At 33.2% G+C, this 115,343-nt stretch carries 95 protein-coding genes, 1 tRNA gene and 1 riboswitch (2 of these 97 running past the window's edge); of the genes, 57 read left to right on the top strand and 39 right to left on the bottom strand.

The features are described from left to right. The 4 genes from LBV24_RS02605 to LBV24_RS02590 form a co-directional block, all read left to right on the top strand. On the top strand, positions 1–4,173 hold the 3' portion of the coding sequence (locus tag LBV24_RS02605) for a LamG-like jellyroll fold domain-containing protein (protein ID WP_224477030.1). Its footprint begins 729 nt before the window's first position; the window shows 4,173 of its 4,902 coding nt (coding positions 730–4,902); the start codon falls outside the window, past its left edge; the stop codon is at positions 4,171–4,173. Positions 4,174–4,460: 287 nt separating this feature from the next. Continuing rightward, positions 4,461–4,628 carry a hypothetical protein gene (locus tag LBV24_RS02600; protein WP_224477029.1) on the top strand — a complete coding sequence of 56 codons (168 nt, stop codon included), beginning with the start codon at positions 4,461–4,463 and terminating at the stop codon, positions 4,626–4,628. A gap of 133 nt (positions 4,629–4,761) precedes the next feature. Beyond that, entirely contained in the window at positions 4,762–6,792 is a 2,031-nt protein-coding gene (locus LBV24_RS02595; RefSeq protein ID WP_224477028.1) for a tetratricopeptide repeat-containing sensor histidine kinase, read from the top strand. Beyond that, positions 6,789–7,457: a response regulator gene (locus LBV24_RS02590; RefSeq protein WP_224477027.1), complete on the top strand. Its 669-nt coding sequence runs from the start codon at positions 6,789–6,791 to the stop codon at positions 7,455–7,457. The genes LBV24_RS02595 and LBV24_RS02590 overlap by 4 nt, the downstream gene beginning before the upstream one ends. 250 nt (positions 7,458–7,707) lie before the next feature. Here the strand turns inward: LBV24_RS02590 and LBV24_RS02585 are convergent, their stop codons facing one another. Continuing rightward, positions 7,708–8,205 carry a DUF456 domain-containing protein gene (locus LBV24_RS02585; protein ID WP_224477026.1) on the bottom strand — a complete coding sequence of 166 codons (498 nt, stop codon included), beginning with the start codon at positions 8,203–8,205 and terminating at the stop codon, positions 7,708–7,710. 119 nt (positions 8,206–8,324) lie between these two features. On the opposite strand from LBV24_RS02585, the gene LBV24_RS02580 reads away from it, so the two are divergent. After that, the gene (locus LBV24_RS02580) at positions 8,325–8,801 is read left to right on the top strand and encodes a hypothetical protein (RefSeq protein ID WP_224477025.1); all 477 of its coding nucleotides are present in this window, start codon (positions 8,325–8,327) and stop codon (positions 8,799–8,801) included. Here LBV24_RS02580 and LBV24_RS02575 read toward each other — a convergent pair. The 4 genes from LBV24_RS02575 to LBV24_RS02560 are packed head-to-tail and all read right to left on the bottom strand — an operon-like array spanning position 8,798 to position 12,304. Then, on the bottom strand, positions 8,798–9,535 hold the full coding sequence (locus LBV24_RS02575; protein ID WP_224477024.1) for a Bax inhibitor-1/YccA family protein: 738 nt from the start codon (positions 9,533–9,535) through the stop codon (positions 8,798–8,800). The genes LBV24_RS02580 and LBV24_RS02575 overlap by 4 nt on opposite strands. After that, positions 9,535–10,398, bottom strand: a complete 864-nt coding sequence (locus tag LBV24_RS02570; RefSeq protein ID WP_224477023.1) for a hypothetical protein — start codon at positions 10,396–10,398, stop codon at positions 9,535–9,537. The genes LBV24_RS02575 and LBV24_RS02570 overlap by 1 nt, the downstream gene beginning before the upstream one ends. Before the next feature lie 47 nt (positions 10,399–10,445). Further along, complete coding sequence (locus tag LBV24_RS02565; RefSeq protein ID WP_224477022.1) at positions 10,446–11,534, bottom strand: glycosyltransferase family 2 protein; 1,089 nt, start codon at positions 11,532–11,534, stop codon at positions 10,446–10,448. Between the two features lie 50 nt (positions 11,535–11,584). After that, positions 11,585–12,304, bottom strand: a complete 720-nt coding sequence (locus LBV24_RS02560) for a hypothetical protein (RefSeq protein WP_394371109.1) — start codon at positions 12,302–12,304, stop codon at positions 11,585–11,587. A 273-nt stretch (positions 12,305–12,577) separates the two neighbouring features. Between LBV24_RS02560 and LBV24_RS02555 the strand changes: the two genes are divergently transcribed. The 15 genes from LBV24_RS02555 (at position 12,578) to LBV24_RS02485 (ending at position 26,979) form a co-directional block, all read left to right on the top strand. After that, positions 12,578–13,216, top strand: a complete 639-nt coding sequence (locus LBV24_RS02555; protein ID WP_224477020.1) for a cell envelope biogenesis protein OmpA — start codon at positions 12,578–12,580, stop codon at positions 13,214–13,216. A gap of 4 nt (positions 13,217–13,220) precedes the next feature. Then, positions 13,221–13,772: a crossover junction endodeoxyribonuclease RuvC gene (gene ruvC, locus LBV24_RS02550; RefSeq protein WP_224477019.1), complete on the top strand. Its 552-nt coding sequence runs from the start codon at positions 13,221–13,223 to the stop codon at positions 13,770–13,772. A gap of 245 nt (positions 13,773–14,017) precedes the next feature. Then, complete coding sequence (gene hemW / locus LBV24_RS02545; protein WP_224477018.1) at positions 14,018–15,151, top strand: radical SAM family heme chaperone HemW; 1,134 nt, start codon at positions 14,018–14,020, stop codon at positions 15,149–15,151. Beyond that, positions 15,148–15,897: a cyclase family protein gene (locus LBV24_RS02540; protein ID WP_224477017.1), complete on the top strand. Its 750-nt coding sequence runs from the start codon at positions 15,148–15,150 to the stop codon at positions 15,895–15,897. The genes hemW and LBV24_RS02540 overlap by 4 nt, the downstream gene beginning before the upstream one ends. 44 nt (positions 15,898–15,941) lie before the next feature. Then, positions 15,942–16,550: a DUF4230 domain-containing protein gene (locus LBV24_RS02535; RefSeq protein WP_224477016.1), complete on the top strand. Its 609-nt coding sequence runs from the start codon at positions 15,942–15,944 to the stop codon at positions 16,548–16,550. Continuing rightward, entirely contained in the window at positions 16,547–16,909 is a 363-nt protein-coding gene (locus tag LBV24_RS02530; RefSeq protein ID WP_224477015.1) for an MmcQ/YjbR family DNA-binding protein, read from the top strand. The genes LBV24_RS02535 and LBV24_RS02530 overlap by 4 nt, the downstream gene beginning before the upstream one ends. 133 nt (positions 16,910–17,042) lie before the next feature. Continuing rightward, positions 17,043–17,435 (top strand): hypothetical protein, encoded by a 393-nt coding sequence (locus tag LBV24_RS02525; protein ID WP_224477014.1) that lies wholly within the window; start codon positions 17,043–17,045, stop codon positions 17,433–17,435. A 134-nt stretch (positions 17,436–17,569) separates the two neighbouring features. Continuing rightward, positions 17,570–17,983, top strand: a complete 414-nt coding sequence (locus tag LBV24_RS02520) for a response regulator (protein WP_224477013.1) — start codon at positions 17,570–17,572, stop codon at positions 17,981–17,983. Further along, positions 17,980–18,519 carry a heme NO-binding domain-containing protein gene (locus tag LBV24_RS02515; protein ID WP_224477012.1) on the top strand — a complete coding sequence of 180 codons (540 nt, stop codon included), beginning with the start codon at positions 17,980–17,982 and terminating at the stop codon, positions 18,517–18,519. The genes LBV24_RS02520 and LBV24_RS02515 overlap by 4 nt, the downstream gene beginning before the upstream one ends. Continuing rightward, complete coding sequence (locus LBV24_RS02510) at positions 18,519–20,594, top strand: PAS domain-containing sensor histidine kinase (RefSeq protein ID WP_224477011.1); 2,076 nt, start codon at positions 18,519–18,521, stop codon at positions 20,592–20,594. The genes LBV24_RS02515 and LBV24_RS02510 overlap by 1 nt, the downstream gene beginning before the upstream one ends. Position 20,595: 1 nt before the next feature. Further along, a complete protein-coding gene (locus LBV24_RS02505; RefSeq protein WP_224477010.1) occupies positions 20,596–21,693 on the top strand; it encodes an FIST signal transduction protein in 1,098 nt (365 codons plus the stop codon). Then, on the top strand, positions 21,693–22,841 hold the full coding sequence (locus tag LBV24_RS02500) for a sensor histidine kinase (protein ID WP_224477009.1): 1,149 nt from the start codon (positions 21,693–21,695) through the stop codon (positions 22,839–22,841). The genes LBV24_RS02505 and LBV24_RS02500 overlap by 1 nt, the downstream gene beginning before the upstream one ends. Position 22,842: 1 nt before the next feature. Then, positions 22,843–23,160 (top strand): Hpt domain-containing protein, encoded by a 318-nt coding sequence (locus LBV24_RS02495; RefSeq protein WP_224477008.1) that lies wholly within the window; start codon positions 22,843–22,845, stop codon positions 23,158–23,160. A gap of 9 nt (positions 23,161–23,169) precedes the next feature. Next, positions 23,170–23,880, top strand: a complete 711-nt coding sequence (locus tag LBV24_RS02490; RefSeq protein WP_224477007.1) for a LytR/AlgR family response regulator transcription factor — start codon at positions 23,170–23,172, stop codon at positions 23,878–23,880. A gap of 507 nt (positions 23,881–24,387) precedes the next feature. Next, positions 24,388–26,979 carry a DUF6923 family protein gene (locus LBV24_RS02485; RefSeq protein ID WP_224477006.1) on the top strand — a complete coding sequence of 864 codons (2,592 nt, stop codon included), beginning with the start codon at positions 24,388–24,390 and terminating at the stop codon, positions 26,977–26,979. A gap of 95 nt (positions 26,980–27,074) precedes the next feature. On the opposite strand, the gene LBV24_RS02480 is transcribed toward LBV24_RS02485, so the two are convergent. The 4 genes from LBV24_RS02480 to LBV24_RS02465 form a co-directional block, all read right to left on the bottom strand. Continuing rightward, positions 27,075–28,499 (bottom strand): DASS family sodium-coupled anion symporter, encoded by a 1,425-nt coding sequence (locus tag LBV24_RS02480; RefSeq protein WP_224477005.1) that lies wholly within the window; start codon positions 28,497–28,499, stop codon positions 27,075–27,077. Positions 28,500–28,740: 241 nt separating this feature from the next. Beyond that, complete coding sequence (locus tag LBV24_RS02475; protein ID WP_224477004.1) at positions 28,741–29,658, bottom strand: diacylglycerol/lipid kinase family protein; 918 nt, start codon at positions 29,656–29,658, stop codon at positions 28,741–28,743. A gap of 183 nt (positions 29,659–29,841) precedes the next feature. Next, positions 29,842–30,642, bottom strand: coding sequence for a class I SAM-dependent methyltransferase (locus tag LBV24_RS02470; RefSeq protein ID WP_224477003.1), 801 nt, complete (start codon positions 30,640–30,642; stop codon positions 29,842–29,844). A 118-nt stretch (positions 30,643–30,760) separates the two neighbouring features. Further along, positions 30,761–32,824 (bottom strand): tetratricopeptide repeat protein, encoded by a 2,064-nt coding sequence (locus LBV24_RS02465; protein ID WP_224477002.1) that lies wholly within the window; start codon positions 32,822–32,824, stop codon positions 30,761–30,763. A gap of 155 nt (positions 32,825–32,979) precedes the next feature. Between LBV24_RS02465 and LBV24_RS02460 the strand changes: the two genes are divergently transcribed. From LBV24_RS02460 to LBV24_RS02450, 3 genes are all read left to right on the top strand, one after another. Further along, positions 32,980–33,258: an STAS domain-containing protein gene (locus LBV24_RS02460; protein WP_224477001.1), complete on the top strand. Its 279-nt coding sequence runs from the start codon at positions 32,980–32,982 to the stop codon at positions 33,256–33,258. Positions 33,259–33,280: 22 nt separating this feature from the next. Beyond that, on the top strand, positions 33,281–34,540 hold the full coding sequence (locus tag LBV24_RS02455) for an oligosaccharide flippase family protein (protein ID WP_224477000.1): 1,260 nt from the start codon (positions 33,281–33,283) through the stop codon (positions 34,538–34,540). Positions 34,541–34,638: 98 nt separating this feature from the next. After that, a complete protein-coding gene (locus LBV24_RS02450) occupies positions 34,639–35,853 on the top strand; it encodes a glycosyltransferase (RefSeq protein WP_224476999.1) in 1,215 nt (404 codons plus the stop codon). On the opposite strand, the gene LBV24_RS02445 is transcribed toward LBV24_RS02450, so the two are convergent. Genes LBV24_RS02445 through LBV24_RS02435 form a run of 3 tightly spaced genes read right to left on the bottom strand, consistent with a single transcriptional unit; the run spans position 35,843 to position 41,659 of the window. Next, positions 35,843–37,366 carry a glycoside hydrolase family 2 TIM barrel-domain containing protein gene (locus LBV24_RS02445; protein WP_224476998.1) on the bottom strand — a complete coding sequence of 508 codons (1,524 nt, stop codon included), beginning with the start codon at positions 37,364–37,366 and terminating at the stop codon, positions 35,843–35,845. The genes LBV24_RS02450 and LBV24_RS02445 overlap by 11 nt on opposite strands. Next, positions 37,359–38,570: a hypothetical protein gene (locus LBV24_RS02440; RefSeq protein ID WP_224476997.1), complete on the bottom strand. Its 1,212-nt coding sequence runs from the start codon at positions 38,568–38,570 to the stop codon at positions 37,359–37,361. The genes LBV24_RS02445 and LBV24_RS02440 overlap by 8 nt, the downstream gene beginning before the upstream one ends. Beyond that, positions 38,570–41,659: a hypothetical protein gene (locus LBV24_RS02435; protein WP_224476996.1), complete on the bottom strand. Its 3,090-nt coding sequence runs from the start codon at positions 41,657–41,659 to the stop codon at positions 38,570–38,572. The genes LBV24_RS02440 and LBV24_RS02435 overlap by 1 nt, the downstream gene beginning before the upstream one ends. Positions 41,660–41,842: 183 nt before the next feature. Between LBV24_RS02435 and LBV24_RS02430 the strand changes: the two genes are divergently transcribed. The 6 genes from LBV24_RS02430 (at position 41,843) to LBV24_RS02405 (ending at position 46,135) form a co-directional block, all read left to right on the top strand. Beyond that, on the top strand, positions 41,843–43,030 hold the full coding sequence (locus tag LBV24_RS02430; protein WP_224476995.1) for a response regulator: 1,188 nt from the start codon (positions 41,843–41,845) through the stop codon (positions 43,028–43,030). Positions 43,031–43,047: 17 nt separating this feature from the next. Continuing rightward, positions 43,048–43,539: a glycosyltransferase gene (locus LBV24_RS02425; protein ID WP_224476994.1), complete on the top strand. Its 492-nt coding sequence runs from the start codon at positions 43,048–43,050 to the stop codon at positions 43,537–43,539. Between the two features lie 9 nt (positions 43,540–43,548). Next, positions 43,549–44,550: a type I phosphomannose isomerase catalytic subunit gene (locus LBV24_RS02420; protein WP_224476993.1), complete on the top strand. Its 1,002-nt coding sequence runs from the start codon at positions 43,549–43,551 to the stop codon at positions 44,548–44,550. 58 nt (positions 44,551–44,608) lie between these two features. Continuing rightward, positions 44,609–45,184, top strand: a complete 576-nt coding sequence (locus tag LBV24_RS02415) for a PhnA domain-containing protein (RefSeq protein ID WP_224476992.1) — start codon at positions 44,609–44,611, stop codon at positions 45,182–45,184. 180 nt (positions 45,185–45,364) lie between these two features. After that, positions 45,365–45,628, top strand: a complete 264-nt coding sequence (locus LBV24_RS02410) for a DUF1272 domain-containing protein (RefSeq protein ID WP_224476991.1) — start codon at positions 45,365–45,367, stop codon at positions 45,626–45,628. A gap of 189 nt (positions 45,629–45,817) precedes the next feature. Further along, complete coding sequence (locus LBV24_RS02405) at positions 45,818–46,135, top strand: STAS domain-containing protein (protein WP_394371108.1); 318 nt, start codon at positions 45,818–45,820, stop codon at positions 46,133–46,135. An 81-nt stretch (positions 46,136–46,216) separates the two neighbouring features. On the opposite strand, the gene LBV24_RS02400 is transcribed toward LBV24_RS02405, so the two are convergent. Together LBV24_RS02400 and LBV24_RS02395 are read right to left on the bottom strand one after the other, a co-directional pair. Next, positions 46,217–46,684 carry a nuclear transport factor 2 family protein gene (locus LBV24_RS02400; protein ID WP_224476989.1) on the bottom strand — a complete coding sequence of 156 codons (468 nt, stop codon included), beginning with the start codon at positions 46,682–46,684 and terminating at the stop codon, positions 46,217–46,219. A gap of 39 nt (positions 46,685–46,723) precedes the next feature. Beyond that, positions 46,724–47,824: a DUF4407 domain-containing protein gene (locus tag LBV24_RS02395; protein ID WP_224476988.1), complete on the bottom strand. Its 1,101-nt coding sequence runs from the start codon at positions 47,822–47,824 to the stop codon at positions 46,724–46,726. Between the two features lie 146 nt (positions 47,825–47,970). On the opposite strand from LBV24_RS02395, the gene LBV24_RS02390 reads away from it, so the two are divergent. Then, a complete protein-coding gene (locus LBV24_RS02390; RefSeq protein WP_224476987.1) occupies positions 47,971–49,359 on the top strand; it encodes a M28 family peptidase in 1,389 nt (462 codons plus the stop codon). Positions 49,360–49,361: 2 nt separating this feature from the next. Here LBV24_RS02390 and LBV24_RS02385 read toward each other — a convergent pair whose 3' ends face one another. After that, a complete protein-coding gene (locus LBV24_RS02385) occupies positions 49,362–50,750 on the bottom strand; it encodes a dipeptidase (RefSeq protein ID WP_224476986.1) in 1,389 nt (462 codons plus the stop codon). A gap of 108 nt (positions 50,751–50,858) precedes the next feature. Between LBV24_RS02385 and LBV24_RS02380 the strand changes: the two genes are divergently transcribed. From LBV24_RS02380 to LBV24_RS02345, 8 genes are all read left to right on the top strand, one after another. Next, positions 50,859–50,943: transfer RNA gene (locus LBV24_RS02380), tRNA-Leu, on the top strand. 308 nt (positions 50,944–51,251) lie between these two features. Further along, positions 51,252–51,908 carry a beta-phosphoglucomutase gene (gene pgmB / locus LBV24_RS02375; protein ID WP_224476985.1) on the top strand — a complete coding sequence of 219 codons (657 nt, stop codon included), beginning with the start codon at positions 51,252–51,254 and terminating at the stop codon, positions 51,906–51,908. 36 nt (positions 51,909–51,944) lie between these two features. Further along, on the top strand, positions 51,945–54,254 hold the full coding sequence (locus LBV24_RS02370) for a glycoside hydrolase family 65 protein (RefSeq protein WP_224476984.1): 2,310 nt from the start codon (positions 51,945–51,947) through the stop codon (positions 54,252–54,254). Positions 54,255–54,419: 165 nt separating this feature from the next. After that, positions 54,420–56,855 carry a TIM-barrel domain-containing protein gene (locus LBV24_RS02365; protein ID WP_224476983.1) on the top strand — a complete coding sequence of 812 codons (2,436 nt, stop codon included), beginning with the start codon at positions 54,420–54,422 and terminating at the stop codon, positions 56,853–56,855. Positions 56,856–56,862: 7 nt separating this feature from the next. Then, complete coding sequence (locus LBV24_RS02360) at positions 56,863–58,758, top strand: alpha-amylase family glycosyl hydrolase (RefSeq protein ID WP_394371107.1); 1,896 nt, start codon at positions 56,863–56,865, stop codon at positions 58,756–58,758. 2 nt (positions 58,759–58,760) lie between these two features. Beyond that, on the top strand, positions 58,761–60,440 hold the full coding sequence (locus LBV24_RS02355; RefSeq protein ID WP_224476982.1) for an alpha-amylase family glycosyl hydrolase: 1,680 nt from the start codon (positions 58,761–58,763) through the stop codon (positions 60,438–60,440). Positions 60,441–60,442: 2 nt separating this feature from the next. After that, entirely contained in the window at positions 60,443–62,569 is a 2,127-nt protein-coding gene (locus tag LBV24_RS02350) for a glycoside hydrolase family 97 protein (protein ID WP_224476981.1), read from the top strand. A gap of 109 nt (positions 62,570–62,678) precedes the next feature. Beyond that, on the top strand, positions 62,679–65,051 hold the full coding sequence (locus LBV24_RS02345) for a GAF domain-containing protein (protein WP_224476980.1): 2,373 nt from the start codon (positions 62,679–62,681) through the stop codon (positions 65,049–65,051). Between the two features lie 2 nt (positions 65,052–65,053). On the opposite strand, the gene LBV24_RS02340 is transcribed toward LBV24_RS02345, so the two are convergent. Further along, complete coding sequence (locus LBV24_RS02340; RefSeq protein ID WP_224476979.1) at positions 65,054–66,259, bottom strand: Pycsar system effector family protein; 1,206 nt, start codon at positions 66,257–66,259, stop codon at positions 65,054–65,056. A 133-nt stretch (positions 66,260–66,392) separates the two neighbouring features. Between LBV24_RS02340 and LBV24_RS02335 the strand changes: the two genes are divergently transcribed. Further along, on the top strand, positions 66,393–67,955 hold the full coding sequence (locus tag LBV24_RS02335) for a protein adenylyltransferase SelO (protein ID WP_224476978.1): 1,563 nt from the start codon (positions 66,393–66,395) through the stop codon (positions 67,953–67,955). A gap of 159 nt (positions 67,956–68,114) precedes the next feature. Next, positions 68,115–71,804 carry a metallophosphoesterase gene (locus tag LBV24_RS02330; protein ID WP_224476977.1) on the top strand — a complete coding sequence of 1,230 codons (3,690 nt, stop codon included), beginning with the start codon at positions 68,115–68,117 and terminating at the stop codon, positions 71,802–71,804. A 1-nt stretch (position 71,805) separates the two neighbouring features. On the opposite strand, the gene LBV24_RS02325 is transcribed toward LBV24_RS02330, so the two are convergent. Then, complete coding sequence (locus LBV24_RS02325) at positions 71,806–72,621, bottom strand: hypothetical protein (protein ID WP_224476976.1); 816 nt, start codon at positions 72,619–72,621, stop codon at positions 71,806–71,808. 28 nt (positions 72,622–72,649) lie between these two features. On the opposite strand from LBV24_RS02325, the gene LBV24_RS02320 reads away from it, so the two are divergent. The 8 genes from LBV24_RS02320 (at position 72,650) to LBV24_RS02285 (ending at position 79,670) form a co-directional block, all read left to right on the top strand. Further along, entirely contained in the window at positions 72,650–73,864 is a 1,215-nt protein-coding gene (locus LBV24_RS02320; RefSeq protein ID WP_224476975.1) for a BaiN/RdsA family NAD(P)/FAD-dependent oxidoreductase, read from the top strand. Beyond that, complete coding sequence (locus LBV24_RS02315; protein ID WP_224476974.1) at positions 73,864–74,412, top strand: DUF1697 domain-containing protein; 549 nt, start codon at positions 73,864–73,866, stop codon at positions 74,410–74,412. Before LBV24_RS02320 ends, LBV24_RS02315 begins: the two co-directional genes overlap by 1 nt. A gap of 34 nt (positions 74,413–74,446) precedes the next feature. Next, positions 74,447–75,520, top strand: a complete 1,074-nt coding sequence (gene mvaD, locus LBV24_RS02310; RefSeq protein WP_224476973.1) for a diphosphomevalonate decarboxylase — start codon at positions 74,447–74,449, stop codon at positions 75,518–75,520. Positions 75,521–75,544: 24 nt separating this feature from the next. Next, positions 75,545–76,474, top strand: a complete 930-nt coding sequence (locus LBV24_RS02305; RefSeq protein ID WP_224476972.1) for a mevalonate kinase family protein — start codon at positions 75,545–75,547, stop codon at positions 76,472–76,474. Positions 76,475–76,519: 45 nt separating this feature from the next. Next, the gene (locus tag LBV24_RS02300; protein ID WP_224476971.1) at positions 76,520–77,422 is read left to right on the top strand and encodes a geranylgeranylglycerol-phosphate geranylgeranyltransferase; all 903 of its coding nucleotides are present in this window, start codon (positions 76,520–76,522) and stop codon (positions 77,420–77,422) included. Beyond that, positions 77,422–78,369: a carbon-nitrogen hydrolase family protein gene (locus tag LBV24_RS02295; RefSeq protein ID WP_224476970.1), complete on the top strand. Its 948-nt coding sequence runs from the start codon at positions 77,422–77,424 to the stop codon at positions 78,367–78,369. The genes LBV24_RS02300 and LBV24_RS02295 overlap by 1 nt, the downstream gene beginning before the upstream one ends. Positions 78,370–78,416: 47 nt before the next feature. Continuing rightward, positions 78,417–79,256 carry a pseudouridine synthase gene (locus LBV24_RS02290; RefSeq protein ID WP_224476969.1) on the top strand — a complete coding sequence of 280 codons (840 nt, stop codon included), beginning with the start codon at positions 78,417–78,419 and terminating at the stop codon, positions 79,254–79,256. 117 nt (positions 79,257–79,373) lie between these two features. Beyond that, positions 79,374–79,670 (top strand): hypothetical protein, encoded by a 297-nt coding sequence (locus tag LBV24_RS02285; protein ID WP_224476968.1) that lies wholly within the window; start codon positions 79,374–79,376, stop codon positions 79,668–79,670. Here LBV24_RS02285 and LBV24_RS02280 read toward each other — a convergent pair. Further along, entirely contained in the window at positions 79,667–81,028 is a 1,362-nt protein-coding gene (locus LBV24_RS02280; RefSeq protein ID WP_224476967.1) for a glycosyltransferase family 58 protein, read from the bottom strand. The two genes, LBV24_RS02285 and LBV24_RS02280, sit on opposite strands and share 4 nt — an antisense overlap. An 83-nt stretch (positions 81,029–81,111) precedes the next feature. Here LBV24_RS02280 and LBV24_RS02275 point away from each other — a divergent pair, with 83 nt between their 5' ends. Continuing rightward, the gene (locus tag LBV24_RS02275; RefSeq protein WP_224476966.1) at positions 81,112–81,540 is read left to right on the top strand and encodes an SRPBCC family protein; all 429 of its coding nucleotides are present in this window, start codon (positions 81,112–81,114) and stop codon (positions 81,538–81,540) included. On the opposite strand, the gene LBV24_RS02270 is transcribed toward LBV24_RS02275, so the two are convergent. From LBV24_RS02270 to LBV24_RS02255, 4 genes are read right to left on the bottom strand one after another with little or no spacing between them, the layout of a single operon-like run. After that, on the bottom strand, positions 81,537–82,970 hold the full coding sequence (locus LBV24_RS02270) for a cellulose synthase family protein (protein WP_262901987.1): 1,434 nt from the start codon (positions 82,968–82,970) through the stop codon (positions 81,537–81,539). The genes LBV24_RS02275 and LBV24_RS02270 overlap by 4 nt on opposite strands. Positions 82,971–83,026: 56 nt before the next feature. After that, positions 83,027–83,716 carry a glycosyltransferase family 2 protein gene (locus tag LBV24_RS02265; protein WP_224476965.1) on the bottom strand — a complete coding sequence of 230 codons (690 nt, stop codon included), beginning with the start codon at positions 83,714–83,716 and terminating at the stop codon, positions 83,027–83,029. A gap of 33 nt (positions 83,717–83,749) precedes the next feature. Then, a complete protein-coding gene (locus tag LBV24_RS02260; protein WP_224476964.1) occupies positions 83,750–85,339 on the bottom strand; it encodes a 4Fe-4S binding protein in 1,590 nt (529 codons plus the stop codon). Positions 85,340–85,341: 2 nt separating this feature from the next. Next, a complete protein-coding gene (locus LBV24_RS02255) occupies positions 85,342–86,646 on the bottom strand; it encodes an NAD(P)/FAD-dependent oxidoreductase (protein WP_224476963.1) in 1,305 nt (434 codons plus the stop codon). A 99-nt stretch (positions 86,647–86,745) separates the two neighbouring features. Here LBV24_RS02255 and LBV24_RS02250 point away from each other — a divergent pair, with 99 nt between their 5' ends. Continuing rightward, positions 86,746–87,762 (top strand): glycoside hydrolase family 113, encoded by a 1,017-nt coding sequence (locus LBV24_RS02250; RefSeq protein WP_224476962.1) that lies wholly within the window; start codon positions 86,746–86,748, stop codon positions 87,760–87,762. Further along, positions 87,763–88,491: a metallophosphoesterase family protein gene (locus LBV24_RS02245; protein WP_224476961.1), complete on the top strand. Its 729-nt coding sequence runs from the start codon at positions 87,763–87,765 to the stop codon at positions 88,489–88,491. Here LBV24_RS02245 and LBV24_RS02240 read toward each other — a convergent pair whose 3' ends face one another. The 14 genes from LBV24_RS02240 to LBV24_RS02175 form a co-directional block, all read right to left on the bottom strand. Continuing rightward, positions 88,492–89,184 (bottom strand): TIGR04283 family arsenosugar biosynthesis glycosyltransferase, encoded by a 693-nt coding sequence (locus LBV24_RS02240; protein WP_224476960.1) that lies wholly within the window; start codon positions 89,182–89,184, stop codon positions 88,492–88,494. Beyond that, complete coding sequence (locus tag LBV24_RS02235) at positions 89,177–90,070, bottom strand: DUF547 domain-containing protein (RefSeq protein WP_224476959.1); 894 nt, start codon at positions 90,068–90,070, stop codon at positions 89,177–89,179. Before LBV24_RS02235 ends, LBV24_RS02240 begins: the two co-directional genes overlap by 8 nt. Before the next feature lie 10 nt (positions 90,071–90,080). Continuing rightward, the gene (gene arsM / locus LBV24_RS02230) at positions 90,081–91,049 is read right to left on the bottom strand and encodes an arsenosugar biosynthesis arsenite methyltransferase ArsM (RefSeq protein WP_224476958.1); all 969 of its coding nucleotides are present in this window, start codon (positions 91,047–91,049) and stop codon (positions 90,081–90,083) included. Further along, complete coding sequence (locus tag LBV24_RS02225) at positions 91,050–91,862, bottom strand: purine-nucleoside phosphorylase (RefSeq protein ID WP_224476957.1); 813 nt, start codon at positions 91,860–91,862, stop codon at positions 91,050–91,052. Beyond that, positions 91,855–92,484: a TIGR04282 family arsenosugar biosynthesis glycosyltransferase gene (locus LBV24_RS02220; RefSeq protein WP_224476956.1), complete on the bottom strand. Its 630-nt coding sequence runs from the start codon at positions 92,482–92,484 to the stop codon at positions 91,855–91,857. The genes LBV24_RS02225 and LBV24_RS02220 overlap by 8 nt, the downstream gene beginning before the upstream one ends. After that, positions 92,477–92,971, bottom strand: a complete 495-nt coding sequence (locus LBV24_RS02215) for a rhodanese-like domain-containing protein (protein WP_224476955.1) — start codon at positions 92,969–92,971, stop codon at positions 92,477–92,479. The genes LBV24_RS02220 and LBV24_RS02215 overlap by 8 nt, the downstream gene beginning before the upstream one ends. Before the next feature lie 4 nt (positions 92,972–92,975). Beyond that, positions 92,976–94,040, bottom strand: coding sequence for an arsenosugar biosynthesis radical SAM (seleno)protein ArsS (arsS, locus tag LBV24_RS02210; RefSeq protein WP_224476954.1), 1,065 nt, complete (start codon positions 94,038–94,040; stop codon positions 92,976–92,978). A 5-nt stretch (positions 94,041–94,045) separates the two neighbouring features. After that, complete coding sequence (locus LBV24_RS02205; RefSeq protein WP_224476953.1) at positions 94,046–94,381, bottom strand: arsenosugar biosynthesis-associated peroxidase-like protein; 336 nt, start codon at positions 94,379–94,381, stop codon at positions 94,046–94,048. 115 nt (positions 94,382–94,496) lie between these two features. Continuing rightward, complete coding sequence (locus LBV24_RS02200) at positions 94,497–94,970, bottom strand: nucleoside deaminase (protein WP_224476952.1); 474 nt, start codon at positions 94,968–94,970, stop codon at positions 94,497–94,499. 129 nt (positions 94,971–95,099) lie between these two features. Further along, positions 95,100–96,347 (bottom strand): NAD(P)/FAD-dependent oxidoreductase, encoded by a 1,248-nt coding sequence (locus LBV24_RS02195; RefSeq protein WP_224476951.1) that lies wholly within the window; start codon positions 96,345–96,347, stop codon positions 95,100–95,102. Positions 96,348–96,492: 145 nt separating this feature from the next. Beyond that, positions 96,493–97,500, bottom strand: a complete 1,008-nt coding sequence (locus LBV24_RS02190; protein WP_224476950.1) for an alpha/beta fold hydrolase — start codon at positions 97,498–97,500, stop codon at positions 96,493–96,495. 7 nt (positions 97,501–97,507) lie between these two features. After that, entirely contained in the window at positions 97,508–97,960 is a 453-nt protein-coding gene (locus LBV24_RS02185) for an OsmC family protein (protein ID WP_224476949.1), read from the bottom strand. A gap of 79 nt (positions 97,961–98,039) precedes the next feature. Continuing rightward, a complete protein-coding gene (locus tag LBV24_RS02180; protein WP_224476948.1) occupies positions 98,040–99,338 on the bottom strand; it encodes an O-acetylhomoserine aminocarboxypropyltransferase/cysteine synthase family protein in 1,299 nt (432 codons plus the stop codon). Between the two features lie 121 nt (positions 99,339–99,459). Beyond that, positions 99,460–99,584, bottom strand: a riboswitch (SAM riboswitch). Between the two features lie 103 nt (positions 99,585–99,687). Next, positions 99,688–101,235 (bottom strand): hypothetical protein, encoded by a 1,548-nt coding sequence (locus LBV24_RS02175; protein WP_224477150.1) that lies wholly within the window; start codon positions 101,233–101,235, stop codon positions 99,688–99,690. Between the two features lie 147 nt (positions 101,236–101,382). Here LBV24_RS02175 and LBV24_RS02170 point away from each other — a divergent pair, with 147 nt between their 5' ends. The 5 genes from LBV24_RS02170 to LBV24_RS02150 are packed head-to-tail and all read left to right on the top strand — an operon-like array spanning position 101,383 to position 108,253. Beyond that, positions 101,383–102,558 (top strand): 2-isopropylmalate synthase, encoded by a 1,176-nt coding sequence (locus LBV24_RS02170; protein ID WP_224476947.1) that lies wholly within the window; start codon positions 101,383–101,385, stop codon positions 102,556–102,558. 3 nt (positions 102,559–102,561) lie between these two features. Beyond that, entirely contained in the window at positions 102,562–103,944 is a 1,383-nt protein-coding gene (gene leuC / locus LBV24_RS02165) for a 3-isopropylmalate dehydratase large subunit (protein ID WP_224476946.1), read from the top strand. Continuing rightward, positions 103,944–104,534 (top strand): 3-isopropylmalate dehydratase small subunit, encoded by a 591-nt coding sequence (gene leuD, locus LBV24_RS02160; RefSeq protein ID WP_224476945.1) that lies wholly within the window; start codon positions 103,944–103,946, stop codon positions 104,532–104,534. The genes leuC and leuD overlap by 1 nt, the downstream gene beginning before the upstream one ends. Before the next feature lie 8 nt (positions 104,535–104,542). Further along, entirely contained in the window at positions 104,543–105,661 is a 1,119-nt protein-coding gene (gene leuB, locus LBV24_RS02155; RefSeq protein ID WP_224476944.1) for a 3-isopropylmalate dehydrogenase, read from the top strand. Positions 105,662–105,664: 3 nt separating this feature from the next. After that, a complete protein-coding gene (locus LBV24_RS02150; protein ID WP_224476943.1) occupies positions 105,665–108,253 on the top strand; it encodes a phosphoenolpyruvate carboxylase in 2,589 nt (862 codons plus the stop codon). Between the two features lie 166 nt (positions 108,254–108,419). On the opposite strand, the gene LBV24_RS02145 is transcribed toward LBV24_RS02150, so the two are convergent. From LBV24_RS02145 to LBV24_RS02135, 3 genes are read right to left on the bottom strand one after another with little or no spacing between them, the layout of a single operon-like run. After that, complete coding sequence (locus LBV24_RS02145) at positions 108,420–109,652, bottom strand: ammonium transporter (RefSeq protein ID WP_224476942.1); 1,233 nt, start codon at positions 109,650–109,652, stop codon at positions 108,420–108,422. 5 nt (positions 109,653–109,657) lie between these two features. Beyond that, a complete protein-coding gene (locus LBV24_RS02140) occupies positions 109,658–109,996 on the bottom strand; it encodes a P-II family nitrogen regulator (RefSeq protein WP_224476941.1) in 339 nt (112 codons plus the stop codon). Between the two features lie 17 nt (positions 109,997–110,013). Continuing rightward, positions 110,014–111,021, bottom strand: a complete 1,008-nt coding sequence (locus LBV24_RS02135; RefSeq protein WP_224476940.1) for an outer membrane beta-barrel protein — start codon at positions 111,019–111,021, stop codon at positions 110,014–110,016. Between the two features lie 441 nt (positions 111,022–111,462). Here LBV24_RS02135 and gltB point away from each other — a divergent pair, with 441 nt between their 5' ends. Next, positions 111,463–115,343 carry the 5' portion of a glutamate synthase large subunit gene (gene gltB / locus LBV24_RS02130; protein ID WP_224476939.1) on the top strand. Its footprint extends 619 nt past the window's final position, so only the first 3,881 of its 4,500 coding nucleotides appear in the window; its start codon is at positions 111,463–111,465; its stop codon lies beyond the right edge, outside the window.

Below are 115,343 nucleotides of genomic sequence, written 5' to 3'. Positions count from 1 at the left end.
ATTACTATTGATAATACGGATACTACCACGTTTACCTTTAATGTTGGGGCTGAAATGTTTAATGAAAATATTCCAGGGCCAGGTGGAATTACAGCAGATTTTAGACTTTGGCTAAAGACAACAAGAGGTATAACCGAGACTGCATCAAAACTATCGCTTTGGGAAGATCTAGGAACAAATGGCAAAGATGCCATACAGCCAACAGCTGCTAATCAGCCAACATTTATCGATGATGGAATTTCAAATATTAATTTTAACCCAGTTGTAAAATTTGAAAATGATGGTGCAACGACGGAACAGTTTCTTTATAATACAACAAATGGCTTTTATAGTCAGGACATTTTTATTGTAATGATCCCTGATGCGACAATTGACAATACTTCTACCCGAAATACAATTTTTGCAGGTACTTCGAGCGGAAATGCTAACGATATCACAGGGGTTGGTTTAGGAGATTATTCCACAGAATTTAATAATGAAGTTATTTCTTATAATCAAGATGTTGCAGGAGGAGGAAGTTTTAATGGTTATGCAGAATTAAATTCATCCTATGCAAATGCCGGAATAATTAACATTAGAAATAATGATCCAACCACTCCAACAGGACAGGATATTTTGTATAATTCTAATATCTTAACAACATCTAGTGTAGATGATATTGTCTTTGCAAATGTTGGTTCGCCAGGACCACCAGTCGTTTTGGGTACGCCATATTGGATAGGTAAAAATTTTGATCAACAAGGAAGTCTTAATGGTCGTGTAGCAGAAATTTTCACATTTGCTGAGCGAGTAACAGATTCAGAGAGAACCAAAATTGAATCTTATTTGGCAATTAAGTATGGGATAACCTTGGGACCGAATCAAGAAGTAACTAAGGATTACATAAATTCTTTTGATACAAAAGTGTGGGACGTTACTGCAAATTCTGGTTATAATTATCATGTAGCAGGTATTGGTCGTGATTCAATATCAGACTTGAATCAAAAACAATCAAAGACGCTCAATACATTAAATGAAATAACTATAGGATTGAATAATTTGTATACTACGAATAGTGAGAACCCAAATCAGTTTAAATATGATGGTGATTTTTTAGTTTGGGGGAATAACAATCTAGCATATAACGGTAGTAATACAAACACAATCAGTTTAGATAACGGATTAACAACAACATTGACCAGAATAGATCGTAAGTGGAAAATTGTAGAAAGTAAAGAAAATATAAATGGTGATGTTGGTTTTGTATATCTCTCCATTCCTGAAACAGTATTTTCAAGTTTTGGAAAAGGCTCAAATGAAGAATATGCATTAGTTGTATCTAGTGATGATACATTTGCAAATGATAAGATTATTGATGTTATACCACTTAAATCTGATGGTTCTGGTAATCTTCAAGCTTGGTATGACTTTGATGCTACAAAGTTTTTTTCATTTGCTAAAGCACAACAGCTATCTGGTGATTATGCTATGGATATAATTTCTGGAAAGTACTTAGTTGGGGAGTCTAATCTAAACTTAAACAGTGATAATTTCACAATTTCAGCTTGGGTAAGAAGTAACCCTATCGCTCAGACTAGAACCATTATGTCTAAAGGTGATAAACTGCAGTTAAGGTTGAATACATCAAATCAAGTTGAAGTACTAATGGACGACGCAGTCACTCCAAGATTTACGTCTACAATTCAGATTAATAATAGTAATTGGCACCAAATAACTTTTGTTTACAGAAGTGGTACAATATTTTTATATATAGATGGCATTTTAGATAAGACCGAACTTGATGTAGTTGCACCATCACCAAACTTTAATAGATTTGCTGTTGGGGCACTATACATAGATAAAACCAGTATTATAAATCCATTGCTTGGTGAAGTAGATGAAATTTATGTTTGGGATTCAGCGTTAACTCAAGATCAAGTGAGGTATTTAATGAATCAAGAAATAGAACGCTTAGATATCGCAGGTGTGGATTATGTAGCTGGAAAGTCATTACCCGGAAATTCAGACAGTAATCTTGTCATAGATATTAATTGGAGTCATTTAAAAGCTTATTATGATTTTAATTCGTTTTATGGGTCAACCACTGAAGGACAGACAGATGCGAGAAATTTTCTTAGAATAAATTATTTATCCAATAATAAAGAAATTGTTGAAAGCCAATCAGCACCGTTGCCTTATATGACGGCTGCTAGTGGTGCATGGGATGATTCTGCAACTTGGTTGAATAGCAGTGTTCAAGCTATTCCTAATTCCATAGGGTTAGACGGAGTTACTTTGATTGATTGGAATATTGTAGAAATAAACCATGATATTTCTTCAGGAGATAGAGATATAAAGTTATTGGCATTAACTAACACTACTAAGCTTACGGTTGCAAATCCGAATGAGAGTCTTGATGAAAATAATTCAGGCCATTCTTTAACTGTTACGAACTATCTCGAAATAGATGGTGTTGTAGATTTGGTAGGTGAATCTCAGCTTATACAAACGGAGGGCAGTATTTTAGATGCTGATAGTGGTGGTTACATTGAGCGTGATCAACAAGGAACTTCAAACAGTTTCAACTATAATTATTGGTCATCGTCAGTAGGGCCTATAGTGGGTAACCCTTCTACTAGAGGTACAGGTGTGTCTTTAACCGGGCAAAACTCGAGTTTAGAGGATGTTATATTTGACGGTACAGATTCGTCTACATTTCAAAATATTAGTTTTGACTCATCTGCTTTTGCTTCTGATGGTGGTGTTTCAGACCCAATAACAGTTAGTACTTATTGGTTGTATAAATTTTATGGCCCTACGGATGATTATGATTCGTGGAGTTCAATAAATGAAACATCTACTATTTTACCTGGAGAAGGCTTTACAATGAAAGGATCATCAGGTGCCACTGATATTATTAATGATTTTCAAAATTATGTATTCAAGGGACTTCCTAATAATGGAGACATTACAATCGCTTTAGATAAAGCTATAACAGCACAAAATCCGTCTGGTAATGTAGATAGGTTAATTGGTAACCCATATCCTTCCGCATTAGATGCTACTCAATTCATATTAGATAATATGAGTTTAGCAGATGGTGGAAACAACGTGAATGGTACAATTTTTAATGGTGCATTATATTTTTGGGATCATTTTGGTGAGGAAAATTCGCATTTCCTTGGTGATTATGTAGGTGGTTATGCGACGAGAAATTTGTTAGGTGGTGTTGCTGCAATTTCTAATGATACATTAATAAATAATACTTCAGATGGTGGTAATCCTGCTATAGGGACAAGAATTCCTGGTCCATATGTACCAGTAAACCAAGGATTTTTTGTTTCTACTGAACTTGATGGTTTTGACAATGACAATGGAACACCATTAATAGCGGTTGATGGAGGCGATGTGGTATTTAATAATGGACAAAGAATTTTTGAGCGTGAGTCAGTTGGTAATTCAGTGTTTATGAAATCTAACTCCTCTGATACAGATGCCCAAGTAGTGATAGAAGATACTCCAATGATAAGATTAATTTATAAATCACCAACAGGGTTTAAGCGTGAGATAGCAATAGGAATTGATCCAAGTGCTTCAAATGGGTTTGATCTTGGATACGATGCCTTCCTTGCCGATTTAAATCAAGAAGACATGTATTGGATCGTAGAGAATAACAAATTTGTAATACAAGGAGTTAACAATTTTAATACTAATCAAGAATTTCCACTTGGGATTGAGATTGCAGAGTCAGGAGTATTTGCTATTAAGTTACAAAGCATTGAAAATTTAGATCAAGATTTACCTATATATGTTAAAGATAATTTTACAAATTCTACATTTCAACTAAACAATGGTAATTTTCAGTTATTCTTAGATAGTGGTAATTACGAAAATAGATTTTCAATAACCTTTGACAATCAAGAGAACCTTTCTACGGGTAGTAATGATTTTAATGAAAACTCGATTAAGTTATTTTTTAAATCTCAAATTGAGTCTATAGGGATATTTAATCCAAACAGTTTATACATTTCTGAATCGATAATATTTAATATTACTGGTCAAGAAGTAATGAGAATTCAGTTGAATAGTTCAGACAGTTTAAATTATATACCTGTTAGTATAGCACCAGGAACTTACATTATGAAACTTAATACTGATAAAGGTATTAGATCTAACAAGCTAATTATAAACTAATTACAAAATAAAAGAGGTATTACATCGTTAAAAAATAGCATTTTATCGGTAAAATTCTTTTTTTTAATGTTTATTATTATATATTTGAAGTCCTTCATAAGCCCTCAAATCACTTATCAAGGAAAAATTAATTCATTTTACTTTTAACAATACAAACATCCCTCGTTTTATTTAGTACAATTTAGGCTCTGCCTATAATAGTTAATTATCCATACCCTTCCCTCATTGCTACGATAATCGTTGCAATTACTAGTATTGACTATTTAATAAACCCTAAATTGATATTTATGAAAACCCTAAAAATTACTTTGACTTTAGTAGCTATTGCTTTGCTAACTGTTTCAGGTGTACAATCTGAAGACGTGGTGGCTGAAAATAGCGATAAGAATCAACCGGCAAAGATTGATTTACTAGCAAGCGGAAAGAAGAAAGTAGAAATTCCTACTCAAGGATAATTACTTTTAAATTATAAAAAATGGCCTATAGCTCAACGAGCTATAGGCTTTTGGTGCTATAATAGATTGCTGACAATTTTAATCTTCATTACCTAAAAAATTATAACTTTGAGAGTAAATTAAATGGTTACTTTTGAGGTTTATATTTATCCTTTTATTTTCAATACTAGCGATTCCAAATTATTCGCAGGCACAGGAAAATAAGACTCTTCTAGATTCTATATTTATATTAAGAGATTTATCTGAGGATAAAACCTTATCTAAAGATCTTCGTATTAAATATGGTAAACGAGCCGTGGAATTATCTGAACGCACAAAATCAGATACTACTAAGCTAATTAGCGAAAGAAAACTTGCGTTTATTTACTTACTTACAGGAGAGTATGAACTTTACGAAACCAATTCCTTAAGAAATTTAGAAACCGCTAAAGAACTTAATGATTCTCTAGGTATTGCATATATTAATGCTGGATTGGGTTATCTAAATAATGTTGTCAAACTTGATATAACAGAATCTTATAAATATTATTTAGAGGCACTAAAATATTTTGATGCGTTAAATGATCAATATCAAAAGGCTATCATTTTAGGTAGTATTGCTTCAATACAAGATGATGAAAAAGATTATTTAGGTAGCGAACAAAATGCAATTAAGGCATTAAGAATTTTTAATACACTCGAATCAGAAAATATAGATTCTAATAAGTATACAATTCTCAATCTTTTAGGATTGGTTTCTTTAAAGCTTCAAAATTTTGATGAAGCAATAGCATTCCACAACCAGGCAATAGAATTAACCAAAAATTTAGATAATGGTAGACAGAGCGCCATTGAATCTTTAAATAATATTGCAATTACCTATCGTGAAAAAGGAGATTTTATTAAGGCTCTAGAATTATTTAGAGAAATCATTGAAAACCCTCAATTGAATGAGGATATGTCTTTCAAGGCATTAGTGTTAAGTAATTTTGCATTTACCAAATTTTTAAGTGGAAATTACAATTTTGAAAGTGTTGAGAATGAGCTAAAAGAGTCATTAAGAATTAGTTTGAAAATAGAGAATGATTATACAAAATTGGTTGCTTCGCAAGACCTTGCAAAGGTTTATGAAGCTAATAAAGTAATCGATTCCTCATTAAAATATGCCAAACAGAGTTATAAATTAGCTAAGGCAATACCAATAAACGACTATTATTTGGAGTCCATGCTTATTTTGGCACGTCTAACTGAAGGTCAAGAAAGCAATTCCTATTTAGAACAACACATTAGACTAAGTGATAGTTTATTGGGCATTGAGCGAGCAACACAAAATAAATTTGCAAGAATTGAGTATAAGACAGATGAGCTGGAAGCAGAGAACGAACAAATCTCTAAAGAGAATCTTTATCTGTTGCTATTGTCCATTGGGCTACTTTTAACAGCCATAATAGTCTATTTGGTTATATCCCAACGCGCAAAAAATAGAAAGCTAAAATTAATACAGGTTCAGTCAAAAGCAAATGAGGACATTTATAATCTTATGCGAGAACAGCAAGATAAGGTTGATGAGGCAAGAGTGTTAGAGAAAAAACGTATTTCAGAAGAATTGCATGATGGTGTTTTAGGTCGATTGTTTGGGACAAGGTTAAGTTTGGATAGCATAAACTTTAAGGATGGTAAAGAAGCAATGAATTCTAGAGCAGAATACATTACTCAACTTAAAACCATTGAAGAAGACATCAGAAAAATTTCACACGAGTTAAATACAAATTTTGTTTCTGGATCTGGTTTTATAGACATTGTTTCCGAGTTAATCTCTAATCAAACCAATGCCTATGGTTTGAAATATGAATTTGAACATGATGATGAATTAGACTGGGAATCGGTCAATAATAGAGTTAAAATAAACATATACAGGATTATACAAGAATCTATGCAAAATGTTTATAAACATGCCAATGCGAAGAAAATAAAAATTAGTATTTCACTCCAAAAAGATGTAATTTGCTTAGATATCATTGACGATGGAGATGGATTTGATACTTCAAAAAATCGCAAAGGAATAGGGTTGAAAAACATGACTTCTAGAGTTGAGAATATTGGAGGGGTAATTGATTTCTCGTCTAAAGTCGGAAATGGTACAGTTGTTAAAGTTAAGATTCCCTATTTAAACCAATCAACATGAAACATATAAACATTTTAATGGTAGATGATCATCCTATTATAATAGAAGGTTATCAAAATGTTTTAATGGCTACTAAGGAGGAAGATCAAACCCTTTTAATAGATACAGCAAATAATTGTGATACTGCCCAACTGATGATTAATAGAGCATCAAAAGGCACACCATATGATGTTTGCTTTTTTGATATTAGTTTACCTGCCTCCGAAGATGGTAAATATGCCTCAGGAGAAGATTTAGCGTTGTTAGCACAACGGGTTATGCCAGAAGCAAAAATAATTATCCTTACTATGTTTAATGAATCTTTTAGGATTCATAATATTATTAAAGAGATTAATCCTGATGGGTTTTTAATAAAAAGTGATTTAACCTCTATGGAACTTGCTGATGCCTTTCAGCAAATATTGAGATTCCCACCTTATTATAGCAGTACGGTAAGTAATTATATTAAAAAGACTATTTCTAGCGAAATATATGTAGATGATATCAATAGAAAGATATTACATCTGTTGTCACAAGGAATAAAAACTAAAAGCCTCAGTGAATATATCCCACTTTCAACAAGTGCAATAGAAAAACGCAAAAAACAGCTTAAACTTTTGTTTTCTGTTAGTGATGGTAAAGACGAAACTTTGTTGCAAGAAGCAAGAGAAAAAGGCTATTTGTAGTTTCAAAGTGTGAAAAAAGACTCTTTTCCTGGTTAAAAAAATGTGTTGTAAGTACTGTCAATCCTAAAAACTACGGTTTTTCCACATTAAGTTTGCGGATTTACCACAACAAAAAGATAATCATCTAACATATATTTACACCAGTCAACAAGAATTAATTAATCCCTCTTAAGTCATTGTTGAGTTAATAGCAAGAAAATAAACCTGATAGCGCTCGCTGTCAGGTTTTTTTATTTGTGTCTCTTTTTACCTAGAACCACGCACCCGAGTGATCAGATAGTTTGATGATAAAAAAACCAAGAAATATTACCGCTACAATAAATTTTAAAAATGAAGAAGCGATAAATCCAATAAAGGAACCAAACGCTACTTTAAGCGCCTTATCTAAATCATTCCTATGAATCATTTCACCAATAAGGGCACCAATAAATGGTCCAATGATTATCCCAAAAGGAATTGGCGAAAGTAAACCAACGATTAAACCTAGTGTTGTTCCAATCATTCCAGATCTGCTACCACCAAATCGTTTTGTACCAATTGCAGGTATAATATAATCTAGGATATAAATAAATACAGCTATAGCAAGTGTTGTTATTAAAAAGGTTTGACTCAATTCTACGCCATCGGTAAAATGTAACACCAACAATCCACCCCAGCTAGTTAGCGGACCAGGTAATATTGGCAAAAAACTACCGATAATACCAAGTAGCATAAGCATAAGTGCTATAAAGACTAAAAATAATTCCATCAATATAATTTCAATTCAATAGTATGACGCATTGGCCTAGGCAATGTTACACCATCTCGTTTTATTAGATGTAATTGTTTTATCAAAAAATTGTACTTTTCGGTATCTTAACTGAACCGATGAGATCACTAGTGTTTCTTTTTATTTTATTGTTTGCTACATCCTGTGATTACTTTGAAAAAAAGAAGGTGTATTCTGAAGATTTATTGAATGAGGAGTTACAGACTTTTAATTGGAATGAAGTAGATACATATCCAACTTTTAGTAGTTGTGATTCATTAACGTCTAAGGAAGAGAGTAAAACCTGCTTCCAAAATACTTTGCTTAGCAATGTGAATACTTTTTTAAGCAATCAAAACCTAGTGGTTACCAATGATGTTAATGATACTATTAAACTTCAGATTGTAATAGATAAAAATGGAGTACTTAATGTAGAATCCATGACTTATAAACCAGAGACTAAAATCGAAATCCCAAATATTGACAGTCTCCTAATCAATAGTTTAAAGACTATTCCTAAAATATATCCAGCAATTAAACGAGGTCAACAGGTTACAACTTCCTTTGAATTTCCAATAGTTGTGAGAATAGATTAAAACCTAATGGCTAATTTTTGCATTAGCCTTAATACTTCAACATAAAGCCAAATCAATGTTGCAAGAAGTCCCCAAGTAGCCAGCCATTCTTTATACTTTGGCGCTCTGCCTTTATACCGTTCTATATAATCAAAGTCTAAAAGTAGCGCAAAGGTCGCAACAATTGCCGCGATGACATTAAAGGCTATGGCAAACCAAGATGTCCCCCAGATATATGCCTTTATTCCAAAAAAGTTCAAAATGAATGAAATTAAATAAACAACCATAATACTTATAGTTGCTGTAATAATAACACTTCTCAGTTTTTTGGTTACAATAATTATCCGCAGTTGATAGAGAATGAGCATTACAAAAAAAGTAACAATAGTAACACCAATGGCTTGATAAGGTAATTCAGGAAAATTTCTATGTGCATATGATGAAAATCCGCCTAAAAAGAATCCCTTGGCAATAACATAAAGTGGCACTAAAAAATGAGCCCAATGCTTTCTAACTGAAATAACAATACTTATTACAATAGAGCCTAACATACCACCTAAGGTAAACCAACGCATTCTCATTCCTTCCTCACTAAGCTTCCATAAGTATGCCGTAATTGCAGCAATTATAATAATCCCAATCATGGACTTAATGAAAATACCAGCAACTGACATTGTTTTAGACGATGATCTATCATCTTCCCAAAAGTATCCGTTAAAAACAGGATTGGACGTCTTAAAATTCCGAAGACTCATTAAAGATTAAATTTATAACCAACTGAGATGTCAGTTGAAAAATTTCCTTGATTATCTAAAAAAGCAGCAAATAGCTCGCCGTAAATAATGGATATAAAGCTGTTTTCTCCTACCTTGATATCTGAGCCAATTCCAAATATTAGAGGTAAATCAAAAGCTGTTTCATTTATATCTAATTCAGAATTATTACTTCCAATAGCCGTAGCATTAGTGAAGTTGATTGTTGCAACCTTTACCTGTCCATAAATAGAAAAAGTAGATTTGTTTAAAAACCTATATCTATAACCTAGAGAAAATTCTGTGGCATTGTACTGAAATTCATCACTTTCAAATGCATGCCGTGCTTGCAAAAACCCAGAGTGTCTAGGTAAACTATTTTCTTCAAATACTTCGAGTTCAGCACCTATTAAAGGTGCTATTTTATTTTCCGGATTTCCTACAAATGGATTGTTAGTAACACCTCCTGAAAAACCAAGTCTAAATTTAACTTTACTTTCCTTTTGTACAGAAGTATAACTACTGTCTACAGAAGCATTATAATTGTCTAGAAATTTTTTCAAATCAAAAACAGTAAGTCTAAGTTTTTCAGTTGGTTGTCCGTTTGTTAATTTGCTTAAAAGCGATTTGTATTCTTCTTGGAATTTATTGTCCGTTCCTTTAGTGTTTTTTAGCTCTTGTATTTGCCCATCTTCAGTTCTTACAAAGTATCTGTATTCGCCATTAAATGTATTCCAAAGCAGATCTAATTTGCCATCTATTTCGGTTTTAAGCTCTAATTGTTGGCCCTTTATAGTAAAGGTGTTTTGACTGTAATTGTATTGAAAGGCTAAAAGAAAGAGCAGTAGAAACAGTATTTTTCTCATTTTATAATGATTTGGTTTTAGTAAAGCTACCAAAAATATTCAATATGCTATTTCTTGAATATTCTTCCTTTCCATTTGTAAGGTTTAAAAAAACTAAGTGTGGCTACATAAATATTAAAGATTGGATAAAGTAAACTTGAAAATATAAAAGCAGATAGTTGATGTTCTTGCTTAAAAAACCGAGCAGATTTAAAGAGTAACAAAAAGTCAATACTAATTTTTATTACCAATAAAGCCATAGCAATCCTAATATTAATTGCATTTAATAGAAGCATAACAAATATTATGTTGAAACTCAAATTGCCAAGAAGAACAATTAAGCCTGTTATTTTGGAATACCAATTTGAATAATTGCTTGTTTTAGAAGCCCATCTCAACCGTTGTTGAATAAGCGAATTTAGGTTGCTTTCTCCTTTTGTATGCACAATTGCTTTTTCTGATTTTAGATAATGAACTCTAGCTTTATATTGTTTATGGATTTTTTCAAGAAGAAATAAATCATCTCCACTTGCAATATTGGTATTACCCTCAAAACCGTTACAGTCTTTAAAAACAGATTTTTTATAACAAAAATTTGCACCATTGCACATAAAAGGAAACTTAATGCCAAAGCTACCTAATGTTACACCTTGAAGTGCGAGAATTTCTAAGGTTTGAAACCTATTGAGAAATGATGAGGTTGTTATTAAGTTTACGGGACCAACAATTGCAACAGTATTACTGGTTTGAATTTTTTCATCAAATGAATCTAGCCAATAGGATGGTAATATACAATCTGCATCTGTGGTAATAATCCAATCATAATTGGCATTATTTATCGCTAAGGTAATAGCATCCTTTTTTGGTGAGTTGGATTGTCTGTAATTATCAATAATACTGACATTTTTTAATGGTGATTTTTGCTTTTTTAAGAATGACTCAATAACATCAATTGAAGTATCCGTTGAATCATCATTTACCAATATGATTTCATAATGTGTTTTTGGATAATTCAAATTTGAGAATGAAAGTAGTAGAGCTTCCAAATTCTCAGCTTCATTCCTAAATGGAATAACAACTGTAAACTTAGTTCTTGCAGGTAAATCATTAAGCGGAAAACTTTCAACCTTGTCAAATCCAATAACAAAAAAACCCATTAAGAGGAGGTAAAAAATGGTGCATATTATAAGAATAGTTGAAATGGTCATTACTCTGCGTTTGGAAGTCTAAAATTTAAAACATAATAACCGCCAAAAATACTAGGTATCACAAAATTCAGTAGCCACATGGAGGTTGTTATAGTAAGAATTGTTAGTTCATTTACTTTTAAAAAACTAAACAGAAAAACAGCTACACTACCTTTTATAACAACATCAAAAATTGAGATAGAAGGAATAATTGAAGCCAAAAAATACATACTAGTTATTACCACCATGGCATCTAGGTAATCAATAGCAACACCAAAGACACTGAGGAGAAAATAAAATTGAAATGAAAATATAAGGTATCTAATCAATGAAAAGACCAAGGTCTTTGCTTTAACATTTATTGTTATACTTTTAATGAAATCTATAATATCCACATAAGAATGACCCTTTACTTTAAACCGTCTGTGTTTTACTCCAAAGAATGATAATATGGCTATTATTAATAAAATAAACACAAACCTTGTTACCCTATAATAATCTATGTCTACTTGGTAAAAGTTTACAAATATGGTTAATCCAATTACCCCAAATACCGTTGTAATAGTCATTTGGGATATGTTACCAACTAGGTTTAAGAGTACAATTTTTCCTTTAAACCTATTGGTATAGTACATTACTTTTGCACCGTAATCTCCAATTCTATTTGGTGTAACTAATGAAGCAGTTAAACCACCCAGACTTTGTTCTAGAGCATCTTTAAATGAAATTTTTTGTACCACCTGAACTAGTTTTTGCCATTTCAAAATTTCAAAAAACCAATTAAAAAGGGTTAAAATGACTAAAAAAAGCACATTTTTTAGCGAAAATGGATCATTTTTAATCAAAAATGCAATATATGTGCTAAAAAGGAGGTTTTCATTTAAAAGGAGTTTACTGTAGATAAAATAACCAGCACCTACCACAATACTTAATTTAATAAGCACAAATAAGAATTGCTTAGTTTTGTAAGGCACGTTGTAAACCATGTTACAAAGTAAACTAAAAACTTAAAGATGCACCATAACTTAAAAAAATACCTACTGCTTTTTAGTTTCATCATAGTTGTGTCAAACTCTAGTGCGCAATTAAAGGAAACGAGTAAATGGAAAGCACTTATTGCATTGGGTTTTAATAGTCCAAATGAAGGTGGATTTGTAGAAGGAGGAAAGGCCCAATCTTTAAATTTCCCTACGGTTAATTTAGGGATACAACACATGTTTAAAAATCAATACGGATTGAGGCTAGATTTCGGTTTTAACCGTTTTAAAAACGAAGATGACGTACCAGATTTTAAAGTAAACTATTCAAGAATCAATGCTCAATTTGTGTTTGATCCTTCAGACATGATAGGGTTCTTGCCACAACGCATGCGAACAATTTTACATGCCGGACCAGGTTTGTCATTTGTAAAACCACTAGGTACTCTTGGTGATAATAAGCAGACTTATTTGAATCTTTTAGGAGGTTTAGAAATTCATTATGCTATAAAGGAACGATTATCAATTTATACCGATATTAGCTATATAAATGGGTTAACATCTTTAGATGATTATAATCCTACACTAGATGGACTAGGAGCATTTAATGGAGATATTTTGAATATATCTATTGGCCTGTCCGTGTCACTAAGTGGATGCCAATATTGCGATTGAAACTATGGGTAAAGAAAAAATAATATTAGGGATTGATCCGGGAACCACAATTATGGGATTTGGTCTTATTAAGGTGGTTGGTAAATCCATGCAATTTATGCAACTCAATGAGCTTCAACTAAAAAAATATGATGACCACTACCTTAAACTAAAATTGATTTTTGAGCGTACTGTAGAATTAATTGACACCTATCATCCCGATGAGATTGCTATTGAAGCTCCTTTCTTTGGGAAAAATGTACAGAGTATGCTAAAACTAGGTAGGGCTCAAGGTGTTGCAATGGCAGCAGGTTTATCACGTGAAGTTCCGATTACTGAATATTCCCCAAAAAAAATTAAAATGGCAATCACTGGTAATGGAAATGCCAGTAAAGAACAGGTTGCTAAAATGCTACAGAGTTTGTTGCAATTAAAGGAATTGCCAAAAAACTTAGATTCAACAGATGGGTTGGCAGCTGCGGTATGTCATTTCTATAATCAAGGAAGGGTTAGTGTTGGTAAAAGCTATTCAGGGTGGTCTGCTTTTGTAAAGCAAAATGGTGATAGAATAAAATAATTTCTTTGGAATTACTTATAACACCTAGAATAATTTTCATTCTTAGAATTGGGTTTCTATATTTCGTTGCGAGAGAGTTTTATCTATCTAGATTTAAGGAGAAAAAGAACAAATATATTTGGTTTATTATTATCGTTTTTTTTGGCTATTATGGTTACTCATTTTATCTGGCTTTTAAAAGAAGACTTGTTGTAAAAAGAAGGTTCAATCCGCAATTCAATCCTAGATAAAGTATAATTTAATCAATGGCTGGTATCTATATCCATATTCCCTTTTGCAAGCAGGCATGTTATTATTGTGACTTTCATTTTTCTACATCATTAAAAAAGAAAGATGAGCTTCTTAGGGCACTTATAAAAGAACTAAAGCTGCGCAAGGATGAATTTAAGGAAACACCTGTTGAGACCATTTATTTTGGTGGTGGTACACCATCAATTCTTTCTAATGAGGAATTACAATTATTAATTGATTCGGTTTATGAGAATTATAAGGTTATTTCAAGCCCAGAAATTACATTAGAAGCCAATCCTGATGACTTAGATAAAGATCGAATAGTTGAATTATCAAAAAGCCCAATCAATAGGTTATCCATTGGAATCCAATCTTTCTTCGAAAAAGACCTTAAACTAATGAATAGAGCGCACAATGCCGATGAAGCAAGAAGCTGTATTGAAGAGGCAAAAAAGTATTTTAGTAATATCTCTATAGATTTAATTTACGGTATTCAAGGTGCAACGAACGAGCAATGGATAAAGAACATTGAAATAGCACTAAATTTTGAAATACCTCATATCTCCAGCTATGCACTCACTGTTGAGCCAAAAACTGCACTAGCATCATTTATAGAGAAAGGAATAATTGAAGATGTAGATGATGAACAGGCACACCAACAGTTTCTGATATTAAAAGATAAATTAGAAGAGGAGGGATTTGTTCATTATGAATTGTCAAATTTTGGAAAAGAAGGTTTTTTTAGTAAAAACAACTCTGCCTATTGGCAGGGAAAATCTTATTTAGGTATTGGTCCTTCAGCTCATTCATTTAATGGGATACAACGTGGTTGGAATGTAAGAAACAATACCAAATATATTAAAGCCTTAGAGCGGAATGAGCTTCCTATAGAAATTGAAACATTAACCTTAACTGATCGCTATAATGAATATATAATGACCGGTTTACGGACCATTTGGGGCGTTTCATTAAAAAAGGTCGAGGAAGATTTTGGAAAATTATTTAAAGACTATTTAATTGAGCGAGCAGATATTTTTATAAATCAACATTTGTTGTATATTGATGATGAACATATACGTGTCACCCGAAAAGGACAATTTTTGAGTGATGGAATTTCATCAGAATTATTTAAATTAAACTTAGCGTGATTGCACAAATACTATTCAACTCTAGAAAACTTAAAATTGATTTAACCCAACCATTAGATATTTCTATACCAATACAATCAAGTGATAAAAATGTAAATGCCTGGTATATTGGACCACCTAAAATAGCACCAGAAATATATGACGGTGCCACAATTAGTGTAGAAGAAGGCGCTTCGGTAAATTTTAATACGATCACTTTTAATCCTCATTCTCATGGTACTCATACGGAGACGGTTGGTCATATTACAAAAGAAAAATATTCAATAAATAAGTATTTAAAACAGTTCTTCTTTTTAGCTGAAGTAATTAGTGTTGCCCCAGAAAAAAAAGGTGAGGACTATGTTATTTCTGCAAAGCAATTGCAATTCGCAATCGGTAATAAAAAGCGTGACGCCGTAGTTGTAAGAACCTTGCCAAATACTAGGGAAAAAACATCTAAACAATATTCGCACACCAATTGGACCTATTTTGAAGAGGATGCCATTAAACTTTTGGTGCGCAAAGGAATTAAACACCTTCTTGTTGATTTACCAAGTATTGATAGGGAAGAGGATGGTGGTGAATTGAGAGGTCATAACGCGTTTTGGAACACCAAGGGGAAGTTAAGAAAAGATGCTACGATTACTGAGTTTATCTACGTTTCTAATAAGATTGAAGATGGTGTTTATATGCTTAATTTACAAATTGCACCTTTTGATAATGATGCTTCTCCGAGCAAACCTATCTTATATAAAATTTTAGAATAACAAATGTGACGATACCTTAAAAGTAAGTGTCCTAATCATTACATATGGAAACATTTTTAATAATAATCATTAGCATATTAGTAACCTTGGGTATTGTTACAGTATATAGGCAATGGAGAACAAAACGAGTAACCAATGCTCAATCTTTATTGCTCCTAGATAAGGTTAAGCGTGTTTGCAAATTTATTACCGTTGAAGGTGATTTTGCAGAAATTTATCATTACGAAGATGTAAAGGAGAAGTTTTTAAAACTCATTTCTAGTAAGAAAAAAGCACTCGTGGTAATAAATGCAAAAGCGCATGTAGGTTTTGATTTTAGCAAAGTTAAAATGACTACTAATACTAAGACTAAAACAGTTGTGCTTTCACACTTTCCTCAGCCAGAGGTCTTGTCTATAGAAAGTGATATAAATTATTACGATAAGAAGGATGGTATGTTTAATAAGTTTGATGCTTCGGATCTAACAGAATTGCATGCACAGGCCAAAGAACATATTAGAGAAAAAGTACCTGAAAGTGGTCTCTATAATGTTGCGAAAATGGAAGCATTAGAGGCTATTCAACTTATAGAAAATTTAGTACAGACCATTGGTTGGACCTTAGACTATTCGGCTTTAAAAATAGAAGATAAGGACAGTAAACTTCTAAAATGAATATAGAAGATTATAGAGATTATTGTATGGCAAAAAAGGAAGTAACTGAGCATTTTCCTTTTGATGATGATGTGCTCGTTTTTAAAGTCTGTAATAAAATGTTTGCTTTGGCGTCACTGTCAAAATGGGAAAAGGGAGAGGGATTTATTAATCTTAAGTGCGATCCTGAGTATGCACAAGAGTTAAGAGCTGAATTTGAAAGTATTAAACCTGGCTACCATATGCATAAGCAACAGTGGAATAGTGTATTCATTCATACAGGAGAACTATCGCAAAAACTTGTCTTTGAGTTAATTGATCATTCTTACGATATGATTGCACAAAAACTTCCCAAAAAGGTTAGAGATAATTTATTTTAGTCACCTAAATTTTTTAAAAGAAGGTTAGTAGCCAACCAACGCTTCTAAATGTTCATTCATCGAAAAACCAAAAAATCATTGTAGTTCAAAATTAGTTTTGTAACCAGAAATTAAAATTAATTAATCTACAATTATGGAATTACTTATTGGTTACTCAATATTCATTATATCAATCTTAGCATTTTACTTAATCAAAAAAGAATACTTAATAAAACAAGACTTAATCTTGGTTAAGCAAAAGTTAAGACAAGGAATTGGCTTAAGCAATAAACTAAAGGAGGTTAGTTATTTTGAGTTTGAAGATTTGAATGAGAAGAATCAGTTTATTCATCCTAGCACGTTGATGCTTAAAAGTTTGAGACATCTAGATTTTATGTCGCAATTAGAAGAGTACTTGGAAGCATCTGGCGATTCAAGATTTAAATCAAAATTCTTACATGAATTTGAGCAAAACAAAATAGAAACGCAACAGTCTGTATTGAAATCTGCTCAATTACTTAGTAAAAGAGTATCTATTGCGGCTTAAGATGTAATTTTTCCTCAATTACCATTCGTCGACACTTATCTACCATCCAACGACACTTAGATACCTGCAACCGAAATAAATCTCACAGAACATAGAGTTAAGCTAATTTGCTTGCCTAAGTAAAACCGCTTAACATGAAAAATTTGAAGATATTACTCATTGAGGATGATATGATTGAAGTGATGAAGCTCAACAGAGCAATTGGTTCATTACAACTTAATCATAATATTAAGGAGGCTAATAATGGTGAGGAAGCTTTAAAATTGTTAGAACAAAAAGACAATTTACCAGATATCATTTTGTTGGATTTAAATATGCCTAAGATTAATGGAATTGAATTTTTAAAAATCTTAAAAGCAGATGACAGGCTTAAGTATATTCCTACCATAATTTTAACCACTTCCAATAATCAACGCGATTTATTAGAATGCTATAAAGTTGGTATTGCTGGCTATATTTTAAAACCACTGAAATATGAAGACTATGTTTCAAAAATCGAAAAATTATTATCATATTGGAGTATAAATGAATTAATAATCGAGAAATGAAAGGAATTGTATTTACAGAATTTTTAGAATTGGTTGAAGATAAGTTTGGATTAGAAATGGTAGATAAAATTATTTCTAGCTCAGATTTAGAATCTAATGGTGTGTATACTTCAGTCGGTACGTATAGTTTTTCAGAGATGCTACAGCTATTGCAACACCTCAGTAAAAATACAGGTTTGTCCATAGACAATTTACTATTGGTGTACGCAGAGCACTTTTTTAGTGTTCTAGAGGATAGTTACCCAGGATTGCTAGCAACTTATAATGATCCTATAGAAATGATATCTTCTATTGAAAATCATATCCATGTTGAAGTAAGAAAAATATATCCAGATGCAGAATTACCAACATTTGAAGTTTTAGAGAAAACTCAAAACTCTTTGGTAATGATTTATACCTCTAGTAGGGCCATGCATCATTTTGGATTAGGTTTAATGAATAAGACGTTTGAGCATTTTAATTCTACTGCTAATATTGTACTTGAAAAAATAAAAGAAGACGGTACTGAGGTTAAATTTATTATTACTAAAAATTAATGAGTCAAGATCAACTTGACATATACAAACGCGCCTTAGAACGCGAAAAACAAGCTCGCAAAGAAGCTGAAAAAATTCTTGAAGAAAAATCAAGAGAACTTTTCCAAACTTCACAAAAATTAGAAGAGTTATTAATTGAGAAATCTAATCAGCTACAAGGTATTTTTGAGAATATTGTTGATGCCTATGTAATAATGGATGTCAACGGCAATATTCTTAAGTTTAATGATGCTGCAACTCAACTTTTTGGTTACAATTTAGAAAAGGAGAATATAACCGCAATGGACCTGCTTTATAAAGAAGATATCCATTACGCTATGGAGTCTTATAAAGAGTTAATAAATAAAGGCCATTTTAAAGATTATGAAGCTCGTATACTCACAAAAAATAATGAGGTTAGGTGGGTACATATTAATGCTAGCTTAGTTAAAGAGAAAAATAATGTAAGTATAGCGGCTCAAGGTATTGTTAGGGATATTACTGAAACTAAACAGATAAGTGAGACACTTGAAGAGCAAAAAAGTGAATTAGATGCTATTGTTCAGAATTCTTCAATCGGTATTGTCCTTACTCAAAATGGCAAAATTGTAAGAACTAATGATTCTATTCAAAAAACATTAGGATATACAGAAGAAGAACTTTCAAAACTTACGGTTAAAGACATATCATTTCCAGAGGATTTTCCACAATCTCAAGAGCACATTACTAAAATGGATGCTGGCGAGATTGATAATTTTGTACTTCATAAGCGATATAAGAAAAAAAATGATTCAGTTCTCTGGGCTAAAACTACTGTTAGTGCGGTAAGAGATAATAAGGGAAATATAAAATATCAAGTGGCTCTCGTTGAGGATGTGACATTTGAAAGAGAACAGGCACTGGTGTTAGATTTAATAAATGATGTTGCTAAGTCTCTACTAGGTAAGATGGATATCTATGAAATCGCCTGGGAGATTACAAACAATATTGCACAGTATTTAGATTCTAAAGACTGTGTCATTTACATCTTAGATAAGGAGAAGAATACCTTAGAACAAATTTCAGCCTACGGAAACAAAATTAATGCGGATAACGAGATAGAAAATAAAATTACTCTACCAATTGGTGATGGTATCGTAGGTAGTGTAGCAAGATCAGGTGTGGCAGAAATTATTAGTGATACCAGAAAAGACAATAGGTATGTTGTAGATGATGAAATACGATTGTCTGAAATAACAGTACCAATTATAAGTGATGGAGAAGTCATTGGTATTATAGATGCAGAACATCCATTAAAGAATTACTTTACCAAGGAGCACTTAAAAACATTAGTAAACATTGCAAGTTTAGTAGCAATGCAGTTAAAAAGTGCAATTAACCTTAGAGAACGAGAAAAAGTAGAATATAAAAATATGCTTCTATTAGATGCTTTGGGTAAAAGTAATGACGAGTTACAAGAATATGCTCATATCGTATCTCACGATTTAAAATCACCTTTAAGAAGTATTGATGCTCTAGTTAACTGGATAAAAGAAGACAATAAAGACCTATTTGATGAGGTGAGTAAGCAAAACTTTGCGTTAATTGAAACCACGCTCGAGAAAATGGAGCAACTCATATCAGATATTCTAATATACTCAAGTATTGGCAATGAACTAGAAGATTCAAGAGAAGTAGATCTTAATTCTGTTATTGCAGAACTAAAGCAAATTTTATTTGTGCCAGATCATATATCTATAGAGGTATTAAATAAATTACCTGTTATTAAGGGCGATAGAACAAAACTGCAACAGTTATTTCAAAACCTTATAAGTAATGCCATTAAATTTAATAATAAGAATAATGGCCTTATAGAAATTGATGTTAAAGATGAGAAATCGTATTATCAGTTTTCGGTCAAAGACAACGGTATAGGAATTGAGAAAGAGTATCATGATAATATTTTTAAAATATTTCACTCTTTAAAGAAAAGTAAAGAATCTACAGGAATTGGTTTATCAATTGTAAAAAAAGTTGTTGACCTCTATAAAGGTGATATTTGGTTAGAGTCAGAACCAAATGAAGGTACAACATTTCATTTCACTTTAAAAAAATAGTATGCTAATTACATCTAAAAATTGTTCAGAAATTGTTACTGCAATCTCAAATCATGTTGGCCAAAACGCAGTGCTAATATCCGTAGGTGAACACACAGAGATAGATATTAATATTTTATTGTCTGAATTAAATGAAGCTGGACTAAAATTTATTGGAGGGTTATTTCCTAAAGTAATACATGGTAATACTATCCTAGAAAAAGGAATTGTAATTAATACACTAAACAATGCAGAGTCATTGTTTTTAATTAAGAATATAAGCGATAAAAATTACACTATACCAAAGTTTAATTTTAAAAAAGATAAAGACTATAGCCTCTTTACCTATGTAGATGGTTTAACGTCTAATATTTCTCATTACTTAAGTGAGCTATATCAAAATTATGGGATGCAAACCAACTATTTTGGAGGAGGTGCAGGCAGTTTAAGTTTACAACAAAAACCATGTGTGTTTTCCAACGAGGGCATTTATCAAGATGCGGCCGTTGGGTGTATTATGCAAATGGCATCTAAAATTGGAGTAAGACATGGGTGGAAAAAAGTTGGTGGTCCTTTTATTGTTACAAAAGCGGAGGGTAACGTCATTAAAGAGCTCAACTGGAAAAATCCATTTAATGTTTATAAAACGATAGTTGAAAAACATTCTGGTAAGAGATTTACAGATGATAATTTCTTTGATATAGCAAAAGGATATCCCTTCGGTATCCTTAAGGAAGATGCTGAGTGTATTGTTAGAGATCCACTAATGGTAAATGAAAATGTTGAATTAGTCTGTGTAGGAGAGCTAGAAGATAACATGGTTGTTGACATTTTAAATGGAAATGAAGTATCCTTAATCGAAGCGGCAAAGACAGCTACAGAAGAAAGTATTAATCAAGCCTCATCACCACGAAAAGCTATTTTAATTGATTGTATTTCTAGGATTTTATTTTTAGAGGACAATTTTGATAAGGAGCTAAATGCAATTACAAATACGATTAAAACTCGTTTTCCAGATGTTTCTATTGGAGGTGCTTTAACCTTAGGTGAAATATCATCTTATGGAGAAGGTTTTTTAGAATTTTATAATAAGACAGTAGTCGTTGGTTTATTTGAATAATGAAAATTGAAAATCACATACTAGGGATATTACAGCTTTATGAATATGGTATGGCTATTGGTAAGTCATTAGATTATAAAGAAAGTTGTGATTTGTTTTTAAAGCTAATTTTGAAGCGTAAAAATTTAAATGCAGCTTGGATATTAGAGACCGATGATAATAAAATGAGTTCAACTTATTCAATACCATTTGGTGAAAAAGTTGAAGAAGCATATAGCTCTGAGTTTTATAAAATATTAAATGATATTAAAGACTGGACGCTACTAGACAATACAACCATAATTTCTAAAATAGCACCAATTACAATTACAAACGGTTATGTTGCTATATTCAATTTAAAAGAGCAAGGCTATTTATTTTTATATTCAAAAAAACAGAATATAACTACAAAAGACTTATCTCAGTTACAACCTGTTATAAACAAGTTTTCTATTAATCTAAAAGCTTGTAAGGCATTTAGAGAACAACAAAATTTATTACATAATTTAGAAGTACAAAACCAAGAGCTTAGTGATTATGCACATATGGTATCTCACGATTTAAAATCACCTTTAAGAAGTATTGACACATTAACCACTTGGTTAAAGGATGATTACTCTGAAAAGCTTGGTGATAGTGGTGCCAAACAAATTAGCACTATTAGAGACAGTGTTGAAAAAATGGATACCCTAATTAATGGTATTTTAGAATATTCTACTATTGGAAAAAATAAGGTAAGTACTTATAAAGTAAATTTAAATTTACTTTTAAAGGACCTTATTAAGATGATACAGATACCTGATAATATTGAGGTTATTGTTAAAGAATTGCCAGTTATAATAGGTGATAAATACAGATTGCAACAGCTATTTCAAAATTTAATAAGCAACGCTGTTGCCTATAATGATAAGGCTCAAGGTAAGATTATAGTAGGTTGCGAGGATAGAGGAGACACTTATGAATTTTATGTTAAAGATAATGGCAAGGGAATTGATAAGGTATATTTTGATAAAATATTTAGAGCTTTTGAAAAATTGGAAAATAACGCTGAGTCTACTGGTATAGGATTATCTATTGTAAAGAAAATAGTAGATCTATATGGTGGTAGAATTTGGTTAGAATCTCAGGTTAGTGAAGGCACAACCTTTTACTTTACACTAAAAAAATAATATGGAACAGCCCAATTTATCCTATATACAAAGCATGTCAGGTGGCAATGAAGAGTTTGAGCAAAAGCTTATAGGCATTATTAAAAAGGAATTTCCGTTAGAGAAACAAGAATACAGAGGTAATATTTCAGCTGGTAATTATAAACTTGCTGCCTCAAACGTTCATAAACTTAAACATAAAATTAGTATTTTAGGACTCGAAAGAAGTTATGAAGTTGCAGTTAACTATGAGGATAGTTTAATTGAGCACAAAACGGATGGACAAGAGGATTTTGAAGCCATTTTGCAAATCATGACTGATTTTTTAAAGACGCTTTAATCTAATTTTATGAATTGTATTATTATTGATGATGAGGCTACAGCAAGAGCTATCATCGCACAACTTTGCACTAACATTCCCGAATTAAATGTTCTTGAAGAATTTCCAAATGCAATTCAGGCCATAAAGTACCTTAATCAAAACGAGGTAGATCTTATTTTTCTAGACATACACATGCCAGATTTTACTGGTTTTGATTTTATAGAAACCCTTAAGAACCCACCTAAAATAGTATTAACAACATCAGATCCAAACTTTGCAATTCAGGCGTTTGAATACGATTGTATAGTGGATTATTTAGTTAAACCCATTGGTTTAGAACGTTTCAGCAAGGCTATTGACAAAGCAAAGGCGGTTAAATCTCCGACTAAGACCAAAGCAGCATCAGACAAAGTAGAAACCAGTTCTGGAAACGACCTTTATGTAAATATTGATAGGCGTTTAATAAAAATAGATATACCAAGTATTTATCTAGTAGAAGCTAAAGGTGATTATATTCATGTGAAAACGGAAGATAAAAACTATACGGTGCATTCAACCTTAAAGAAAATTGAAGAGAAACTGCCAGATAGTCTATTTTTAAAAGTACATCGCTCCTATATTATTAATGTTGACAAAATCATAGACATTGAGGATAATAGTGTATTGATTAAAAAAGACGTAATTCCTGTTAGTCGTTCTAACAGACCAGAGTTGATGAAGCGTTTAAATTTATTGTAGAATTACCATTTGTCGACACTTTTAGGTCAACCAACGTTACAACAAAACATAGTATCGAAAACCATGATTTAATGAATTAACTTCGTTTAAATTTGAAGTATAATCATTCACTAAGAATAAGATTAATTAGCGGTTTAAGGGCTTTAGAGAAATCTAAAGCCTTTTTTAATATCTGGTATTTCAAAGTTTTCATTTGATGCCAAAAAATCATTCGTTGACACTTATCGGTTATTTATCATTAGTAAAAGTAATTCTAACTAAAATTGACAAATTCACTATTTGATAAACATATATTTGAAGTATTTTAGTCCCTTAAAAACTAGAGGTTTATATCATGGAAAAGGTAACAGATATTCTGTTGCCTTTTTTATTTCTCTTAAATGTTATTCGGTTTTAAACCCGTTCATCGATACTTAATTGTCAGCCACCGCAATAATAAATTGGTCAATCGAAAATTCTTATAAAAAGCTGAGAACCAGCGTAGATTTGTTATCAAATAGAATGAAAATGAAGAACTATTACGCTATGAAAAATATTTTATTCTTAGTAATAATATTAATAATAAGCACTCCGCTTAAGGCACAGGATGTCCCATTTAATTGTGACAATAATGCATATCTCTTTCAATATAATGATGTATTTGCTATTGATTTGGCTTCTGGTAATTCTTACATGGTTAAAGAAAATGTAACAGACGCTTCTATAAATGCCGCTGCTTATAATCCTGCAGATGGATTTTTTTGGGGATCACTTAAAGGATCAAAGGAAATTGTTAGGATAGGAAAGAATTTTACAACTACGGTTTATTATGTCCCAGAATTACCTAATAATAATCGTTATGTAGGTGATGTCAGTGCAGAAGGTATTTATTTCTTAAAAGGTGGTGGCACGACCTATTATAAAATCGATCTAAACCCAGATTCTAGTAATTACGCACAACATCAGGAAACAGCATCACTGTCTCAAGGAATAAGTATTCATGATTGGGCATTCAATGCTGTAGATGGTCAATTGTATACTGTTGAGAAAGGAACTAATATTTTATATAGAATAGATCCTTCAAATGGACAGGTGTCATCCCTAGGTGTGGTACCTATATTAGAAGGTAATAATTATACATATGGTGCTGTATACTTTGATGCAGATGGTCGTTTTTATGTATCTGCAAATCAAACAGGTACTATCTATGTCATACAAAGTGTGCAGAATGTAAATGGTGTTGAGGATATGGATTCTAACCTTTTTGCATTTGGGCCATCTAGTTCTAGTAATGATGGTGCTCGTTGCCCAACTGCTCCAGTAGCCCAAGAAATATGTGATAATGGAATTGATGATGATGGTGATGGGTTAATAGATTGCCAAGATCCTTCATGTTCTGGCTATGGCATGTGCGATGTAGTGCAACCACCGACGTCTAAAAGTAATGATGGCGGATTAGAAAGTAACAACAGGCTGTCAGAGCAGATCAATAAGCGAAACTTCAATAGAGCAAAAACTGGTTATAGTTTTGACGTTGCAACGGCTCCTCGTGTTACCAGAGGACTACAATATGCAAAGCGTAATGGTGATTTTACATTAGAGGATTTTATTCCACTTAATATAATAGGCGAAACTGAAACCATTAATGCCACGCCTTCAGATTTATTGAGTATTACCAATGCAACTGAAATATTTGCTGTGGATTACATGGAAAACGACACACCATTTGCCTCAATTTTGGCATTAAAAACAGAAGATGGTGTGTATGAGCATACCAAGTATATCTGTGATAGATTGTTAGGCGCAGAATTAATTTCGGTTTCTACCATAGACATAAATGAGCAACAGTTTATAAAGTCGATCATAAAAAATGTAGATGGTACCTATGAATTTGTACTTAGTCTTTCAGCAAAGGTTGTAAATAATGACGCCAATTTTGTTATTGAAAGCCACTGGAATCTCGATCAATATGAGGATAATGTAACCTACTATAATTTTCAGATTTGGACCAATACTTTGGATAATTTATATCTGTTAGGTGAAGAAGTACTTAACCTATTAGCTATTGAAAAGCCAATATCTGATTATAATAATTCTACACCTCCAACTGTATTTGTTAGAAAAGGAAAGTACAACAATGGCAACTTAGAATTGCAAATTGTAAATACAAATGCAACCGAAGCGGTAAGCTTAGATGCAGGATTTAGAACAACAGAAACAAACGAATTTGAAAATTTAAATAGTACCCTAACCTTAAGTGAGCAATACATCACCAATCACACCATAGAAACAGGCGGTTTATTTGATATTGGTTTTAGAATTGGTGATGGTGTTGCTACACCAGATGATCTTTTTATGTCTGATGGCCCTTGGGGAATAGACGACTCACAAGAAGGAACTAATGTTAGTCAGTATACTATTACTCAAAACTCAATTGACTTTGAAGAAGATGAATTTCCTATTGAGAGAAACTTAGATTTACGCGCAACTACCAGTAGTTATGTTGCTGCTTACAGAGCCTTGACTCCTAGATTTAACGCTGTGGATCTTAGAGATTATAATACTTTAAAATTAAGTGCAAAAGGTACCGGAAATCTAGAAATTACATTTGTAAAACAAAGTATAACTAATTGGGAAGATCAGTTTAAAACTACAATTGCATTATCAGGTCAATTGCAAGAATATATATTGCCATTATCAGAATTTGAGTCTATATCTACAACTAACCCAGAATTAGACGATGTTGTAACTATAGTTTTTACAATGATTTCGGAGGATGGTGCTGCAGTAAACAAGTATGTGAGTTTAAATAATCTAAGACTCTCTCAAGATACAGCATTGTCAATTGAGGAGGAAGAAATAGAGGCTAAAACACTAAGAGTATTTCCTAATCCAATGACATCTATGGCACAAATACAGTTTAGAGCTTCCAATAATGTAACCTTTCAGTTTGTTGTTTACAACCAATTAGGAGAGCAAGTACATCTTTCAAAATTAAATGCTACTGCTGGGAATAATACAATTACGATAGAAAGAAATAATTTAAGTTCAGGAATATACTTCTGTAAACTCATTAGTAATTCTAGTGAATACAATACCTTAAAACTAATTGTTAATTAAACGTTTGGTTGATTTGTTTAATTTAGGAGAGGCAAAGGCGAAAGCTTTTGCCTTTTATTTTTAAATATGCGAATGTTGTATTTTTCAAAACTCAATTATAAGGATGAAGCCCACATAACCCATGGTGTTGCAAGAAGGAATATTATTGTATTTAAGACTGTTATAACAGCACCTTGTTTATAAATTTCTTTGGATGGTAAAAACCCACTTCCAACGAAAAGAACATTAGAACTAGAAGCCTGTGGAGTAATTGCCGCAAATAAATTAGTAGCAAACGAGAGCATAAAAGCCATTAATGGAGCTGGTACTTCTGCATTGACCGCCACCTGTAAAAAAACAGCATATAAAGCCAACAAATGTGCTGTTTGACTCACAAAAAGATAATGTATTACAATATATAAAACTATAAGTAGTACATAGACAGTAATCCAGTGGTAATCTGAGATATAGGTCGCTAATTGAGCACCTAGAATCTTCATAAACCCCATGTCATTCAGGGCTGTACTCATCATGTATAAAATAGCAAACCAAATATAGGTTTCTAGGGCATCTCCGCCACCTTGACGGATGTCTTCTATGGTGTATACTTGAGCCAATATGAGGATTGATAGTCCCAGAAAGGCAACAATGGCCAGATTTATATTCAATACTGGTGAAAAAGCCCAAAGGATTATCATACCAAAAAATGTGCTACCCATAATCCATTCTTGAGTACTCATAGGTCCCATTTCCAATAACCCCTTTCTTGCTATTTCTGGTGCTTCAGGAGTGTATTTGTTTTCGGGAGGAAACAGTTTGTATAGCACATAAGGAATAGCTACAAGCGCTATAATACATGGCACCGAAGCCACGAAGACCCAATTACCAAAATTCATATTTACACCAAACTGAGAAGCAATTCCGGCTCCTACGGGATTAGCTGCCATTCCGGTTAGCCAAAGAGCCGAACTTATAGTCTGGCCTGCTATGTAAGTCATCATCAGATAAGTTCCTGTTCGATTTCTTCCTTGGGGTGTTGGCAGTGATCCTGTATCTAGCGACAAAGAGTGGGTTATGGGATACATAATTCCAGAGCGAGCTGTGTTACTTGGGATAGACGGCCCAAGAATGGTATCTGTTATAACCAGGCAATACCCCAAATTCAAAGTAGACTGCCCAAACCGTCTAATAAGCAGGAATGCAATTCGTCTTCCTAATCCAGATTTAATTACCCCTTTCGCCACCAAAAAAGCGGCCAATATCAGAAGGATAAAACTTTGAGAAAAACCTGAAAATGCTTTTTCGGGTGATAGGACTCTCAACAAGACAACAGCTACTAAGGCAATAATAGATGCCGTAAAAATAGAAAGAGCTTCAAGCAGCACGCCTAAGATGGCAGTGATAAAGATGGCAAATAAATGCCAAGCATCAGGAGTAATATCCCAAGGTATGGGTAGATTCCAGATTATGATACCAATGGCCAGGGTAATTATTCTTTTTACCCAAAGTACTTTCAGATAGTTATCTGATTGTTCTTCCACTTACGATCAGTTTATATGGTTTGGTCAAATTATTGACAAATTCTTTGTGTGTGCATTAGGTAGCCAGGTATTGTGAACTTTGCCAGTTCAATTAGCTCTTGTTTTAAGGAGGCTGAAACTAAGTTAGTAAATAATCAGAAACCTATTGTTCATATACTAGGAAATTCCCAACTTAAAATCAGATGTGATGAAATATATACAATGTTATGCCTAGTTTTTTTGATAAACAGAGAGCAGAATATTATGGAATATCAGGAGGCATTAAAAAGCAGATAGCCTTAGGTATTACCCTTATAGTAGCTGGAACGAGACCAACAAACTCACCATCAGCTTCAATGCCACAGGAGTCGTTGCTTTCAACCAACACTTTATCAGTATCATAGTAGCTAACCTGTGGAAGATTGATTTTTTCTCCCTTTTTCAATTTTCTGATATTTTTTAAGTAATCCCAAATGCTCAAATCCCCGAAGATGGCAACTTTGAATTTTCCGTCTGAGAGTTTGGCATCAGGGGTGATACATAAGGCATTGCCAAAATAACGTCCGTTTGCCACTGCCATTTGAAGTAATTTACCTTTCCATTGCCATGTATCGCTTGTGCTGCTTATTTCTTTTTTATTATAACTAAGAAACCCTTTTAGGATGTTCTTGAAATAATTAAATCCCGGACCTAAAAAACTTGATGATTGTTCTATTTTTTGAGCCACTTCTGCACCAATACCAATACCAGCTATATTGATGAAATATCGAGTTTCTTGAGTCTGTTGTATTATGATTTTCCCAAGATCTATTTTTTTAGAGGTATTAGATTGTATGAGTTCAAACAGTTCTTGAATAGAATTGGTGATATTTGCTGTTCTAGAAAAATCATTGGCTGAACCTTGTGGGAGCAGTCCTATTGTTGGGTATTCATTCGCCGGAATGTTACTTTGAAACAAACCATTGACAACCTCATGCAAGGTACCATCACCTCCAACGGCAATCAAATAATCACAACCGTTTTCTGTAGCTTGCTTGGCTATTTCGACAGCATGTTTTTTTCTTATTGTTGTAATGAACTGTACACTGCCTATTTTTGTTTGTTGAAAATATTTGTTAAGCTTAGGAAGCTCTTTTGCCAAACGATTGTCTTTATTATTGACTACAAACACGATTTTCATGGGATTAAGATAGTTTTTTCCTTGAGTTTAGACAATTATATCAAGTATGTTGCCAACCCTGAATTAGGTATGCTCAAAGCAGTTTGTACAATAATTAATTAAACAATGTGCTATCAAAGGCTTGTTCTGTTTTGTGCATTCTGTTCTCAGATTATAAGAATAGAAGTGGTATATCAAATATTGTTAAGCAAATTTGCACGTTGATTTTTTACCGATAATATACAGATAGTCTCCAAAATCATTTTCATAAGATTTTATGATTTCATCAACTTTGCCAGTGTCAATATCCTTTTTTAGTTGGGATAATCCTTTTGCGACTTCCGACCTATTTGATAGGGATGAAAAAGAAGATATACCGTTTCTAATTTGTTCGTCAAAGTAAAGTTCTGGGTTGGTTTTACCACAATACAAAAATTGATCTTCCAAGTTAGGTTGAATAAAATATTTATGTGTCTCTAAAAACTCAAATCTTGCATCGTTCATAGCTGTTTTTACATTCTCTAGAGTTGGCATTTGAACCATTGAATCTAATAGCATTTTTGGGAAGTAATGGTTTAGCCAATACCCTTTCATTTGTTTGGGTATAGATGTAAAAATTACAATTCTTCCTTCTGGTTTTAAAACTTTATATAGTTCTGAAAACCCTGTTTTTAAATCAGTCCAATGGTGTATGGTTAAGGAAGCAATTATCCCATCAACATAACTATCAGGAAGTCCAATATTTTCTGCAGAACCTATTTGCCATAAAACTTGACTGTTCCTTAGTTTAGCTTTTTCTAGCATTACTTCAGAAGGGTCAATACCTATAAAATCGAATCCCTTTTTTTGAAGCTCGTTAGTGTAGTTTCCCGTACCGCAGCCAATATCTAAATACTTGCCAGTTTTGGTTGGTTGCAGATGATAAATTAATTGTTTAGTGAGGTATGTATCTGCTTTTCGGGTTAGATTATAGTCACTGCCAATTTTATCATATTTTGCTGTCATACTACATTATATTAGTTTGAAAATACAATAGTATTAGTAAATGATATTACATACAAAAGTAGTTAGTTTTTGTCCTTATATGAATTATTGGGCAATAACACTTTTAAGTGCAGTCGACTTATTTCTTAAATCGTGGTTTTCTGGAAAGAATCCACTTAAAGCGTAAGCCAATTTCTGTAAAGGTAAATCCTGCAGCAGTTGCAGAGGCAATGTTACTATGTGTACCATATGCGTTTAGCATGGTTTGTTCTGAGAACTTATATCCAAGCGCACCTTGAAAACGGTAAGCGGTTTGTTTTGGATCGTCCTCAATGTATTGGTAACCAAACGCACCTGTAACATTATAAAACCATTGTTTTGGCTTGGCTATATTTTCGTCTTTAATTAGGTTTATAAATATCTCATAGGCATTAAACTTCTCTGGGCTAAAATAAATATCAGGTACTTGATCCTTAAATGTAATGTATTGGTAGTTAAAACCAACTTTTAGACTAGGTTTTGCCAAGAGGTTATAATATAAAGAAGTGAATAAAAGGTTTCTTGTATTACCATCGTTTTGAGAAGTGTAGATATACTGCGTATACCAACCCAAATTAAAATTGGTACTTAGATTATAATTTGCGTAATAGTTGTTTTGTACCAATTCTCGGTCTAAAAGATCTGCATTAAAGCTTTCTATTTGGCGTTTGTAGCCAATATCCAAGGTTTGAAGTTTAAAGGTCTTTATATTGAGTGCTACATCTGTTAGAAATTGGGTAAAATCTGTGGTTTCTGCTTTTGCAGTACTTAGACCTGCACTACCTTTTAGTGTAAGGTTAGGTATTAGCTGATAGGATAACCCAAATGACAAATCATTAGAGGTTGCCATATTCTTGGTTACTGTATTATTGGTGTTTCTGTAATTATAACTACCCAATATGTTAAGTTTAGTAGATAAGGGATATATCACGGTAGTATTAAAGGCAAAGGCCTTGTTATCACCATTATCAAATGTGTGTGAAGCTTTGCTTTCTAAACTCGGTGATAAATTGAGGTTTATTTTATTTATAAAATTAACCGCATCCTTTTGGTTGTTATAAAATTTTAGAGTGTTATTGGCTGAAGAAAGCGCATCATCAGTGCGTCCTAGGGCCTTAAGCACATTTGCCTTACCCAAGTTGCCATCAAATGACGTACTATCATTGGCCAATATTTGGTTGTAATCTGCCAAACTCTGCTTAAAATTGCTTCTATATACATTTAACGTAGCACGCAATGCTAAAACCCAGTTTTGGTTGGGATGTTTTGCAATAAGTGTGCTTATTAGATCCTCTGCTTGCTTGTATTTTTTATTCCAAATTAGTGCTTGTACATAGCGTTCGGAGGTTTTTTGGTTTACCTGTGTACCAGCGTTCACATTTAAACTTTGAAAGGCTTCCGTACTTAAATTTAAGGCTTCCTTTTCGTTGCTTTTTAAATGTGCTACCAATGCCAAACCATTTAAAGCTTGGATTGTATTTACTGGTTGCTTTGCTAAACGCTCATAAGTAGTTTTAGCATCATTGTATTTTTCCCATATAAGATAGAGATTGGCGAGGTTGAGCAGTGTGTCTTTATCGTCATTGAATAAACCTAGGTTTTTAATTAATAGCGCTTCTGCCTTATCATAGTTTTGTGCTTGCTGGTTTTGGTAGGCATACCCTAAATAGATATACTTTTTTGAAGTTAAGGCATTTGCATTTCCTGGAGACACCTCCAAGGCTTTATTCACTTGTATTAAAGCATCGTCATATGACTTTAAATTAGACAATGTATTGGCATAGCCTAAAAGCGCTGCAAAATTATGTGGCTGTTCAGTCACCAATTTACTATAGTAAGTCTGTGCTTGTTTAAAATTGTTGTTCCATAATAAGGATTCGCCATAATTAAGCTTTACCTCAAAGTCATTAGGATAGTCCTTAAGCAATTCACTAAATAAAATATTGGCTTCTGTAGCTTTACCATTTAATCCTATTGCACGTCCATAACATAAGCGTGCAGTTTTATTGTTAGGATACTCCTTGAGGATATTATTAAAGAAGGTTTCAGCTTTTTCATATTTCCCAGTTTCTAAATAGGTAAATCCTTCTTGCATGTTTTGTGCAGAAGCATTTAATACCAAGATTAAAAAACAAACTTTAATAATTGATTTTATAGTTCTCATGACTGTTTCATTTAACTATTTGCAAGTTACGGACATGTACTGCTTCATTCACCTACAGCAAACTGCCATCCATCGAAATATAATGCTCATACATGGAATTACGCTTGATATTTGCGTCAGTATTGAACAAAAATCTATTTAAAAATTATAAAATTATGGCACTTACAATTAATGAAAATAACGGCATTTTTACAGTAGAAGGAATTGTTAATTCTACTACTGCAAATCAGTTAAAAAACCATTGCGAGACTATATTAAATACTACTGGTGAGGTAATTCTTGATCTACAGCATATTGCATTTATAGATATTAACGGATTACTAACGCTTCGCAGTTTATATGCACATGCTAACGCATCTAATACTACATTTTATGTTATTGGAGATGGTGAAGAAACGAACGATGCAAAAAACAACATAAAAGCAGCAGCATAATCTCTGCAAAAACAAGAAAGACATGCAAATATTAGCAACTTTAAAATCTAAAAAAATATCACCGGAACAACTATTTATGCTTAGTGTATTGGCAGTTAATGGCGGTAATTATTTATACAACCTTATTTTAGGACGTGTACTTGGTCCAACTGCGTTTGCTGATGCGGCTGTACTGATTACATTTCTTTTGGTGTTGTCTTTTATAGCAATGACATTTCAGTTGGTAACGGCAAAATTCTCTGTTTTATTTGAAGGTAATGTCTTTACAAGTTTTGTTACTAGAGTCTATAAGCAATCATTTGTAGTCGGAGTACTTCTAGGATTAGGAATAATTGCATTTGCAGAACAACTTCAAGTACTATTTAATACCTCTTCAAAATCTATGTTTGTGATTTTTGGGTGTGGTGTACCACTTTACTTTTTAATGAGTGTTAATAGAGGTACGTTTCAGGGTAAGAAGTTGTTTAAGTCCTTATCTATTACCTATCAAGGTGAAATGTTAAGTAGGCTTTTAATAACACTTGGCCTAATATTAGTGTTTGATTTAAAGTCTTCTGCGGTTATTGCCATAGGAATATTATTGTCCTTCGTTTTTGGTTTATTTCCTTTTAAGAGTAGTGACATTAATCTAAAATCTGCGGTTGGTTTAGATAAGAAGTATAGCAAGCAGATAAAACGATTCTTTTTATTAACGGCCTTTTATGAGTTGACACAGATTATAATTAATAATAGTGATATACTATTGGTAAAGCATTATTTTGAATCTTACGAGGCTGGTTTATACGCATCTCTTGCGTTGATCGGTCGCATAGTTTATTTTATTGCCTGGATGTTTGTAATGTTACTTTTACCTGCCGTTGTACAATTAAAAAAAGAAGGTAGGGAAACAGCAACAGTGCTTTTTAAATATGTTGGTTACATTGCGGTAATATCTACAATTATTGTAGTGACCTGTTTGAGTTTTCCGGAGCTTATAATACAAATACTCTTTGGAAATGAATATTTAGCCATGGCACCATTATTATGGAAATATGCTATTGCTACATCCATGTTTGCAATCTCTAACATTTTTGCATATTACTACCTATCCCTAGACAAATACGTTCCAGTAATTATATCTGGAATATTTGGGATGCTTCAAATGGCTTTAGTCATTATTTTTCATGAGTCTTTAGAACAAGTTGTTCATATGCAGATTATCGCCATGATCTTATTACTAGTGATTCAGCTAGGCTTTTTTAAGCACGAAAACAGAATTCGAAAAAAGGTTAATCTAAAGTAAAAAACCATTCGTCTACAGTAAAAGGTAGCCCGCCTAAAGACTACGATTTAAGTGGTTGATATAACGCAAATTTGTACTGTAATTAAAACAAAATCAAAATGAAATTAGCAATAGTAACAGCATATCCACCAAGTAAAGTAACACTTAATGAATATGCATACCATTTAGTAAAACAATTTAGACAGAATCAGGAGGTAACAGAATTAATTTTGTTAACTGATAGAACAGAAGGTCAAAAGGATTTAAATTTTACTGAAGCTGGTTGTAAGATAACTGTAAAGGAATGTTGGTCGTTTAACAGCTACAAGAATATTTTTACAGTAACAAAGGCTATTAACCAAACAAAACCAGACTCGGTTTTATTCAATCTTCAGTTTATGAAGTTTGGAGACAAAAAAGTAGCTGCGGCTTTAGGATTGATGTTACCGTTGGTGTGTAAGTTAAAGCGTATTCCAAATATCGTATTGCTTCATAATATTTTAGAAGAAGTAGATTTAGGAAGCGCAGGATTTACATCTAATAGATTGATGCAGAAAATATATGGTTTTATAGGAACAACCTTGACAAAGCTCATTTTACAAGCTGATACTGTTGCCGTAACCATGCAGAAATATGTAAACATTCTTGAGTCTAAGTATTTGACATCGAATGTAAAATTGATACCACATGGAACGTTTGAAATTCCTGAGCAGCCAGACTATAGTTTGCCTGATGGTCCTTTACAGATAATGACTTTTGGGAAATTCGGAACCTACAAAAAAGTAGAAGGTATGATAGAAGCTGTTGAACGTGTAAGACAATCTACTGGATTGGATTTGGAAGTTGTTATTGCTGGAACAGATAATCCAAATGTACCAGGTTACTTAGAGTCGGTAAAAGAAAAATACAATCATGTACCTCAAGTAAGATTTACAGGTTACGTAGAAGAACAAGAAGTGCCAAAATTATTTAAGGAAAGTGCTGTGGTGGTATTTCCTTATACATCCACAACTGGAAGTTCTGGAGTATTACATCAAGCCGGAAGCTATGGAAAAGCTGTAGTAATGCCAGATTTAGGAGATTTAGCATTGTTAGTTAAGGATGAAGGTTATATGGGTGAATTTTTTGATCCAACCAGTGTTGGTAGTTTAGCAAATGCTATTGAAGCTTTAGTTGTAAATGAAGCTTACAGATTGCGTTTAGCTAAAACAAATTATAAGGCTGCAACAGCGCACCCTATGTCTCAAATTGCACAAATGTACATAGATACATTTAAGCAATTAATGCAACATGAAAATGTTGTAAACACTACCTCTCAAGAAGTTATTCTTTAGAAGAGGATATATACGCAAACGATGCCTTTTTTGCCCCATTTTTATCGATAAAACCAAAGTGCTTTTGAGCATTTTTACGCCAAGGAAGTCTACCTACGACTTCCTTCGGTATTTCAGTAAAATCATATAAGGTCCATGACATAAATTGAATATCATTTGCCTCAAAAATGGTTTGAATGTTGTTATGGTAATTCGCTTGGTCTTTATCAGAATCTCCAAAAGGATTCCAAAATCCATTATAAGACGACAAACCATATTCTGTAATGATAATAGGTTTAGTTTTAATTTTAGTTTTTATGGATGTGTATAGCTCTGGAAGATTGGCTAAATCTTCATAATAATGAAAGCTAATAAAGTCTAGCTTCTCATTTAATAGACTTGCACTTTTAGTGTTAGACCAGCCAATAGTAACAGGATGGTTTGGATCTAAGGACTTAACGTGATCTATCATTTTATCTAACCATGCCAAAACCAATGATTTACCTCGGGATTCAAAATCTAAATTTGGTTCATTTTTAATATCCCAACCTAGTAATGCTTTATGGTTTTTTATAGAATTTATAACTGTTGTGGCATGAAACTGCGTTAATGACCAATCTATAACCGAATAATCTCCATAGAAGTCAAAAAGAGTTATCAATACCTTGAGATTATTCTGCTCTGCTAGATCTAATACTTCGATCAATTTTTCCAATTTTTCCGTTTTGACCCTAGACTTTCCAAAATCTTCATACGGTACAAAGATTCTTATGCTATTGAGGCCAGAGGAATTAATTAGTTTAAAATCTTGAGCGATTATTGATCTATTAAAATCATCACCAAACATATTCCAAGGTGTATCCTGAGGATAATAATTGGTACCCTTAATAGTTGAGATGCCTAAGGGTTTGGAAATAGTCTCAGGATTATAAAATTCACTATTAATTTTAACGAGATGTCTAATTCTCCAAAATCCATCCTCTAAGAGCAAGGTTACTTTGTAAGTTGATATTTCGTTTACTTCTGAAATAAGTTGTTCACCCTTAAAAATGCGTTTGTATTCAATAACATTATTATCTGTGAGTACAACCATTTGGCCATCTTCACTGAAGAACTCTAGATTAGGGCTGTGAGAAAGGGTTATGCCGTCAATTGAAACCCGATTTTTTGTATTGACATCAATAATGTTAAATATATTTAGACGTGCACTTTCAGTATAATAATCATCAATACCAACTATTGAATTGGTTTTGTATGCTATATGTTTTACATACCATGCATCTAAATAATCGTTCTCTATTGAATTAAGAGTTTGCTCATCTATTGGTCTGCCTTCGTTATTTATAGGTTCCCAATTAAATTTAGGTAGATATTGTTCAACTTGTTTTATCTCTGTATGCAACATCGAACTTCTATCTGCACCAGTGTTTAGATACGAAAATATTGCTGCAATGCCATAAATTACTAATGCCATAATAAGTAGGTAGATAAGGAGTATTACACCACGCAATATGTTTTTGCTTTTACTATTCATAGGTGATGTTTGTAAGGGTTTTAGAGAGTCCTGCAGTTTCTATTTCTAGATGATATGAGCCGTTAGAATATTCATCTTCACTTAAATAAAAGTTTGCCATACCGTTATAGCTTTGCTCTTGTATCTCATTTACTAAAACCTTGTTTTTATAGATGCTTAATGTAATAAATAGACCGTCAGGCACACGCTGTTTCATAAAGCTTTGCAACGGACCTACAGTTATAGTTCTATTGTCATCGGACAATGCTGCTTCAAAATTTGATATCGCTTGTTTAAAGCCTAAGGTAATGGTTTCACTGTTTGCCATACCTTCAATATAGGCTTTGACGGACCACTGCTCTTCATGATCTGGATGCAACATTTTCGCTGTTGCAATGCCATTAATGGTAGAGCCATAAGTTTGTGTTTTATTACCATTTTGATCAGTTATAAAAAAGGTAACAAAAGTACCGTCGCTAACCACATTGTTAAATCTGTCTATAATTTGGGACGTCTTAAACGTTGTAATTTGATTACCATCTGCATAATTATGGATTCGCTCTGCTTTAATTGTAAAATTGGTTGGTATGGCTGGCATAACATTGACATCGTATTCTTTTGAGTTCAAATCCAAACATTCTGAGCTAATTAAAATCCTTCCACTTTCCTTATAAGAATTAATAGTTTTATATGTAAATCCATGTAAGGTGGATACAGTATCACTTATTTCATTATTCAAGAATTGGTGCTTAATCTGCACTTTAGTGCTATCTGCCATAGGATTATCTAAATCGTCAGTGGGTATAACTACGAGCATGGTATAATCTGTACCACCAGCTTCAATACTTGGAGGGCCTAAATAACTTTCAAGTGATTTTATAGATGGTTTGGGCTTCACATTAATACTGCCTTGTAGATTATTGGTTTTGGCAATCAGTTTCCAGTTTAAAACGCCAGATTTTTTTGAAATTGAATCTGGGATATTAAATTTAAGAATCTTAGCGCTTATTTCAGGATCTAGTAAAATTGAACCGTAGCTATTTGAGCAATATAGCATAACATCAGAATCTGTATTGTAACCAAATTCGAGTTGGACATGTTCGCCAGCAATGAATTCTGATTTGTTGGATTTTAACACATAAGAATCTTCTAAACTTTTTGTTTGTATTGAAACCAAACAAATCAAGATGAAAACAAATAACGATATGTAAATAGATTTTATCATTAGTTAGGATTGCCTATATAGGTATTTACTTCAAGTTTTATAAAATTGTATTCTCCATGTATAATTTGTTGATGTTCTGTATTATTATGATTAACAATTCTATCCGCCACTATTTTATCAGAAATGTCCTCATTAGGTAAACCATTGACATAGCAATTACTCATATCTTCACTGATTGTCTCTATTGGTGATGTATCTATCATTTTATATTTAAAATTCTGCTGCCGTTGTTGGCGTACACCCTCTTCAATAAATAAATGATCTACCCATTTTAGTTTTTTGTCTGCATCATAATAGGATACCAAAAGTTGAGGTATAGTGACTTCTTCGGTACCTGTATTAATAATATTACCAAATAGATAATCCTTATCTTTTTTGGTTACCGAAACTGCTGTGTTTTTGAATAAATCAGAACCAGAAATATTTCCTGCAGCTTGTAAATTGAATTTTGTTGGTTGCTCTTCTAATTCAATGGGAGTAAATTCATCAGGATTAAATGTTTTTGGTATAGAGTCATTGGTTTTTGACCATGCAATGCCTTCAAAATTAATTCTAAAAGAACTCACCTCCTTTGGTAATAGTTTATGTTTAATATGATGCTTAGCATTATACGTTGCTAGCTTTTTGTTTTCATCATTGTATAATGTTCCTTTTAAAACAACATCTGATGGGACATTATCAATATTCTGAATTTCTCCAACAATAGCATAACTGTTTTTATACTTTACCAATTTGGCATCTAATATTTCAAGAACAGGTTGTTTTAATACATCTTCATGATGTGTTTGTTCTGTTGTGATTCTTCGTCTTCCTTGATTGAAGTATTTTGTTAAGTTATCAGAGTATAATTGATCTGGTGGTAGGTCTATATTAATATCATCTGGTTGTAGATACCATTTGCCATTTAGCTTCACAAGTTTTTTATAATCCGTTTGTTTAATCTTTTCAAGAGGTGTTATCCAATCTGTAAAAACTTTCACACTTGCTAAACTGTCTGTATTGCTAATAATTTCAGTAGAAATTGCATCTAACTTGGCATAAGAGCTTAATAGACCATCTGTTACCGAAACTTCAAGCATATACTGCGCGATAGTAAGATCACTTTCAGGATTAATTAGGCTATGGGCTTTTTCAAATCCTTTAAAGTCTAAAGCGTCGTAATAGGCCAAAATTGCATTTTCTGGTGAATGATGTGATTCATTTTTTATGTAAAAAATATAAATACCATAACCTACAATTACTGCTAAAATAATTGACCAAATGTGCGATGCCTTTAATAATCCCTTTGAGAATTTTGAATAGTTATTCTTAAATTTCATATACAAAGGATCAGCCGTAATCCTAGTCTTTAAGGTATGTACCAAAAGAAACTGTACATTTAATATAAATGCTATAATCACAGTTAAAAAAGGTACGGTTCCCCAAAGGATTTTTTGCCAAGTGCCAACATCTTCTTTCGGTAAAATTGATGATAGTGGTGGTACATTCAATTTTTCCCATACCATGATTCCATTTTCTAGTTGCCTTAAGCGTTGCCATCCGCAGAAGTATAGTATGGGATCATAAAACTTGTCATTTGAGAAGATATACTTCAAGTTATATTTCTCTGGCGTAGTTAAAAATTGTTGAAGTGACCCAATACCTTCAACACCTTTGAATTTTGAATTCTCTAACCGCTCTATTGGTCGTGTTGTTAGTTCTGGGAGACGTCTCGCAGAATGATAATTGCCATCTACTGATAAGGCATTGGTTTGTGCAGATAACCAAGCCATTTGATCACCAAATCCTAAGGTCATATAGCGCCACTGATCGTGCTGGTCTTGATTAAGAAAGTTTACAATAGGCAACATTTTAATCTTTTGAGGTTGGGATGGTTTAAAATAACCTAAGCTCATTGTAAATATGGTCATGAATAAAAAGAGCCCAGCAAGAATACCACCAGAAAGCCTGTGAAATATAGCTCCATATCTATCTTGGATCAAGGTTTTTAAATCTCCTTCTACAAAACGATAAGCAAATTCGCCAAATAGCGGTAAAGACATTATTGATGCCCAAAGGGTAAAACGGTCTAAGGTTAATATATTGAAAGCTGTTTCACCAAGAACCATTCTAGGGATTGGAGTAGTCCCACCTGTACCTAGAATGAATAATATGGTAATTGATAGTCCAAAAAATAAATAGCGTTTGCTGTAATACCTGTAAAAAATATAAGGTAGCAGTACTAGTAGAACGCCCCAAGGAATTAAGAAAAATACCAAACCGGACGACGTGATTTCAAGAAAATTATCTCTAGATCCATGCGGTATAGGTACCTGTGTTATAGGGTTATTTTTAGAATTAATCCAATACGGTAAAATGCATCCAATAATAATGGTTAAAGAGAGCATCCCAAAACTTATAATGCGTTTAAATAGCTTAAAAAAACTACTCATAAAAACCTTGATTGTAATCTCCTTAATCGTTTGTACTTTTTCTCTGGCATCATCCATAATAACCATACCGATAAGCGGAAAAATAAAAAATACCATTCCGAAAATTGGTGTTACATGATGGGAAGTTACCGTTACTGAAATGAGAGATAAGGATGTGGCCAAGTAACGCCATTTACCAGTTTTTAACCATAGGTATATTTCAGGTAATGCATGCATTAATACAGAAATACCGATGATGCTTGGCAGTTGCCCAAAGATGTGAAGGGTTTCTACAAATGATGAGGAAAATACAGCTAATACTGATGCGTAACCAGCAACTGTTCTATTTGAGGTTATTAATAATGAAAACCTGTAAACACCAGTAATAAATAATATAATACCTATTAAGGCTATGGTAAACATTCCAAATTTTAGGCCACCAATAAAAGATAACGCAGCAATTGATTGATGCACTAATGGAGGATAGCTCATCACTGTAAAGCCAGTGTACCATTTATAATTCCAAGGCTCAAACCAACTACCAGAATAGTGGTCTGCAAAGAACAAATGGATTAGTGCATCATAGGTAGTTTCTAATGTAAAAAATATAGAAGTACCATGAAATGCAATACCGATGAGTAATGCTACTGTTAGATATTTATTTGAGGCGTTTTTCATATAAGACCTTAATGCTAATATCAATGGTGTAAAGATATATAAATAAAGAGGTCGTTCTATTTTTAATCATCTACACCAAATTGCCATTCGTCTACACTTAGAAGCGTATTAATCTAAATTAAAATTTTTTGAAGGTCAATACCAATACTTTTGAACCGTAGAAATTACATAAAACAATTAATTATGAAAGTTTTAGCAATAGATGATCAACAATTAGTATTACTGCCATTACAGAAACGTTTAATGGATTTAGGATATGAAGTTGCAATTGAAACTGATGCGATAAAAGGATTAGAAACTTATGATGAGTTTAATCCAGATTTGGTCATTGTAGATTTAAATATGCCTAATATCTCAGGATTTGAGGTGATAACACACATAAGAATTACACGTGATTCTGAAACACCAATTATGATTTTATCTGGTAACACAAAAGATGATGCCATTACAAAAGCATTTGAATTAGGCGTAAATGATTACATGAAAAAGCCATTAAGTCTCATTGAAATTTGTGCACGAGTAAAGAACTTAATTGGAGCTCCAGAGGTAGAAGGAAGCATTGATAAAAATGCTAATGTAATGATACAACAACGTTGTGTGGGTGTTGTAATACCATGTTATAATGAAGAAGAAAGACTTCTAAGCGAAGAGTTTTTAAACTTTATAAATACAAATTCAGGCTATCATTTATGTTTTGTAAATGACGGAAGTAAGGACAATACATTAAGTGTTTTAAAGAAACTACAAAAGGGCAGGGAAGATTATATTACAGTTTATGATTGTGATAAAAATGGCGGTAAGGCAGAAGCTGTAAGGCTAGGAATGCTTCATATGGCAAAAAAGGAAGACCTTGATTATATAGGGTTCTTAGATGCAGATTTATCTACAGATCTAGCGGATTTTGATGATTTAGTTAAAACTATTGAAACGTCAAACTTTAAAATCGTTAGTGGTTCACGTATTTCTAGAATGGGAGCAGACATCACAAAGGAGTCGGCAAGAAAAATCATAAGCCTAACCATCAATTTTATTATCAGGAAAATTTTATCAATGGATTTTAAAGACACTCAATGTGGTGCCAAAATTTTCCATAAGGACGTTATTGACATTGCCTTTGGTAAGAAGTTTGTAACACAGTGGATTTTTGATGTTGAAATATTTAAACGAATGACCATTCACTTTGGTCTTAGAAAGGCAAAATCTATGTTGTGTGAGCAACCATTAAAACGTTGGATTCATGCTGATGGATCTAAACTATCTATGAAAGATTCAGTAAAAATAGTAATGCAGTTAGCGCAAATTGCATGGGTTTACAGAAAACGAAAAGACCATAAAAAATGCGATGTAAATGCTAAACTAGAAATTGTTTAACCCTCAATTAAATCTCAATGAAAATAGGAGTAATCATAATTTTCCATAATAATGAAAAGGATATTCAAACAAAAGAACTGGCTCAAAGTTTAAAGTCAATAGAAGATATTGAACTGTGCTTTGTAGATAATGAAAGCAAGGACAATACTTTAGAACAATTAAGGGAAATCAAAGAAACATGTGCAAATGTTTCTATAGTAGAAATAAAAAAACATATTTCTAATGAAGCTGCAAAACGTGCTGGAGCCAGATATGTTTTTAACAACTATAATCTAAAACATATTGGATTCTTAGATGTCAATATTTTGAAAACGCATCAGTTTAATCTTAACCAGGTTTTAAGGTTGTTACATCAAGATAAAGATGTATTAATTGAGTTTGATAAAGATTTAAAGCAAAGCCAGGAGATAAAGCCAACTCTATTTAAAAGTATATTTTCAATTCTAGATTTTTTGAAAAATAAAGATCATAATAAACTAGGAAATTCAATAAATCTAATAAAAGTTTAAAAAAATAATATGAACGCATATCCAATAAAATTCAGACCAATTTTAAAAGAGAAAATTTGGGGAGGAGAAAAACTTACCAAACTGTTTAATAAAGATTCAAAGTCTTCATCTATAGGTGAAAGTTGGGAGATATCTGGAGTTAATGATAATGTCTCGGTAGTTTCAAATGGCATTTATAAAGGGAAAACTTTGAACGAATTAATTAAAGATTTCAAAACCGATTTTTTAGGCTTTGAGAACATTAGAAATTATGGTGAGAATTTCCCGCTACTCATAAAATTTTTGGACGCAAGTAAGAACTTATCTGTGCAAGTACATCCTGATGATAAGATGGCTAGTAAGCATCATAATTCATTTGGTAAGACTGAAATGTGGTATATCATGGATAATGAAAAGGATGCAGAAATAATTCTGGGTTTAAAAGATCAGAAACTGGAAGCAAGCAAGCTAGAAGACATAAACTCAAAAAATGTTAGACAGATTTTTAATTCTGTAAAAGTTAATAAAGGAGATAGTTACTTTATACCTGCTGGAAAGGTGCATGCAATTGGCGCTGGCGTTATGGTTGCCGAAATTCAACAGACAAGTGATATTACCTATCGTGTTTATGATTGGGACAGAGTAGATGATAATGGAAACTCTAGAGAGTTACATACAGATTTAGCAACAAAAGCGACTAAGGTATTCCCATCTGATGGTAAAAGCAATTATAAGTTACAACATGGTAAGTCTAGTAATTTAGTAGACTGTAATTTCTTTAAAACGAATATTTTTAATGTAGAAGGTTCACAAACTAAAAACTATTCAAAGTTAGACTCCTTCGTTATCTTTATGTGTGTTGAAGGCAATGCAGAAATTACACAAAACGGTTTAACAGAAGTCATTACTATGGGTGAAACGGTACTTATACCTGCAAATTCGAATGATGTAAGCTTTAATGCAGAACACGCAAAATTCCTCGAAGTTTATGTTGAAAGAAATACGGTAAGCACAAAAAAAATGGCATCCTAATTATACTTTTGTCAAAACTAGAGACACTATTACTATTTTTGTTGGCATAAAATCATATATGTCATTAGAAAAAGAACTTAAAAAACGCAGCGGCTCTAAATGTGAGCTTTGTAGCGACCTAGAACAACTGTCTGTTTATAACATACCAGATATTAAAGAGTCAGGCTTAAAAACAATGCTATACGCTTGTAACTCCTGCATTGAACAAATGAATGATTCAAATAAAATTGATTCTAATCATTGGAGATGCCTTAATGATAGTATGTGGAGTGAACATGAAGCTGTTAAAATAATGGCATGGCGAATGCTTCATAGAATAGAAGAGGATTGGCCACAAGATTTATTGGCCATGATGTATCTTGAAGATGACATTATAGAATTAGCAAAAGCTTCTGGTGATGGTATTGAAGATGAAAACCAAGTAATTCATAAAGATGTAAATGGTGTTGTATTGAATACTGGTGACTCTGTGGTATTGATTAAAGACCTAAAAGTAAAAGGATCTAGTATGGTCGCAAAGCAAGGTACGGCAGTCAGAAATATTAGATTAGATCATGAAAATGAATCTTACATTGAAGGCAAAGTTGATGGTCAACAAATAGTAATCATTACACAATATGTAAAAAAGATCTAGTCAGTATCTTTTTTCTTAAATAGAAACCCTATAGGAAACATCAAAACAAGAAATAAATACTTACCTGTTATGATACCATAGATTGTTATTATGGCGAGTATAATCATGAGAAGCACTTTGTAATCGTATTTCATATTGCAAAAATAAATGACTAATTTCAAAGAGAGAAAATAAACTTCCATGTTAGAAATTAGACCGTCTTGTGAACATTGTAATAAACCTTTACCATTTGATATTGACGATGCAATGATTTGTACATTTGAGTGTACTTTCTGTAAAAACTGTGTGGACTTGTTGCTTGAAGTTTGCCCTAATTGTGGTGGTGGTTTTGAAAAAAGACCAAAAAGACCAAGTAGTCTTTTGGATAAATACCCGGTTTCTAAAAGAGTAGTTCATAAACCCGTGAATATAGATTTACATATTAAAACTGTTACCAAAACTTAGGTATCTGTTTTTCATCGACAAAATTGGCATTCATTTTCAACTAATCAATTCTATATTGCAGTTTGTCGATTTTATCCTAATTCCTATTAAAAATATTCCGAAATTTAGGTAATCCCTCAAAGATTATTAGCACCCAATTTACTGATTAATAGCCCTGAATTAGTATTTATGAATTAACAATTATGTATTATGGATCTACAAATTACCAGTTACAATAACCGTTTTAGAATCAAAGGGACTTTGAACAAATTAAGTTTGAAGACATTCGATGCGCACTTCTCAAATATATTTCAAAAGCTTGATGATGTAATCATTAATATTGAGCAAATTGAAAGTATTGATAGAGCAGGTGTAATGGCCCTAGCTAAACTTCATAATGAGTCCATTAATAGATCAAAAAAATTATCAATAATCGGTTTAGGTTGTAAAGAATTATACGACCATTTTAAATCTGAAGAACAAACAAATACGGCTTCATTACCTACGGGTTCTATTGTTGCTGCCTGATTAATTTATAGCTTTTTTAATGTAAAGTGCAGTACAGTCCGCTTTTGGTGACAGATAAGTGGCTTTATTGCACTTTATTTTTTAGCAAGTCATATCGGCAATTATTTTCCATTCTCCATTTATTTGTTTAAATATTATAATAAATATGCCATTGGCATCTCCTATTTCACGCTTTAAATGGTACTCTCCCATTACCCAATAGTTATTGCCTTCAATTCTGGAAATATCATTAATAACAAAGTTTAGAGTTCCTGTTTCACGCTTCGTTGGATATCTCTTTTTATAGTTTGCTAAAGTTTGATCCCAGCCTTTGGTTAATCCACTAGCACCATAGAATTTTAATTCATCACTTTTCCAATAACCATCCATAAATCCTTCAAGATCTTGGTTATTCCAAGCAGATTCTTGTTGTTGTAGCACTAATCTAATACCTGCTTCTGCAAGTTCGTTGGATGTAGTTTTTTCAGAAGTGTTGTAGACATCAGCTTTTACACTGATACAACTTGTAAATAATAATAATGCAATAAAAAAACTATAGAGATATTTCATAAGATTGAATTTTTCAATCTTAAAAATAAGAACAATTACCTAAAGTGCGGATTTTTGATTTTTAAAAAATGCATCAGCTTGCAATTGCATCAGCTCGCGAGCTTTTTTGCGCTTGTAGTTCATTACCTCTTCTTCATCTGCAATTTCTGTATAGACCCTATTATTTATATCGTTATCCGTTTTAAGTAATAATTTACGTTCTGCTACTTTTTGCATTGTCCAAGTTTTAACCGTTGTCTCTTGGTCTTCTAGTCTAAAATCATATTCACCTTTAGGGGAAATTAATTTTGCAAAAATAGGTGAGGTTTCAATAGCTAAAAACAGCAAGAAAATAAAGAATGAAGGTAGCCATGGTAATTCACCTAAAGCATTAACACGCGCCATTAAACCGTCAAAATTATCAATTATAGGCTGTGAGTTATTAACGTTAGCTTTATAATCACCTTGTAAACTTAAAATTTCAGTTTCTAAAGCAGAGACTTTTGCCTTGTTTTCGGTTTTTAACTGTTGCAATTCTGCAAGTGCAGCATCATGTTTTTCTCTTTTTTCTTTATAAACAGGGCCTTTGCCCAAAAGACCAGTACCTGCTGTACCTTCGGCCTCAGATATAAAAGTATCATAAAGTGAATTAACCTCGGCTTCCTTAGTGTCAATCTGAGAATTTAAATTTGCAATTTGGCTGTTTAAGTCTTCAATTTTTGGTGTGTACTGTTCTGCTATTTGATTTTGGTTAGATAATGTGAGCTCATTTTTCTGTTCTAATAAAACTTGGTTGATTTCTTTTTCGAAAATTTTCAATTCTAAAGGCTTGGAAATAACTACAGCAATTATAACCGCTAATAAAATTCGTGGTATAGCTTGTAAAAATTCATCTAAAGAACTATCCCTTTTTTTTATGGTAGATACAATGTATCTATCGAGATTAAAAATCAATAAACCCCAAATAAAACCAAAGAAGATGGAAGTTAATAGATTGTCAAAAACTGTATAGAGGGCATAACTTGCAGCAATTGAAGCCATGAGTGCTGTGAAAAAAACAGTAGCACCTATACCAGCATATTTGTTTTGTTCGCCGTTAGAACACTCATCTAAAATTAAGGTGTCTGCACCTGAGCAAAGGATAAAGAATTTTTTAAGCATGATGTTTTCTGATTGATGTATAGAGTATTAGAACGCTAAAAGTTTGATATTGTTACACTTTTGGAAGAAATTTAGTTTTTAAGGTCAATAAATTCAATTAATCAAATCCTTATATTTGAATGGGGCCAATAAAAATAATTTAAGTTATGTACAGAATAATACTTTTAATCATAGTATTAACATTAACCGTAAGTTCAGTCCACTCGCAGTCTATTCAAGACTTAATGAATCAGGTAAATACCTCGAACTTAGATATTATGATTAAGGAATTGAGCGGTGAAGAGGTAGCCATTATTAATGGAACTAATCAGACTATAACAAATCGCATACATAGTAATAATGACTTGGCAACAACATATATTCAGCAACGTCTTGAGGCATTACCCAACCTTAACGTTGAGATTCAAAATTTTAATTCTACAGGGAAAAATGTGATAGCAACACAATTGGGTACAACAAACCCTGAGAATATTTACATGATATGTGCACATTATGATTCTGTAACGACCTATTGTGCAGATGATAATGCCACAGGTGTTGCAGCAGTTATTGAAATTGCAAGAATTTTATCAAGCCAATGCACTGATAATACCATCATTTATGCATTATGGGATGAAGAAGAAATAGGCTTGTTAGGTGCTAACTTTTATGCACAACAAGCAGCAGATGAATCGGGTGGAAATACTAGAGATAATATTTTAGCTGTAGTTAATATGGATATGATTGGTTACGACGGTGATGCACCAGGAACGCTAGGTGATAATGATTTTGATATCGATGTAAGAAACGTGGCAAATTCTATTACTATTAAAGACGATCTCCTTGATATTTTGAACAATTATACCTTTGACCTAAACCCAATTGTTGTAAATCCAGGGACTACGGCGAGTGATCATTCTCGCTTTTGGAACCAAGGCTATTCGGCAGTTTTAGTTGGTGAATCTTGGGAAACAAACGATCAAACTCCAGACTACCATACATCAAATGACAGGTCTGAAGATATTGATTTACCATATATGACCGAACTTACAAAGTTGGTATTGGCCTATACTGCAACTAAAGCAAATCTAATAGCAATTGATAACACGGTAACTGAAAATCCAACCAGTCTAGTTTCTAATGAATCCTCTGGATCTTATCAGTGGTATAATTGTGATACTGAATCACCAATTAACGGTGCAACATTTCAAACTTTTTCACCAACTGTAGATGGAAATTATTCAGTTGAGGTTAGTAATGGTAATTGCTCAGAAGTTAGCCCGTGTGTTTCATTTACGGCATTGTCAACAGATGAATTTGAGAGTAATGAATTAAGAGTTTATCCAAATCCTGTAATTTCATTACTAAAGATTGAAAATTATTTTGAAGCAGATTTAAGAATTACAATTAATGATATCTCTGGCAAGGAGATAAGCATTATCAATTCTAGTCTTCCCAATATCACAGTTGATTTCTCATCCTTGCCGAAAGGGGTTTACTTTATAAATTTTAATACGGAATCAAAATCTTCCTCTTATAAAATAGTTAAGGAGTAAAATCAGCTTTTTAATTCAGTGTAATATTTGTAGAACCATGGAATGGTTTCAATTCCTTTGAGGTAATTTCCAATACCAAAATGTTCATTTGGTGAATGGATAGCATCACTATCTAAACCAAATCCCATTAATATGGTTTTGCTACCAAGTTCTTGTTCAAACAATGCCACAATTGGAATACTTCCGCCACTTCGTTCTGGGATTGGTGTCATGCCAAATGTTTTTTCATATGCCATGGAGGCGGCTTTGTAACCATCAAAATTTGTTGGTGTTACATAACCTTGGCCACCATGATGTGGCGTCACCTTAACCTTAACACCAGCAGGAGCAATACTTTCAAAATGCGATTTAAAAAGTTCTGTTATTTCTTCCCAATCTTGATGTGGTACCAGGCGCATTGAGATTTTTGCATAGGCTTTACTTGCAATAACAGTTTTAGCTCCTTCACCAGTATAGCCTCCCCAAATACCATTTACATCTAACGTAGGACGTATCGAGTTTCGTTCGTTTGTTGTGTATCCTTTCTCACCATAAACAGCATCAATATCTAGAGCCCTTTTATAAGCATCTAGTGAAAAAGGAGCCTTAGCCATTTCAGCACGTTCTTCATCAGATAGATTTTCTACCTTATCATAAAAACCTGGTATTGTTATATGATTATTTTCATCATGAAGTGAAGCAATCATTTTGGTTAATACATTTATAGGGTTTGCCACAGCACCACCATACAAGCCTGAATGTAAATCTCTATTAGGACCTGTCACTTCAACTTCAACATAACTTAGACCTCTAAGTCCTGTTGTAATAGATGGAATGTCTTTAGCGATCATTCCGGTATCAGAAATTAAAATGACATCATTTTTTAGTTTTTCTCTGTTTGAAGCCACAAACTTTCCAAGATTGGCACTACCAACTTCTTCTTCACCTTCTATCATAAACTTAACATTACAAGGCAATTCATTTTGTGATGTCATATATTCCATGGCTTTCACGTGCATATATACTTGTCCCTTATCATCACTAGCGCCGCGTGCAAAAATAGCACCCTCAGGATGAAGTTCTGTTTTTTGAATTACAGGTTCAAACGGTGGTGAATTCCATAGATCTAGAGGGTCAGGTGGTTGTACATCGTAATGACCATAAACAAGTACTGTTGGTAAATTCTCATCAATTATTTTTTCGCCATATACGATAGGATAACCGTCGGTTTCGCAAATTTCTACATGGTCACAACCAGCTTTTTCTAAACTGGCTTTTATAACTCCAGCAGTTTTCAAAACATCATCTTTATATGCAGAATCTGCACTAATTGAAGGTATTTTCAATAAATCGATAAGTTCATTTAAAAAACGGTCTTTGTTGTCCGAAATATAAGATTGAATAGATTGCATAATTGTTGTTATGGTTTATAACAAAAATAAGAAAACTAGCACCAATATTTTCTTAATTGAAAGCTATTTGAATATTGAAAGTATTGTTTATATTTGCAGTCCTAATTTGCGGGCGTGGTGGAATTGGTAGACACGCTAGACTTAGGATCTAGTGCCGCGAGGTGTGCGAGTTCGAGTCTCGCCGCCCGCACCAAATTAGAAAAAAGCTTCTCATTTTTGAGAGGCTTTTTTTAGTTTTAAAGGTTTATGAATTAAATAAGGGTAATACTTAAGACGAAGTATTTTAAATTAATATTATTCCTAACTACGAAAACCTTTTAGTGTTAAAAACATTTTGATTTTTACTCAAATTATAACCTGATAACCAATATTTTTATAAGTTCTGAATTATTATTTATAATCATCATGATTTTTTAGGATATTTATGGAGGGTTAAACCAAAAATGATAAATAGAATTTGAATTTAATTAATGTTATCTGAATAAAATTAAAAAAGGAATAATGAATAAAAAAGGATTCATATTCGATCTTGATGGGGTCATAGTAGACACAGCAAAATATCATTATTTGGCCTGGAAGCAATTGGCCAATAGTTTGGGTATTGATTTTACGGAAAAAGAAAACGAACAACTTAAAGGCGTAAGCAGAGTGAGGTCTCTAGAAAAGATTTTATCTTGGGGGAATAAAACCTTACCTCAGGATGAGTTTACTCGACTTATGGCAACAAAAAATGATGAATATTTATCTTATATCAATAAAATGGATGAATCTGAGTTATTGCCAGAAGTGAAAGATAGGCTTACATTTATTAAGAATAAAAAACAAGGAATAGCATTAGGGTCTGCAAGTAAAAATGCACGATATATAATAGAGAAAGTTGATGTAAAAGATATGTTTGATGCTGTTGTAGATGGTACTGATGTAAGCAAGGCAAAACCAGATCCAGAGGTCTTTTTAATCGCTGCTAAATTGTTAAACATAGAACCAGAAAACTGTATTGTTTTTGAAGATTCAGTCGCAGGAGTCCAAGCTGCAAATACTGCGAAGATGATTTCAATCGGTATTGGAAGCGAAGAGGTTTTAGGAGAAGCAGATTATGTCTTTAAAGACTTTACTGAGATTTCAGAAGAATTTATAAATACACTAATTAATAATTAAAATCGAATGTATTTTATAGCATTCAAAGAAATATAAATGAATTTAGATTATATCATACCTAACGAATGGTCAATCATAGAAGAAGGATTCAATCCAGATAATGTAAAAGCATCAGAAAGTATATTCAGTATTGGTAATGGAGCCATGGGACAACGTGCCAATTTTGAAGAACACTATTCGGGACCAACATTTCAAGGAAGTTATATTGCCGGAGTTTACTATCCTGATAAAACACGTGTGGGCTGGTGGAAAAATGGTTACCCAGAATATTTTGCAAAGGTTTTAAATGCGCCTAGTTGGATTGGAATTGATGTGAATGTCAATGGTGAGCAAATCGATTTGTATTCCTGTAAAAAAGTGGAAAATTTCAGAAGGGAATTGAATATGAAGGAAGGTTGGCTCTCAAGAAGCTTTAAGTATACCCTTCATAATGGTGGTGAGATTCAGGTCAATGCAAAACGCTTTTTAAGTTTAGAATTGGATGAAATTGGAGCCATAGAATATTCAATAACACCACTAAATATAGATGCGGATCTTGTAATTACGCCATATATAGATGGGGCAATTACAAATGAAGATTCAAACTGGGATGATAAATTTTGGAATATTTCAAATTTAGAAGTTGAAAACGACCAGGCATTTATAGAAGCGCAGACTATGAAAACCAACTTTCATACCTGCACATTTATGCAATCAGAATGTTTTGTCAATGATCAAAATGCAGGATTGCGACCACAAGTTATTAGGACTGATAATAAGATCAGTTTCATTTATAAGATTTCGGTTAAACAACAAGAAGTGTTTTCAATCCATAAATTTGGAGGTTATACTTCGGACAGAAACCACGACAAAGATGCTTTAATTGCAGAGACAAAAGTTGCTTTGGCTAAAGCTACTCAAGCCGGTTTTTCACAATTACTAAGTGATCAAAAGAAATCATGGGCCAAAATTTGGGACATGGCTGATATTACTATTGATGGTGATGTTAAGGCTCAGCAAGGTATTCGATTTAATATTTTTCATTTAAATCAAACGTATTTAGGTACTGATCCAAAGCTTAATATTGGGCCTAAAGGATTTACTGGTGAGAAATATGGAGGAAGTACCTATTGGGATACAGAAGCCTATTGCATTCCTTTTTATATGTCAACCAAAGATCAGAGCGTTGCAAGAAACTTACTAACGTATAGATATAAACATTTAGAAAAGGCCATTGAAAATGCGGAAAAACTAGGTTTTAGTAATGGTGTCGCATTATACCCAATGGTAACCATGAATGGAGAGGAATGCCATAACGAATGGGAAATTACGTTTGAGGAAATTCATAGAAATGGAGCAATTGCCTTTGCAATTTATAACTACCATAGATATACAGGAGATTACAGCTATATTCCAGAAATGGGATTAGAGGTTCTTATTGGCATTGCAAGGTTTTGGCATCAAAGAGCCACATATTCTACATATAAAAATAAGTATGTCATTCTTGGCGTTACTGGTCCTAATGAGTATGAGAATAACGTTAATAATAACTGGTATACAAATTATATTGCCCAATGGTGTATAAATTATACAGTAGAAAACATAGAAAAGATAGAATCAGAATTCACCACTGATTTCGCAAGGATAATGAATAAAGTAAAATTATCTAAAGCTGAAATTTCAGAATGGAAATCTGTAGCTGATAATATGTATTTCCCTTATTCTGAAGATCATAATGTATTTCTTCAACAAGATGGTTTCTTAGATAAAGAATTGATAACTGTAGCTGATTTAGATAAGTCGCAACGACCGATAAATCAAAAATGGTCCTGGGACAGAATATTGCGTTCACCATATATCAAACAGGCAGATACCTTACAAGGGTTTTACTTTTTTGAAGATCATTTTTCTACAGAGGAATTAGAGCGTCATTTTGATTTTTATGAACCATTTACAGTGCACGAGAGTTCCTTGTCACCATGTGTGCATAGTATCCAAGCAGCCAAATTAGATAGAATGGAACAGGCATATACCTTCTATCTTAGAACATCAAGATTAGATTTAGATGATTATAATCATGAAGTGCATGAAGGACTACACATTACATCAATGGCTGGCACATGGATGAGTATAGTTGAAGGTTTTGGTGGTATGCGAGTTAGAAATAATCAACTGACATTTGAACCTAAAATCCCTGAGCAATGGGATGGCTATTCATTCAAAGTGAATTTTAGAAATCAAATAATAAAGGTAATCGTGAATCAAAATGAAACACATTTTGAATTAGAAGGAGATGAAGATTTACAGATTTTAGTGAATGAAGAGGAAGTTAATATATCACCTAATCATTTGGTAACAGTTGGTTAGTATTCTTTCAGACTCATAAATTATTTTAAATTGTTAGACTAGTGATAGTCCATTTAAAATTCTGGTAGCTTTCAAAAACTGAAACAATACATCTATAGATTAAAGTTAGAAATTGAATGTGTAATAGGGTTCAATTCGAAGTTACACCATTAAAATTTAAAACAAATGAGAAAGCTTTTTCTTAGTCTTTTATTCATTATAGCTGGCATCATATGTTTATTTTCTCAGAATCCTGAGAGAGTTTACCAGTCACATTCTGAAGAGAACGGGATATTTTCAGTTACCACAAATGATGGAAAATATCTTTTCAAATATTATTCAACGGAAATATTAGAAACCACTTTCGTGCCTAATGGTGAAGAGACCAATGCAAACTCTCACGCTGTAATTTTGCAACCTAATAAAGTTGAGACAACCTACAAGTATGTTGGGAATGATATAACTTATGGGACTGAAGGCTTATCAGTAATTGTTACGACTGAACCCTTCAAAATAAGCTATACATATAATGATGATTCTTTGATTTCTGAAAAAAGAGGGTATTATAAAAGTCCTCATGAATCTATGGAGTTAGTGAAAGATCATATAATTGCCGATGTATCTGAAAAAATTGAATTTAATCTTACCGAAGAAGAGGTCTTGTATGGTGGAGGTTCTAGAGCACTTGGCATGAACCGAAGATGGCATAGGTTACCACTTTACAATAGAGCACAATATGGTTACCAGTCCTATAGTGAATTGCTAAATTTCACCCTACCTGTTGTGTTGTCATCTAAGAAATATATGCTCCATTTTGATAATTCCACAATTGGATATTTAGATTTAGATAGCAGAAAGGATAACACCTTAACCTATGAGACTTTGTCTGGTAGAAAAACATACCAAATAATAGCTGGTAATTCTTGGTATGATGTTGTAGAAAATTATGCGGAATTAACTGGTAAACAACCCATGTTGCCAAGATGGACACTTGGTAATTTTTCTAGCCGTTTTGGCTACCACTCTCAAAAAGAAACTTTAGAAACTATTGATAAGTTTAAGAAAGATGAAATTCCAGTAGATGCCATAATTATAGATTTATATTGGTTTGGTAAGGAAATACAAGGTACCCTCGGTAATTTTGAATTCTATAGAGATTCTTTCCCAGAACCAAAACAAATGGTAGATGTTTTAAAATCTCAAAATGTTGAAACAACGCTAATAACTGAGCCTTATGTTCTTAAGACTTCAAAGCACTGGGATGAGGCAGTAAATGAAGATATACTAGCTAAAGATTCCATTGGCAATCCTGCGGTTTTTGAATTTTATTTTGGTAAAGGTGGTATAATAGACATCTTTAAACCTAAAGGAGAACGTTGGTTTAAAGATATTTATAATAGATTATCAGACTATGGCGTCAATGGTTTTTGGGGTGACCTTGGAGAACCAGAGGAATTACCCAATTGGGTAAATTTTGAGACAGGCTCGGCAGATGAACTTCATAATATTTATGGTCATAATTGGGCAAAGCTGGTCTATGAGGCAAGTTTAGAATCAAATTCTAATCGAAGACCTTTTGTATTAATGAGAGCCGGTTATTCAGGGTCGCAACGCTATGGAATGATACCATGGACTGGAGATGTGAGCAGAAGTTGGGGTGGACTTAAGCCACAACCAGAAATTGCTTTACAAATGGGTATGCAAGGAATCGCATATATGCATAGTGATTTAGGTGGTTTTGCTGGCGCGAATTTAGATGATGAGTTATATGCACGATGGTTACAGTATGGAGTTTTTCAACCAATATTTAGGCCTCATGCGGATGAAACCCTAGCCAGTGAACCTGTTTATAGAAGTGAAAAAGCTAAAAAACTCGCAAATTTTGCTATTCAGATGCGATACAGAATGTTGCCATACAATTACCATTTGATGGCTGAGAATCATATTAAAGGTAGGCCATTAATGCGTCCTTTGTTTTTTGAGGAACCTAATAATGCCGATTTATTAGAGTATTCTGATGCGTATTTATGGGGAAATGATATTCTTGTTTCTCCGGTTTTAGAGGCAGGTAAGAAGACTCAAGAAGTTTACTTTCCAAGAGGTTCTATGTGGTTTGATATTGAGACTGATGAAGTTATTGAAGGCGGTCAAAAAAAGAGCGTAACGTTAAGTGAAAGTTTTATTCCTGTTTATGCACGAGGAGGATCTTTTATCCCACTGGCAAAACCAATGCAGTCTACAAAATCCTATGATGATGGTTATTTGCAATTGCAGTATTATCATGATGTCACAGTTACTAAATCTCAACGTCACCTTTATATGGATGATGGTATTACAACAAATACTTTCGAAAATGGAGCGTATCAAATTTTAGATTTTGAAGCAAAGATTAGGGGATCATGGTTAGAAATTGAATTCAATGCTAATAATGGCAAGAATTTTACACCTAGGACAAAAACCATTGATTTTACAATTCATAATATAGAAAAGAAACCAAAACGTATTAAGATTAATAATGAGAAAGTTAATGGAACATACAATTCTCAATATAAGACCTTAACATTAAATATTGATTGGGATACAAATACTGAGAAGAAAGTACGCATTAAACTAAGAAAATAATCCATAAATGAAACACTATAAACTTGTCATATTTGCAATTAGTATCTTTAGTGTCATTGGATGTAAAAGTGACATAAAACAAGAAAAATCAGAAACGATTAAAACAGAACATCTTAAAAATAGCATGAAGAAAAAAGCAGTTGTTTATCAAGTTTTCACAAGACTTTTTGGGAATACAAATACCACAAATAAACCATGGGGAACAATTGAGGAAAATGGTGTTGGTAAGTTCAGTGATTTTACCGAAAAAGCACTAACGGAAATTAAAGAACTTGGCATTACTCATATATGGTACACAGGTGTTCCGCATCACGATGTAATTACAGATTACACTCAATATGGAATTTCAAATGATGATCCAGATGTTGTGAAAGGTAGGGCGGGATCACCATATGCTGTTAAGGACTATTATAATGTTAACCCAGATTTGGCTGATAATGTTGAAAATCGTTTAGAAGAATTCCAGGCTTTGATAGAACGGACACATAAAGAGGGTCTTAAACTCATTATTGATATTGTACCAAACCATGTTGCTCGTAATTATAAAAGTTTAACCCTTCCTGAAGGTATTAAAGACTTTGGTGCAGATGATGATACGTCCGTAACCTATTCTGTAAACAACAATTTTTATTATAATCCTGGTGAATCTTTTCAGGTTCCAGATTGGCAAAATGGATATCAGCCATTAGGAGGTGAAAGCCACCCTTTGATAGATGGTCAATTTGACGAAAATCCAGCCAAATGGACAGGTAATGGTTCTAGAGCATCAAAACCTAATGTCAATGATTGGTACGAAACTGTTAAGGTGAATTATGGTATAAGTCCAGATGGTTCAAAAGATTTCGATGAGCTTCCTGCTGGTTTTGAAAATGAAGATTATGAAGCACATTTCAATTTCTGGCAAGATAAAACAGTTCCAGATTCATGGATAAAATTTAAGGATATTGCATTATATTGGTTGGCTAAAGGTGTGGACGGATTCCGTTTTGATATGGCAGAAATGGTGCCAGTTGAGTTTTGGAGTTATATGAACTCGCATATAAAAATGAAGAACCCGGAAGCGTTCTTATTGGCTGAAGTATATCAACCGCATTTGTACAGAGATTACATCAATAAAGGAAAAATGGACTATCTCTATGATAAAGTTCAACTCTATGATACACTAAAGCATGTCATGCAAGGACATGGTAAAACAGATAATATTCCTCCAATTTTAGATGAATTATCCGATATAGAGCATCATATGCTTCATTTTTTAGAAAATCATGATGAGCAACGTATATCTAGCCTAGATTTTGCTGGAGACTCAAAAAAAGGGAAGCCGGCAATGGTAGTCTCAGCGACATCTTCAACTTCACCAACAATGATTTATTTTGCTCAAGAGTTCGGAGAACCTGGTGCAGAAGACTTAGGTTTTGGTGATCCTACACGCACGTCAATATTCGATTATGGGTCTGTTCCAAGTTTGGTTCGCTGGGTAAATGACAAGAAATATGATGGCGGTCAATCTACAGAATCAGAGTTAGAATTACGGGATTTTTACAAGAGACTACTCAATTTCACAATTAATAGTTCTGCTTTGATGGGTAATTATCAAGATATTCATTTATACAATCAGCAAAATACAGAATGGTACAATGATAAAGTATTGTCTTTTGTAAGATGGAGTGAAGATGAACAATTGATCGTCATTTCAAATTTCAATGCAGATAATACGTATGGGTTTGAACTTCAGTTACCTGAAGATCTTATTAAAAAGCTTGGTTTAGACAATGGTGAATATAAGGTAGAAGATCAACTTTATAATCAATATAATTCAACCTTAAAGGTCATAAATGGTAAAGCAGAGGTTAGAATTGATATTGAACCATTACAATCATTTATTTTAAAAATCCACCATTAAAAATGAAACATATAATTTTAACAGTAGCTATTTGTCTATCAGTGATGACATGCAAAAACACATCTAATCAAGAACAAACTCAAGATAAAGTTGAAGAGACAACAACTTCTAGCACTCCTTTTGTTTGGGAAGGAGCAAATCTCTATTTCTTGCTAACAGATCGCTTTAATAATGGTGATACATCGAATGACGTAAATTTTGACAGAACTAAAGCACCTGGTAAACTTAGAGGTTTTGAGGGCGGAGATATTAAGGGCGTTACTCAAAAAGTTAAAGAAGGTTATTTCACAGATTTAGGAATTAATGCCATCTGGATGACACCAATAGTTGAGCAGATTCATGGTGCAACAGATGAAGGAACTGGGTTGTCATATGGTTTTCACGGTTATTGGACTAAGGACTGGACCAACATAGACCCTAATTATGGTACAAAGGAAGATTTACATGAGTTGGTTAAAGAAGCACATGCAAAGGGTATAAGAATTGTCTTAGATGCAGTTATAAACCATACAGGTCCTGTCACCGAGAAAGATCCAGTTTGGCCAAGTGATTGGGTAAGGACAGAACCGCAATGTAAATATGATAATTACGAAAATACTATTACATGTACTTTGGTTAAGAACCTACCAGACATTAAGACTGAAAGTAATGAGGAAGTTGAATTGCCACCTCAATTGGTTGAAAAATGGAAGGCAGAAGGACGCTATGACCAAGAAGTAGCGGAATTAGATGCTTTTTTTGAACGAACAGGACATCCTAGAGCACCTCGTTTTTACATTATGAAATGGTTGACTGATTACATAACGGAATTTGGAATCGACGGATATCGCTGTGATACAGTAAAACATACTGAAGAATACGTATGGTCAGAATTCAAAAAAGAGTGCGATTACGCTTTCACTGAATTCAAGAAAAATAACCCAAATAAAGTAATAGATGACAACGATTTTTATCTGGTTGGAGAAGTTTACAATTATGGAATTTCAGGAGGAAAATACTTTGATTTTGGAGATAAAAAAGTAAACTATTATGATGATATGTTTACGCAACAAATCAACTTTGAATTTAAGTGGAACGCGAAAGAATTACAAGCTGAAACACTTTTCAGAAAGTATGACCAAAAGCTTAAAAATGACTTGAAAGGTTATGGTGTTTTAAATTATTTAAGCTCCCATGACGATGGTCAACCATTCGATCCAGACCGCAAAAAACCATTCGAAACAGCAAACAAGCTATTGCTTTCACCTGGTGCCTCACAGGTGTATTATGGTGATGAATCAGCACGCTCCTTGGTTATTGAAGGAACTGTTGGAGATGCAACATTAAGATCTAAAATGAATTGGGATGAAATTGCCATAGATAACGATAAAAAGAGCATTTTAAAGCATTGGCAAAAATTAGGTCAATTTAGAGCCAACCATCCTGCTGTTGGAGCTGGAAAGCATCAGATGATTACCGCACAACCTTATTATTTTTATAGAACTTATCAGAAAGGTGATTTTATAGATTTAGTGGTTATTGGGTTAGATGTTCATAAGGGTGCAAAATCTATTGACGTCTCTAAAATGTTTAAAGATGGAGACAACATAAGAGATGCGTACTCAGGTAAAAAAACCAAAGTGGTTGATGGTCGCGTTGTAATTGATTCAGAATTTGATATTGTGTTACTAGAAAAAATATAACTATGAAAATTAAATTATTTACACTTGTTTTAATTGCATCATTATTAGGATGTTCGGAAAATAATAATGAAATGATAGAAGTTTCTTCACCAGAATCAAAGGTTAAAGTTGAGTTTAATATTAATGATACAGGGCAACCATATTATACGGTAAAGTACAATAATGGAGTGGTAATCGATACCTCGTATTTAGGATTTGAATTCACAAATTCAGAAGCTATTGATTCTAATTTAAAAATAATGACTGCTGATATAAGTTCATTTGATGAAACTTGGCAGATGCCTTGGGGAGAACAAATTGATGTAAAAAACAAATACAATCAACTTGATATTAAACTTCAAGAGACAACTGATTTAAAAAGACAACTTAATGTTGTTTTTAGAGTATATGATGATGGGATTGGATTTAGATATGAATTCCCAGAGCAAGAAGGTTGGGCAGAAGCCTTAATTAAGGAGGAGCACACGGAGTTTAATCTAACCGAAGATTATAAAACATTCTGGATTCCTGGAGATTGGGATATTTATGAGCATTTGTATTCAGAGACAATGTTTTCTGAAATTGATGCAATTAGTAAGCGCGATCATCCAAATCTTGCCCAAACCTATATTCCTAATAATGCTGTAAATACACCTACTACGTTGGTTGGAGAAAAAGGCTTACATCTAAGTTTTCATGAGGCATCCTTGGTGGATTATTCAGATATGACACTAGGTGTAGATAAAGAGAATTTAAAGTTTAAAAGTATTTTAGTTGGTAGTGAAAATACAGAGTATAAAGTAAAAAGAAGTTTACCATTTAATACACCTTGGAGAACAATACAAATATCTGAAGATGCACCTGGATTAATAGAATCAAATCTCATAGTAAATCTAAATGAACCAAATAAAATTGGTGATGTATCCTGGTTTAAACCAATGAAGTATACAGGTGTTTGGTGGGAAATGCACTTAAATAAATCATCATGGGATTATGGTATGGAACAAGTTGATGGTAAATGGGTTGATACTGGTAAGGCTCATGAAAGGCATGGTGCAACTACAGAAAATGTAAAACGCTTTATAGATTTTTCTGCAAAAAATAATATCGGTGGCGTTTTAGTTGAAGGTTGGAATACCGGTTGGGAGCGTTGGATCGGTTTTCCTGATCGTGAAGGTGTTTTTGATTTTGTGACCCCTTATCCTGATTATGATTTTGAAGAGGTAACAAATTATGCGAGAGAAAAAGGTGTTGAGATTATTATGCATCATGAAACATCTGCTGCTACAGAGACATATACCAAGCAAATGGATGCAGCATATGCATTAATGCAGAAATACGGCATGCATACTGTCAAGTCTGGGTATGTTGGGAAAATTTTGCCAGATGGTGAGTATCACCATGGTCAGTATATGGTGAACCATTATAATAATGCTGTCGAAAAAGCAGCAAAATATCAAGTTGCAGTTAATGCACATGAGCCAATTAAGGCAACAGGGTTAAGAAGAACCTATCCAAATGCCATTTCTAGAGAAGGACTCCGTGGACAAGAATTTAATGCCTGGTCAATTGAGAAAGGTAACCCTCCTAGTCATTTACCTACTGTGGCCTTCACAAGAATGTTGGCTGGACCTATTGATTTTACACCTGGAATATTCAATATTAAATTTGATGAGTACAAGGAAGAAAGTCAAGTAAATACTACTCTTGCACAACAATTAGCATTATATGTTGTGATATATAGTCCAGTGCAAATGGCGGCAGATTTAATTGAGCATTATGAGGCAAATCCTGAGCCACTACAATTTATAAAAGACGTTGGTGTAGATTGGGAAAAATCTACCGTTTTAAATGGTGAAGTTGGTGATTATGTGACCATTGCAAGAAAAGAAAAAGGCACTGGCAACTGGTTTGTCGGAGGAATAACAGATGAAAATTCCGTATCTTTAAAGTTGGATTTTGATTTTTTAGATAAAAATCAAGATTATGAGGCAATCCTATATAAAGATGGTCCTAATGCCCATTGGGATAACAATCCTCTTGACATAATGATTGAAAAACTAGATTTAAATAATAAGTCTAGTTTGGATATTAAACTTGCTGAAGGCGGAGGTTTTGCTTTAAGTATCATGAAAAAGGCGAGTGAATAATGCTTGCTTAAATGGTACCTTATTTATTGTAACAAAATGGATGTAAGATAGTCTTATTCAAAACGACTATTGTTTAACTAGTTAAACACAACCAACAAGAATTAGTACTATGGATGTTAATGAAGGTTTAGAATCGCCATTAGTTATTAAAGTTAGCTTCAACAAATATTTAACTCAGTATGAGAATTTAATTGAAGCAGATAATGATTTTATTGCTCTAAATGCGCGTAGAGTATTAAAAATAGCTGAGGATTATCCAATATTGCGAGATGGTTTTAGTGATTTAACAATTTTACAAAAGCATGAAAAGGAAATTGAAGGAATATTGCAAGATGCTTTTAGTCCAGTCCTTTCTCATAATGAAATTAAAACTGCATCAGTCCCTTTTTTAGATGTAATATTTAATTCTTCTACTCGATTTAAAAATATACTTAAAACTGCTGGTGAAGATTTTGATTTGCAGATCAAAAACATGCCAAAGGACCAAAGGTATATTATTGCCTGTTCAGTAATTTTAAACTTTTGTTACGGTTATAATCTCAACTTTAAACGCCCATTTTTCTATGAAATACCTGATGCAAATGGGGTAATGCGCTATTATAAGATACTTTATAATGCGGATTTTACAGAAATTATCCCAAAAAAGAATGCACCAAAAATTACAGACGAGGACTATGCCCAACTTTTAGACAATTTTGAGAATATTGATTTATGGAAAGAGAAGTTTCCACCAAATAGTTATGATTTCAAAGGATTCGTGATATCAAATATTTTTGATGTAACAGACGATCAATCGATTTCAAATATAAAGTCATCATTAATAGGTGAAGACAAGCGTAAAAATGAAGGGTTCATGGAAGATTTTCATGAAATATTTCGTTCACTTTTGGGATTAAAAGATATTAAGGTTGGATTTTCTATTTATAATAAGGAGGATGATACCTTTGAGCGTGTTTATGGAGCAGGTATGGATAGTTTCTTACTTAATAATCTTGAAATTTCAAATTGTTCTGATGCGCTATGTCGCTGGTCTTATGATAGATTGTTAAAGGAGAAAAAGTATTTTTCAATTTCAGATGTAGATAAAGCATTTTCAAAATCAAAAGGTCATGCTCCACATGTTAGGGTATTACATGAGCAAGGGATAAAAAGCGCCATCTTTGCACCTATTGCAAATGAAGAAGGTTTAATGGGAATTTTGGAAATTGTCTCTGAAAAACGTCAGGTTTTAAACAGTATAAATGCTAATAAACTGGTAGACGTAATGCTATTTATAGTTTCTGCTGTTGAGCGTTCAAAAAATGAAGAGGAAAACCTTATCGACGCCATTATACAGCAAGAGTGTACATCGATACACCAAAGTGTACAATGGAGATTTGAACAGGAGGCGAGAAAATACATTAAGGATGATCTTAATGGAAAAGAGCCAAATTTTAATCAGATAGTTTTTAATGATATTTACCCATTGTTCGGTCAAATTGATATTAAAGGATCTTCTGAAGCCAGAAATAGAGCGACTAAACTCGATCTTATAATTCAATTAAGCGCGCTGAAATCAATTATTAAAAATGCTATAGATCAGGAAGCTCTGCCTATTTACGAGCAGTATTTATACCAAATAAACGAATGGTTAGAATCACTTGATAATAATTTTCAAGTGGATAGTGAGCAACAGATTAACGGTTTTATAAAACACGATTTAAATCCTGTCTTAAAACACCTTAAGACAAATAAAAACCTTGAAGAAGAAATACAGGCCTATTTAAATTCAATTGATAGTAAAGTTGGTACGGTATATCAAAACCGCAAAAATTACGATGAGACTATTGCTGCGATCAACAAGAATATGGCTTCCCTTTTAGACGAAAAGCAAATTAGTGCGCAGGCAATGTACCCACATTATTTTGAACGTTTTAAAACAGATGGTGTGGAGCATAACATGTATATAGGTGAATCATTAACTAAAGAAGACAGTTTTAGTTCAATTTACTTATATAACTTAAGATTATGGCAATTGCAGATTATGTGTGAAATGGAAAATTCATATTATCAGATGCAATCAGATTTTCCAGTTAAACTAGATGTTGCTTCAATGATTTTGGTGTTTAACCAACCATTGTCTATTAGTTTTAGAATGGATGAAAAGCAATTTGATGTAGATGGTACATATAATGCAAGATATGAAATAGTAAAAAAACGTGTTGATAAAGCATTTATTAAAGGAACCAACGAACGTATTACGCAAAAAGGAAAAATAAGTATTGTTTATTCTCAAAAACAAGACGAAGAAGAATACCTAAGATATGTTAAGTTTTTGCAGTCTAAAAATTACTTAGATAATGATATTGAAATTTTAGAGCTTCAGGACTTGCAAGCAGTAACAGGGTTAAAGGCAATACGAGTAAGTGTTCTTTATCACAAGGATAATAATGATAAGGAATATTACACCTATGATGATTTAATGAAAGAAATCAGTAACTAGGCTTAGTTTATAACAGATTCTGAAAGCCAAAAGGATATTCCAAAGGCTAATACACTTATCACAATCCCAATCACAAATACATTATAGGTTACTCGTAATAAGTTATATTTCCTATTCAATACTAAACCGAGGAAGTAGAGATCTTTAGTTAAGGAACCATAGAGATAATCTTTATCCTTCATCATTTCTTCCATAGCCCATTCAAACTCGTTAAGTTTCATTTGATGAAAATTTCCAAAAAACAATAAGTTCACTTTTTTATTGGCAACATCTTCCTTTGTGAACTGGCCTTTAGTAACGTTAGGTCGTGTAGCAAGTACTGAAAGTACAATGCAAATCACCGTAAAAAACATAAAAATGAGCGTTGGATATATTAAATAGTCATTAGAGGGGTTATCTAATTTTGGTAATAAATTAGATAGCGCAACAGAAATAATAATAGCATTTACCGATAGTAAAATATTAGCTTTTGTGTCAGCAATATCGCTTAAGGTAATGTGATTTCTTAATGCTACTCTAAACATGGTTTCAACGCCACGATCCGGTAAATCTAACTTCTCTTTTTTAAACTGTAATTCAGCTTTTTTGTGTTTGAGTTTGTTGGTATCAATTTTAATTTTATTGTAGCTCTGTAAAAGATTTGCTAAATTTTTACCTTTTCGTTTTTCCCATTTACTTGCAGCGATATCTGAGTTAAAGGTATGATTGGTCAAAAATTCTATATTTGACATTAACCATTCATCCTTTGTTAGGTTTTTGTTCAATGTTAGTTCCCATTCTTTCCTTAATAGTGAAGCATAATCCTCATAGTTCTTACTAGAAATATGAGCGGAATCAGCATCTCTTATAATACCCTCTAATTTTGTTTTTGGTTCATAGGTCATTTCTGTAGCACGAATAATTTCTGCAATTCCATCTATTTCAGCATCTGCTACATTGTGTTGTTTTAGGAAATCTTTAGCGATTTTTGCACTTTCTTCTTCATGTCCATCTATAGTTTCTGTAAATCCAGTATCATGAAACCAAGCTGCAATAAGTAATTGACGTTTTTCATCATCCGTTATGCCACTTTCTTCTTCCGTGAGTTCATTAATCTTTTCAACCACTCTTTGAGTATGGGCTAAATTATGATAAACAAATTTCGGATCTAGTTTTTCATTAAGGTAGTGTACTACATATTTTTCAACTTCAGTTAAGATATTTTCCATAGTGTTATCGCTAAAATGCTAATTTAAGAATTATTTACTATCCATATAATGGCTAATTAGTAACTTAGCCTTGAAAATTATATTATAGAACAAGATTCGTTTTGCTGGGTTTAAACCAGCCATTTTTAAAAGTATGCATTTAAATATTTCAGATACATATAATAAAGAATTACCATCGGATGATAATTCAGAGAACACGAGAAGACAAGTATTTAAAGCTGCTTATTCTTTTGTAAGGCCATTAATACCGTCTAACCCAATTTTAATTCATTCATCTAAGCAATTAGCCAAAGATATAGGACTTGAAGTTAAAGATTTGACCTCAAAGGAATTTTTAGAAATCTTTTCAGGAACTACAGTATATCCAAATACAAAACCATATGCCATGGCGTACGCAGGCCATCAATTTGGAAATTGGGCAGGACAACTAGGAGATGGCAGGGCTATTAATCTTTTTGAAGTAAATCAAAATAATAAACAATGGGCATTTCAGTTAAAAGGTGCAGGTGAAACACCTTATTCTAGACAAGGTGACGGTTTGGCTGTTTTAAGATCCTCTATACGTGAATATCTATGCAGTGAGGCAATGCATCATCTAGGTGTACCTACAACACGTGCATTGAGTCTAATGCTCTCTGGAGATGATGTGCTAAGGGATATGCTTTATGATGGAAATTCTGCATATGAAAAAGGTGCAATAGTTTGCAGAGTTGCACCAACTTTTATTCGATTTGGCAATTTTGAACTTTTTGCCTCTAGACAAGATTTTAAGAATTTAAAAAAACTTACTGATTATACGATAAGACATTTTTTTCCTCACATGGGTAATCCAAGTAAAACTGTTTATGTAAAATTATTTAGAGAAGTGGCACTGCGTACATTAGACATGATAATTCATTGGCAACGTGTAGGCTTCGTGCATGGTGTTATGAATACGGACAATATGTCCATTTTAGGACTTACAATTGATTATGGTCCCTACGGATGGCTTGAGGGTTTTGATTTTGGCTGGACACCTAATACTACTGATAGACAAAATAAACGCTACAGGTTTGGTAATCAACCAAACATTGGTTTATGGAATCTTTTGCAGTTGGCAAATGCCTTGTATCCTCTAGTAGAAGAAGCTGAACCCTTTGAATCTGTATTAAAAAGTTACCAGACAGATTTTGAAAGAAAGTCATTAGAAATGATGTGTTCTAAACTCGGTTTACATACCATTAAACAGTCTGATTTAAAACTTATAACCTCACTAGAAGATTGTTTACTAGCTGAAGAAACCGACATGACGATTTTCTTTAGATTGTTGTCTAATTATAAAAAAGGAGAACCAATGAAGGGCATTTCAATTATTAAAGATGCTTTTTACAATTTAGATCAATTGAGTGATGATGCTGTAAGCCATTGGAACAATTGGTTCTTAGAATACGATAAACGATTGCAATTAGAAACTTTAGCAAATATTGATCGAAAAAAAGTCATGAATCTTGCAAACCCAAAGTATGTTCTCAGAAATTATATGGCACAGTTGGCTATTGATGATGCAGACAAGGGTGATTATGGCTTAATTGATGAGCTTTTTGACCTGTTAAAACATCCATATGATGAACAGCCTAGTAAGGAAAAATGGTTTGTAAAGCGACCTGAATGGGCTAGACATAAAGTAGGTTGTTCTATGTTGTCTTGCAGTTCGTAATTGGTCAAAATACTTTGGCTAATATTATAATTTACTGTAAAATTCTGTTCAAATGCAAAATTTATAGATACTCTGTCGCTTATCATTCAAATTTTGTGAGAAAAGTTAATACTTTATATATTTAATATATTTGGATTATTAACTAATCAATACTCCCACATGAATTTTTTACGTAAAACTGTTCTTTTATTCGTAGTTAGTCTTATTGTAAGTGCATGTGCAACTCATAAATTGCAAGTGGAGAAAAATACAATTGTTGATTTTCCTGAAGATAAAACTATAAGGCATTCTTTTTATTTATTGGGTGATGCTGGTAATTCTGCAATGGGTCAAGTAGACCCAGCAATAAGTGAATTTGGTGCTACTTTAAGTGAGGCTTCCTCTAATAGTACCGCAATTTTTTTGGGCGATAATATTTATCCAAATGGTCTTACCAAAAAGAAAGATAAAAAAGAGTTAGCGGAACATAGACTTAAGGTTCAAACGGATATCGCTAAAAATTTTAAGGGAAGAACAGTTTTTATTCCAGGAAACCATGATTGGTATAGTGGAATTAAAGGGCTAAAGCGACAAGAAAAATTTGTAGAAGATGAATTAGGGAAAAATACATTCTTGCCAGAAAATGGGTGTCCTATCGAAAAGGTGAATATCACTGATGATATAGTACTTATAATTGTTGATTCTCATTGGTATGTAACAGATTGGGATAATTACCCAACAATCAATGATGAGTGTGATATAAAAACAAGAGTTGACTTTTTAGATGAATTAAGAAGTGAAATAAAAAAAGCTCGTGGAAAAACTACATTAATAGCACTTCATCACCCTATGTTTACATATGGTCCTCATGGCGGGCAATATAGTTTTGCAAGCCATATGAAACCATTACCTGTTTTAGGTACAATTAAAAATGTTACAAGAAAAACAGGAGGTGTAATCAATGTGGATCTTCAGAATAAGATGTATAATGAATTAAAAAATCGTGTGGTTAGTTTGGCACAAGATAATGACAAAGTCGTTTTTGTTTCAGGTCATGAACATAACTTACAATATATTGTTGAAGGTGGATTACCACAGATAGTTAGCGGTTCAGGTTCTAAGACATCTGCAACAAGGTTAATAGGTAATGGTAAATTCGGTTATGGAGCAAATGGTTATGCAAGATTAGATGTGTTTACAGATGGTTCTTCGTTTGTAAGGTTTTATGAAACAGGTAATAATGTTCCAGTTTATACAACTACAGTTTATGATCAAACAAAATATGATATAACCAATTATCCTTCAAAGTTTCCAGAAACGGTTACTTCATCTATATATAAGAAAGAAGACACTGAAAAATCAGGATTTTATAAGTTTTTATGGGGAGACAGATTCAGAAAGCAATTTGCTACACCTGTTAAAGCCCCAACTGTAAATTTAGATACGTTGTTCGGTGGGTTGAAGCCAGTAAGAAAAGGTGGAGGGAACCAATCAAAATCATTAAGGTTAGAAGATAAAAATGGTACCCAGTATGTTATGCGTGCATTAGAAAAGCAGGCGGCTCAATATCTGCAAGCACTTGTGTTTAAGGACAAGTACATTGGTGATAAATTAGACGAAGATTTTACAACTAAATTAGTAATGGATGTGTTCACCGGGTCACATCCTTATGCACCTTTTGTTGTCGGAGATTTATCGGATGCTGTTGGTATCTACCATACAAATCCAGTATTGTACTATGTGCCTAAACAAAATGCACTTGGAAAATATAATGGTGATTTTGGTGATGAGTTGTATATGATTGAGGAGCACACTTCAGAAGGGCATGATAACAAAGCTAGTTTTGGATATCAGAATGAACTTTTTAGTACGGTTGATATGCTGGAAAAAATCAGAAAAGATGAGGATATTGTTGTAGATGAGGCTTCATATATCAAAGCGCGTTTATTTGATATGTTAATTGGTGATTGGGATAGACACCAAGATCAATGGCGTTGGATAGAATTTAAGGAAGACGGAAAAAAAATCTTTAGACCAATGCCAAGAGATAGAGATCAAGCCTTTTCTAAAATGAGTGACGGTTTTTTATTAGGCATCGCCGTAAGACTTTTACCTTCTGCAGGACTTCTTAGAAAATATGATGAAGTCTTAGTAGATGAAAAAGAAATTAATGTAGAACCATATCCTCTTGATATGGCATTAATTGAGGCATCCGACAAGCCTATTTGGGATGCACAAGTAAAGTATATCCAAGAGAACATTACTGACGAGATTATTGAAAAAGCATTTTTAAATATTCCTGAAGAGGTTAGGGATGAAGATGTAGAGGAAATTAAAAGATTATTGAAGGCAAGACGAGGTAACTTACAAGATATATCAGACAGATATTATAAACTGATAAATAAATTTGCAGTTGTAAAAGGTACAAATAAGGATGATTGGTTTGATATAGAACGTTTACCAAACGGTAAGACAAAAGTATCTGTGTTCCGTATTAAGGGTGGTGAAAAAGCGGATGTGGTACTTGAGCGAACCTATAGCAAAGAGGATACTAAGGAAATTTGGGTTTATGCTTTAGACGATGATGATGTTTTCAATGTTTATGGTGAAGGTGACCAGTTAATTAAAGTACGTTTAGTAGGCGGACAGAATAATGATACTTATGATATTAAAAATGGTAAAAGATTAAAGTATTATGAACATAAAACAAAAAAGAATACTTATCTAACCAATAAAGGAAACAGAAAACTTACCGATGACTACGAAACCAATGTCTATAATTATAAGAAATTAAAAAACAGTACAAACAAAATAGTTCCAACAATTGGCGCAAACCCTGATGATGGTTTTAGTTTAGGTGTTACAAATGTATTGACAAACTATAATTTTGAAAGGAATCCTTTCTCATCACAGCACACCATCGCAGCTAGTTACTTTTTAGCAACTCAAGGGCTTGTGTTAAATTATAAAGGAGAGTTGGCAAATGTATTCGGTACAACCAATCTGGTTTTTAATGTGCATTATAATAGTCCAAATTTTGCCGTTAATTATTTTGGTTATGGAAATTCTACTCCTAACCCTGAGGTTGACAATGATAATATTGATTTTGATTTTAACAGAGTTAAAATCCGCACAATCAGTGCAACTCCTTCATTGATTTGGAGAGGGCAATATGGATCAACCTTTGAAGCAGGAATTGCATATGAGTCTAATGAGATTGAACGAACTCCCGGGCGCTATTTAGAAACAGAATTCCCTGCTAACGATGAATTATTTGATCAGCAAGCATTTTTTGGTGCGCAGGCAAAATACACATATGATGTAAAGGATGACAAGACATTTCCAACATTAGGAATGATGTTTAGTGTTGAAGCTGGTTATAGAAATAACACAAATACAACAAAAGGATTTGGTTATGTGATCCCAGAATTAGCATTTGATTACAAACTAGTTCCTGAAGGCCAGGTTGTGCTGGCAACTAAACTAAGAAGCCATATTAACCTTGGAGACGATTTTGAATTTTATCAGGCAGCTGTATTGGGAGATCAAACAGGATTAAGAGGCTATAGAAGAGAGAGATTCTCAGGTAAAAGTACATTCGTACAAAGTACTGACTTGCGTTTTAATTTAAGACGTAAGTCGTCTAATTTCTTACCATTTAACGTAGGCTTTTTTGGAGGGTTTGATTATGGTAGAGTGTGGATAGATGACAGTAGGGTAGTGGATCCGAGTTTTAATGAAGATCAATGGAATACATCAATTGGAGGTGGCTTATTTGTAACTGCTTATAGTATGATAAATGCAAACTTGTCTGCCTTCAACAGTGATGATGGTTTGCGGATTGCATTTCAATTAGGATTTGGATTCTAATTTATTGCTTAAGAAGATTGAACCTATAAATATTACCACCTTCAGTGCCATGGCGCTCGTCAGTAATAATTAAGGTGGAGTCATTCTGAAAGCATATACCTTCTTTTTGTGAATTATGCTTAAAGGTTAGTTTTTCTTTGCTACCTGAAAAAAAATCAGAGCCTTCATAATTTGTGTATTTCCATAGCCGTTTATGGTTTAATAAAACTACAGATTTGCCGTCAAAACTAATATCGGCTGAGGTAACCCTAGTGTCTTTACCTTCGAGTTCAAAAGAAGAAATATAAGTTGCCGTATGAGTGCCAACAGCATTTGGTACGGTAAAAACATTAAAAATCTTATGCTCTTTGCTGAATAAATAGAAGATGTCTTTATGTACAAAAAATGCCTCGAAATCTTTCGGCTCTATGTCAGCTGGAAGAGTAAATTGGATTGTATGAGCTTTAGCGGTGCTATTCTCTAATTCCTTATTGTAGACTTTATAAATTTGAAAAGAGGTACGGTTTTTATTATTGTTTCCAAAATCACCTATATAAATATTACCATATTCATCAGCTGTAATATCTTCCCAGTCAATATTTGTAGCCTCATTTAATGTTATATGTTTAGATATTTCACCTGTTGTTTCTAGGCCATATAGTACATTCTCATTTCCAGAATCTTCTATAACCCAAATTAAATTTGAATTTGGTATTATTTCAGATGCTGAAGCTTCCTTGAAGCTATTTGGTAAATCCCCAAGTAATTCTAATTTCCCAAACGAAGTACAAGCAATTGTGATAAGTAGAATAAAAATTAGTCTTTTGGGTATTAACATAGTAATTTTATAATTTCAATCTAAGACTTTGAGTAAACACAAAGATATTATAATTATTGGTGGTGGTGCAGCAGGATTTTTTGCTGGTATAAATATTGCAGAAAAGTTTCCTCAATTGTCTATTGCCATTTTAGAACGTGGTAAAGAAGGATTGCAAAAGGTTAAAATATCTGGTGGTGGAAGATGTAATATAACACATGCAGAATTTGTCCCATCTGAATTGGTTAAGAACTATCCCAGAGGCGAAAAAGAGTTGTTGGGTCCGTTTCATTCATTTATGACAGGTGATACCATTTCTTGGTTTCAAGAGCGTGGTGTAGAATTAAAAATTGAAGAAGATGGCAGGATGTTTCCTGTTTCAAATTCTTCCCAAACTATAATAGATTGTTTTATAAAAGAGAGTAATAAGCACGGTGTTGAAGTATGTTATAATCAATCTGTAAAATCATTTGAATTAGTTGAAGATGGTTTTTTAATTCATACCATCAAGGATCAATTTACATGTAATAAGCTTGTGATTGCCACTGGAAGTAATCCTAAAATATGGAATTTATTAGAAGGAATTGGGCATTCTATAGTAAAACCAGTTCCATCTCTATTTACTTTTGATATTAATGATGAACGAATTAAGAATATACCAGGAGTCGTTGCAAAAAATGTAGATGTTAAAGTACTGGGAACTAACTTAAATTCTCATGGACCATTATTGATTACCCATGTAGGTATGAGCGCACCAGCAATTTTAAAACTTTCAGCCTTTGGTGCCATAGAACTTGCAGAATTAAATTATAACTTTAAAATTAAAGTAAACTTTATTCAAAAAGATACTGATACTTGTATTGAGGATTTAAAAAAAGCAAAGATTTTATTCGCAAAAAAATTAGTTGTAAACACTACCCAATTTGAATTGCCAAAGCGACTTTGGAAGAAATTGGTTGTTGCCTCTGGTATTTCTGACGAAATGAAATGGGCAGAAATCAACAAATCTCAATTGGTTTCATTGGCCCAACAACTAACCCAAGCCGTTTTTCATGTAACTGGGAAAAGCACTTTTAAGGAAGAATTTGTTACAGCTGGTGGATTAGATTTAAGGGAAATAAACTTTAAATCCTTTGAAAGTAAATTAATACCGAATCTTTACTTTGCAGGCGAGGTAATAAATGTAGATGCTGTAACTGGAGGTTTCAATTTTCAAAATGCTTGGACAGGAGCATATATTGTGGCACAATCAATTAATGAATAATGAAAACATATATCGCACTTTTAAGAGGAATAAATGTTGGTGGTCATAGAAAAGTGCCCATGGCTGAACTTAGATCTATTTTAGCTAATATTGGACTTGAAGGTGTAAAGACTTACATTCAAACTGGCAATATTATTTTTCAATCTGATGAACAAAAAAAAACAGAATTAGAGAGAAGAATTCAAAATTCGATTCTCAATCATTTTGGCTTTGAAGTTTCTGTATTGGTAAGAACAAAACAGGAGCTAAATTCAATATTTGAGAATTGCCCCTTGTCAGAAGATAAAAAAATCAACAGTTATTTTGCAATACTTAGTCATGTGCCAAACAAAAAATTAGTAAACGAAGCTAGTCAAAAGACCTACGAAAATGAGGAGTATTTCATTATTGGTGACTGTATCTACTTTTATTGTGCAACCGGTTATGGCAAAGCTAAATTTAATTTAAATTACTTTGAGCGTAAATTATCCGTTGGTGCCACAGCCAGGAATTATAAAACTATGCTAAAATTGATAAGCATGGCAGAAGAAAATAGACCAAACCTCTAGATTTTCTCTATTTTTGCAACTGAATTAAAATTAAATGACAGATCAAGATTTTATTCTTAAGTCCTACAATTCTAATGTAGAAAGCGGATCGGTAAAATGGTCGTCTCCAAGTAATATAGCTTTGGTGAAGTATTGGGGAAAACGCAAAAATCAAATTCCTGAGAATCCGTCGATTAGTTTTACACTATCAAATTGTAAAACTATAACCGAGGTAACATATACCAAGAAGACAAGTTCAGAATTTAGTTTTGATGTTTTTTTCGAAGGTGAGAAGAATGAAGCTTTTAAACCTAAGATTCAAACTTTTTTTGAACGTATTGAAAGCTATGTCCCATTCTTAAGAGATTATCACTTTAATATTGAAACATCAAATACTTTTCCTCATAGTTCTGGTATTGCTTCTTCTGCTTCAGGTATGAGTGCATTGGCACTTTGTTTAATGAGTATTGAGGAAGACTTGGGTGTAGATTATGCGGATGATTACTTTAATCGTAAGGCATCTTTTTTAGCGCGTTTAGGATCAGGAAGTGCTTGTAGAAGTATTGAGGGAGAACTTGTGGTTTGGGGTAAAAATAGGAGTACAGAGAGTTCAGATTTATTTGGTGTAAGGTTTGATGGTGATATTCACTCAAATTTTAAGGATTATCAAGATGCAATTTTACTGGTAGACAAAGGAGAGAAACAAGTTAGCAGTACTCTGGGACATAAACTTATGTATGGTCATCCATTTGCAAAGGAGCGATTTTCACAAGCACATGACAATTTGGGCAAACTAAAGGATATATTGTCATCAGGTGATTTGAAGGAGTTTATAAAAATTGTTGAAAGTGAGGCATTAACCTTGCATGCAATGATGATGACAAGTATGCCATATTTCATTTTAATGAAGCCAAATACTTTGGAAATCATAAACCGAATTTGGAAGTTTCGAGAAGAAAATAATTCAAATATTTGCTTCACTTTAGATGCTGGAGCTAACGTTCATGTATTGTTTCCCAAGGCTGAGGAATCAAAAGTTTATGACTTCATTAAGAGTGAGTTAGTTGCATATTGCCAAAAGGGTCACTATATTTGCGATAGCGTTGGGAATGGTGCAAAACGGTTGTAGCCAAACCTAGCAACTTAAAAAACTATGAAAGGACCATTATTTTATTCTAAAATTCTATTATTTGGAGAATACGGAATTATAAAAGATTCTAAAGGATTATCTATCCCTTATAATTTCTATAATGGAGCTCTCAAAGTTGACGAAAACCCTTCTGGCGAAGCAAAAAAATCAAATAAAAGTTTGATTGCCTTTGTTGATTATTTGCGAAACATTGAAGAAGGCTTGGTTTCTTTTGATTTTGACACATTGCAAAAGCATGTAGATGCAGGCATGTACTTTGACTCATCAATTCCACAAGGTTATGGTGTTGGTAGTAGTGGTGCATTGGTTGCAGCTATTTATGATAAATATGCAATGAATAAGATAACCGTATTAGAAAATTTGACGAGAGAAAAATTGTTGAAACTTAAAGCCATTTTCTCTGCAATGGAATCTTTTTTTCATGGTAAGTCTTCCGGTTTAGATCCATTAAATAGTTATTTAAGTTTGCCTATTTTAATAAATTCTAAGGATAATATTGAAGCTACAGGTATACCATCTCAGAAATCTGAAGGTAAGGGTGCGGTTTTCTTATTAGATAGTGGTATAGTTGGTGAAACTGCTCCGATGGTTAAAATTTTCATGGAAAACATGAAGAATGAAGGCTTTAGAAGTATGTTGAAAGAACAATTTATCAAACACACAGATGCCTGTGTAGATGATTTCTTAAAAGGTGACATAAAATCGTTATTTAAGAATACAAAACAATTATCTAAGATTGTACTTAATAATTTCAAGCCAATGATTCCTAAACAATTCCATGAATTATGGAAAAAAGGGATTGAAACTAATGATTACTATTTAAAACTTTGTGGCTCTGGTGGAGGAGGATATATTCTAGGATTCACCGAAAATATTGATAGAGCAAAGGAAGCACTCAAAGGACAGAAATTAGAGGTTGTATATAACTTCTAATGTAGATTTTCCTGAACTTATTTCAGGGTTTAATTTTCTAAATCCATGCTTTCAAGACAGCAAAAACATATACTCCTTAAATTTTTCAGTTTATTTTCTGTTGTACGTGGATATAATATTCTTGTTGTTGTCATTGCGCAATATTTGGCTTCCATATATATTTTTGCGAACCACCTACCCGTTAAAACAGTTCTGTTAGATGTTAATTTATTAATGCTTGTTTTGGCTTCTTCGGCAACAATAGCTGCTGGTTATATCATTAATAATTTTTACGATTCAGAAAAGGACCTTATCAATCGTCCGCAAAAAACAATGTTGGATAGATTAGTTAGTCAAAACACCAAACTCTCATTTTATTTTGTGCTGAATTTCTTAGCTATAGTCTTTGCAAGCTATGTATCTTTTAAGGCTGTTGTTTTCTTTGCTCTATACATTTTTGCAATATGGTTCTATTCGCATCGTTTAAAAAGGCAACCAATAACAGGTAATATTGTTTCGGCAGTATTGACGGTGACTCCATTTTTTGCCATTTTTATTTACTATCGAAATTTTGAGCTGGTAATCTTCGGCCATGCAATATTCTTGTTTTTACTGATTTCCATGCGTGAGCTCATAAAAGACTTGGAAAATATTAAAGGAGATTTGGCAATGAATTATCGTACAGTTCCTGTTGTACATGGCGAAAGAATAACAAAACTGATGCTAAGTATTATGGCATTATTAACAATTACTGCAGCAACAATTCTGATACTTTATTTTGAAATAGGACATATGTATTATTTCTTTTATCTATGTATATTTTTGTTGTTGGTATTTCTCATTGTTTTATGGAAATCAGAAAAGAAAACACACTATTTGCTTCTTCATAATGTACTTAAGTTTATAATTGTTGCTGGTGTATTTTCAATATTATTAATTGATATATCAATTGTTTTAAATCGTATATAATGGAGCATAACTTAAAAATTGCAATGGCTCAAATCGCACCAGTTTGGTTAGATAAAAATGCCACATTAAAGAAAATTGAACAGTCCATAATTGATGCCACTAAAGAAAATGTAGAGCTTATAGTTTTTGGTGAAGCTCTTTTACCAGGATATCCATTTTGGTTGGCTCTTACTGGAGGTGCTGAGTGGAATACGGATATTAACAAGATACTTCATGCGCATTATGTTAGCAATTCTATATGCATTGAAAAGGGAGATTTAAATTCAATATGTAAATTGGCTAAAGCTAATAACATAGCCATGTATTTAGGGATTATGGAGCGACCTACTGATAGAGGAGGGCACAGTATTTATGCATCATTGGTCTATATAAATGAAAGGGGTGAAATAAAATCTGTACATAGAAAGCTACAGCCAACTTACGATGAACGCTTAACTTGGGCTCCTGGTGATGGCAATGGGCTACAAGTTCACCCTTTAAAGTCATTTACAGTAGGTGGTTTAAATTGTTGGGAAAATTGGATGCCTTTACCAAGAACAGCATTGTACGGTCAAGGTGAAAATTTACATATAGCCGTATGGCCTGGCAGTGATCATAACACAAAAGATATAACAAGATTTATTGCACGGGAGTCACGCTCTTTTGTGGTTTCGGTTTCAAGTTTAATGAACAAAATGGATTTTCCTGAGAACACACCTTTCTATAATGAAATTATAAAAAATGCGCCTGATATATTAGCAAATGGAGGCAGTTGTATAGCAGGACCAGATGGTGAATGGATTGTGGAGCCAGTAATCAATAAAGAGGGTTTAATAATTCAATCTATTAACTTTAATAGAGTATTAGAAGAGCGTCAAAATTTTGACGTTGTTGGCCATTACTCTAGACCCGATGTAACAAAATTAACCGTCAATAGAGATAGGCAAACTACTGTAGAAATAAAATAGTTAATGTAAAGTATTGTTATACCTTTGCAGCCAAAAATATAAGTGTTATGAGCAGAAATCAAGATGGAAGAGGAAAAGGGAAAGCTTCAAGCAGAAAACCTGCCAGAAGTAATACAAAGGGTTTTGCTAAGGATAACAGATTCTCTAAGAAAAAGTCTCAGCCGAAAAAAACATCGAATCCAGATGAGATTCGATTGAATAAATACATTGCAAATTCTGGAATTTGTTCTAGGCGAGAAGCTGATGAAAATATTGCTTTAGGATTAGCTACTGTGAATGGTAAGGTAATTACCGAAATGGGTTATAAAGTGAAGCCTGGTGATGAAGTTAAATTTGATGGAAGACGCATTAGTCCGGAGCCAAAAGTTTACGTGCTTCTCAATAAACCGAAAGGATTTGCTACTACTACAGCAGAAGGAAAGGGTAGAACGGTCATGGATTTAGTTGCCAATGCAACCAATGCTAAAATTAAGCCCATAGGGCGATTAGGCAGGAATTCTTTAGGCTTACTATTGTTTACCAATGATGATGAGGTGGTTCAAAAGTTTACCAATTCTAAAACAGGTGTTGCGCGTCTATTTCAAGTAGAACTAGATAAGAATCTAAAATTTGAAGACCTTAAAAAAATTCAAGAGGGATTCAAGGTTGAAGGAAAGCTTATTGCCGTTGAAGAAGTTAGTTATATACAAGGTGAGTCTAAAAATAAAATAGGTATAAAAATTAAAAATACTGGCAACACAATATTAAGAACAATTTTTGATCACCTTAAATACGATATTGTAAAAATTGATTGTGTTGCAATTGGTCATTTAACTAAAAAAGACATTCCTAGAGGGCATTGGAAACACTTAACTACACAAGAGGTTAATACTCTTAAAATGCTTTAAATTATATTATACATTACAACAATTCAATATTCTTGAAGCCAGCCTTAAAATAATATTTCATTAATATTTATTTTAATTTCATTTGTATCTTAGTATTAGTAATCAACCCTAACTAAGATGAAAGATAATCTAAAACGTGTAATTGTAGATTTCAAAAAACTAACACCTGAGATACTCGCATTGTTAGTAGAAAAGTATCCCGACGGCTATGACGATAATCATATTATTTCATTTAGAAATGCTAAAAATGAACTTGTTGAGGCCGTTGAGGTTACCACGGAAGACACAAAGTATTTAGTTAAAGTAAGTACTAAATTAGCGGTGACTATGGAGAATTATGATGAAGATGATTATGAGGATTTTCAAGGAGATGATCCTGATGCCGTACAACCACCTGAAGATTTAGAGGATTAAAAAATTATCTTTTTCTTCAGCACGACTTCCCAAATAAATACAGAAAATACAATGAGGTATTCAAGAGCTAATACCCATAGATTTTCGGTATAATCAATGTCGGCATAAGCAAAATAGCTTAGTATTATTACAACAGACCAAATTAGAGCGTATCTGTAGGCAGTGAAAATAGAAAGTATGATTAGTGTTGTTAAATACCATGGATGTACTGTAGTACTTAAAAACAGATAGCAACTAAGTGCCAGAAGCATTGAAGTTGCCAATTCAGTTATCGTGTGTGTTGCTCTGAAAAAGGAAAAGTAAAGGATTATAGATAAGGATATCAGTGGAAATATCTTTGTGATTATTGCTATTTCATTATACCCAGTAATGGCATAACCAATTTCTCTTGCCAAATAATAAATGCTACCATTAAATTCAAAATTACCGAACCATAATCCAATGGTTTTCGAGTAATTAGTAATAAATTCCATTGAAAAAAATGGTATAAAGAATAGAATTAGGGTTCCTCCAACGACTAAGTAAAACTTTATCAATTTCTTTAAATTTAACTTTCCATTTTCTTTTTTAAACCATTTAAAAAATAACGGTAAAAACATTAATGGGATTAATTTTATGGAGATTGAACAAGCTAGAATAATCGCAGATATTATCCACTTTCTACAATGCAGTAAGTACAGACTCCAAACGAAAAAGAAAACCATTACACCTTCAAAATGAAGGTTACCTGTTAGCTCAATTATTATAAAAGGGTTAAGTATGTACCAAAAGATTCTGTTGGATGGAATATTTAATTTCTCAAGGAGTTTTTTACCAAAATATAGTGTACCTAAATCTGCGCCAATAATAAGTATTCTCATACCGACAATCGAATTCAAAATACTGTGGCCAGGAAACAAATTTGCAATGACAAAGCATAGCTGGTTTAATGGTGGATAGTTTGTGTAATTTGAAGCACTTAGACTTCCCATTCCATGATATAGTTCTAGTTGATTTGGAAAATTTGTTAGAGCTCCTAATTCCATCTGATAATCAGGAGTACTTAAATACGGATTTAAACCAGACAATATCATCTGACCATCCCAAATAAAACGATAAAAATCTTGTGAAAGATTTGGTATTGCAAATAGAAATAAAAATCTAAATAGAACAGAAGCAAAAACTAAAATCCTAAAATAGAACCCACTTGACTTAATAACGAGATAAGCAAAAACAAAAAGACCCACATATAGCAGAAGGAGTTTTAAAGTATCGGTTCTTGCTAAATCATAGGCAAAGATTAAATACAATATGGAACTCAAAATAATAAAAACAAGTGGTAACTTTTTGTATTTAATTATATTGATTATTCCGAGCATATAGCCAAAGATAAAATTATTTGCTTCGCGACATTTAATGCCTTTATAAAAAGATTTTTAACTTTAAGAGCAATACTTAAATTATGGGTTATTCTATTCACCACAATTTTTTAATTCTTAAGGACATCGAATCAGTATATAATGCAATATCTCAGCCCGAGCATCTTGTCAATTGGTGGCCATTAAAGTGCAGTGGAATTCCAGAAAAAGGAGAAACATACAATTATAACTTTACGGATAAGTATAATTGGTTTGCTGAGGTTAGTTCTTGCAAGAAAAATGATCACATTCATTTTAAAATGACAGAATCAGATGAAGATTGGAATCCAACAACATTTGGTTATAATTTAGAGGAAAAAGAAAATGGAACCTACATTAGATTTTTTCATGAAGATTGGTCAGAATGCAATGATCACTTTAAGCACTCGTCCTTTTGCTGGGCACTTCTTTTAAAAGGTCTGAAAGATTATTTAGAGAAAGGAGTTGTAGTTCCTTTTGAGAATAGAGCTTAAACTTTTGAACTTAAAGATTTAAAAAACACATACCCAAACCCAATAAATAGCATCAGGTGAAATGGAAATAGTCCAAAGTCACCACCCTGATCACCAACAATAAAAGCGCTGTATAATCCAAATCCAAAATACAGCATTAGAAGACCTTCTATAATGACGTGTGGAGATACTTTTTTACGTAGGTATTTATTGTTTTTCCAATTGTCTTTAAACTTTCTAATATTAAATTTAGGTGTGCGTACAAACTCACTCTTCTTGCCTGCATGACCTTCAAGTACTGCAATGGAATTATGCAATGAGAAGCCCATGGCAATAGAAAAGAAAGTGAAAAACATGCCTATGTATCCAAAGAATTTCTTAAATCCACTACCATAAATATTTCTGTACATAAACCAATAGCAAACAAAAAAGATAATAGTACTCATTACAAAGAAACTCATAACGTAGAAGTAGTCTCTGAGATGAGCATATTCATTTTTAATGTAGAGCATAGGTATGCTTAATACTGCTACCACAAAAATGCTTAAAAACATGGAACTGTTCAGTAAATGAAGGAGTCCGTGTATTTTAGTTTTGGTAGAAATATTTTTAGATTTAATTACGCGCCACAGCATTTTTCTGAAATTCTCTGCACCACCTTTATTCCATCTAAACTGTTGAGAACGCGCAGCGCTTATTACAATTGGTAATTCTGCAGGAGTTTCTACGTCTTCTAAATACTTAAACTTCCACTTCTTAAGTTGTGCTCTATAACTTAAATCTAAATCTTCAGTTAATGTGTCTCCTTCCCAATTACCGGCATCTTCTATGCAGGTCTTTCTCCAAACACCAGCTGTTCCGTTGAAATTGATAAAGTGTCCTTTGGAATTACGACCAACCTGTTCTAAGGTAAAATGGGCGTCTAATGCAAATGCTTGGATTTTGGTTAACAAAGAATAATTTCTGTTAATATGTCCCCAGCGTGTCTGTACAACACCAATTTCTTCATCTTTAAAGTAAGGAATGGTGCGTTTTAACCAGTTTGGTTGAGGTAAAAAATCAGCATCAAATATTGCTATAAAATCACCTTTGGCAATTTTCAAGCCTTCCTTTAATGCACCAGCTTTAAATCCAGTTCTATCAGTTCTGGTGATGTGTTTGATATCAAGTCCAGTAGATGCTAATTTTTCAACATGAGCTTTAGTAGTATGAATAGTTTCATCAGTAGAGTCATCTAAAACCTGTATTTCTAATTTATTCTTAGGGTATTCTATAAGAGCAATGTTGTCTAGAAGACGTTCCATAACATACATCTCATTAAAAACCGGTAGTTGAATAGTTACATATGGAATTTCATTAGGATTATTCAGGTCAAAAGTTTCACATTCTTCACGTTTCTTTTTTGAACTTAAATAATTATAAAGCAAGTTGAGTTGTGCAAGTGCATACATAAAAATAAGCACTATTGCTATTGTGTAAACTACAATTATGAAATACTGAAGATAAATCACTTGAAACTATATTTAAAAATCCACCAAAGGATTTTTACGCCTGCAAATATAGCACCTTTTATGGTACCTGAAACTTTTGAGACACCTATTCTGTTTCTGTAATTGACAGGGATTTCTCTGTAGGTGAATTTTTGTTTGAGTGCTTTCAGTTGCATTTCTACTGTCCAACCATAAGTTTTATCCTCCATTTTAAGATCTAATAATTTAGAATACTTGATAGCACGAAATGGTCCTAAATCTGTAAAGGTTGATCTAAAAAATAAGCGCATTAAACTTGTTGCGAGCCAGTTGCCAAAAATTTGAGGTAAGGTCATTGATCCTTTTTCTCGTAGTTCTTTTACACGTGCACCAACTACAAAATCCACATCATCTTCTATAATTGGATTGACAATTTTTACTAGCTCTTCAGGATAATCACTATAATCCCCATCTAAAAAAACAATGATATCTGCTTTTTTTTCTTGTTGAGCAATGTAATCCATGCCTTTGAGACAAGCATATCCATACCCTTTTTGTTTTTCGACCAACACTGTGGCACCTAAACCTTTGGCATTCTTTTCTGTATTGTCTGTAGAATTGTTGCTTACTACAATAACTTCATCTACAATATCTGGGATATCGTTTATGACATGTTTAATAGAATCCTCTTCGTTAAAAGCAGGAATTATAACTTTAATGATGGGCATTACCTCAATTTGAAGTTGCAAAAATACAACTTCTTAATTCTCATTTACCAATTTCATCAAATCAACATCATTACCTATAAGTATTTCATTAGGATTAATTCGCCCTTTCATACTATCATTTTCTAATTTTAGGACACCCCTTGGACAAACCGCAGCACAAATGCCGCAACCAACACAACTTGAGCGCACAATATTTTCACCTTTTTGGGCATAATGTCTTACATCAATACCCATTTCGCAACTGTTTGAGCAATTTCCACAAGAAATACATTGGCCACCATTGGTTGTTATTCTAAACTTTGAGAATAGGCGTTGCTGAAATCCTAGTATAGCAGCCATAGGACAACCAAAACGACACCAAGCTCTACTACCTAAAATTGGATAAAAACCTGTGCCGATTACACCTGAGAAAATAGAACCAATATATATACCATAAGCTGATCTTAAGTTTCCGGATTTTATGTAAAAAAGTTGATCCGTTGTACCTGTGAAATGCATTATCAGAAGAAGAGTAATTACAAGAAAAAACCCAATAGCACCATATTTGGCATCCTTACCAAGTTCATTTCGTTTAAAAATCATTACACCAGCGAAAATAATTGTCAAAAAGCCTATCACAAGTGAAATGAAAACACCTCTTGTTAACCAAAAATCATTACTCTTATAGCCTAAATATGTATAGATCATTGCAGTTGTCATAACAACTGAAAAGACAAGTACTAAGTGAATTAACCACCGTTCTAGTTTCCATGCTGACAATTTTTTTGAAGATAAATGCCTAAAAGAATCACCTGCTGTTTCAGCAAGACCTCCACAACCACAGACCCATGAGCAATACCACCGTTTCCCATATTTGTAAGTTAAAATTGGTGTAATTACAAATATTGATAGAACACCAAATAATATAAGAGATAATCCAATATTACCATTAGATAAAAAGGCTTTTACAGACCATTCATCAAAAATATAATAGTTAAGTGGCCAGATGCTCTTAAGATCATAATATGGTAAATCATTATTCATTACATACATAAATTCCGGAATCAAAAAGGCAAAACCTAATTGAAAAAACATTACCGATACAGTTCTAATTTGTTGATAACGATTATGTCTGTATTTTAAAATGAACTTGTAACCAAAAGCTAAAATTGCAATTGTGTAAAGTGTACCATAAACAAACCATTGGCTTGCATTTCTGCCACTTAACAATTGACTAAGAGGGTCAAATAAACTGATTAAGCCTGTATTCTCCACACCATCTTTTCCTAGTCCTAAATATTGAGGATAGAAATAAAGAACAATATAAAACGCAGTAAGAATAATCCCTACCGACCAGCCCCAAAATCCTCTTGAAGAAATTGATTTGAACCATACTCCATCATTTTTTATGCCTTCTAATTTGTTTAAATAGGCTTCCCTAGAATAAAAAATCGTCCCAATTACAATTAGACTCAAAGCAATTGTTAGAAATAATCCTTTGTTTGGAAAACTTGTATTGAATAGAGCAAGAGTTAAAATAAATAGACCAATTAGTCCTAAACCTAGAGCTATTTTCTGTTTGGTTGTAATGTTTAAGGCATCTGGCGTTGCCAATGACATGCTATGATTTAATTTATTACTCATTACTAGGCAGTTTGTAGTTGATTGTTATAGGATTGAATTATCTGTTTTTCAAATCTTGAATAAAACTCAGGATCAAAATTTGCTTCAGCAAGATGATTAATTACATAATCAACATCTCTATTTTCGGTAAGCCATGTATCAAACGTTTCATGTCGCATCCTAATTCCGAAGGTGTTGATGCCTAGAAATTTATTTGTGTTCTTATCATAAGCTACTGTTATGCATTTAGTGTCATCTTCGTGTTTCCAATGAAAATGTGCTTCATTCTCAGGTCTACCTTTTTTGCCATGTACCCAACCATAGGTTTGATATTCTATATCTAAAAATTTAGCCGAGTTAAACCAGTATCCTGGATTGTACTTTATGCGGTTGCCACAAATAGTTTGCGCAAGTGCTTCACCCATCATTCTACCAGTATACCAAACCGCTTCAATTGGCCTTCTATTTCCTATGGCTTCGTGTTGCTCCGCACAATCTCCTATAGCATAAACGTCGGGAATGTTTGTTTCTAAATATCGGTTTACTTTAACACCTCGACCAGTTTCAATTTCAGAATCTTTTATAAAATCTATATTAGGTGAAACTCCAGCAGTTAACCCAACTACATCGCATTCAATTTCTTCTCCAGTTTCTTCAATGATTACGGATTTAACTTTACCGTTTTCATCAGATTTAATTTCCTTAAGGTTTGTAGATAAACGTAAATCAATGTGATGATTTCTTATGTGTCTATTAATCATACCACTTTCGCCTTCAGGTAATACACCATTCCAAAAGCTAGATTCTCTAACAAGAAATGTAACAGGTATACTGCGACTATTTAACATTTCTGCAAGTTCAATACCAATTAAACCACCACCAACAATTACAGCACGTTTACACTCTTTATTATTAGGAGCATATTTTTCAAGATTTTCTAAATCCTGTTTGTGGTACATTCCCATAACACCTTCCAAATCTTGTCCTGGCCAACCAAATTTATTTGGTTTGCTTCCAGTTGCAATTACTAGCTTATCATAGTTCAATGTTTCACCATGAGAAAAATGAAGAACTTTAGACTTGGTGTCAATGGATTCTACAAATCCTTGTTTGAGATCAATACGATTTTTATCCCAAAACCAATCCTCGTAAGGTTGGGTATGTTCAAATTTCATATGTCCCATATAAACATACATCAAAGCAGTACGTGAGAAAAAATATTCTGCTTCTGCTGAGATAATGGTAATTTTTTTATCCGATAGTTTTCTGACGTGTCTTGCAAGTGTGACACCAGATATACCATTGCCGATTATTACGACGTGTTCCATATTGAAATTGGTTGTTAGTATAGACAATAGGTCGAAGGTTTTGTTAAAACCTTAACAGCCATAGTTGAATTTCTTTAAATTTAGGCATTATTTAGTTTTATGAAACGTTTAATTTCTTTGATTTTCTCCATTTTAATATTTGGCTGTGCAGCTAGTGTTTATAAACCTGAGAAAATAAATGGCGTAAGTTTTGTTGCGATGAATACAGCCATAGATAGCACTAATATAGTTCCAGTGGTAGAGGTCAATGCTAATTATGCAGCAGTAATGCCATTTGGTTTTATTAAAGATTTAGATCATCCTCAAGTAATACATAATACAGACAGGCAATGGTATGGTGAAACTAGAGCTGGAGCGCAGCAATACATATACGAACTACAAAAAAAAGATATTTCTATAATGATAAAACCCCAAATATGGGTTAGTCGTGGTAAATTTACTGGAGAAATAATGATGCAATCTGAAGCGTCTTGGAAAGCACTAGAGGATTCATACAGTAGTTTTCTACTTGAATATGCAGAACTTGCTGAAGAAGTTAATGCTGAAATTCTCTGTATTGGTACAGAGTTAGAACTATTTACAAAATACCGACCTGAATATTGGTTTTCACTAATAGATAAATTAAGAAAGGTTTACAATGGAAAGTTAACCTATGCGGCTAATTGGAATGAGTATAGGAAAACACCATTTTGGGATAAATTGGATTTTATAGGAATTGATGCCTATTTTCCTGTTAGTGATAATAAGACTCCAAGCTTTGAAGATTGTATGGCAGGTTGGCAAAAACATAAACCTGAAATATTAAAATTATCAAATACATATAAAAAGAAAGTTCTTTTTACCGAGTACGGTTATCGTAGTGTAGATTATGCTGGTGAAAGACCATGGGACTATTCTAATAGAGATGGTTCAGTGAATCTTGAAGCTCAAGTAAATACAACGAAAGCGTTGTTTGAAACATTTTGGGAAGAAAATTGGTTTGCTGGTGGATTTGTTTGGAAATGGTTCCATATACACGATAAAGTTGGAGGACCTAATAACAACATGTTTACACCACAAAATAAACCATCTCAGGAGGTCATCAGAGTTCAATACGGACATTCAAACAATTATTAAATGCGAAACTTAGTTATTGGAGATATTCACGGTGGTTTAAAAGCCCTTGTTCAGTTAATAGAACAATTGAAAGTTAAATCAGGAGATAAACTTGTTTTTCTTGGTGATTATGTTGATGGCTGGAGTGAGTCCGCACAAGTTATTCAGTATCTGATTGAGTTGTCAAATACTGTAAAGTGTGTTTTTATTAAGGGTAATCATGATGTTTGGTGTGAAGATTGGCTCAGGGAAGGATTGGCAAATCCAGTGTGGTTAGCTCATGGTGGTAAAGAAACTGTTGAAAGTTATTCTGAATTCACAGTTGAAGAAAAAAAGCAACATCTACAGTTTTTTCAAGCTATGGAACTTTTTCATTTAGACAAGGCAAATAGACTATATGTACATGCTGGTTTTACTTCTATGCATGGTGTTCAACGTGAATACGAAATTAGAAACTTCTACTTTGATAGAACCCTTTGGGAAATGGCCTTAACCATGGATAAACGCATTACCAGAACTTCTGATAGATATCCTCAAAGACTAACCCACTATTCAGAAATATATATTGGCCATACACCAACATTGAATTATCATAAATACGAACCTATGAATGCAGCAAATGTATGGAATATAGATACAGGTGCTGCATTTACAGGTCGTTTATCCGCCATGAATGTTGATACGAAAGAGGTTTTTCAAAGTGACCCAGTAACTTATTTATACCCTAATGAACAAGGGAGAAATAAGTAATTATTTGATTTTATTTCTGTAGTAATTATAAATATCATCAGCCGAAGCACCGAACCATCTTTTGACATAAATGGACCAGAAATGATACTGTAATTTCCAAATACCAACTTTTTTATATTGTCTTGCTGAGGTTCTGATTTTACTATTTATAACTACAAATTGTTTTCGGGCATATAATTCATTAATTAGAATATTGTCCTCATAAATAAGGTAGTCTTCATCATAACCACCAATATCTTTAAATAGTTCTCGGGTTATAAATTGACTTTGATCGCCTCCACGACATGGCCTTAGATTAAATTGGGTTAACCAGCTTGCTAAACGCAACCACCAATGCTTGCTGTCAAACTGCATTCTAAAACAGCCTGCCTTATTGCCTTTGGATATTTCTTTTAGGATCAATTCGTCAAAGTCTTTTGGTGGATGTGCATCTGCATGTAGAAAATACAAAACATCACCTATTGATGTTTTTGCGCCAAGATTCATTTGTTTTGCCCTTCCTTTATCTGAGGAAATCAGAGTAATGTTTTCAAATGATTTTATAATAGCTTTTGTACCATCTGAACTTTCACCATCAACCACAATGATGTCTGATATATTTTTAGGGCTAGAATTAGTTTCTAAATGTTTTAGTAACTCACCTATATAATTTTCCTCATTCAGAACAGGAATGATTATTGAAATTTTAGTCATTTAAATCCCAATTATAGTCTTTATAATTTTTCCTTGCACCTTCTGAAATATTTACATCAGTATAGCGATTGAGAAAATCTATTAGACTTCCATTTTGCTTAAAGTCTTTAGCAAACCACTTAAATATTTTAGAGAGTTTTAAACTGTTTTTGGTAATTTCATTTTTAGAATTGTCCTTTAGAAATTCTTTAGTTGATTTGGTTAGTAACGCTTCTAAATTTGATGCAGTAAATGCTTCATTTTGAAGTTTGGGGCAAGATTCTGAAGCACAAACAATGGCAAAGTGAATCCTCGGTTCGCCCATTTCCCTCAATATCTTATGTTCTATGTCATTTAAGTTTAACCACTTGTCACCAAACTTCCATAAACGTTGATCCCATGGATCTTTGATATCTTTTATGCTTTTAACGGGATAATTGCGTAAAATTAAATCAATTGTTAATGCATTGTATGCATTTATCCAAAATACGAGTTGTTCTACATCTGATGATGTGTTTTTGGGTTTATTATGAACTAGCCAATCAATATAAATATCAAAATCTGAAGAGTTTCTGATACCTGAATAATCAACATTTCCTTGGTCTGTTACATACTGTTTTAATACCAAATCCCATTTTTGATGAAAAGAAGTATTAGTTGCATTTACCAATTTTGGTGGTTGAGGTGGTGCAGGTATATAAACTGAATCAACCTCCATCGGTTCACCTTCTTCCGGGATTGGTGGAGGAGGTGGAGGGGGTGGTGGAACCTGATCTGGCACTTTAGTTATTATCAAAGAGTCTATTACAACTTTTTCAGGCGATGTTTTTTTTACAACTTCCTTTTTTGATGCACAAGAAATTGAACAAAACACTAGGAGTAATAGAAATGTTCTTAAAACAGTCATTTAATCTTACTTAACAACATCCACCACCATCGTAGTGAAATGTAGATTCACTTATGTAGACGTCATCCCTACCCAAAGCTTTCAAGGCTCCGGCTGTTTTATCGCATATAGCTAGTGGCTGGTTTTTAAGTAAAACGTGACCTGCTTTATCATCAAAATATTCATCCTCTCCAAAATAGATAGCTGCTTTGCCTGTAAATATACATGGTCCGTCAGCTGGCATAGGGTCTTTTATAGCTGCAACTTCTATGGATTCTATATATATTAATTCGTCTGTAGGATAGTGTTTAGGGTCCAATATTCTATAAGGTTTTCTGGCTCTTATTTCAATTGTACCAAATCCCGCATCAGTAAGGGCTTTTACATATTCTGCAATTGGCAAGCTACCACTGAGGCACAAAGCTCTTAATCTCTCGTCATTACGTAATGCATCATTCATCGGTTGTTCGCATGTAGGGTCACTCATTACTAACCTGCCATGAGGTTTAAGTACACGGTACATCTCATCAATGGCTTTTTTAAGATCATCTGCTTTGAAGATATTGAAAAGGCAATTTTGTGCTGCTACATCTATGCTATTATCTTCTACGGTAAGATTCATAGCATCACCCTTTTTAAGTTCAACAAAATCACTTTTAAACCATGGATTTAGTTCTTCAGCTTCCTTAAAATTTTTACGTGATGCCTCTAACATTTCATCAACCACATCAATACCAATAACACCACCTTTCTGCCTGTTGAAATAGGCAAACTGCAAAAGTTCCATACCGCCGCCAACACCAACATAAAGCATTTTTGGATTGTTGGTTAAATCTCGTGCATGCACTGTACTTCCACAACCATAGTTCATTTCTTGCATTATTCTAGGAATCTTTAAACCTGGAAGTTCCCAGATAGGATTTGTGGTGCAGCATAATCCAACATCTGGCGTTAAAGCAGCTTCCTTATATACATCGTGTGTGGTTTCTAAATAACTCATTTATAATGTCTTTATTAATTCTTTAAATAGGGTTATCATATTAGGTTCGGCTTTGTTTGCCATTTCTATGATTTCAGTGATATTTACAGGTTTAAGATTATCAGGATCACATTCGTCTGTTAAAACTGAAATTGCCGAGGTTTTTAGACCTAAATGATTTGCAACTATTATTTCTGGTACTGTACTCATACCTACCGCATCTGCACCAATAATCTTCAGCATTCTGTACTCAGCTCTGGTTTCTAATTGCGGTCCAACAACACTTGCATATACACCTTTATGCAGTTTAATATTATTAGTGTTTGCAATTTCTTCTATCATTGCATTTATCTCAGAATCATAAGGAGCGCTCATATCAGTAAAACGCTCACCTAATTCTGATACACCTTTAAAGGCTAATGGAGAGCTACCTTGCAAATTAATATGATCATCAATTAGCATTAGTTCGCCTTTTTTAAAATCCAAATTAATAGCGCCCGCTGCATTGGAAACCAAAAGGGTCTTTATTCCGAGTTTTTCCATTATCCTAACTGGGAAAGTAACATCTTGAAGTGAATAGCCTTCGTAAACATGGAAACGGCCTTGCATTACAACAACCTTTTTACCTGCTAACTTACCAAATATGAGTTTTCCTTTATGAAACTCTACCGTTGCGGTAGGAAAGTTAGGAATGTGATTATAACTGGCCTTTGCAATTATCTCAACTTCGTTTATGAGTTGCCCAAGTCCAGTACCTAAAATTATACCAATTTCAGGTTTGTCAAAGCCTTTGCTCTTCAAATATTCTGTACTTTCAGTTATGTATTTAATCATTTAACTGTTGTATTTTTTCTTGTAATTCTACGTTTGATTTATAGAAATCTGAAGCAATTAAATCTTCATAAGTATCAATATCATTTAATGTTTGCAAGGTACTTACTGAAACGTTTAATTTTTGTAACTCATGTAACGTTGTCTTTAATAGATGATTTTGACTCCATGGTTTATTCTGAAATATTTCAGGCACCATCGATCTAAGGCCAATTAAATAATAACCACCATCTTCTGCAGGTCCGAAAACTGATTCTGTATCATCAAGCGAATTAATACCCTCTTTAATATAACTGGATGTAATTGTTGGTAAGTCAGAACCAATTAAGACTATTTTTTTATAACCAGCCTTAAAACCATCATTGAAGGCATTGTACATTTTTTCGCCTAAATCTTCCCCTTGCTGAACAGTTTTGTTTTCATTTGGCCAATGAGATTCTGTTATAGAACTAGAGTAATAAATTTTAATGTCACAGTTAAGGTTTCTTGTTGCTTTCTCTGTAACTTTTACGAGTTCTGAGTAAACTTCAAAAGCACCCATGTCTCCAATGGTCTTTGCTAATCTTGTTTTTACAGTACCGAGAGTTATATTTTTTACAAAAACTATTACTAATGCATTAGTCATAAACCTTCTTACCTTTTAAAAGCCATTTGCTCCAATCCTTTGAAAATGCATGTACATTTTCAGTTGGTTCTTCCTTTGAATTATAAACCGTGAAGTTATTGTTTTTCCATTCAAAAATACCGCCAAACAAATTGTAAACATTTTTATAGCCTTCTTTCTTTAGTTTTTCCGCAATGTCTTCAGATCTTACACCTATGGAGCAATACACAACAATTATGGCATCATTATCTAATAAAAGATTTTTAATTTCAATAAGATTAAAATTATCATAGCCTACATGTATAGCATTTTTGAGATGGCTCACCTCATATTCTTCAATTTCTCGAGCATCTAATAATACTGCCTCTATACTTGGCGTTGCCAATTCATTTGCAGTTATATATGGGATACTTTCTTTATTGTATTTTTTTAATACGTTAGTTATAGTTTCTTGAGAAAAAGAAAATAGGCTAACTATTGAAAATATGATTAATAGGGAATTCTTCATAATGTTAAGCAACGGTTCCTTGACAGCTGCTTCCAGCACCCGCTGTACAGCCGTAACAATGTTGTGATATAACTATATTTCTACCTTCTAATAGCTCTTCATTGTATTGAGAAATGTGCTTTACTTTGCTATTTACAGGTAACTCTAACATCTGGTTAAAATCGCAATCGTATAAATATCCATCCCAGCTTATTGATAAGGTATTTGTGCACATAACATTAGTTACAGCGTCAGGATTGTAGGCATCTACCAATTGATACATGTAGTCTTCGTAGTTTTCTGAAGCAATTAAATAATCTAAGAATCTACTTATCGGAAGATTTGTAATAGCAAATAAATTATGAAATTGAATACCAAAATCCTCTAGCAATGCCTTTTTAAAATCCTTTTCCATCGAAGCTTGATTTCCAGGAAGAAATGCGCCTGATGGATTGTAAACTAAATCTAACCTTAAGCTACTATTGGGCATGCCATAACCGATAGCATTCAATTCTTGTAACGCTTTAATAGATTTATCAAAAACACCATCACCACGTTGTTTGTCGGTTTTGCCTCTTGTCCAATGTGGCATAGAGCTCACAACATGAACGTTATGTTTTTTGAAGAATTCTGGTAAATCGTAATACTTTTTATTGGCTCTAATTATAGTGAGATTTGATCGCACTATAAAATCTTTAATACCTGCTTTTGAAGCTTCCTCAACGAACCATCTAAAATGAGGATTCATTTCTGGTGCACCACCTGTGAGATCTAAAGTATGTGCGCCCGTATTTTTTATTACTTCCAGACACTGAAGCATTGTCTCTTTGGTCATAATTTCCTTTCTGTCTGGACCTGCGTCTACATGACAATGTTCACAAACTTGGTTACACATGTAACCAACATTGATTTGTAAAATTTCAAGTTTTTTGGCTTTTAGAGGAAATTGATTTGTTTCGGCAATTTTTTCTTTAAATTTTGGAAGTTCACCATTTTGAAATATTCCATTTGATAATATTTCTAATTGCCTTTTGCTTTGAACTAATAAACTCTCGCGCTTATGTAAAGATTGGGTTTTAACTTTTATCATCTAAATTATCCGTCAAGTTTATTTACTTTATTCATCATTTGCACACCATGCACCAATGTTGCGCCACTTTTTATGGCAGCGCCAACATGAATGGCTTCCATCATCTCTTCCTTGGTTATGCCACGCTCCAAACCATCTTTAGTATAAGCATCGATGCAATAAGGGCATTGCTCAGTATGTGATACGGCCAAAGCTATTAAAGATTTTTCTCTCGCGGTTAGAGCACCTTCTTCAAATACCTTACCGTAATAATCAAAAAATTTGTTGCCAAGCTCTTCGCTCCAGTCTGTTATTTTGCCAAATTTTCTAAGGTCTGCAGGATCGTAATATGTTTTAGACATTGATTTATTTCTTATTTGTTTGTACAAAAAATCAAGATAGTATTTTTTGTCGAAGTTAATTCTTAAAGATTACAGAAAATATTTATAAACATAAATCAAATTGTCTTTGTACAAACTAATATTCAATTTTGTCTTCTTTATCCTCCCAATTTTTAAAAACCTTTAGAGCAGTTTCTCTTGCCAATTGTTTAAATGGTATGCTACGTTTGTTATAGCTTAAGGGAATTTCATTGTATATGAATTGATCGTCAAAACCTATGTTTGCTGCATCTATTTGATTGCATCCATAATAAACTTTTTCAGGTCTTGCCCAATAGATTGCACCTAGGCACATAGGGCAAGGTTCACAGGTAGTATATATCTCACATCCTTCAAGTTGAAAAGAGCCTATATTGTTACATGCATCTCTAATGGCTATTACTTCTGCATGGGCTGTTGGGTCATTTGTTGAGGTTACTTTATTGTTTCCTTGGCCAATTATTTCACCATCTTTGACAACTATACATCCAAATGGTCCACCTTCATTATTTTTTACTCCATTTATTGCAACCTCTATTGCCTTTATCATAAACTGTTCTTTGTTATTCATAGGACATCAACTTTCATTAATTCGTATAATAGTCTCAATATTATTTTAAAGATATTTATTATTAATAAAAATTTCGAGAATTAGGATAATATCTTAAATGATTTTAAATCTAGAAAATAACCTCTAATACTAGAATCTTCGGTCTGGATGAAAGGCATTAATATTTAAGGATGTCTTTTTATTTGAGATAATCTCTGAAACTAATAGACCTGATGCAGTACTCATACTCCAGCCCATCATTGCATGACCAGCTGCTATAGTTAGGTTTGAGCACCTTGTTGATTTTCCAATATAGGGTAATCCATCTGGTGAAACAGGACGTAAACCACATTCAGCCCTTTCTTTTTCTAAATGAGTCAATTCTACAGTTGGATAATAGCGGTTAGCCGCATTCGCAATAGCTTCAACTCTTACTTTATTAATATTATGGTTAATTCCTGCAATTTCCATTGTGCCAGCAAAGCGTGTGAATCCATGCATTGGTGTTACTGCGGCTTTGGCTTCTACTAATATCGCTGGAATAGTGATGCCAGTATTTCTTTCTGTATTTATTCGGTATCCTTTCCCAGCTTGTAAGAGCAATTTTAAACCTAATTTTTTACTCAATAATGAACTCCACGAACCAGCAGAGAGAACAACTTCATCAACAGTTATGGTTTGTTTATTAGTTTTAAGAGCTTTTATGTTTTGTTTTTCAACCACTAAGTCTTCAACTTTTTCATTAAGGTAAAAAGTAACTCCTGCTTTATGTAAATAGTCCTTCATGTCTTTCATAAACTCATGAGGAGTGGTGTGGTGGTCACATTTAAAGTAGGCACCACCGATGGTATCAATTTCTACATTAGGTTCTAATTCTTTAATTTCTGAAGGTGTTACTCCTTTAGCTTCTAATCCAAGTACTGTTGCCATTTCTGCAAGCTTAAGTTCTTCGTCTAACATTTTTTGAGTTTGACAAAGCATGAATAAACCCTTCTTCTCGTAATGTGCCGTAAATTTTTCAGTTGATTTTATTTCATCAAAGAGCTTCTGACTCAAAACAGCAATATCTCTAATTACTGGAGCAGATCTTGTAACATGATCTGCATTACATGATTTGTTAAAGGCCCATGCCCATTTTAAAAAATCTAAATTTAATCGTGGTTTTATATATAAAGGACTTGAAGAATTAAACATCCATTTTAATCCTTTTTTCATTACACCTGGTGCGGATAATGGAATTATGTGACTAGGAGATAAGTATCCTGCATTAACGTAAGAAGCACCAGAATTTAGATTTGATTGATCTACAACGGTTACCTGATGACCTTCCTTATGTAGAAAATAGGCTGAACATAAACCTATAATTCCGCCACCAATAATAACAACATTTTTACTCATATTTAATTCGCATGAACCCTAATAAATATAAACTAAAAATAAATTTTGTAATTGAAATAAATAAAACATTAAATAAAGATTTTAGATTCTAAAATTAAAAACCCAAACAAGACTGTCTGGGTTTTGAGATTAATAGCACATTAACTTAAGCAACACATTTCGACTTAGTGATAATGGTACTTGAGTTAACTTTAAATATTGGATTCAAGAATCTTGCCAATTGGTCAAATTCAATTAAGAATGCATCGTGCCCATGAATAGATTTAATTTCGTGAATTGCCACATTGTTCTTTACGCCTTTTAAATCAACAAAAGCAGACCAGTTTTCTTCTGGTTTGAAGAATAGATCTGAATTAATCGTCACAATATGGATGTTTGATGATATCTGACGTGCAACCTCAATAAAATTACCTCTTCCTTCGGTTATGTCAATAGTTCTTAATATATGATTCATCATTTTGTAAGCAGATAGTATAAATCTATCGTTTAGCCTCTTTCCATGATGATTCAACCATGATTCTACATTAAATAAATTTGAGTTTCTCTTTGATCGCTCAAATTTTTCGGTAAAGGATTCAGGTGTTCTATAAAGAGTCATAGCATGCATCCTTGCATCTTCTAAAGGTTTTCTAGAATTATTTAGAATAGCATCTTGAATATGGCAATTTGCAATTAGCCAATCTGTAGATTTCCAATCAGTTGCAATTGGAATAAGGTTTTTAATAAGATTTGGTTTTAGTGCTGCTAATTCCCATGCAATGCCTCCTCCAACAGAACCACCTATTACTGAAAACAGAGAATCAATACCGAGCTCCTCAATTCCAAGTGCAAAAATTTTGGCAATATCCCTAGCGTTATAATCTTTATAATTATCAATTAAATCGGTTGCCGAAGTATCAAAACCATTCCCGGGAATATTGAACGCCAAAATAGTATAAGTGCTAGTGTCAATACACTTATCTTCACCAATTAGGTCATTCCACCAGCCATTTGGTCCAATAACAGTAGAGTTTCCGGTAAGTGCGTGAATTACTAAAACAATCGGTGCTTTTCCTAAATCAATACCAAAAGTCTGGTAAGACAAGGAAAGTTCCGAAGTCTTACCAGAATTGGTTTTAAAATTTGAAATTTTGATATGTTTTAATCTACTCATTATAGATTTATGAAATATTATATTCTTTTTCTACCGCAATTGAAATTGGTGTTAAATTTTGAAGATTGTCCTTAACAGGGCAACGGTCTTCAACTATCTGTAACCATTTTGTTAAAGTCTCAATATCTGCATCTGTATCAGGGATTAAATGAAGTTTAATAGATTTAAAACCTGCTCGTTCTACATTAGAGCTTCCCAAAAACCTATTAGGGTTTAATTCGCCATTGACTTCAATCTTTAAATTATTGATGGTAAATCCTAATTCTTTGGCAACAACATGTCCAACCACGTTGATACAACCAGCAAATCCTGCTAGTATATACTCAACTGGATTTGGATAGTCGTCGGTGCCACCCAAGGCTTCTGGTTCGTCAACTGTTAATGTAAATTGTCTTGTATTTCCTATGAATTTTGTTTCTGAAGTACTAACTCCTGAAACACTAAATTGTAAATTACTCATTTTTCTGTCTTTTAGATTTTTGAATTATAACAGATGCCCTAATAAAAGAGCATCTGTTTCAACTAAACAACACTAAAGGCTAATTTTGAAGAGCTTTTTGCTGTTTTACAACGGCAAAGGCTTCTTTTAAATCGGCTTTTAAATCTTCGATATTTTCAATTCCGACAGAAAGTCGAATAAGATCTTTGGTTACACCTGTGCTCTCTTGTGCCTCATCACTAAGTTGTTGATGTGTTGTGCTAGCAGGATGTATAATTAGCGATTTGGTATCGCCAATATTTGCTAAAAGAGAGAACAGTTTTGTTTTGTCTGCAATAATCTTTGCGGCGTCATAACCTCCTTCTACTCCAAAAGTTACTATACCGCTTTGTCCTTCAGGTAAATATTTGTCAGCGAGGTCCTTGTAATTGCTAGTTTCTAGTCCAGGATAATTCACCCAAGTAACTTCAGGTTGATCTTGCAACCATTTTGCTAATTCTAGGGCATTTTCACTGTGTTTCTTAATTCGTAATTCTAAAGTCTCCAATCCCTGGATGATCTGAAATGCGTTAAACGGGCTTAAAGCGCCACCATAATCTCTTAACCCTTCAATTCTCACCTTAGCAATAAAAGCTGCAGCTTCAAGAGCTTCACTATAAACTAGACCATGGTAACCAGCAGACGGTTCTGTGAATTCTGGGAATTTACCATTAGTCCAATCAAAAGTACCAGCATCAATAATTACGCCTCCCAACGCTGTGCCATTACCATTAATGTATTTTGTTAATGAATGAATTACAATATTAGCACCATATTCTATTGGGTTTAGTAGATACGGAGTGGCAACGGTATTATCTACGATCAAAGGCACCTTATATGCTTTTGCTTCATTAGCTATAGCTTCAATATCAAGAACATCTAGCTTTGGGTTTCCTAATGATTCAATGAAGAAAGCTCGTGTATTTTCTTGAGCTGCTCTATTAAAGTTTTCAGGATTAGATGGATCCACAAATGTGGTAGTGATGCCATGTCTAGGTAATGTAACACTCAATAAATTATAGGTGCCACCATAAAGACTGTTAGATGCAACAATATGGTCACCTGCTTTCAATAGCGTTAACAAACTAGTTGCAATGGCAGAAGTACCTGAGGCGGTGGTTACCGCAGCAATACCACCTTCTAGTGTAGCTAAACGCTGTTCAAGAACATCATTTGTCGGATTGTTAATTCTGGTATAAATATTACCAGTTTCGGCTAATGCGAAAAGATTAGCCGCATGATCTGAATCATTGAACACGTATGCTGTTGATTGATAAATTGGAACAGCTCGTGTTCCGCCATTTTTTTCAACATCGTGTCCTGCATGCAACGCATTGGTTGCGAATTTTTGTGTACTCATTTTTCTAAGTTTTTGAGTTAATAAATAATTAAACCAAAAGCCAAATAAGCTTCTTGTGAAGCGTACTTAATAGAAAAATGTTATAAAGAAATATGCCAATTACAGATGAGTAATTGGTCTTTAGTTATCTATCCAAACTTGCAAAAAATGACTTGCTCGTTTAAGTAGAATTTAGCACCTTCTCAGTAAATCTGAGGGTTGCTAAGGCTTCAGTGGGTCTATTCCCTCCACCTTTCTTGATAACATTTCAGTAAGTTTTTGAACTTTGTGAGTACAAATATTGCATCACAAAAACTTAAAATCCAAATTTAATTTTAGTTTTTATGCTTTTTTTATGAATTCGTGAAAATCAAGGCGCGTATTTTGTCAAATATTTATTTTTAATGATCTCACTAACGGTTTTATTCTCAATTTTACTCTCTAGCCAAGAAATAATATCAAGATAAAGAAATGATCTGCGCTCAAAAGGATGGTCTTCATAAACCTTAAGTCTTTCTAGTAAATCTTTAAATGCGTTCTTGAGATCGTGTGGATAAATATCTTGTAACCCTCTGATAAATTTTATCATTTCCTTTTGAACTTCATGTAAGTCGTTCATTTTAATCAAGAACTTGTAGGTGCTTCTCAATAAAGAATCTAAATGATAATCTAGGCCTGCTTCATAATGAGCAACAAGATTCAAAACTCTAGAAAAACAGAGTAAATCCTCGCGCATTGATAGAGATTTGTTAGTGATAATCTTATTAAGATGTTTTATACAAGCTTTATTGTTGCCAGCTCCAAATTCTAAACTAGCAAATTTGTAGTAAAATATCATTTGATGATGAGGGTCAATACGATTACTGTATTCTAATAGTTGGTTTTCTATTTTGGGAATAAGTTCTAGTCCATCTTCAAAACTCCCATCAATAAAATGCTGGTTTATACTATGAAAATTAGTATACAAGAAAACCAATGTAGAAACATTTTGATCTTTAATGAATTTTGTATTATCAACCGTTTCTTTTAAGTGATTTAATTTCTCTACAAACTTGGGTTTATTTCTCAAGTAGAAAATTGACTCTAAGAGGTAATTATTTCCTTTTAAAAAGAATACAGGGTTTAGGTTTATCATCTTGGGGTTGTCATAAAAAAGATTGACAAGTTTAGATGAGTATTTATAACAACTTAAAAAGTCTTGCATTAAAAAACTGTACCACAGATGTGCTTTATATAACCATAGTTTTTCTCTAAAACCAATTTTTTTGAAATCAATCTTTGGTAGTCTGTCATTAAAATATTTCGTAACCACTTGGCTTTCATCTTCATTTTTAACATAGCCAGTTTTTAGCATTATGCTGTATAATTGAAGGGACAGATTTGATAATTTCGAAGCAATAACATTTAGTGAGCTTAACTCTTTTGCTTGTATGGCAAGTTCATCTGCACGGTTACTGATACTTCGTGTAATGTACTGGGCTTCAATAATTTTTTCGAGTTCAACAATTTCAAATGCCATATTTTTTTCTTCGTTTGAAATTGCCAAATCTTTGGCCTTATCTAAAATTTTTAGACTTTGCTTGTATAATCCTTTGTGATAAAGAATTGAAGCAAAATCTAGCTGTTCTCTAATTTGAGAACGAACATTTTGATGTGATGGGTTGAGCTTTAAACTAATTAATATTTGCTTGTAAAGATGAGCTTTAACATTGGCGAGTTGTTGTTTTTTAACAATCCCTGTCTTAATTATAGCAGCTTCATCATAAACTTTAGCCTTATCCAAAAAGTTGAATAAATTCAAGAATTTTGAGTCTGTATTTACACCTAGCCTACCTACATAAAGCTTGAATTGTCTTTTTTCGGACTTGTTCAAGGATTTTACCAGTGAAAATAAGTTGTCTTTTTGGCCTTTAGTTATCAATTGAATTATGGCTTATATTACTGATTATCAAATATATAATATGCATTATTGAGTTTGAACATCGTAAAATCAAAATGCATGGAATATACTAAGTAAGTTTCAAGGTATAAATTCGTATAACAATACTAAACTTTATTTTGATAAATGTCAAAAAACAATATTCAAATATTTGATACAACCTTACGAGACGGAGAGCAAGTACCAGGTTGTAAACTGAACACTGAACAGAAGGTTGTCATTGCGTCAAAATTAGATGCTTTAGGCGTAGATGTGATTGAAGCTGGATTTCCCGTTTCAAGTCCGGGAGATTTTAAATCGGTTGAGGCCATTTCCGAAATTGTAAAGAACGCAACAGTTTGTGGTTTAACAAGGTCTGTTGAAAATGATATAAAGGTAGCAGCTGAAGCTTTAAAGAAAGCTAAGAAGCCACGAATCCATACTGGAATTGGAACTTCTGAATCACATATTCTTCACAAATTTAAAACTACAAAAGAGGATATTTTAGAAAGAGCTTATGCTGCTGTAAAATATGCCAAGTCTTTTGTTGAAGATGTTGAGTTCTATGCAGAGGATGCTGGTAGAACAGATAATGAATACTTGGCTAGAGTATGTGAAGTTGCCATTAAAGCAGGTGCAACTGTTTTGAATATTCCTGATACTACGGGATATTGTTTGCCAAGTGAGTATGGCGCGAAAATTAAGTACCTAATGGAGAATGTAAAAGGAATCGAAAAGGCGATTTTATCTTGTCATTGTCATAATGATTTAGGTTTGGCGACTGCAAACTCAATAGAAGGTGTAATTAATGGTGCAAGGCAAATAGAATGTACTATAAATGGCATTGGTGAACGTGCTGGAAATACTGCATTGGAGGAAGTTGTTATGATTTTGAAACAGCATCCATACCTTAACCTTGATACTAATATTAATACCTCAATGCTATATGGTATTAGTCAATTGGTGAGTGATAATATGGGTATTTACACCCAACCTAATAAGGCTATAGTTGGAGCTAATGCCTTTGCGCATAGTTCTGGTATTCATCAAGATGGTGTGATTAAAAATAGAGAGACTTACGAGATAATTGATCCTAAGGATGTAGGTGTTACTGACTCTGCTATTGTTCTTACTGCACGAAGTGGTAGAGCTGCTTTAGCATACAGAGCTAAAAAAGTTGGTTACGAATTAACAAAACTTCAATTAGATGAGGTTTATAGTAACTTTTTAAGTTTTGCTGATAGAAAAAAAGAAATAGATGATAATGACATTCATCAAATTGTAGAAACAAGTAGGGTCTACAAAGAAATAATATCGGCATAGACTATGGGAAAAACATTATTCGATAAAGTCTGGGATGCGCATGTTGTAAGTAGTATTGAAGATGGTCCTCAGATCTTATATATAGATAAGCATTTGATACACGAAGTTACAAGTCCTCAAGCTTTCAATGAATTGAAAGAGCGAGGAATTCCTATTTATAGGCCAAACCAAATAGTTGCAACTGCAGACCATAATACACCAACCCTAAATCAAGATAAACCAGTTAAGGATGAGTTGTCAAGGAAACAACTTCAACAACTTTCAGAAAACTGTAAAGCCAATAATATTACATTATACGAGTTAGGACATAAATATAATGGAATAGTGCATGTAATGGCTCCGGAGTTAGGTATTACGCAACCAGGAATGACAATGGTATGTGGAGACAGTCATACATCAACTCATGGTGCATTTGGAGCCATTGCTTTTGGTATTGGTACAAGTCAAGTAGCTCAAGTATTTGCTAGTCAATGTTTGTTGCTTACTAAACCTAAAAGTCTTAGGGTTTCTGTAAATGGAAAGCTAAAGCCAGGTGTTCTTCCTAAGGATGTGATCCTTTATATCATATCAAAACTTGGTACAAATGCTGGTACGGGTTATTTCTGCGAATATGCCGGAAACGTTTTTGAAGAAATGAGTATGGAAGGTAGAATGACGGTCTGTAATATGAGTATTGAAATGGGAGCAAGAGGTGGAATGATTGCGCCAGATGAAATTACCTTTAAATACGTAAAAGGAAGAGAGTTTGCGCCAAAGGGTGACGATTTAACCAAGAAATTAGAATATTGGAAAACTCTACCAACAGATAAAGATGCAACATTTGATAAAGAGTATTTCTTTGATGCTGAGGATATAGAACCTATGGTAACCTATGGTACTAATCCAGGAATGGGAATAAAAATCAATGGTAATATACCTGTTGAAAATAACCCATCTTTTAAAAAATCATTGAAATACATGAATTTTGAAGCTGGTGAGAGCTTAATTGATAAACCAATTAATTATGTGTTTATTGGTAGCTGCACAAATTCTAGAATTGAAGATTTTAGAGTTGCAGCTAATTATGTAAAAGGGAAGAGGAAAGCAGAAAATGTTACTGCTTGGTTAGTTCCAGGAAGTAAACAGGTAGAAGCACAAATAATTAAAGAAGGTCTAAAGGATATTTTTGATGATGCTGGTTTTGAATTACGTCAACCTGGTTGTTCTGCATGCTTGGCTATGAATGATGATAAAATTCCTCAAGGTGAATATTGCGTGTCAACCTCAAATAGAAATTTTGAAGGTAGGCAAGGTCAAGGTTCAAGAACCATATTGGCCAGCCCATTAGTGGCAGCTGCGACGGCTGTTGAAGGAAGAATAATTGATATTACAAAACATTTAAATTAATGGAGAAGTTTACAACACTTAGGTCAACAGCTATTCCGTTGAATATAGAAAATGTTGATACCGATCAAATTATACCAGCTAGATTTTTAAAAGCTACTGATAAAAAGGGTTTTGGTGATAATGTCTTTAGAGACTGGAGGTATAATAAGGATGGTTCTGTTAATAGTAGTTTTGTTTTAAACAATTCAGATTATAAAGGAAATATTTTAGTGGCAGGCAATAATTTTGGATGCGGATCTAGTAGGGAACATGCTGCCTGGGCCATTGTTGGTTACGGTTTTAAAGTTGTAGTTTCTAGTTTTTTTGCTGATATATTTAAGGGAAATGCATTAAATAACGGACTACTACCTGTTCAAGTTTCTGAAACTTTTTTGAGTGACCTCTTAAATGAAATTGAGTCTAATCCAGAAACGGTGATTCAAGTTAATCTTGAAGAGCAAAAAATTTCTATTGAAGGAAAAAATATTTCAGAAAAATTTGAAATAGACCCATATAAGAAAACTTGCATGATCAATGGTTATGACGACATTGATTACCTTGTTAATAATAAAGAATTAATTGAAGCTTTTGAAGCTCAAAAAATATTTTAAAGAATTAGATGAAATTAAAAATAGCATTATTACCAGGTGATGGTATAGGGCCAGAAGTAACAAATCAAGCGGTTAAGGCATTAAAGGCTATTGCTTCAGAATACGATCATAATTTTCAGTTTACACAAGCGGATGTAGGAGCTATTGCAATTGACAAGTTTAACGATCCGTTACCCAAAGAAACATTAGATCTATGTAAATCTAGTGATGCGGTTTTATTTGGTGCTATAGGTCATCCTAAATATGATAATGATCCTTCAGCTAAAGTTAGGCCAGAACAGGGTTTGTTGAAATTGAGAAAAGAATTAGGGCTTTTTGCAAATATTAGACCAGTTAAGGCGTATCCAACTTTATTAAATAAATCACCCTTAAAAAAGGATATAATTGAGGGTACGGATATTTCTATTTATAGAGAATTAACTGGAGGAATTTATTTTGGAAAGAAAGAACTTAGCGATGATGGTAATATTGCGTCAGATTTGTGTGAGTATTCAAGACCAGAGATTGAGCGTATTGCACATTTGGCATTTAAATCTGCACAAACTAGAAACCACAAAGTTACATTGGTCGATAAGGCAAATGTGCTAGAAAGTTCTCGATTATGGAGGCGTGTAGTGACAGAGGTTGCAAAAGGGTATCCTCAGGTAACTTTAGATTTTCTTTTTGTAGATAATGCGGCCATGCAAATGATTCTTAATCCTAAGCAGTTTGATGTTATCTTAACTGAGAATATGTTTGGCGATATTATAAGTGATGAAGCCAGTGTTATTGGTGGTTCAATAGGTTTATTAGCTTCGGCATCCGTTGGAGACAAATATTCCATGTTTGAGCCTATACACGGATCTTTCCCTCAAGCTACGGGAAAAGGAATTGCAAATCCAATTGCATCAATTTTATCCGCTGCAATGTTGCTAGATCATTTCAATTTAAATACAGAAGCAGAATTAATAAGAGCTGGTGTGGAAAAATCTTTAAAACTTAAAATTTCAACACCAGATATTAATCCAGCGTCAGATAAAGTGACAACTTCAATTGTTGGTGATTTCATAGAAGATTTTATCTTTAATCCCAAGGATACAAATCTAAATTTTATGAACATTCATTTAGGTCAATCAACAATAATTTAAATTATGCCAACAGAGCCAAAACTAAAGCGTTTTAACCAAAACGTTTTATCCAAATATCAGATATACAATAGTATATTCATGACCCTTCCTTTTGATACCCTCTCTAAAACTGTGGCTTTACTGCCATTGTTTTATGAAACATGTAAAAAAGGATTTGACAATCATGAAGATCCTACAACTATTGTTAATACTTTTTTTAAGAAGTATCAAGCAAGAAGATCTGCACAGAGTCAGATAAATTTATTGTTCAGGTTCATTCAGTATATTGAGCGACAAGTGGTGTTGTTTGATGCGGTAGAGGATGCGGCCTTTCCTGTAGTTAACAATATGGAAGGTATTGGGACATTGAGAAGTTTAAAAGAAAACGCCCAAGCAGAAAATAAAATTGAATTATTGCAAGAGTATTTAGAAGCTTTTAAAGTAAGAATAGTGTTAACAGCACATCCAACTCAATTTTATCCTGGTACCGTTTTAGGAATAATTACAGATTTAGCCGAAGCTATTAAAGTTGATAATCTTACTGAAATTCGAAGTTTACTCGGTCAGTTAGGTAAGACTCCTTTTTTTAAAGATAAAAAGCCGACACCTTATGATGAGGCTGTCAATCTAATTTGGTACTTAAAAAATGTATTCTATCATTCGTTTGGAGATATATATGATTATGTTCAAACAAATATTTTTGAAGAAAAAGAAATTGATAATTCAATTGTAAATATTGGTTTTTGGCCAGGTGGAGATAGAGATGGCAACCCGTTTGTGACACCTCAAATAACACTAAATGTCGCGCGAAAATTAAAAGAATCTATAATTAAAAATTACATTAAAGATGTAAAGTATTTGAGAAGGCGATTAACCTTCAAAGGAATTAGAGAAAGAATTATAGAATTAAATCATAGACTTCATAACACATTATTGCATAAAGACCATTCTACTAGAATTTCACTAGCTGAATTCAGACAAGAGCTTTATGATATTAGAGATGTGCTAATAAACGAACATCAATCATTATTTGTAGATAAAGTAACTACTCTAATTAATAGAACTACTCTTTTTGGATATCATTTTGCAAGTTTAGATATAAGACAAGATAGTCGTGTGCATGATGCCATGTTTAGAGCTTTAGTAAAGGAATTAATTGAAAACAAAACTGAATTTTTCCCTGAAGACTTCTTTGATTATTCGCTTGATAAACAATTAAAGCATCTGTCTGAAATAAAAGGTTTAATAGCAGAGGATATTGAATTTAAGGATGAAATGGCAATTAATATTGTTGAGACAATTAGGGCCATGAAAACCATTCAAGATAAAAATGGAGAAATTGCTTGTAACAGATATATCATAAGTAATAATCAAACAACAATGAATGTGCTTCAGTTGTTTGCAATGCTTAAGATAATTGCCTTTGGAGACAATCTGACGGCTGATGTAGTTCCGTTATTTGAAACAGTTACGGATTTGGAAGCTTCGCCAGCTGTAATGGAGGAGTTGTATACAAATCCAAATTACAGAAAACACCTTGAGGAAAGAGGAAACAAGCAAACAATTATGCTTGGTTTCAGTGATGGTACTAAAGATGGTGGATATCTAATGGCTAACTGGGCAATATTTAAAGCAAAAGAGAGATTAACTGCATTATCAAGAAAATATGATATTGATGTGATATTTTTTGATGGTAGAGGTGGTCCGCCAGCAAGAGGAGGAGGTAAGACTCATCAGTTTTATGCATCTTTAGGACCAACCATAGAAGACAAAGAAATTCAGCTTACCATACAAGGACAGACCATTAGTTCTAATTTTGGTACTATTGATTCTTCCCAATATAACATGGAGCAGTTGATAAGTTCGGGCATTTCAAATAGATTGAATGATAAGAATCTAGAGATGCTAAAAGAGGATAAATTGGTTATGGATAACCTGGCGAATCTAAGCTATGAGACCTATATCAACTTTAAAAAGCACCCTAAGTTTTTATCATACCTTGAGCAAATGAGTACGTTGAAGTACTATGCTAAAACCAATATTGGCAGTAGGCCTTCAAAAAGAGGTAAATCTGATAGTTTGGTTTTTGCAGATTTACGTGCTATACCGTTTGTAGGATCTTGGAGTCAATTAAAACAGAATGTCCCAGGATTTTTTGGAGTTGGTACAGCATTAAAGCATTATGAAGATAAAGGAGAGTTTGATAAAGTACAACACTTGTATCAAGAATCTAGATTTTTTAGAGCACTTATTGGTAATAGTATGATGTCTTTGTCTAAATCCTTTTTCAACTTAACTAGATACATGTCTGAAGATCCAGAATATGGTGATTTTTGGAATCTTATTTATGAGGAGTATTTAACATCAAAGCGCTTGATATTAAAACTTACTGGTTCTAAAGAACTTATGGAAGACGAACCAGTTTCTAAAGCTTCAATTGATGTTAGAGAATCTATAGTCTTACCTTTATTGACCATACAACAGTATGCTCTTAAAAAAATTCAAGAGTTAGAGAAAGATAAGTCTAACAATGCGGAAGAAATAAGGGTATTCGAAAAAATGGTTACTAGATCATTGTTTGGTAATATTAATGCAAGTAGAAATTCTGCTTAACGTATAACAAATCATTATAAAGTAAAAAGCCTTATAGATTTCTATAAGGCTTTTGTGTTGTTTAATTAGAAGATTATAGTGAATTAAAAAACCCTCCAAAACTTTACGTTTCAGAGGGTTTTTAACTAACAACTAATTATCTAAACAATCAATCTAAAATTTATATTTAATGTTCGTTCATTCTAAAATCAGGGTATGCATCCATACCATGTTCATGACCGTCTAAGCCCTCTAACTCTTCGCGCTCAGAAACTCTGATTCCAACGGTTTTCTTAAGTATAAATATTATTATGAAAGATGATACAATACAAATGGCAGCGTATGAAGCTACACCTATAAGTTGACTTAAAAATTGTGCACCACTAGCCAGGTTTCCAAAAAGACCTACTGCTAATGTTCCCCAGATACCACATATTAAGTGTACTGCAATTGCCCCAACAGGATCATCTAATTTTAATCTGTCAATAAAGCTAACTGCAAATACGATAAGTGCGCCGGCAATTGCTCCAATTAAAATGGCATCGGTTGGACTCATTTGATCAGCTCCTGCTGTTATACCAACTAAACCGCCCAAAATACCATTTAAGAACATGGTTAAGTCTAAGTTTTTAAACATAGCACTAGAAACTAATGCTGAAACAACACCACCTGAAGCTGCGGCTAAACAAGTTGTTACAAGAGTTAAAGACGTAAGTTCAGGGTCAGCTGATAAAACTGAGCCACCATTAAATCCAAACCAGCCTAACCATAGAATCAGAACACCTGCTGTTGCTAATGGTATATTATGACCTGGTATTGCTTGTAGTTTTCCATCTTTAAACTTGCCAATTCTGGCGCCAAGCAAACAAACTGCAACAACAGCTGCCCATCCACCTACTGAGTGAACTAATGTTGAACCTGCAAAATCATAAAAAGGAGTCTCCATACTGTCTAAGAATCCACCTCCCCATTTCCATGATCCAGCAATTGGATAAATGATACCAACATATAGCACGGTAAAAATCATAAATGGACCAATTTTAATACGTTCTGCAACCGCTCCAGAAACAATCGTTGCTGCCGTTGCTGCAAACATTCCTTGAAATAAGAAATCAGTCCAGTAAGTATAACCTTCGTTATATGCAAGATCTAAAGCACCAGCATCTGTTAATGGTGCATCTAATCCAAAACCTGCGAATCCTAAAAACCCATTAAAATCCCCAGGGTACATTAAGTTAAAACCAACTAGGCAATAAAGCAATAGTCCAACTGTAATAATAAATATGTTTTTAAATAAAATGTTAATCGTATTTTTTTGACGCGTCAATCCAATTTCTAGAAATGCAAAACCTAAATGCATAAAGAAAACTAACGCTGTACAGATCATCATCCATACGTTATTTGTAGTAAGTAATTCCATGTTTTTTATTTTAAAGTATTCCCTCCTTTTTCTCCTGTTCTTATTCTATAGACTTCCTCGATTTTTGAGACGAAGATTTTCCCATCTCCAACATCACCTGTTGAACCAGCCTCTAAAATTGCTTTGATGGTTACGTCTTCAAAATCATCATTTACCACAATTGATAAATAGCGTCTTTGGATATCGCTGGTACTGTAAGAAATGCCACGGTAAACATGACCTTCTTTTTCGTTCCCGAGTCCAGTTACATCCCAGTAAGAGAAGAAGTTTACACCAACATCGTGTAGCGCAGCTTTCACTGCAGAAAACTTAGATTTTCTAATAATTGCTTCTACTTTTTTCATTGTTTTTATAGTATTAGTTAAAATGTATATATCGCGGCTAAAGTGAATGCAGCCAGATTATCAGTAGCATCACCGTCACTATCTAAATAAGGCATAGCATCACTCCAAGAATCCAATCTAATTTCTGGTTTGATAATTAAGTTATCTACAACATAACTTCCAGTTAGTGTTAGAGCCAATACACTTTCTTCAGCTGGATTTGCATCACCGTGTAAACCAAAATATTCGCCTCTTAAGCCTAGAGAAAAGTCATCTGAAGTTGCTAACTGTGGATAAAGAGCAGCACCGTAAAAGCCTGAACCATCATTATCATTGTATGCACCATTAATTCCTAAAAAGAAATTATCGGTTAAATCAAAACCACCAGTATAGTCAATCTCAAATCCTAAACCACCGTTATTACCACTATCATAATATATGTTTAAGTACTGATTGTAAAATCCTAATTGGGCACCATAACCATACTCTCCAGTAGAAGATACATTATTAGTGTCCCAAGGGTTTGTAATTGCAAGCATTAAATTAATATCATCGGACAATATAAAGTCAGCTTTCAGACCCATATGTGAAAATGGACCATTTGAAAATAAATAGGAACAGCTATAGTTAAAGTTTGCAGCCGGTGCAATAACTTCGTAACCTAGAAAAGTATTCCATCTACCAAATGTAAGTGTAGTGTTCTCAGATACATTCCAGTAAACATATGCTTGATTGACAATGCCATCTACAATGTCAGAATTGAATGTTGCACCAGCACCCCTTGGTCCAGTGACTAAATCTACTACAGCACCAACTTTTTCTCCTTCGTAACTAAATATTACATTGGCCATACCTAAAGCAAAACCAGTTTGGTCCGCAAAAGCAGTCCCAAAGGATTGACTGCTGTCATCAGAGGCCGTTAAATAAGTTTGAAAATAAGCATCAACTGATCCACTTATAGTAAACTTCTTCTCTTTTTTTTCTGTTTCCTGAGCATTAATTATTAATACCGTGAAAAGTAATGTTAAAGTAAATAATCGTTTCATAAAATTCATCTTTTATTAGTTAGATGAGCCAAAACTATATAATCTTTAAATATAACCCCTAAAAAAAAGGGGTATAAAATTAATTTTTACGAATATAATATATTTTACCCCTAAAAAATTAAGGGTAAACTAATTTATATTGATTTTTTTATTGAAATGATAATTATGAATTTCAATTATTTCTAATATTTATTCTCATTTAATATTGAATTAATAATCAAACAATATTTTCGCAATCGTTTTCGTAATTTTTAGCTGTATTTTATTAAAAAATCATCATTGAATATTTAGCATTATACAGGCAAAAATTTATCATTTTATCAATTAAAATCTCTTCAATTATCGATATGGGAAAAGTGTTTTCACTTTTTTTTTTATCGAATAACTGCACCTATATTAGAGGAATGAATTGTTGTGAAAAACCCTCTAAAATTTTGAATTATGCTGAAGAAACAAGGACTTTATTTACCGGAATTTGAACACGATAATTGTGGTGCAGGATTTATATGTAGTTTAACTGGTAAAAGATCAAATGATATAATCCATAAAGCGTTAGAAATACTTGTGAAACTTGAGCATCGTGGTGCTGTAAGTTCTGATGGGATAACAGGTGATGGCGCTGGTATATTAATAGATATTCCTCACAAGTTTTTTAAGATATTCTGTGAGTTTGAATTACCTGAAGCTGGTCAATACGCTGTAGCCAATGTTTTTCTACCGAGAAAAGAAAACCAAAGACAATATTGTATCGATATTTTTGAAAAGGAAATTGAATCACAGGGTCTAGTATTAATTGGCTGGAGAGATGTTCCGGTTAATAGTGAAATACTTGGTGAAATTGCTAAAACTACAGAGCCGTCAATTAAGCAAATATTCATTGGTAAAGCTGATGAAAAAATGTCCGACAGGGATTTTAATCTTAAATTATTTGCAGCAAGGAAAATTACTGAGCATACCATATACGATTCAAAATTATCAGAGGCTCAATATTTTTATTTACCGAGTCTCTCTACTAAAATTATAATATTTAAAGGTCTTCTTAAGCCAGAACATATAAATGAGTATTATCTAGATTTATTCAATTCGGCATTAGATACTAGGTTAGCCTTGGTACACCAGCGTTTTTCAACAAATACATTTCCGACATGGGATTTGGCGCAACCTTTTAGATATATATGTCACAATGGTGAGATTAACACTTTAAGAGGAAATGTTTCTAGAATGTTTTCTCGAGAAGAAATCATTAAAAGCGATGCATTTGGTGATGACATTAAGAAAATTATACCAACTGTTTTAAAGGGTAAATCTGATTCTGCCACATTAGATATGGTTGTTGAATTACTTCTAATGACAGGACGTTCTTTACCTGAGGCCATGATGATGTTAGTGCCAGAGGCATGGGAAAAAAACCCTGACATGTCTGATGCTAAGAAAGCTTTTTATGAATACAATTCCTGTTTAATGGAACCATGGGATGGTCCTGCTTCCATACCATTTACAGATGGTAATTATATTGGTGCTGTCTTAGATAGAAATGGATTAAGGCCTTCTCGATATACCGTTACAAAAAATGGCAATGTTATAATGTCTTCTGAAACTGGTGTTGTAGATGTAAAACCAGAGAATGTTGAATTTCATGGTCGTTTAGAACCAGGTAAGATGTTCTTGGTGGATATGAATGAAGGACGAATAGTTAATGATGAGGAAATCAAAGAAAAAATTGCCAATAAATATCCATACCGAGAGTGGTTGGATAAGAATTTAGTGCATTTAAAAGACCTCTCTGCTAAAAAAGGGCCAATCCTTTATGATGAAATTGATCTTAAAAAACGCGAAGTAATTTTTGGGTATACTCAAGAAGACTTAAACACTATTATCAGGCCAATGGCACAATTGGGCAAGGAACCAATTGGCTCAATGGGTAGTGATACGCCTATTGCTGTTTTATCAGAGCGACCACAACTGGTATATAATTATTTTAAGCAGCTGTTTGCACAGGTTACTAATCCACCATTGGATGGTATTAGAGAAGAATTAATTACAGATATAAGTTTAACACTTGGAAGAGATGTTAATATTTTCGACATAAATGATGAGCATTGTAAAAAGCTAAAAATTCAAAATCCTGTTATTTCAAAACACGATTTAGATAAAATTAGAAATTACGATTCTAATCCAGATTTCAAGGTTGAAACTATTTCAATGCTATATGAAGTTAATCGAGGATTAAACGAATTAGAAGTTGCTTTAGAAAATCTTGTGAATCAAGCATCAAAAGCCATTGATGAAGGCATAAACATTATTATCCTTTCAGATAGATATGTCGATGAAAACCATGCTCCAATTCCAGCCTTGTTGGCATGTTCATATGTAAACCATGCTTTACACAAGTTAAAAAAACGTTCTCAGGTTAGTTTAATAATTGAATCTGCTGAACCTCGTGAAGTTCATCATTTTGCCCTGTTATTTGGGTTTGGCGCAAGTGCTGTAAATCCATATATAGTTAACGAAATAGTACAGGAACAAATCAATACAAAAGATGTTACAGATTTAGAATATCTAACGGCAATAAAAAATTATAATAAGGCCATTGGGAAGGGTATTTTAAAGGTGATGAATAAGATTGGTATTTCAACATTGAATTCGTACAGAGCTTCTCAACTTTTTGAATGTATAGGGATCAATACAGCTACAGTTGATAAATATTTTCCAAACACACCAACACGTATTCAAGGTATTGGTTTAAGGGAAATTGAGCAAGAAATTGTTAAACGTCATCGTAAGGCATTTAGGCCAAACCAAACCAATTTAGATATAGAAGTTGGTGGAGATTATAGATGGAGACGTGGACAAGAAAAACATATGTTCAATCCATTAACTATTGCCAAATTACAAGAATCTGTTAGAACTAATAAAGCATCAACTTACAAGGAATACTCTAAGTTAGTTAATAACCAATCTAAGAGTTTAATGACAATAAGAGGGTTGTTTGAGTTTGATAAATTCGATCCAATACCTCTAGAAGAGGTAGAATCATGGACTGAAATCGTAAAGCGTTTCAAGACAGGAGCAATGTCTTATGGTTCAATTAGTAAAGAGGCTCATGAGAATTTGGCCGTTGCAATGAATAGAATTGGTGGAAAATCCAATTCTGGTGAGGGTGGTGAAGATCAAGAACGTTTTTATAAGAGTTCTCAAGGCGATTGGCGTAATTCTGCAATAAAACAGGTTGCATCAGGACGTTTTGGTGTTACTTCAAATTATTTGACAAACGCTAATGAGATTCAAATAAAAATAGCCCAAGGAGCAAAACCTGGAGAAGGAGGTCAGTTACCTGGTCCTAAGGTGAATCCTGAAATTGCCAAAACAAGAAATTCTACACCGTATGTAGGATTAATTTCTCCGCCACCACATCACGATATTTATTCAATTGAAGATTTGTCGCAATTGATTTATGATGTTAAATCAGCAAATCGTGAGGCGAGAATTAATGTAAAGTTAGTTTCAGAGGTTGGTGTAGGTACTGTTGCAGCAGGTGTTGCAAAAGCCAAAGCGGATGTTGTTTTAATTTCAGGTTTTGATGGTGGTACTGGAGCATCTCCTTTAACGTCATTAAGACATGCAGGCTTGCCATGGGAACTTGGTATTGCAGAAGCGCAACAAACCTTGGTAATGAATGATTTAAGAAACAGAATCGTTTTAGAATGCGATGGGCAATTAAAGACTGGTCGTGATGTTGCTATTGCATGTCTGTTAGGAGCTGAAGAATTCGGATTTGCCACAGCTCCATTAGTTGCTTCGGGTTGCATTATGATGCGTGTTTGTCATTTAAATACCTGCCCAGTTGGTATAGCAACTCAAAATCCAGAATTGCGTAAAAAGTTTAAAGGAAGACCCGAGCATGTTGTAAATTATATGTATTTCGTGGCTCAAGAGTTGAGAGAAATTATGGCTAAGCTTGGATTTAGAACCGTCAATGAAATGGTAGGTCAGGTTCAAAAATTAAATCGTAATAAAGCAATAGAACACTATAAGGCATCTGGAATAGATTTAACGCCAATTCTTCATAGAGTAGAGGTTTCTGAGGATGTTAAACTTTACAATACAGATCAGCAAGATCATAATCTAGAAACGCATTTAGACTTCCAAATTATTAAGAAAGCTCATCAGGCTTTGTTCAGAAGACAACGTACACATCTAAAATTACCTATAACTAATATAGATAGAGCTGTTGGAGCAATTGTGAGTAATGAGATTTCAAAAATTTATGGAGCTCAAGGATTACCTGATGATACCATTAATATTGATTTTGAAGGTTCAGC

Origin of the sequence: Winogradskyella vincentii (genome assembly GCF_020166345.1) — a bacterium.
Taxonomy (GTDB): Bacteria; Bacteroidota; Bacteroidia; order Flavobacteriales; family Flavobacteriaceae; genus Winogradskyella; species Winogradskyella vincentii.
Note: the sequence above shows the minus strand (reverse complement) of the source record. Positions and strands in the feature narration are given on the sequence as shown.

Bases quoted from the DNA above. Each gene is read 5' to 3' on its own strand.
- LBV24_RS02600 (WP_224477029.1), top strand. From the start codon at position 4,461: ATGAAAACCCTAAAAATTACTTTGACTTTAGTAGCTATTGCTTTGCTA.
- LBV24_RS02590 (WP_224477027.1), top strand. From the start codon at position 6,789: ATGAAACATATAAACATTTTAATGGTAGATGATCATCCTATTATAATA.
- LBV24_RS02585 (WP_224477026.1), bottom strand. From the start codon at position 8,205: ATGGAATTATTTTTAGTCTTTATAGCACTTATGCTTATGCTACTTGGT.
- LBV24_RS02580 (WP_224477025.1), top strand. From the start codon at position 8,325: ATGAGATCACTAGTGTTTCTTTTTATTTTATTGTTTGCTACATCCTGT.
- LBV24_RS02575 (WP_224477024.1), bottom strand. From the start codon at position 9,535: ATGAGTCTTCGGAATTTTAAGACGTCCAATCCTGTTTTTAACGGATAC.
- LBV24_RS02570 (WP_224477023.1), bottom strand. From the start codon at position 10,398: ATGAGAAAAATACTGTTTCTACTGCTCTTTCTTTTAGCCTTTCAATAC.
- LBV24_RS02565 (WP_224477022.1), bottom strand. From the start codon at position 11,534: ATGGGTTTTTTTGTTATTGGATTTGACAAGGTTGAAAGTTTTCCGCTT.
- LBV24_RS02555 (WP_224477020.1), top strand. From the start codon at position 12,578: ATGCACCATAACTTAAAAAAATACCTACTGCTTTTTAGTTTCATCATA.
- ruvC (WP_224477019.1), top strand. From the start codon at position 13,221: ATGGGTAAAGAAAAAATAATATTAGGGATTGATCCGGGAACCACAATT.
- hemW (WP_224477018.1), top strand. From the start codon at position 14,018: ATGGCTGGTATCTATATCCATATTCCCTTTTGCAAGCAGGCATGTTAT.
- LBV24_RS02535 (WP_224477016.1), top strand. From the start codon at position 15,942: ATGGAAACATTTTTAATAATAATCATTAGCATATTAGTAACCTTGGGT.
- LBV24_RS02530 (WP_224477015.1), top strand. From the start codon at position 16,547: ATGAATATAGAAGATTATAGAGATTATTGTATGGCAAAAAAGGAAGTA.
- LBV24_RS02525 (WP_224477014.1), top strand. From the start codon at position 17,043: ATGGAATTACTTATTGGTTACTCAATATTCATTATATCAATCTTAGCA.
- LBV24_RS02520 (WP_224477013.1), top strand. From the start codon at position 17,570: ATGAAAAATTTGAAGATATTACTCATTGAGGATGATATGATTGAAGTG.
- LBV24_RS02515 (WP_224477012.1), top strand. From the start codon at position 17,980: ATGAAAGGAATTGTATTTACAGAATTTTTAGAATTGGTTGAAGATAAG.
- LBV24_RS02510 (WP_224477011.1), top strand. From the start codon at position 18,519: ATGAGTCAAGATCAACTTGACATATACAAACGCGCCTTAGAACGCGAA.
- LBV24_RS02505 (WP_224477010.1), top strand. From the start codon at position 20,596: ATGCTAATTACATCTAAAAATTGTTCAGAAATTGTTACTGCAATCTCA.
- LBV24_RS02500 (WP_224477009.1), top strand. From the start codon at position 21,693: ATGAAAATTGAAAATCACATACTAGGGATATTACAGCTTTATGAATAT.
- LBV24_RS02495 (WP_224477008.1), top strand. From the start codon at position 22,843: ATGGAACAGCCCAATTTATCCTATATACAAAGCATGTCAGGTGGCAAT.
- LBV24_RS02490 (WP_224477007.1), top strand. From the start codon at position 23,170: ATGAATTGTATTATTATTGATGATGAGGCTACAGCAAGAGCTATCATC.
- LBV24_RS02485 (WP_224477006.1), top strand. From the start codon at position 24,388: ATGAAGAACTATTACGCTATGAAAAATATTTTATTCTTAGTAATAATA.
- LBV24_RS02475 (WP_224477004.1), bottom strand. From the start codon at position 29,658: ATGAAAATCGTGTTTGTAGTCAATAATAAAGACAATCGTTTGGCAAAA.
- LBV24_RS02470 (WP_224477003.1), bottom strand. From the start codon at position 30,642: ATGACAGCAAAATATGATAAAATTGGCAGTGACTATAATCTAACCCGA.
- LBV24_RS02465 (WP_224477002.1), bottom strand. From the start codon at position 32,824: ATGAGAACTATAAAATCAATTATTAAAGTTTGTTTTTTAATCTTGGTA.
- LBV24_RS02460 (WP_224477001.1), top strand. From the start codon at position 32,980: ATGGCACTTACAATTAATGAAAATAACGGCATTTTTACAGTAGAAGGA.
- LBV24_RS02455 (WP_224477000.1), top strand. From the start codon at position 33,281: ATGCAAATATTAGCAACTTTAAAATCTAAAAAAATATCACCGGAACAA.
- LBV24_RS02450 (WP_224476999.1), top strand. From the start codon at position 34,639: ATGAAATTAGCAATAGTAACAGCATATCCACCAAGTAAAGTAACACTT.
- LBV24_RS02445 (WP_224476998.1), bottom strand. From the start codon at position 37,366: ATGAATAGTAAAAGCAAAAACATATTGCGTGGTGTAATACTCCTTATC.
- LBV24_RS02440 (WP_224476997.1), bottom strand. From the start codon at position 38,570: ATGATAAAATCTATTTACATATCGTTATTTGTTTTCATCTTGATTTGT.
- LBV24_RS02435 (WP_224476996.1), bottom strand. From the start codon at position 41,659: ATGAAAAACGCCTCAAATAAATATCTAACAGTAGCATTACTCATCGGT.
- LBV24_RS02430 (WP_224476995.1), top strand. From the start codon at position 41,843: ATGAAAGTTTTAGCAATAGATGATCAACAATTAGTATTACTGCCATTA.
- LBV24_RS02425 (WP_224476994.1), top strand. From the start codon at position 43,048: ATGAAAATAGGAGTAATCATAATTTTCCATAATAATGAAAAGGATATT.
- LBV24_RS02420 (WP_224476993.1), top strand. From the start codon at position 43,549: ATGAACGCATATCCAATAAAATTCAGACCAATTTTAAAAGAGAAAATT.
- LBV24_RS02415 (WP_224476992.1), top strand. From the start codon at position 44,609: ATGTCATTAGAAAAAGAACTTAAAAAACGCAGCGGCTCTAAATGTGAG.
- LBV24_RS02410 (WP_224476991.1), top strand. From the start codon at position 45,365: ATGTTAGAAATTAGACCGTCTTGTGAACATTGTAATAAACCTTTACCA.
- LBV24_RS02405 (WP_394371108.1), top strand. From the start codon at position 45,818: ATGGATCTACAAATTACCAGTTACAATAACCGTTTTAGAATCAAAGGG.
- LBV24_RS02400 (WP_224476989.1), bottom strand. From the start codon at position 46,684: ATGAAATATCTCTATAGTTTTTTTATTGCATTATTATTATTTACAAGT.
- LBV24_RS02395 (WP_224476988.1), bottom strand. From the start codon at position 47,824: ATGCTTAAAAAATTCTTTATCCTTTGCTCAGGTGCAGACACCTTAATT.
- LBV24_RS02390 (WP_224476987.1), top strand. From the start codon at position 47,971: ATGTACAGAATAATACTTTTAATCATAGTATTAACATTAACCGTAAGT.
- LBV24_RS02385 (WP_224476986.1), bottom strand. From the start codon at position 50,750: ATGCAATCTATTCAATCTTATATTTCGGACAACAAAGACCGTTTTTTA.
- pgmB (WP_224476985.1), top strand. From the start codon at position 51,252: ATGAATAAAAAAGGATTCATATTCGATCTTGATGGGGTCATAGTAGAC.
- LBV24_RS02370 (WP_224476984.1), top strand. From the start codon at position 51,945: ATGAATTTAGATTATATCATACCTAACGAATGGTCAATCATAGAAGAA.
- LBV24_RS02365 (WP_224476983.1), top strand. From the start codon at position 54,420: ATGAGAAAGCTTTTTCTTAGTCTTTTATTCATTATAGCTGGCATCATA.
- LBV24_RS02360 (WP_394371107.1), top strand. From the start codon at position 56,863: ATGAAACACTATAAACTTGTCATATTTGCAATTAGTATCTTTAGTGTC.
- LBV24_RS02355 (WP_224476982.1), top strand. From the start codon at position 58,761: ATGAAACATATAATTTTAACAGTAGCTATTTGTCTATCAGTGATGACA.
- LBV24_RS02350 (WP_224476981.1), top strand. From the start codon at position 60,443: ATGAAAATTAAATTATTTACACTTGTTTTAATTGCATCATTATTAGGA.
- LBV24_RS02345 (WP_224476980.1), top strand. From the start codon at position 62,679: ATGGATGTTAATGAAGGTTTAGAATCGCCATTAGTTATTAAAGTTAGC.
- LBV24_RS02340 (WP_224476979.1), bottom strand. From the start codon at position 66,259: ATGGAAAATATCTTAACTGAAGTTGAAAAATATGTAGTACACTACCTT.
- LBV24_RS02335 (WP_224476978.1), top strand. From the start codon at position 66,393: ATGCATTTAAATATTTCAGATACATATAATAAAGAATTACCATCGGAT.
- LBV24_RS02330 (WP_224476977.1), top strand. From the start codon at position 68,115: ATGAATTTTTTACGTAAAACTGTTCTTTTATTCGTAGTTAGTCTTATT.
- LBV24_RS02325 (WP_224476976.1), bottom strand. From the start codon at position 72,621: ATGTTAATACCCAAAAGACTAATTTTTATTCTACTTATCACAATTGCT.
- LBV24_RS02315 (WP_224476974.1), top strand. From the start codon at position 73,864: ATGAAAACATATATCGCACTTTTAAGAGGAATAAATGTTGGTGGTCAT.
- mvaD (WP_224476973.1), top strand. From the start codon at position 74,447: ATGACAGATCAAGATTTTATTCTTAAGTCCTACAATTCTAATGTAGAA.
- LBV24_RS02305 (WP_224476972.1), top strand. From the start codon at position 75,545: ATGAAAGGACCATTATTTTATTCTAAAATTCTATTATTTGGAGAATAC.
- LBV24_RS02300 (WP_224476971.1), top strand. From the start codon at position 76,520: ATGCTTTCAAGACAGCAAAAACATATACTCCTTAAATTTTTCAGTTTA.
- LBV24_RS02295 (WP_224476970.1), top strand. From the start codon at position 77,422: ATGGAGCATAACTTAAAAATTGCAATGGCTCAAATCGCACCAGTTTGG.
- LBV24_RS02290 (WP_224476969.1), top strand. From the start codon at position 78,417: ATGAGCAGAAATCAAGATGGAAGAGGAAAAGGGAAAGCTTCAAGCAGA.
- LBV24_RS02285 (WP_224476968.1), top strand. From the start codon at position 79,374: ATGAAAGATAATCTAAAACGTGTAATTGTAGATTTCAAAAAACTAACA.
- LBV24_RS02280 (WP_224476967.1), bottom strand. From the start codon at position 81,028: ATGCTCGGAATAATCAATATAATTAAATACAAAAAGTTACCACTTGTT.
- LBV24_RS02275 (WP_224476966.1), top strand. From the start codon at position 81,112: ATGGGTTATTCTATTCACCACAATTTTTTAATTCTTAAGGACATCGAA.
- LBV24_RS02270 (WP_262901987.1), bottom strand. From the start codon at position 82,970: ATGTATGCACTTGCACAACTCAACTTGCTTTATAATTATTTAAGTTCA.
- LBV24_RS02265 (WP_224476965.1), bottom strand. From the start codon at position 83,716: ATGCCCATCATTAAAGTTATAATTCCTGCTTTTAACGAAGAGGATTCT.
- LBV24_RS02260 (WP_224476964.1), bottom strand. From the start codon at position 85,339: ATGAGTAATAAATTAAATCATAGCATGTCATTGGCAACGCCAGATGCC.
- LBV24_RS02255 (WP_224476963.1), bottom strand. From the start codon at position 86,646: ATGGAACACGTCGTAATAATCGGCAATGGTATATCTGGTGTCACACTT.
- LBV24_RS02250 (WP_224476962.1), top strand. From the start codon at position 86,746: ATGAAACGTTTAATTTCTTTGATTTTCTCCATTTTAATATTTGGCTGT.
- LBV24_RS02245 (WP_224476961.1), top strand. From the start codon at position 87,763: ATGCGAAACTTAGTTATTGGAGATATTCACGGTGGTTTAAAAGCCCTT.
- LBV24_RS02240 (WP_224476960.1), bottom strand. From the start codon at position 89,184: ATGACTAAAATTTCAATAATCATTCCTGTTCTGAATGAGGAAAATTAT.
- LBV24_RS02235 (WP_224476959.1), bottom strand. From the start codon at position 90,070: ATGACTGTTTTAAGAACATTTCTATTACTCCTAGTGTTTTGTTCAATT.
- arsM (WP_224476958.1), bottom strand. From the start codon at position 91,049: ATGAGTTATTTAGAAACCACACACGATGTATATAAGGAAGCTGCTTTA.
- LBV24_RS02225 (WP_224476957.1), bottom strand. From the start codon at position 91,862: ATGATTAAATACATAACTGAAAGTACAGAATATTTGAAGAGCAAAGGC.
- LBV24_RS02220 (WP_224476956.1), bottom strand. From the start codon at position 92,484: ATGACTAATGCATTAGTAATAGTTTTTGTAAAAAATATAACTCTCGGT.
- LBV24_RS02215 (WP_224476955.1), bottom strand. From the start codon at position 92,971: ATGAAGAATTCCCTATTAATCATATTTTCAATAGTTAGCCTATTTTCT.
- arsS (WP_224476954.1), bottom strand. From the start codon at position 94,040: ATGATAAAAGTTAAAACCCAATCTTTACATAAGCGCGAGAGTTTATTA.
- LBV24_RS02205 (WP_224476953.1), bottom strand. From the start codon at position 94,381: ATGTCTAAAACATATTACGATCCTGCAGACCTTAGAAAATTTGGCAAA.
- LBV24_RS02200 (WP_224476952.1), bottom strand. From the start codon at position 94,970: ATGAATAACAAAGAACAGTTTATGATAAAGGCAATAGAGGTTGCAATA.
- LBV24_RS02195 (WP_224476951.1), bottom strand. From the start codon at position 96,347: ATGAGTAAAAATGTTGTTATTATTGGTGGCGGAATTATAGGTTTATGT.
- LBV24_RS02190 (WP_224476950.1), bottom strand. From the start codon at position 97,500: ATGAGTAGATTAAAACATATCAAAATTTCAAATTTTAAAACCAATTCT.
- LBV24_RS02185 (WP_224476949.1), bottom strand. From the start codon at position 97,960: ATGAGTAATTTACAATTTAGTGTTTCAGGAGTTAGTACTTCAGAAACA.
- LBV24_RS02180 (WP_224476948.1), bottom strand. From the start codon at position 99,338: ATGAGTACACAAAAATTCGCAACCAATGCGTTGCATGCAGGACACGAT.
- LBV24_RS02170 (WP_224476947.1), top strand. From the start codon at position 101,383: ATGTCAAAAAACAATATTCAAATATTTGATACAACCTTACGAGACGGA.
- leuC (WP_224476946.1), top strand. From the start codon at position 102,562: ATGGGAAAAACATTATTCGATAAAGTCTGGGATGCGCATGTTGTAAGT.
- leuD (WP_224476945.1), top strand. From the start codon at position 103,944: ATGGAGAAGTTTACAACACTTAGGTCAACAGCTATTCCGTTGAATATA.
- leuB (WP_224476944.1), top strand. From the start codon at position 104,543: ATGAAATTAAAAATAGCATTATTACCAGGTGATGGTATAGGGCCAGAA.
- LBV24_RS02150 (WP_224476943.1), top strand. From the start codon at position 105,665: ATGCCAACAGAGCCAAAACTAAAGCGTTTTAACCAAAACGTTTTATCC.
- LBV24_RS02145 (WP_224476942.1), bottom strand. From the start codon at position 109,652: ATGGAATTACTTACTACAAATAACGTATGGATGATGATCTGTACAGCG.
- LBV24_RS02140 (WP_224476941.1), bottom strand. From the start codon at position 109,996: ATGAAAAAAGTAGAAGCAATTATTAGAAAATCTAAGTTTTCTGCAGTG.
- LBV24_RS02135 (WP_224476940.1), bottom strand. From the start codon at position 111,021: ATGAAACGATTATTTACTTTAACATTACTTTTCACGGTATTAATAATT.